Genomic DNA, 115343 nt, shown 5'->3' on the forward strand with positions numbered 1-115343 from the left:
TTTTGTCAACTGTGAATTTCATTTTTCTGAAATTCTTTTTAATTGTTTGCTTTTTGAAAACAATTATTTGCGACAGCCCAGTTATATTACCACTGGGAGTTATTCTTGTCAACCATAAAATTCAAATTTTTTTGGATTTTTTGGAAGTTTCACTTAAAAAGACAATTCTTCTATAGAAATCAGCTTTATGGAGCTGCGCACGTCGCATTTCCAATGCGGTAAGTGCGAGGGAAGGCGATCTCAGAGTTCCGAAGCTCGAACGCCCTCTCTCGCGCTCCCACCCCGTTGGGCACGGAAACTAGCGTTACATCTTCGATGTGTAACGTAATTGACTTTTGTCTGTATGCTGCGGTATTGGATGTGATACGCTGTGCCGATCTGGTTACTCTATTCTTCAATATGAATATGATTTGTTGTGCCAAACTGTTTCTTATATGGTACAACTTTCATTATGGAACATTTTTCCTGAACAGTTTCTATATATTACGATACGCATCATGAGATGCTGTGTCAAACTGCCTATTTTCTGTCGCCGGCCTGTGTACACCGCCGGGGAAACACACCTCCACACTACAACAGCTCCGCAAACAAACGCATAACCAACTGTCCCAATTTCAACGTTGCACTTCTTCCACTTCTATACTTCTCAGTAACCTCCCTGCACTCCAAAAAAATCCGCACAAAATCATCCCGGATCTCACCAACGATCTCGCAGTCAGCCAGAAAACACCCGTTCTCAAAATGATGATACAAACTTCGGTAATCCAGATTGATTGTACCACAAGTAGCCATCCGATCATCAGCAACACTCATTTTGGCATGGCAGAAACCCGGTGTCCATTCAAAAATCCGCACACCATTTCGCACAAGCCCATTATAAAATGACCTCGTCACACTATACACCAACTTCTTATCCGGAATCCCCGGAGTAATGATCCGAACATCCACCCCCCTCTTTGCAGCCAGTGACAACGCATGCATCATCTCATCCGTAATGATCAGATACGGCGTGATAAACCAGCAGTATTTTTCTGCCTTCTCCGCCATACTGATATAAACCTCTTCACCAAGCTGTTCCTGATTCATCGGACCATCCGCATAAGGAAGCACAAATCCATTCTGTTTTGCACAAAATTCACTCTGCACCAGATATTTCTCCAAACTTTTTGCATCATATGCAGCCTCTTTACACGCATTCCACATTTCCAGAAAAGCAACCGTCAGAGACTTTACCGCATCTCCTTTCAGCCGGATTCCTGTATCCTTCCACTGTCCGTAAGGATGCGTAATACCAAAATACTCATTCGCAAGATTATAACCACCGGTAAATCCGATCTTACCATCGATTACTGTGATCTTTCTGTGATCTCGATTATTTAAAAACATATTTAATCCCGGTTTAAACGGATTAAACACACGACAGCGAATCCCGACAGCTTCCATTTTTTTCACAAAACCGGTATTGATAAATCCGATAGAACCCATATCGTCATAAAATACACGTACCTCAACACCAGCCTTTACACGCTCTTCCAATACATCCTGTATCTTATGCCACGCAATATCATCCTCAATCGCATGATACTCCATAAAAATAAAACGTTCAGCTTTCGCCAGATCCTCAAGCTGCGCTTCCAACCCTTTATACGCTTCATCAAAGTATTTGACATCTGTATTCTGATACAGCCTGTAAAACGAATTTCTTTCTATATAAGAAGCAATGGCGCCGGCCTTCGAATCACAATCACAAAGTTTTTCAAGGCACTTCTCATTCCTTTCCATGAAAGATTCCAATTCTTCATCTATTTTTTTATAACGAAGATACATCTTTATCATTCCACTGTTAATACCCACCAGAAGATACATCGTAATTCCCATGATCGGAAAAGCCATGATCAATATGATCCATGGCATTTTCATAGAAGAAGTCTTATTCTGACCATAAATATGAAGGATCAAAATCACCGAAAATACTCTTGTTCCCACATCAATTGCCGGCGCATACGCGTTTAATTTTGTAAACACGACAACCATAAATAACACTTGCAAAATAATTGCTATCCCACAAAAACCAAGCCGTTTCACACCATTTTGGGATTTTTTTCTGCTTTCCAATGTTGATACGCTCATAAATTCCCCTCCTTTTTTGTATATAAAAAAATCCGGCATCTCCGAAAGTTCAAAGATACCGGACTTATATCAGTTAAGCTGAAAATGAGACTCGAACTCACGACCCCTTCATTACGAGTGAAGTGCTCTACCGACTGAGCTATTTCAGCTTGTGTCAAACACAACTGATATTATACCCTATTTTAAAAAAAATGCAAGTTTTTTTGAAAATTCCCATATATTTTTTATCTTTTATAGTATTCTCCAGGCGCTACCCTGATCACCAGAGAAATCACCGTCAGTATCAGATACAGCAGCATACTGCCGATATATGTACTCTGAACATCATTTCCTGTCCTAAAAATGCTTTGACAGATATCAATAAAATAAACCGACGCAAAATTGCCAAGGCTCATAGCTGCGATCAGCATCGTAGACACCAGCGTCGCCTGTCTGGCAGAAGCTGTCTTTCCGCTATACAGCTGCAACAGTGCCATGACCGAATTGAACGCAGCTCCGCAAAGCCCGGCTCCGATTATGATCACCGGAACCTTCGGCACAAATACGATCAGTGCCATACCACAGGTAAAAATAAAATTCATTACCCACAGCATATGTTTTCCCAGTTTTTTTTCGATCGGACTAATCAACAGACAGATCAGCAGGCCGATCAAATTATATGTGGAATTTGAAAAACCGGCAATTACCGCGTTTCCGATTCCTTTATATGCCATATAGGTGGACATTCCGGATAACAGAGGATATAGTGCCGCAGTCATAATAAACTGCAACAGAATATAAAACCACGTTCTCCAATCGTTTTTTTCTGCTGCATCCCCTGCGTTTCCTGCAGTAACAGCCGCTGCCGCTTCCTTCTCAGGCTCCTTCAAAAACAGAAGCATCATAACAAGAGGAATCATTGCTAAAAGATCATATAAGAACGCATAATTCCATCCATAGGAAACCAGAATTCCCACCAGCGGTCCTGCCAGGATTGCTCCGCCATTTAACAGACCTGCGCCATAGCCGATAACAGCTGCCTGTTTATCTTCCGGCACAGAATCAATGATCAGCGAATTTCGCATGGCAATAAAACCTACGCCAACACCTACAAGCCCGCGAAATACCAGTACAATCGCCCAGCTTGTATGAAAAACTGCCGGTGCTGCTCCTCCAAACAAGATCAGCATTGTCCCGAAGATCGCGCAAAATCTGTAGCTTATCTTTTTTCCGGCCACAAATCCGATCCATATGGTTACCGGCATGGAAACCAGCGATGGCAATGAAGTCACCAGACGTATTGTTGACGGAGATATCTGTGGCCATGCATCGATCATCGTCTGTACCGCCGCATTCATAAAGCTTCCTGCACCGGAAAAAACAAAAACGGCAAGGATCGCTATTATATTTATCGTCTTGATCTCACTTTTTTTCACTTCACTTCTCCTTATAGAATATAGTCATATGTACCGCTGCCTGTCACTTCTTTTATCTGATCCTTCAGACAGATCTCAGCTGTTGTATTAACCGGAACAACAATATGCACCGCTGTCTGTCCATTGCACATATGCCACGAAACCGATACTTTACCATAAGGAGTTTCTTCTGACACCTCCGCAAAATCCAGTCCGCAGTCAAAATGTGGTTCAATACGCATTCGTTTATATCCCGGCTCCACAATATTCAGTCCGCCAATATGGCGGTACATCCATTCACCAATACAGCCAAACGCATAATGATTATAGCTATATGTGCTTACTGTGCCGTCTTCTCCTGTTGCTCCCCAGCTTTCCCACATCGTTGTGCCGTTATGAAGCACTTCGTATAACCATCCTGGGCATCCGGTCTGATATAACAGCTTATATGCCACATCACTTCTTCCATTATCGCACAATACATCCATCAAAAAGAGAACACTCAAGAAACCAGTATCCAGTTTGTCTCCGTTTTCATGTATCATCCGGCACAGCTGTTCCACCATCTTGGGACGAATGTTATCCGATACCAGTCCCATCTTCAATGTAATCACATAGATTCCCTGCAAATTTGCTTCCATAGTACCATCTTCCCGTACATATTCAGCAATATAAGCCTCTTTGATCTTCTCATACAGAGCAGAATAATACGCAGCATCTGAATCCCTGTTCAAAATCTCCGCAACCTTTTTCATCAGCAGGGTACTATACGCAAAATATGCCGGCGCCACATAGCGCATCGTTGCATATGCGGTATTATTCATTGCCATAGCATCCGGATTTCCCAGCACCATGCTCGGCACCAGCCAGTCTCCAAAATGAAAATCTGTACTCCAGAGATATCTGTCATGTTCTTTTTGCTGATCCGTATAGGTATCGTATTCCTCCGGATGATGGTTTGCTGCACGGTCTTCTATGTAAGAAAGCCATTTTTTCATAGCTTCGTAATTCTCTTCCAGGATTCTTCTGTCACCATATGCTTCATATACAGATAACGGTACCCTAAGAACGGCATCTCCCCAGCCGCAGCTGGTATCTGCGTTCAGATTATCTCTTAAAAACGTTGCATAAGCTTTCAGATAAGGAACGATCATTGGTATTTCTCCATGTTCCATCTGTTCCGCACGTACATTCGCCATCCATCCTGTCAAAAAAGCATCTGCATTTCTCTTAAAGCAAAGCGTCGGCGCAAATGCCATGATGTCACCTGTCCATCCTGCTTTTTCTCTCTGCGGACAATCCGTAGGAATGGAAATGGTATTTGCAACCTGAGACCACCAGATATTGCTTTCCAACTGATTGATTCTTTCATCGCTAGTATGAAAATAGCCCAGGTCCTCCATCTCACTGGCAAAGGTATATACTTTAAACTGATCAACAGAGATCGATCCTGGCCATCCGGTGATCTTCACATAGCGGAATCCATGATAAGTAAATACCGGACGATAAGACTGTGTACCGGCTTTTGTCCTGTACCAGATCGTCTGTTCCTTATTTGTATTTAAAATATTATTATAGAAATTGCCTTTTTCATCCAGCACTTCTGAATGTTCCAAGACAATATTTCTTCCGGCTTCGGATGTTACTGTAAATGCCAGATGTCCTGCCACGATCTGTCCCACATCCAGTACTGTCTCTCCTTTTGGGGTTGTGATCACACTTTTGGGTGTAAAAACCTGCAGCGGGCGGACCGGAGCCATAAACTGACCTACCAGATGATCTTTTTTGTAATCTTTTTTCAGAACCGGCTGCCATCCGCTGTCATCAAAGTTTACGGTACTCCATCCTTCTATTTCCTGCTTCGCATCATATTTTTCTCCCACAAACAGATCCGAAAAAAGAATCGGTCCTGTAGCGGATACACCTTCTTCACCGGAAAAATCCGTAACTGTACCGTCCATATATTCAATTCTTCCATCCATCAACAATCCTATGGTGTCTCCGTACTGACAGCAGTCTCCTGTTGTTCCCACACGGCCGGTCCACCATCCGTCACCCAGCATGACACCAATGATATTTTCACCTGGTTTTAAAAATTTTGTAATATCATAGGTCTGGTAATACATCAGCTTATGATAAGCCGTATTTTCCGGAGCAAATTCTCTGTCATCAGGACGTACTCCGTTAATCTCCAGTCTGTACAGGCCATGAGCAGTAGCATATATTCTTGCACGTTTCATATCTTTTTTTGCATATACAGGGATTCTGATATACTGGACCGGACGAAATTCATGAAAATCCCGGCCTCCTTCTTCTACTCTTACGCCATCCCCTTCTCTTTCTTCTTCGAAACTGGATGGAGTTGGTTCCTGACACGGCTCGATCCAGCTGCTCCTAAAAGGAATATTCATACGCCCGGTTTCAAATCCGCCTGTATATTCCGCAGTTCTCTCTTTATTATCCCATACTTTAAGATATACCCTGTATGTTGTCATGGGTTTTGCCTCAAAATCATCTACCTGTACCTCGATGCTCTGATCAGTCTCCTTTTCCCCTGTATCACAGATTAGAAGCTCTTTTTCTCCGTCTAGAGCACAGATTCGCAGCTGATATGCCAGCTGTTTTACATTTTTCCCATTCCCTTTCAGTTTCCATCCGAATCTTGGTGATACACAATCAATTCCAAGCGGCTGATGGAGATGTTCCGTAGTCAGTTCTGTAATATACAATGTATTTAATGTGTACATATATCCTCCTCGTTCTTATGCAAGTTCTTCGAATACTATTTTTTCAATTTCTCTGGAAATAAATGACTCTGCGCCATCAAGGTCTCCCATACTGACCGTAAATGTTGCACTGATACCTGAATCAGAATGTACAAACATATGAGTTCCCAGTGCTCCCGACCATCCAAAAGTTCCCGGTGCCACAAAGATCTTTGATCTTTCCGGTTTGAGAAACAGCATAAATCCAAGTCCCCAAGGACACCCCGGCTGACATTCCTTATCTGTGATCTGATATGGTGTGCACATCTGTTCGATAGATTTTTCAGACAGAATACGAACGCCATTCATTTTTCCTCCATAAGCCAGCATTGTGGTAAATCGATCATAATCTTTTAAGGTAGAAAATATACCTGCCGCTCCTGAGCAGTATCCATATTCTGTAGTCACATGGTCAAACAATACATTATGCTCCGGCTGTCTTATAAGTTTTCCGTTTTCAGAAATATAACAGGGTGCTAAATTGCTCATCTGCTCTTTACTCAGGAAATATCCTGTACTCATCATTCCCAACGGATGTAAAATATTGTTTTTAAGCCAATCATCCAGATTTTCTCCGGTAACCACCTCAATAATGCGTCCCAGAAGGTCAAAATTAACCAATGCACTGTAGGATGCACTTTCTCCCAGTTCACAGTCAAATGGCATATTCCCCCATTTTGCAGTACGCTGTTCCAATGTATCATGTATATCAAATACCTGTTCTGCATATTCATTACTTTTCTCCGTCTGGCCAAGAGAAGAACTGTGATTCAGTAAATGCCGTATTCTGACTCTTTTTTTCTCTTCCGGATACTCAGGAAAAAATTTTACCAGATTATCATTTAAAGAAAGTTTTCTTTCCTCAATCAACTTCATTATGGCAACTGCTATGATCAGCTTTGTCATCGAGGCCATGCGAAATACAGTTGTATCATCAAGCTTTCTTCCTTCTTCGATATCTGCCATTCCCAAACAGTTATGATAGATCTCCGTTCCTTTCTTTCGAACGATCAAACCACATCCCGGTATTCTCTTTTCTTCTATCAGTTGCTCAAAATATGTGTCCAGTCTTTTTTTCAGCATACAAAAAACCTCCTTTTCTTCCTTGTTTCCTTTAGGATAAACAAAAAAGTAAAGAAGGTTTATGACTTCAGAAATACATATTTCCTGACTTTTCATATTCATTTTTTTAACTTTTGTGTAGATGAAATCAGTTTTGTGGTATACAGATCCGGATTCTTCCGGTACTGACTGGGCGAAGCATGGTACCTTCTCTTAAAAGCGCGAATAAAAGATTCCGGATTTTTGTACCCTACCCGGTCACTGATATTTTCCACAGAGAGCTGTGTCTGAGCCAGAAGATTTTCCCCCTGCTGCATCCGGATAGATGTAAGAAGTTCCGAAAAAGGCATACCCGATATCTCTTTGATCAATTTGGAACAATATGGTTCCGAAAAATGGAAATGTTCTGCCAGAGATCTTAAAGAAACGGATTCATAATTATTCATGATGTAATTCATCATTTCTTCCTGATAGGAATTATACTGTTTGCTTCCATTTTTCATTTCAACTGTTTTCCCATGTTTCCTGGTCAACTGGTTAAAAAAGATCGTCAGGATACTGCACATGATCCGATCTGAATAATCATCCAGGCATATCTGTTCCATATACATTTCCAGTACATAATTCCGAATGGTCTCGTCCTGATATGTTCGGAACATCAGATATTCTATGCGGTTCTTCTTATAAAGACTTCCTATAAAAAACATGGCAATATGCGATTTATTTCTGATCGTATTAAAAAATATATCCATAAAAGTGCTTCGACGGATCAGAATATTTACCACAATACTGTTATCGTCAAACACCTGTATTCCATGTCGCACCCCCGGCGCGATCATGCAGTAATCCCCTTCCTGAAGCTTAAGGGTATCCTCTCCTATACTCTGAATACAGTTTCCCGATAATACATACACAATTTCAAAAAAGCCATGGGAATGATAAAAGAATGGAAAATACCTTGGATGTTTGATAATACTGATATTCCTCTCTTTTTGAAAAAACATATCTTCAGTTTCATGCGCATGAATATTCTCGGGATCTGTTACAAATTCGATCCATTCTTCCTGTTCATCCGCCAGCTGAAGATATATTTCCTGCTTTCCTTTCTTCTGTGCGTAATAATAACCACGGTAAAACTGTTCATCTTCACCCCAGCTGTTCAGTTCCTGTATCGCCATATAATAATTATCCATTTTATATACCTCACATATATTCACCTTATCATTTTGTTTATGAAATGTCAATATAACTGATTATTCATTATCCTATCTATTTTTTCTCCCATTATCTATACTGAATGCATCACAAAACAAAACGCTTTCGCTGCAGAGAGAGCAAACTGATGAAAAAGAAAACGGGAGGTTTTTTATGAAATTTTTTACGAACTCTGACGATGTAGATACCAGTCTCGGCATTGCCGAACGTACCGCCTATGGCTTTGGTAACTTTGCCAATGCTTTTATGTTTATTGCTATTGCTGTTTATCTGACCTATTATTATACCAATGTTGTCGGTTTGAATGCCGCGATCATTGGTACGATCATGCTTGTATCACGTTGTTTTGATGGTGTGACCGATCTTTGCATGGGATATATCCTAGATCATTCCAAAGAAGGCAAGTTAGGAAAGACAAGAAAATGGCTTTTACGAAGCTGCATTCCCTTTGCAATTACCGGTATCTTTGTTTTTATGGTTCCACAGAATGCTTCTGATGTTCTGAAATATGTTTTTGTATTTCTTTCTTATAATATCTGTAACTCCTTTTGCTACACTGCTGTTTCCGTATCTTACAACGCTTTAATGGTAAAGATCACCCGAAATCCGATGGAAAGAGGAATCCTCGGCATCTTCCTTATGGTTTTTTCCACCATCAGTGGACTGATCGTAACCAGCACCTGCCTGAAATTTGTTGATTTCTTTGATGGTGATGCAGCTGCCTGGACAAAAACGATCATCGTTTACAGTGTACTTGGTCTTGCTGCCCATATGATCTGTATCTTCGGCACAAAGGAACGTATCAAAGATGAAAATGATACTCCTTCTTCTAAATCTGAAACCCCCAGCTTTAAAGAAAGCTTTTCTCTTCTTCTGAAAAACAGGTACTGGCTTACCACAATGCTTTCTTACACAATTTACTGGATGGGATATACGTTAATGAACAGCGGTCATATGTATTATGCGCAGTACATTATGGGCGATGCCAACTATCAGCCTACCATGGCAAATGTCATTCAGATCGTCACCCTCGCTGCCATGCTGCTGGCTTATATTCCGATGAAAATCTGGGGAAAAGGTACCAGCGTACGTATCGGAGGATTTATCGCAGTTGTATCTTTTGCACTTCAATTCATTGTTGGCGCTAACTATGTAGGTGTCCTGATCTGCTGTGCTCTTCATGGCTTTGGTTATGGACTATTTTGCGCAGTTATTGGCGGTCTGACCCCCGACAATCTGGATTACGGCGAATGGAAATACGGAAAAGATGTTACCGGTATGGGCTGTGCTGCCGTAAGCTTTGGACAAAAAGTAGGCTCCGGTCTTGCAGGAGGCATCTTTGGTATCATCCTCGGTCTCGGTAACTATGACGGAATGGCTGCCACACAGTCTGCCTCTGCGCTCCTTGCTATCAAAGTCGACTATATTCTTCTTCCGCTGATCTGCGCGATCCTCAGTTTTCTGCTTATGTGGAAATATGATCTGGATAAAAAGCTTCCGCAGATCCAGGCTGAATTAAAAGCTAAAAAAGATTCTCACTGACTTAGGAGGCAATCATGTTTACAAAAGAAACTATTCCTGCAGAAATTCCTGTTTTAAAAGACTATGCTGATTATCTTTGTTATAACTGCATCCCCGCTGACAAACCCGCTTCACAGATGTCATTGGAAGAACTCCATCAGGATCAGCCTTCATGGGATATTGCCAGCATGATCCGCGGTTTGAATCGTTTGTCCGAAATCGCCGCTGACGGCCCCTGTTTGTACAATGTGTATACACCTGATGAATCCTCTGACTGTCCGGAAAAAAAAGATGTCAAAGTCTGGTTCATGCCGGCAAAAGGAACATCTCCATCAAAAAGCCCCTGGATCATCTCCTGTGCCGGCGGCGCTTATACCTGCGTCTGCTCCCTTGTGGAATCCTTTCCCACAGCTGCGCGCTTTAATGAATTAGGGTACAATGTCTTTGTACTTACTTACCGGGTCTTACAGCCTGAATTAATGCCCATGCCTCTGGATGACCTTGCTGCCGCGATTCGTTTCATTCTGCTTAACCGCAAAAAATTCCAGCTGTCTTCCGACGAATACATTGTCAATGGATTCTCAGCCGGCGCTAACCTTACCTGTCTTTGGGGAACTGTCAGCAAAGGCTGGGCGCATTATGGGCTGCCACGCCCCAAAGCACTGTTTCCGATCTATCCGGTTACCACTTTCGATGGTATGTATACAGAAGGTAATAATTTCTTTTTAAAAGTTATGTTCGGAGAAGATTTCGATAAAAAAACTGCTGAGACCTTCGGTTTTGCTAAAAAACCTTCTTGACAGTCGTCATATCCCGGCAGTTCTTGAGCTTGTAGAACATGGGAAACACGGATTTGGAGACGGTTCCGGTACAGACGCTGCTCATTGGATGGATCGGGCTGCCGCCTGGGAAAACACTTTATAAGATTCTTTTCATACTGCCATACAAGCAAAAAGCCGGGAAATTTCCCGGTTTTTTGCTTGTTGCTATCAATGATTCAGACAGTACTTCTGTCACTGCTTTTTTACAGAAGTCTTTTTCTTTCTGGCTGTCACTTTTCTTACTGCTTTTTTCACTGCTGATGTCTTTTCTGTGGCAGTTTCCTTTGCCTTTTCCACTGTTTTTCCTACAATTTTCTCCTCTGTACAGGTAAACACCGCTACTCCATATGCCGGAAGCTTCAGCTTCAGAGAATTTTTGCGGGCATCACATTCTTCCTGTACGGAAGCTTTCGCCCTGGCATTTATAACGCCCTGTCCGCCGTATTTTCCGTTATCACTGTTAAAAATTTCTTTATATTTTCCCGCAAAAGGCACTCCCACATGATAGCTGTCGTAGGATACCGGCGAAAAGTTACAGACCACAAGAAGCGTTTCATTCTTCTTTTCCGTTTTTCGTAAAAAAGCAACGATATTTTCGTCACTTGAGGTAAACTGTATCCACTCAAATCCATCGGAATTTCCATCCATGGAATACAATGCCGGATACGTTCTGTAAAGCTCATTCAGATCATGAAGATATTCCTTCATTTCCGTCTTTTCATCTCCGTCCGGTGCCGTCATCTTGATACCCGGATGGACTGTGAGATATGCATAGGCAGCTCGAAGCTGTGCCGCTTTCTGTTTCGATGATCCCGGAAGTTTTTTCAAAAATTCCTCTCTGCACCCTACATCTCTCTTTCCGAGGGTCAGCACATAATGCTCACTGTATGCATACATCATAGATAACGTCAGCTGATCATAATGATCTTTTCGATTCTCCGGTTCTGCCTCCAGATATGTGAGAAGATCCTTTGTCCAGCCACCACTCCATTTATAGTCAAATCCCAGATGATCATTCTCCACACTGTCTGTAAGCTGCGGCCATAAACCATCCTCCTGTGCAATCAGAAGAATCCCCGGATACTGCTTCTTCACAACAGAATTCAGATGCTTCAGAAACTCCAGTGCCTGAAGATTCTCATTGGAACTATAAAGATTAGCCGTCCACTGTCCCGCCTCTCTTCCAAAATCCAGATACAGCATCGCATCTACATCATCCAGCCGAAATCCGTCCACATGAAATTCATCCAGCCAGAAAAACGCATTGGAAATAAGAAAATCTTTGACCATAGGACTTCCATAATTATAAAGCATGGTGCCCCACATCGGATGAACCGCCATAGCCGGATCCTGTACTTCATAAAGAGGAGTTCCGTCAAATTTCTCAAGCCCTGCATCAAACCGAGGAAACTGAGCCGGTGTCCAGTCCAGGATCACACCAATCCCTGCCTGATGAAGATCCTCCACCAGTGTCCGGAAATCTGCCGCAGTCCCAAAACGGGTAGTCACAGCATAATACGCAGACGTAGAATATCCTCCTGAACTTCGGTCAAGATACTCCATCACCGGATGAAATTCCACATGCGTATAACCGGTTTCCTTCAGAAACCCCACCAGTTCGCCACTGTTTTTCCACTCTGTTACATCAGTTTCATAAATGGAAACCGGAACTTCACGACTGGCAAACCCTTCACGTTTCTTCATCCACGCTTCATCCTGCCAGGAAAAATCTCCCAGTTCTGTTACAACAGAAATCACAGACGGCGCTCCCTGGGTTCCATTTCCATACGGATCCGATTTCCTCTGTACATTGCCGCCTTTGATCTTGATCTCATACTGGTAAGAGGCCCCTGCCTGTACACCTGGAACAAAAATCTCAAAAATTCCGGACATTGGCATCCGATGCATCGGAAGACGCCTTCCATCCCACCTGTCAAAATCACCGACCACACTGACACTGATCGCATTTGGTGCCCAGACAGCAAAATATGTTCCTTCTACCTCGCCACAGGTCCCAGGATGCGCTCCCAGCTTCTCATATGCTTTGTAATAGACACCGGCACAAAAAGCTCGTTCCTCCTCTTCCGTGATCTGGCATGGACATTCATAAGCATCGTAAAAAGTCTCTTTTCTGCTTCCTCTTATCACGCGGAAACGATATTTCGGAATCCTTTTCAGCGGAAGCATTACAGCATAATAACCAGCCTCATCTTCCAGGGTCATCGGATAACTCTTTTCCCCTACAACAACCTCTGCAGAATTCGTTCCCGGAAAAAATCCCTGTATCAGAACGCCATCCTCTGTTACCCTTGGCTGCATCACATCACGAGGTGATGCCTCCTCCCCGTAAACGATTGCCTCGATCCGGGGCCAATCCATATATTCATACGCTTTATCAGCCATAATCGTCTCCTCCATCATATTTGTTGTTTTATAGACTAAGTTTACCACCATTTTACAGAAAAATAAAGATAACAGTTCTAATCTTCGCAAAAAGCACCACAAGTAACCGGTAACAGAACAGAAAATAATTCGATTTGGTTCTTCCCAAAATCATGTGTAACGATTATAATATGAAGCAGAATATGAAACAAATAACTTATCAGGAGGAATCATCAATGGAAAACAGACAGTATGATGTAACAGCTCTCGGCGAGCTTCTGATCGACTTCACAGAAAACGGTGACAGTTCCCAAGGAAACCCTACTTTCGAGGCAAACCCGGGCGGAGCTCCCTGTAACGTTCTTGCCATGCTGAACCGTCTTGGCAAAAAAACTGCATTTATCGGAAAGGTCGGAAACGACATGTTCGGTAAGCAGCTGAAGGCTGCCGTAGAAGAATGCGGCATTGATACCAGAAATCTTGTCATGGACGATGAAATTCATACTACCCTTGCTTTTGTACATACTTACCCGGACGGAGACCGTGATTTTTCTTTCTACCGTAATCCAGGTGCAGATATGATGCTGACAAAGGATGAGGTAGATGCCGATCTGATCCGCAATTCCAGGATCTTCCATTTCGGCACGCTTTCTTCCACACATGAGGGTGTCCGTGAAGCAACCCGCTATGCTCTTGACGTGGCAAAAGAAGCCGGATGCATCATCACCTTTGACCCGAACTTACGCCCTCCACTCTGGAAGGATCTGAACGATGCCCGCAAAGAGATCGAATACGGCATGGAACGCTGTGATGTACTGAAGATTTCTGATAATGAAGTGGAATTTCTTTTTGACACAACAGATTATGATAAGGGTGCTGCTCTTATCGAAGAAAAATATCATATCCCGCTTGTGCTGATCACAATGGGAAAAGATGGAAGCCGCGCTTATTATCGCGGACGGAAGGTTGAGGCTGCTCCTTTCCTTCAGGAACACACCATCGAAACCACCGGCGCCGGTGACACCTTCTGCGCAAGCACATTGAACTATGTACTTGAGCACGAGCTTGATGATCTCACAGACGAGAACCTTGCAGAACTGCTTACTTTTGCAAATGCGGCAGCTTCTCTTATCACAACAAAGAAGGGCGCGCTTCGCGTGATGCCTACAAGGGATGAAGTTCTTGACTTCATCGCATCTCGCAAGTAATTAGTTTTTATTTTTTCTTATAGTTCTTATTTATTAGCTTTGAAAAGCTGAGGAAAACCGCAGGGGGAGAAAGCACTCGGAGTTACGAAGCCCGCTTTTCTCCCCCTGCACCCCCTCTTTCCGGGCACGTACCGCGGAGGCGGCGCTTCGCGCCTATCCGCCAATTATTGAATGTTCTACATATTTTCCCTGTTATATCATATATTTTTATTAATATCTTATCGTATAAAAATTTATATCCAATACCATTACGTATATTATATTTACACATTATGTTTGTATTTGATATATTTACATTTAATATATTTGCATTTGATATATTCCCATTTGATATATTCCCATTTGATATATTCCCATTTGATATATTCTCATTTGATATATTTACCATTCAAATTCACTTCTATAATATTCCTAAAAATCCGCAGATGTGCCCCGCACGTCGAGACCTACCACCCCCCTCCCACCCTCACTCTCGGCTCAACCTTCCACATCCAATACCGCAGCATACAGACACAAGTCAGCAAAACTCCCACCCTCCACAACCAAGCACTCAAAAAAAGCCCGAGGGGTGTGCAGAGGGGCCGCGGCTTTGCGGCCCCTTTGCGGTTTTCCTATTTTCGCAAAAAAATACTGCGTCCGTTCGCCAACCCGAACGAAACACAGTATTTTTCAAAAGTATTTTTTTACATTTTGTTACTTCACAACACGCACCCTATACATTCCCTCAATCTCCTTGAGTTCATCTAACGCCTTAGCAGACGCCGCACTCTCAAGATCAATAAGAGTATAAGCAAACTCCCCTTTACTCTTATTGGTCATATCCGCAATATTCAATCCCTCGGATCCAAGAATCTTTGTAACCTGACTGATCATATTCGGTGTGTTGCTGTGCGCAAGAGAGATTCTTCCGACAGCCACACAGGTACCCATATCACAGTTCGGATAATTAACTGAATTTTTGATATTACCATTCTCAAGGTAATCGCGAATCTCCTTTACAGCCATCTCTGCACAGTTTTCTTCTGATTCCTCTGTAGACGCACCAAGATGCGGAGTTACCAGAATACCCTCGCGTCCTGCAACTGTCTCATTTGCAAAGTCAGTTACATACTTCTTAACCTTGCCACTCTCAACGGCCTCGATCAGCGCATCCTCATCAACAAGAAGATCTCTTGCAAAATTCAGAAGAACCACGCCATCCTTCATCTTATCGAAAGCTTCTTTGTTGATCATCTTCTTAGTGCTGTCAAGAAGCGGCACATGAATGGTGATATAATCGCACTGGCTGTAGATCTCATCCAGGCTCTTGCTGTGCTTGATGGTTCTGGACAGGTTCCATGCCGCATCAATAGAAAGATATGGGTCATAGCCATATACTTCCATGCCAAGACCGCATGCTGCATTGGCAACCATGGCTCCGATTGCTCCAAGACCGATGATACCAAGCTTTTTACCACTGATCTCGCAGCCTGCGAACTGTTTTTTCTGCTTCTCGGCAAGTTTTCCAATGTGCTCTTTATCTTTTTCCTGTGCAACCCACTCGATGCCGCCAACGATATCTCTGGATGCAAGAAGCATACCTGCAAGTACAAGCTCTTTTACACCATTTGCATTTGCTCCAGGTGTGTTGAATACAACAACACCTTTCTCTGCATACTCTTTAACCGGGATATTGTTGACACCTGCGCCTGCACGTGCAACTGCACAAACACTCTTCGGAAGCTCCATGTCGTGCATTTTTGCACTTCTTACAAGAATAGCATCACACTGATCTGCACTCTCTGTTTTTTTGTAATTGTCGCCGAAAAGTTTAAGTCCCTTCTCAGCAATAGGATTCAGGCAATGATACTGGAACATTATGCATTCTCCTCCTCGAATTTTTTCATGAATGCAACCAGAGCCTCTACGCCAGCCTTCGGCATAGCGTTATAGATGCTGGCACGCATTCCGCCAACTGTACGATGTCCTTTCAGGTTTACAAGACCTGCTGCTGTTGCCTCTTTGACAAACTTCGCATCCATCTCCTTGTCGCCTGTTACGAACGGAACATTCATAAGGGATCTGTCTTCCGGAACTACAGTTCCTTTAAACAGCTTGCTAGAATCCAGATAATCATAGAGGATTTTTGCCTTTTCCTCATTGCGCTGTTTCATCACTTCCAGACCGCCCATCTTTTTCAGCCATTTGAATACTTTTCCGCATACATAGATGCAGTAAGCATTCGGTGTGTTGTAAAGAGAGCCTGCATCTGCATGTGTCTTATATGTAAGCATGGTTGGTGTGCCCGGAAGAACGTCCTCTGTGATCAGATCCTCACGGATGATAACGATAACCATACCTGCAGGTCCGATGTTCTTCTGAACACCACCGTAAATAATACCATATTTGCTTACATCAACCGGCTCAGACAGGAAGCAGGAGGATACGTCTGCTACCAGGGTCTTGCCCTTTGTGTTTGGAAGTTTTTTGAATTTTGTGCCGTAAATGGTGTTGTTCTCACAGATATATACATAATCTGCATCCGGGCTGATCGGAAGGTCGCTGCAATCTGGAATATAACTGAAGGTTTTGTCCTCAGAAGATGCGATCTTATTGGCTTTTCCGTATTTCTGGGCTTCCTGATAAGCTTTCTTTGCCCACTGTCCTGTTACGATGTAATCAGCAACCTTGTTTTTCATAAGGTTCATCGGGATCATGGCAAACTGCTGGGATGCTCCTCCCTGAAGGAAAAGTACCTTGTAATTATCCGGAATATTCATAAGCTCACGGAGATCTTTTTCAGCGGTATCAATGATTTCCTGAAAAGCTGCGCTTCTGTGGCTCATTTCCATAACGGACATTCCGGTTCCGTTATAATCCAGCATTTCATCAGCTACTTCTTTGAGTACTTCTTCAGGAAGCACTGCCGGTCCGGCAGAAAAATTGTACACTCTACTCATGTTTCTTCATATCCTCCTCATCAAATACATCATCAAGGTTCGCACCAGCCGGTACCATCGGGAACACACTCAGATCCTGATCGATCCAGCAATCCAGAACGACAGGTCCCTCAAATGCCAGTGCCTCCTTAAGTGCAGGTTCTACGTCTTCCATTTTTGTAACACGAATGGCTTTTGCACCCAGTGCTTCTGATAATTTCACAAAATCAACAGCATCATCCAGTACTGTGGAAGAGTATCTCTTTCCATAGAAAAGCGTCTGCCACTGACGCACCATTCCAAGTACATGGTTGTTCATAACAATCTGGATCAGCTGTCTGCCACAGCGCGCTGCAGTTGCCAGTTCATTCATATTCATACGGAAGCATCCGTCACCTGCAATATTTACAACTGTTTTTTCCGGTCTGCCCATCTTGGCACCGATCGCAGCACCGAGGCCGTAGCCCATGGTTCCTAGACCACCGGAAGTAAGAAGAGTTCTTGGCTCTTTATATTTATAATACTGTGCCGCCCACATCTGATGCTGTCCAACATCTGTTGAGATAATGGCATCACCATTTGTCAGCTCATAAAGCTTCTCTATAATATATGGTCCTGTAAGCTGTGTGTGATCATAATTAAGCGGATATTTTTCTTTCAGCTCCTGGATATGTGCGATCCATTCCGGATGTTCTTTTTCCGGAACATCTTCGAGAAGTCGTTTCAGGACTTCCTTCACATCTCCGATCACGCTTGCATCTACTGTGATATTTTTGTTGATCTCCGCTGCATCTACATCGATCTGAAGAATCTTTGCATTATGGGCAAAAGTCTTCGTATTTCCTGTAACACGGTCACTGAAACGTGCTCCAAGAACAATAAGAAGATCGCATTCCGTCACACCGAGATCTGATGTTTTGGTTCCGTGCATTCCCACCATTCCGGTATAGAAAGGATCTTCTCCCGGGAATGTACCCTTGCCCATCAGTGTATCGCAGACCGGAGCCTGGATTCTGTGTGCAAGTTCACGAACTTCTTTGTCTGCACCGGAGATCACACAGCCGCCGCCAACAAAAATGAACGGTTTTTTTGCTTCTTTGATCATTTCCAGTGCCTGATCCATATCCTCCTTGCGGATATTTTTGATCTCACGGTTGACTGTTGCCGGATGGCATGGCTCATACTCATATTTCATTCCTGTGATATCCTTCGGAACATCTACAAGAACCGGGCCAGGTCTGCCGCTTTTTGCAATATAAAATGCTCTTCTCAAGGTATCTGCAAGATCCTCGATATTTTTTACGATAAAACTGTATTTTGTCACAGGCATTACGATTCCTGCGATATCAACCTCCTGGAAAGAATCTCTTCCCAGGAGTGGTCTTCCTACATTTGCTGTGATGGCTACCATCGGCACGGAATCCATATATGCAGTAGCGATTCCGGTTACCAGGTTGGTGGCTCCGGGACCGGATGTTGCCAGGCAGACGCCTACTTTTCCGGTTGCTCTTGCGTAACCGTCAGCTGCATGGGATGCTCCCTGCTCATGAGAGGTCAGTACATGTGTGATCTCATCTTTGTATTCATATAAAGCATCGTAAACATTTAAGATCGCGCCGCCCGGATATCCAAATACCGTATCAACGCCCTGTTCCTTCAGACATTCTACAATGATCTCTGCACCTGTAAGCTGCATGTCTGTTCCTCCTTATTTTGCTTTCGGTACTTCCAGGATCGCACCACGGTTTCCGGATGTTACCATGGAAGCATATCTTGCCAGATATCCGGTTGTTACCTTCGGCTCTCTTGGCTGCCATTTCTCTCTTCTTGCCTGCATCTCCTCATCGGAAACCTTGATCTCAAGCTTCAGTTCCGGAATATTGATGCTGATGATATCACCTTCCTCTACAAGGGCGATCGGACCGCCTACTGCTGCCTCCGGTGATACATGTCCAATAGCTGCTCCTCTGGATGCACCGCTGAAACGTCCGTCTGTGATCAGCGCTACAGAAGAACCAAGTCCCATTCCCACGATCGCGGAAGTCGGGTTCAGCATCTCTCTCATTCCAGGACCGCCTTTCGGTCCTTCATAACGGATGACAACAACATCACCCTCTACGATCTTTCCGCTCTTAATCGCTACGATCGCATCATCCTCGCTGTCAAATACTCTTGCAGGGCCTTCATGTACCAACATCTCCGGTACAACTGCGGAACGTTTTACAACGCCGCCGTCCGGTGCAAGATTACCTTTCAGTACGGCAAGTCCACCGGTCTTTGTATACGGATTGTCGATCGGGCGGATAACCTCAGGATTTAAGTTTACACAGTTCTTGATGTTCTCTCCCACTGTTTTTCCTGTTACTGTCATGCACTCTGTATGAAGAAGTCCAAGCTTGTTCAGCTCATTCATAACCGCATAAACACCGCCGGCCTCGTTCAGGTCCTCCATATAAGTCGGGCCTGCCGGTGCAAGGTGGCAAAGGTTCGGAGTCTTCTCACTGATCTCATTTGCGAAGCTGATATCAAAGTCCATTCCGATCTCATGCGCGATAGCAGGAAGATGAAGCATACTGTTTGTGGAGCATCCAAGTGCCATATCTACAGTAAGGGCATTTAAGATTGCCTCTTTTGTCATGATATCTCTTGGGCGGATGTTCCTTCTGTACATTTCCATTACCTGCATTCCTGCATGCTTTGCAAGACGGATACGTTCAGAATATACGGCCGGGATGGTACCGTTTCCTTTCAGGCCCATACCGAGAACCTCTGTCAGGCAGTTCATGCTGTTTGCAGTGTACATACCGGAACATGATCCACAGGTCGGGCATGTCTTATTCTCAAACTCTGTCAGATCTTCTGCGCTGATGGTTCCTGCTGCATAGGAGCCTACAGCCTCGAACATACTGGAAAGACTTGTCTTATGACCTTTTACATGACCTGCAAGCATCGGGCCGCCGCTTACGAATACAGTCGGAACATTGATTCTTGCTGCTGCCATCAGAAGTCCGGGTACGTTTTTATCACAGTTCGGGACCATGACAAGTGCATCAAACTGATGTGCCATTGCCATAGCCTCTGTGGAATCCGCGATCAGATCACGTGTTACAAGAGAATATTTCATTCCAACGTGTCCCATTGCGATTCCGTCACATACAGCGATCGCCGGGAATACTACCGGTGTACCGCCTGCCATTGCCACGCCAAGCTTTACGGCATTTACAATCTTGTCAAGGTTCATATGCCCCGGTACGATCTCGTTATAGGAACTTACGATTCCTACCAGTGGTTTATCCATTTCTTCTTTTGTCATTCCAAGAGCATTGAACAGGGAACGGTGTGGTGCCTGCTGTGTGCCTTTTTTTACGGTATCACTTCTCATTTATCAGGATTCTCCTTTTTTTATTCTTTACGATATGTTTCTGTATCTCTTATCTGTTCCGGTTTATTTATGCGATAGCGTCTGCAATCAGGTCTCCCATCTCTTTTGTTCCGACAGGTTTGCATCCGTCTGACATGATATCGCCTGTTCTGTATCCGTCTGTCAGGACCTTCTGTACTGCTGCTTCTACTGCATCTGCTTCTTTGTCAAGATCCAGAGAATATCTCAGCATCATAGCTGCAGAAAGGATAGTTGCGATCGGATTTGCCTTGTTCTGGCCTGCGATATCCGGCGCGGAACCGTGGCTTGGCTCATAAAGACCAAGTTTTGTCTCATTTAAGCTTGCGGAAGAAAGCATTCCGATAGATCCTGTCACCATGCTTGCCTCATCAGAGAGGATATCTCCAAACATGTTCTCTGTAAGGATAACATCGAACTGTTTCGGGTCACGTACCAGCTGCATTGCACAGTTATCTACAAGCATATGCTCCAGTGTTACATCTGGATAATCTTTTGCAACATCTTCCACAACGCTTCTCCAGAGTCTGGAGGAATCAAGAACGTTTGCCTTATCTACGCTTGTTACTTTATTTCTTCTCTTACGTGCGATCTCAAAAGCCTTGATGGCAATACGGCGGATTTCATTCTCATTATAAGAAAGAGTATCCACTGCTGTGCGGACTCCGTTCTCTTCCGTAGTCTTTCTGGCTCCGAAATAAAGTCCTCCTGTAAGCTCTCTTACGATGATCATGTCAAAACCATCTCCAATGATCTCATCACGAAGCGGGCATGCATCGCGAAGCTCATTGTAAAGATATGCAGGACGAAGATTTGCAAAAAGGTTCAGGGCTTTACGTATCGCAAGAAGTCCTGCCTCCGGACGTTTGGATGGCTCCAGCTTATACCATGGGGATGTTTTGGCATCACCACCGATGGAACCCATCAGTACTGCATCAGAAGCTTTTGCCTGGGCAATGGCTTCCTCTGTAAGAGGTACTCCGTGAGCATCAATGGATGCACCTCCTAAAAGAACCTCTGTGTATGAAAATTTATGACTGTATTTCTCGCATACTTTGTCTAAAACTTTTCTGGCCTCGGCTACAATTTCCGGGCCGATTCCATCTCCCGGAATCAGGGCAATTTTGTACTCCATTTTTATTCACTCCTCCGATTTTCCCCTGTGCTGTAAAGTTTTACTGCACTGGCGTGGATAATTGTTATTATCATAACGCACTTTTCGACGGATTTCAACCTATTAAATAGATAAAGTTTTGTCATCCCCTCAAAAAAGGGCCGCCATACCTTTTTTTCGGTATGGCAGCCCTGGCTGTTTTTCTTCTGTTTGTCTTCGATTTATGCCTGTCAAAACTTCTCAGAACTTTCCGCTGGAACCCCCGAAGGTATCTCCTGATGAAGAAGTATGAGTGGTGGAACCGCCGCTGTGCTCCTCTTCTTTCGGTTTGGCAGTTCTTGATACTGTCCTGTAGAGATAAAAATCGTTGCTCTTTGTTACTTCCATGCTGCCTTTTCTCACATAGGAAGCTGCCTGATCCTGCTTCTGTACAGTTTTCAGCTTTCTTCTCATATTTCCGGTTACAAGAAGACCAGCCACAATGCCGACTCCTATTGCGATCAGAAGATTCGCACCTACATCAAAAGGTTCCTTTGGCAGATTATCTACATCATATGGTTCTCCCGATTCTGCCTGCATGATAAAATCGTCACACTGCAGGGCAAAAGTCTGAAACGCTTCACTGTAATCCCCGTCACTTAAATACGGCTTCACCTGATCCATTATATAGGACTGTCCTGCATCCGTAAAGGCATCAATAGCATATCCGTGGGTCGCAATGGCCCAGTTGCGATCCCCCATATCTACCAGAAACAGAATTCCGTCACGATTCTCCCCCTGGCCATAACCATGGTCAGTAAAATAATCGTCCGCATATTCCTGAGCTGTTTTTCCCCCGAGGCTATCTGTGGTGACGATCACAACGTCTACTTCTCCCCGTTCACTGATATCATCCAGCGAAGCACTTAAAGTATCCTGCTCATCTGCACTTAAAAGCCCGGCCTGATCTGCCAGACGGTTTTCTGTCCCTGCCCATACAGGAAAGGCGCATGCCAGACATAAAAGGATCGCTGTGAGAAATATGGATATTCTTTTTTTCATAACACGCACCTCCTTATAATGCCCAGATCAGATACAGGATGATATATGCGATCACAGTCACAATTCCCGTAGTTCCTGCAAACCATCTGGCAAAAGCACTCTTGTCAGTAGGCAGATTACCGACGAATTTACCTGTCTGCCCGTTCATGGCAAATATGTAGTTCTCGCCCTTCCACCTGGTCTGAAGAACCCATACAGGATACAGGGCATATTTCGTAGTTCCGTTCTTCAGCCGGATACTGGTATTCTCAGGAATCACGCTTGAATAACCTTTTACAGTATCCCGGAATGCCTCCTCTGTACTGTGACGGATACGCTCATTGGCACGTTCTATACACTCTTCTGCCGTTACATCGTACTTATCTGCAAAATATCCGGCCAGATAAGCTGTCTGAAAATCTACCGCCTCCCTGAAATCAAAAGGCTCTATGGATTCCATCAGATCATTCTCCATGCTTTTGGAACCATCCACAGGCACATGGTCGAAACCGATCGAACCTTTTCTGTGTATGGAATAATAGCTGGTTTCTGTATAATCATAGTCCTTATCGCTCCAAAATCGGGTCTTTGTTCCCTTATAGCGGATATCTGCATTGGCATCTGTATCATAAAGCCAGAACGGAACATAAATTCCCTTTACCTCACTGATATGGTTCTCCGTCTTAAAAGCTTTTGGCAGAAGCCGTTTGCCTGTAAAATGCTGCTTCAGCTTCTCTTTGGCTGCCTTTTTATCTAACTTAAATGGGATCACATAGTCCGGCTTCAGTACTCCGGAAAGATTTCCCGTCATAACTACAGGACTTCCACAGAACGGGCAGGCAGTAGCTGCAGTGTTGACATCACCCACAATCTCACCGCCACATGATTTGCACACATAAGTACGTAAACCTTCGCTTTCCCCTTCCTGCCATTCATCACCGGCCTCATCCGACCAGCTCATATCCTCCGGCTCTTCCTCTTCCACAGACTGCGCATATTCTGACAATGTCTTAACATCAAATTCCGTGTCACAATATGGGCACTTCATCTTCTGTACGGAACTGTCAAATTCTATGGAACCGCCACAGTACGGACACTTAAATTCCTGCATTTTCGCCATATTTCCACCTCCTGCTTACACAGCATCCTCCGTTCCAAAAGGATCTCCGCACTCCGGGCAGAATTTCGGCGGATTCTCCGGGTCAGCCGGTTCCCATCCGCACTTGCTGCAACGATATCTCATCTTCTTCTCCGGTTTCCTGGCTCCGCAGTTCATACAGAATTTACCTTTGTTCACAGTACCGCAGGAACAGGTCCAGCTCTCATCTGCAGGTCTTGGTGCGCCACATTCCGGACAGAACTTGCCTGTGGAAACCGCACCGCAGCTGCATGTCCAGGAATCTCCTCCTGATACCGGCTGAAGCTTCGGCTGAGGCTGTGTGTTCTGTGCTGCCGCCTGTGCCTGCTGGTTCTGTCCCATCTCAAAAAGCTGCTGCGCATTCAGTCCGCCTGCATTGGATGCCATTCCCATTCCCATAAAGCCAGTCATGGCACCTGCTGAATTAGACGCTGCTGCTTTCATGGCATCTGCCTGCGCACCGGTCAGTGTGGCTGCTGCCATGGAAGGATCACGCATCATTGCAGTGCGCTGTGCCTGTTTGATCATCTCTGCATCCTCATCCGGAAGTGTGACAGACCCAAGTGCAACGCTTACAACCTTCAGACCGCGAAGCTGCTCCCATTTGGCAGAAAGAACCTCATTCATTGCATTCTCAAGCTCTGTATTATGGGTTACGATCTGATTGGGACGGAGTTCCAGCTCGGAAAGCCGTCCAAAAGCCGGCTGCAGTGCACTTACAAACTCTGTTTTCAGCTGGCTGTCAAGTTCCTCTCTTGTGTACTCCTGCTCTACATTTCCGCACACATTAGTATAAAAAAGAAGAGGATCTGCAATCCTGTAGGAATATACGCCATGACAACGCACAGACACATCAATATCCAGTCCGATCCTGGAATCCACAACACGGAACGGGATCGGTGTCGGAGTTCCAAATTTATTATCTACTAGCTCCTTGGTATTAAAATAATAAACCCTCTGATCCTTACCTGTATCTCCACCGTATGCAAAACGCTTGCCGATGGTCTGGAAGGTACTGCGGATACCTTCCCCAAGGCTTCCTGCAAAAATACTTGGTTCTGTGGATGCGTCGTAAGTATACTCTCCCGGATCTGCGCAGATATCCACAACTTTCCCCTGCTCTACGATCATCATGCACTGACCGTCTGCTACTGCGATCCCGCTTCCGCTGGTAATGATATTGTCACTGCCTCTCTTATTGGAAGATCTGGATGATGTACGCTTCGTTCCTTTTACTACCATCACTTCTTTATCCATTGCCTCACAGTAAAAAAATTCTTTCCACTGATCTGCCATTGTACTTCCTGCTGCACCTGCCGCTGCTCTTATAAGCCCCATAAAACCGACCCCTTTCTGAATTCTTGTTTCTGTTTATTATTTTATTATATTATAAAAAGATACGCACTCTCATTTCTGATAGTAATATCATTATCGCATGATTTTTTCAAAAAATCCACTCTTTTCCATGCAATATTTCACATATCCTGTTATTTCGGCATATATCGTCAAAAATAAAATTTCCCGTCCTCAGCAGCCAAAAAAAGACACCGCGCATCAAACGCAGTGCCTCTCTTCACTCTCATATTCCAGGTGCATTAAGCAGATGCCTGATCTGCCTTCTCAACCTCGGCAATTGCCTGTTTTCTCATTGGGATACGGCAGTTTTTGTTGTTACCGAACTCAACGATAACATCTTCCTCTGTCATATCAATAACAACACCATAAAAACCGCTGGTAGTAACAACGCTGTCACCAACCTCCATGCTGTTTAACATAGTCTGTGTTCTCTTCTGCTCTTTCTTCTGCGGACGGATCATCATGAAGTACATAATTCCGAAAAGAACTACGATCCATACGATACCAAGACCTGCGCTGAGTCCGCCAGCCGCTGCTGTAGATGATGCGATCATTCCAATTCCTCCTGCTTAAGTTCAATTAATATGCGGTTTCCCGCCGTTTCTGACCTAAAAAGTGTCACTTCGTACTATCATACACAAAAATCCACGATTCTTCAAGGGTTTTCTTATATTTTCTAACGGTTTCCGTTGATCTTTCCTTCCTCAAAACCTTCCAGACGCATTTTCTTATATGCGGCAAAATTACCTGCATCCAGTGCGTCGCGGATTTCTTCCATCATATGATTATAGAAATAGAGATTATGAAGTACGCAAAGTCTCATTCCCAGCATTTCCTTTGCTTTCAGAAGATGACGGATATACGCTCTGCTGTAATGCCGGCAGGTCGGACACTGGCACTCCTCATCGATCGGTTTGGAATCCAGTTCATACTTGGCATTAAAAAGATTCATCTTGCCATGATTGGTGTATACATGACCATGACGGCCGTTACGGCTTGGATATACACAGTCAAAGAAATCCACGCCTCGCTCAACACTCTCCAGAATGTTCGCCGGCGTTCCCACTCCCATCAGATAAGTAGGCTTATTCTGAGGCAGATGCGGTACCACCTCATCCAGGATGCGGTACATCTCTTCATGGCTCTCACCCACTGCAAGGCCACCCACTGCATAGCCGTCCAGATCCATCTCGGAGATTGCCTGTGCATGCTCAATACGGATATCTTCATAAACAGCACCCTGATTGATACCAAAGAGAAGCTGATCCTTATTAATAGTATCCGGCAGGCTGTTAAGACGGGCCATCTCATCCTTACATCTCTTAAGCCAGCGTGTTGTACGCGCTACCGATTTCTGTACATAATCCCTGTCTGCCACACTGCTTGGGCACTCATCAAAGGCCATTGCAATGGTAGAGGCCAGATTTGACTGGATCTGCATGCTCTGCTCCGGTCCCATAAAAATCTTATGACCATCGATATGAGAGTTAAAATACACGCCCTCTTCCTTGATCTTACGAAGCTTCGCCAGCGAAAACACCTGGAATCCGCCGGAATCGGTAAGGATCGGTCTGTCCCAGTTCATAAATTCATGAAGACCTCCCAGCTGCTTTACCACCTTGTCGCCAGGGCGCACATGAAGATGATAGGTATTGGACAGCTCTACCTGTGTACCGATCTCATGAAGATCCACAGTGGAAACCGCGCCCTTAATTGCTGCAATTGTTCCTACATTCATGAAAACAGGAGTCTGGATCGTTCCGTGAACCGTCTTGAATTCTCCTCTTTTCGCTCTTCCTTCTGTTGTTATCAGTTTATATTCTGCCATTTCATTTCCCTTCTATAGCAATTCCAAAAATTTCATTGGTAAAAAATATCATAACACATTTTCTTCTTTCCTGCTACTGATTGTTGAACTTTTACATTGCCATTTTTCGAACGTTATCGTATAATATAGAGTATTCGCTTAAAAAGCCTTTTAATAAGAAGAAATAACTCCCGTCTGACAAGGAAGTCAGTATCGGGCAACCCCTGTATATATACAGCAAGGAGGAAATCAATTTTTTATGAAGAAACACACACTTGGAATTGACATTGGTTCCACCACTGTCAAAATTGCGATCTTAGATGAGAATGATACACTCGTTTTCTCTGATTACGAGAGACATTTTGCAAATATCCAGGAAACGCTTGCAGATCTTCTTCAGAAGGCCGAGGATCAGCTTGGCGAGCTCACACTGTGCCCGGTCATCACCGGTTCCGGTGGTCTGACGCTTGCCAACCATCTGGAGGTTCCTTTTGTCCAGGAGGTTATTGCAGTTTCCACTTCCCTTCAGAAGCTTGCTCCTAAGACCGATGTGGCTATCGAGCTTGGTGGCGAGGATGCGAAGATCATCTATTTTGAGAACGGAAATGTGGAGCAGCGTATGAACGGTATCTGCGCCGGCGGTACCGGTTCTTTCATTGACCAGATGGCTTCTCTTCTCCAGACCGATGCACCTGGCTTAAATGAATATGCCAAGCATTACAAGGCACTTTATCCGATTGCGGCCCGCTGCGGTGTTTTTGCAAAAACAGATATCCAGCCACTGATCAACGATGGTGCCACCAAGGAAGACCTTTCCGCTTCCATTTTCCAGGCCGTTGTCAACCAGACCATCTCCGGTCTTGCCTGCGGTAAACCGATCCGTGGTCACGTTGCTTTCCTGGGAGGTCCGCTTCACTTCCTTTCCGAGCTTAAGGAAGCCTTTATCCGTACACTGAAGCTGGATGACGAGCATATCATCGCACCGGATAATTCTCATCTGTTTGCTGCTATCGGTTCCGCACTGAATGCGAAACAGGATATAACCGTCTCCCTTACTGAGCTTAAGGACCGTATGCGTACCACCATCAAGCTTGACTTTGAGGTTGAGCGTATGGAGCCGCTTTTCGCTACGGAAGAAGATTACCAGGCTTTCCATGACCGCCAGAGTGCCTACAAGGTAAAAACCGGCGACCTTTCTACATACAAGGGAAAATGCTTTCTCGGAATCGATGCCGGTTCCACAACAACCAAGACCGCACTGGTCGGTGAAGACGGAACTCTGCTTTATTCTTTCTACAGCAACAACAACGGAAATCCGCTGAAAACTACCATCGGTTCCATCCAGGAGATCTATGAGCTTCTTCCGGATGACGCAGAGATCGCTTTTTCCTGCTCTACCGGATATGGCGAGGCACTGATCAAGGCCGCTCTCCTTCTTGACGAAGGCGAGGTTGAGACAGTTTCCCATTATTATGCTGCTGCTTTCTTTGACCCGGAGGTAGACTGTATCCTCGATATCGGCGGACAGGATATGAAATGTATCAAGATCCGTAACCAGACCGTTGACAGTGTACAGCTGAACGAAGCATGTTCCTCCGGCTGTGGTTCCTTTATCGAGACCTTTGCAAAATCCCTGAATTACACAGTACAGGATTTCGCAAAAGCAGCTCTTTTTGCACAGCATCCGATCGATCTCGGAACACGTTGTACTGTATTTATGAACTCGAAGGTTAAACAGGCACAGAAAGAGGGTGCTGAGGTTTCTGATATCTCCGCAGGTCTTGCATACTCTGTTATCAAGAATGCCCTTTACAAGGTTATCAAGGTTTCCGATGCCTCCGAACTTGGCAAGCATATCGTTGTACAGGGTGGTACTTTCTACAACGATGCGGTTCTCCGGAGCTTTGAGAAAATTGCCAACTGTCACGCTATCCGTCCGGATATCGCAGGAATCATGGGTGCCTTCGGTGCAGCGCTGATCGCAAGGGAACGCTATCAGGAAGGGGAAAAAACCTCCATGCTTTCCATTGATCAGATTAACAGTCTGCAGTACACAACTTCCATGGCCAACTGCCGCGGATGTACCAACAACTGCCGTCTGACCATCAACAAATTCTCCGGCGGCCGTAAATACATCAGCGGAAACCGCTGCGAGCGCGGTCTCGGAAAAGAGAAGAACAAAGATCATATCCCGAATCTTTTCGACTATAAATATAAGAGGATTTTTTCCTATGAACCTCTTTCCGCAGACAAGGCGACCCGTGGACAGGTTGGTATCCCGCGTGTTCTGAACATGTTCGAGAATTATCCATTCTGGTATACCTTCTTCACAGAGCTGAAATACCAGGTTGTACTTTCTCCGACCTCCACACGTAAGATCTACGAGCTGGGTATCGAATCCATTCCAAGCGAATCCGAGTGTTATCCGGCAAAGCTTGCCCACGGTCATGTGACCTGGCTGATCCGCAACGGTGTGAAGTTTATCTTCTATCCGTGTATCCCATATGAGCGTAACGAGTTTCCGGATGCAGTCAACCACTACAACTGCCCGATCGTTACTTCCTACGCAGAGAATATCAAGAACAATGTGGATGAGCTCAGTGATCCGTCCATCACTTTCCGCAATCCGTTCCTGGCGTTCACTTCCGAGGATATCCTGACCAGCCGCCTTGTGGAAGAATTCCCGGATATTCCTTCTGCCGAAGTAAAAGCAGCTGCACACAAAGCATGGGAAGAGCTTGCCGCTGTACACCGTGATGTTCAGAAAAAAGGTGAGGAGACTTTACAGTACCTCAAAGAAACCGGCCGCCGCGGAATCGTTCTCGCCGGCCGTCCATACCATATTGATCCTGAGATCCACCATGGAATCCCAGATATGATCAACAGCTACGGAATCGCTGTATTTACCGAAGATTCTGTTGCTCACCTTGGCCATATAGAGCGTCCGATCCGTGTTAATGACCAGTGGATGTACCATTCCCGTCTCTACTCTGCTGCAAACTTTGTAAAAACAAGAGATGATCTGGATCTGATCCAGCTGAACTCTTTTGGCTGCGGACTGGATGCGGTTACTACAGATGAGGTTTATGAGATCCTAGACGGAAGCGATAAGATCTACACCTGCTTAAAGATCGATGAGGTCAACAACCTTGGTGCAGCAAGGATCCGTATCCGTTCCTTGATCGCAGCGATCCGCGCAAAACAGGCGCAGAATAAAAAGAGAACCATCAGGCCATCTTCCATCCAGAAGGTATCCTTTACCAAACAGATGCGTAAGAACTACACCATCCTCTGCCCGCAGATGTCTCCGTTCCACTTCGGAATCCTGGAGGCAGCTTTCCAGGCATCCGGCTACAACCTTGAGGTTCTTCCGAATGATAACAAGCATGCCGTTGATGTCGGTCTTAAATATGTAAATAACGATGCCTGTTATCCATCCCTGATGGTAGTCGGTCAGATCATGGATGCACTTCTTTCCGGCAAATATGATCTCAACAAGACTGCTGTTGTCATGTCACAGACTGGTGGCGGGTGCCGTGCTTCCAACTACATTGCTTTTATCCGCCGTGCTCTCAAAAAAGCCGGTATGGAACAGGTTCCGGTTATCTCCATCAACTTAAGTGGTCTGGAGAGCAACCCTGGATTCAAGCTGACTCTTCCGCTGATCAAGAGAGTCGTATATGGAGCTGTTTTCGGTGATATCCTCATGAAATGTGTATACCGCATGCGTCCGTATGAGCTGGAAGAAGGTATCGTAAACCGCAAGCACAAGATCTGGGAGCAGCGTGCCATTGCTTTCGTACAAGGAAGCAGCGTCAGCCATGGCACCTTCAAAAAAATGTGTCGTGAAATGGTTCATGATTTCGATACCATCCCGATCTCCGATGAGAAAAAACCTCGCGTCGGTATCGTCGGTGAAATCCTTGTCAAGTTCCTGCCTGCTGCAAACAATCACCTAGCTGATCTTCTGGAAGCAGAAGGTGCCGAACCGGTTGTTCCGGATCTTATTGATTTCATCTGCTACTGCTTCTTCAACCAGAACTTCAAGGTTGAAAAGCTTGGCTTCAAGAAATCCAAGGCAACTATTGCCAATCTGGGACTGAAGGCTATCGACTGGCTTAGAAAAACCGCCAATGAAGCCCTTGAGCAGAGCCGCCACTTCACTCCGGCTGCTGATATCCGCGAGCTTGCAAAGATGGCGGAACCGATCGTTTCCGCAGGAAACCAGACTGGTGAGGGATGGTTCCTTACCGGCGAGATGATGGAGCTGATCCACGGTGGTGTTCCGAACATCGTCTGCATCCAGCCTTTTGGATGTCTGCCGAACCATATCGTAGGTAAAGGTGTTATCAAGGAAGTTCGCCGTGAGCATCCGGAAGCAAACATCGTTGCCATTGACTACGACCCGGGTGCAAGCGAAGTAAACCAGCTGAACCGAATCAAGCTGATGCTTTCCACTGCACAGAAGAACCTTCATAAGGATAATAAAAAAGAAGCCTGAGCACGGTCGGCAAACAAAATTCTTATAATATAAAGCAATAAAAACTGTACAGTCCCGTGTGATAAATCACACGGGACTGTACAGTTTTTTTGCTTTCTTATTTTATATAGAAGCAGTGATTCAGGAATTCTCACAGGACGCCTTACACGGAGCATCAAAACTCGGATTAAAGGCATAAAAGTTTTTGGCATCCAGCTGCTCCTGAACTGAACGAAGCGCCTCACCAAATCGCTGGAAATGTACGATTTCCCTTGCTCTCAGGAATCGTATCGGATCTGCGACCTCCGGAATATTTTTTACCACACGGAGAATATTGTCATAAGTAGATCGTGCTTTCTGTTCTGCTGCAAGATTTTCAAACAGATCTGTGATCGGATCCCCTTTGCTCTGGAATTCACAGGCATTAAAAGGCACTCCTCCTGCTGCCTGCGGCCATACCCCTACTGTATGGTCGATATAATATGGTCCCAAACCACTATTTTCAATTTCCTCCATAGAAAGATTGCGGGTCAGCTGATGCACAATGGTCGATACCATCTCAAGATGCGCCAGCTCTTCTGTTCCAATATCATTCAGAACAGCTGTAGCCATACGGTTTGGCATAGTAAATCTCTGCGAAAGATAACGCATGGATGCTCCGATCTCGCCATCCGGGCCACCATACTGGCTCATGATAAACTGTGCCAGCTTTGCATTCGGAGTTTTGATATTTACAGGATACTGAAGCCTTTTTTCATAATTCCACATAACTTATCTACATCCTCCTTCCTGTTCCCACGGAAATGGCTGTTCCATCCATTGCCAGGAATTCAGACAGCTGTCATTACCTGTGTCTATTGTCAGTGGACCATAAAGCCCGGCGTATTTTTCAAGCAGCTCATTTCTCCTTAATGAAAGCTCACCATAATAATCCAATGCTCTTTTTTCACATGGATGAGTGTCCAGAAAAAGCAGCAGATCGTCGATTGCAAAGCTTACCTGATCAATAGACTGCAGAAGTTCTTTTTTTGAGATTTTGTTTTCTGCCATCATCGACACCCTCCTCTCCTACCACAGAACGGCTTACAAAGCGTTGGAAAGATCGTACCCAGCTGTAATGCTTTACGCAGTTCAAAAGTTGGTTCAAATTCCTGATATGGCACATACGCCATGGCGGGGATCAGATGTTTAAGATGGGAATACATTTCCTTATTTGTGCTCGCTTTGCTGTCGGATTTCTGACAGCTGCGTGCCACACCATTCATGCCACAGGTATAATTATATGGACGGCCTCCTGAACGATTCATCTGAAATCGATCCATAGTTGAAATCCTTTCATTTATGATCACGCTATATTTTATGATTAGTTTTTTAAGTTGTGAAAAACTCCAGTTTCATACTTTCTGTTATAAATCGTTATCATTCCATCACTTTTTTCTATAAATACCTGAAAATATTACTGTTTAAAAATTCTGTTTACAGTGCTATAATATCCTTGCCTATTTTTGCATTGATAGGCACTTTTACTTATGATTGTAGCCATGACCGGCTATTGAAGGAGGAAATTATGCAGGTAATTATTGTAGGCTGTGGCAAAGTTGGCAGAAACCTTGCAGAGCAGCTTCAGGCAGAGGATATTGATATCACTCTCGTCGACACTGTTGCCGACAAGATCAACGACCTCTGTGAAAATATCGACGCTATGGGTATCGTCGGTAATGGTGCCAGCATCAATACTTTAATGGAGGCAGGCGTTGACACTGCGGATATCCTGATCGCAGTAACTGCATCTGACGAACTGAACCTTCTCTGCTGCCTGATCGCACAGAAGGCCAACCACTGTCAGACTATCGCCCGTGTCCGAAACCCAATTTATGGAAAAGAAATCGGCTTCATCAAAGAACGTCTTGGCGTTACCATGATCATTAACCCGGAGCTTGCCGCTGCACAGGAAATCTCAAGGCTTCTCCGTTTTCCATCAGCAATCAAGATCGACACCTTTGCACGTGGCCGTGTAGAACTTCTTAAATTCAAAGTTCTTCCGGAATTTAAACTGGACGGAATGAGCGTATCCCAGGTCTCTGACACTTTCCGCAGCGATATCCTTGTCTGCGCTATCGAGAGTCCTGACAATGTATCCATTCCCGGCGGTGATCACATCATCCACAACGGTGATATGGTTTCCATCCTGGCTTCCCCGCTGAATGCAGCAAGCTTTTTCCGCAAGATCGGCCTTAAGACCAATCAGGTCAAGAACTGCATCATCGTAGGTGGTGGAACCATTTCCTATTATCTTACCCTTGCACTTCTTGATATGAAGATCGGTGTCAAAATCATCGAGCAGAACAAAGAACGCTGTGAGCATTTAAGCGAGCTGCTTCCTGAAGCAACTATTATCAACGGTGACGGAACGAACCGTTCTCTTCTTCTTGAAGAAGGGCTTACAGAATCCGAATCCTTTGTCACCCTTACCAATCTGGATGAGGAGAATGTTTTCCTTGCCCTTTTTGCCAAAAGCATCTCCGATGCCAAACTGGTTGCCAAGGTCAACCGTCTGGAATTCGATGATGTCATTGATACGCTTGATATCGGAAGCATTATTTATCCCAAGAACATCACTGCTGATTATATCCTGCAGTATGTTCGTGCCACACAAAACAGCATCGGAAGCAATGTGGAGACTCTTTATCATATACTGGACGGCAACGCAGAAGCCCTGGAATTCGCCATTCGCGAAGAATCCCAGGTGACAGATATTCCTCTTACAGACCTGAATCTCCGCAAAAATCTTCTGGTCGGCTGCCTTAATCGTAACGGTCGTATCCGCATCCCCCGTGGTCAGGATACCATTCAGGTCGGTGACACTGTTATCATTGTTACTACACACAAAGGCCTCCGTGACATCACAGATATTCTTGCGTAGAAGAGGTACCGAAAAATGAATTATTCGATTATTGTTTATATACTGGGATGGATCATGAACGTAGAAGCTGTATGTATGCTGCTTCCCGGAATCACAGCTCTGATCTACCGTGAAAAAGCCGGCATCGCTTTTCTGATCACAATACTGGCATGTCTGGCTGTCGGCGTTCCGCTGGTCAGCCGCAAACCCACAAGAAAAGCTTTTTATGCACGTGAGGGTCTTGTAACAACAGCACTCAGCTGGATCGTCCTCAGTATTGTAGGTGCTGTGCCTTTTGTGCTCAGCAAAGCTATACCCAACCCTATTGATGCTTTTTTTGAGATTGTTTCCGGATTTACCACCACCGGTTCCAGTATTCTCTCCGATCCCTCACAAATGCCTTACTGTATTAATATCTGGAGGTGTTTTTCCCACTGGATCGGTGGTATGGGAGTTCTGGTATTTATCCTGACACTGTTGCCGCTGGCAGGCGGTTATCACATGAACCTTATGAAAGCAGAGAGTCCAGGTCCTTCTGTAGGTAAGTTGCTGCCGAAAGTTCAGGCGACTGCAAAAATTCTCTATAAGATTTACATTGCCCTGACTGTTGTTCTGATCATACTTCTGCTTCTTGGCGGCATGCCTCTTTATGACAGTCTCTGTGCAGCCTTTGGTACTGCAGGAACCGGCGGCTTTGGCATCAAGGCAGACAGTATGGGAAGCTACAGCTTATATATACAGATTGTGATCACAGTATTTATGATCCTGTTCGGTGTCAACTTTAATGTCTACTTTCTGCTCCTTACAAAAAAGTTTTCACAGGCACTGAAGTCCGAAGAAGTCCGCTGTTATTTTATTGTTATCATTGCTTCCGCGCTGATGATCACCTTCAATGTGCGTCATCTGTTCAACAATGTATGGGAAGCACTTCAACAGAGCTTTTTCCAGGTGGGTTCTATCATCACAACAACAGGATATGCTACCACAGATTACAACCAGTGGCCTGCTGTGTCGCGGACGATTCTGATACTGCTTACTTTCTGTGGAGCCTGCGCCGGAAGTACAGGCGGTGGAATCAAGATTTCCCGTCTTCTGCTTCTTGCAAAATCTGTCCGAAAAGAACTGCATCTTTATCTGCATCCCAACGCAGTCAAAAAGATCAAAATGGACGGCAAGGCAGTTTCTCACGAGGTTATGCGTGCCACCAATATTTACATGATCGTGTATCTTATGATCATGGCTGTATCAATCTTTATCATCAGCTTTGATGAATTTGACCTTGTAACAAACTTTACCGCAGTGGCAACCACACTGAATAACGTAGGTCCTGGTCTTTCGCTGATCGGTCCTACCGGAAATTTCGGGATTTTCTCTCCGCTGTCCAAGCTTATTCTTTCTTTTGACATGCTGGCAGGACGACTGGAGCTTTTCCCGATCCTGATTCTTTTCCTTCGGGAAACATGGAAAAAATTCTAATATTACTTCAAATTCCGGATCAGGCGGATATTGGAAATATACAATCCATACAAAAACAGAAGAAACAGATTGTAACATCTGTTTCTTCTGTTTTTTCTTTTTGCGTCATTTTCTGCTATATTCGCGTCATAATTCACACTCTTTCACATTTTCTTCAAATGTTATTCACATTTTTTTCACATTTATGCTGTATATTATTAGCCATAGAAGGCGATGAGCTTTCTATAAATATTTTTCTTTTTCATACGCGCCGGTACGAAAGTACCGGCCTCCTTCCATTTATGGAGTATTTTTTTCCACACCTTCATAATCGAACTCCGGAATGAAACTCTCCGAAGCAGTTTCCCCTTCCTGGATAAATCCATTCTGAATTCCCATTTCCACAGCAGCATCCAGAACCTTTTCATATTCTCTTTTTATCACCTTCCGGTTTAATTCTTTATATTTCTCGAGTATCCGGACAGGTGTATACTGATTCATAATGCTGATGTAAATATCATTTCCGTAGGTTTCATGAAGATATTTCAGCACTTTCAGCGAATTTCTGGTATGCCCCGGAAGGATCAGATGTCGGACTATCGTTCCCTTTCGGATATATCCCTCTTCATCAAATTCACATTTTCCTGTCTGGCGTACCATTTCTTCTATCGCTTTTCCGGCAGTCTCCGGATAATCCTCAGCATGAGAAAACTTTTGTGCCAGCTCTGCTTCCATATATTTCATATCCGGAAGATATACATCCACGTATCCTTCCAGAAGTTTCAAAGTTTCCACTTTTTCATATCCGCTGGAATTGTAGACTACCGGCAGAACCATGCCTTTTTCCCTGGAAAGTTCAAGAGCCCGGATGATCTGTGGTACATAATGCGCTCCTGTTACCAGATTGATATTAGCTGCACCTTTTTCCTGAAGTTCCAGAAATATCTCACTGAGCCGTTCCACACTCACCGGAAGTCCTCTGCTTCCAATCGCTATATCATGATTCTGGCAAAAACAGCAGCGCAGTCCACAACCGGAAAAGAATACCGCACCCGAGCCTTTTTTTCCGGAAATGCAGGGTTCCTCCCACATATGAAGGGCTGCTCGCGCAATATAAATCCTTTCCTCCATACCGCAAAAGCCTTTTTTTCCAGTGCTGCGGTCGATGCCGCAGTTTCTCGGACACAAACTGCAGGCTGACAGTAATTTTTTTGTAATTTCTGTATCACTCATTCCGTCGTTCACGTTCCATCTCCTGTTATTTCTTATTCTGTCTGGCATCACTGCCCCCAGACTGAACTCTTTTTTCTGTTTTTATTTTATCATATTATATATATCGTTCACAAGACACCCTGCATTATATGCTTCATAACAATCATCAGACTGGTTCCTGCTCACTTGCACCGGTAACGCACAGTTTACACTCTCTGCTGTATATAGTACAATAAAATTATCGGAATTTCATGAAATCTTAAGACTTTTCCCCCTTTCGTCTTAATTTCATCCTGCTATTCTATTACCATCAGGGAGGTACAAAAAAGTGGCTGATATACTTGTTTGCGATGACGACAAAGCCATCGTGGAAGCAATCGAAATCTATCTTACACAGGAAGGCTATCACATTCTGAAAGCCTATGACGGGCAGGAGGCTCTGGATATTCTGAATACCCAAAACGTAGATCTTCTCATCATCGATGTGATGATGCCCCGTCTCGACGGAATCCGTGCAACCGTAAAGATCCGCGAGAGCAATCCTCTGCCAATCATCATCCTGTCTGCAAAATCCGAGGACACAGACAAGATTCTCGGGCTCAACATCGGTGCCGATGATTACATCACCAAACCGTTTAATCCACTGGAGCTGATCGCCCGGGTAAAATCCCAGCTCCGCCGTTATACACAGCTTGGCGCGGCAGCTCCGGTTACATCTGAACATGTCTACACCATCGGCGGTCTTACTGTCGATGATGATAAAAAAGAAGTTCTGGTAGACGGAGAACCGGTCCGCATGACACCCATCGAATACAACATTCTCCTTCTTCTCATAAAAAATCCGGGGCATGTTTTTTCTACCACACAGATCTACGAAAGTATCTGGAATGAAGATGCACTGGCTGCTGACAATACCGTGGCCGTCCATGTACGCCATATACGCGAAAAGATCGAGATCAATCCCAGAGAACCCCGTTATCTCAAAGTTGTCTGGGGACTTGGCTATAAAATCGAAAAACTCAACCGGTAAGCCTTCACCTTAACCGGTTCATGAAGTCTTTGACTTCAGAAAGGGGAACCTATGAATACAAACAAACCTGCACAGGCAAAAAATACTTTTTCAAAAACTATTGCCCTTATCCTCGGTCTTATCCTGCCGCTGAGCCTGTTTTTCTCAGCAGTTCTTATGATCACCGCCGGAATTCGTATGGATTTTATCGACGATCTGAAAACAAAGGATTATTTTCAGTCCCATACTTTTTCCAGCGATTTTTACTCCACCGCTTCTGATATCTTACAGGGCATTTCTGCCAGAGAAATTCTGGATCGTGCTGACGAAAACACTTATATTGATCTTGGCGAGCTTTACAACGAAACATCTCTTTCCTTTAAAAACACTACCGGGCTTGCTTATTCCATCAAAGATCTCCAGGATTTCAGCAAGCAGGACATCGTCTCCGATGATGACTGGATCGTACTGAATCTGACCACTCCGGAAAATGACACAAAATATATGTACTATTCTGATTTTGTAAAAGCTATAGAGGATGGAAGTCTGAAACTCAATCCGGTTTCCGACATGCTGAAAGCGGAAGACATTTCCCAGAGTGACTGGGAGCAGCGGATTCTGAACAGCCTGAAAGCGCAGTATGCTGCAGACGGAATCCGTTCCCAGGAACCCTTGAAGAGCATCACAGACCAGAATGGCAACGTTGTTTATACGGATGTCTCAGACAACCTTGATGTTCCGATCTGGAAGATTCCCTGTGCACCGGATGGCTATGACAGTCTTCTTGACTATATGAATTCTACTTCATCACGGACACGAAATTTCAAGGGATCTCTTTCTGATGCCTTTAATGAGCTGCAAGATGCCCTGTCATTGATTCCTCACTGGCAATCTCGTTCTGACGTTCTAGACCAGTATAGCAAGGACAGCTCCAACATCCGCTACGCCTATGCGAACAATGCCCCCAAAACGCTTTACACGAATACGGATGCCACATATTTATCCGATCTTACAAAGATTCCTGGCTACACTGACAAAAATCCTTATGTGCAGATTCAGATCAATGACACAGACGGAACCAACACAGACAATCAGGCTTGTAAAACCAGCCTGAAGTCTTCCCAGGGTATAAAAAACAGCGAATGGATCAGTCTGCTACGTTCCTCCACCTATGATGAGAACTGCAGCTTTCTGATCTGGATCGATGATACCAGCCTTCCCTTCAGTGATTCCATTCAGACGGCCAGGGACAACTTTAACCGCTACAGAACACTCTTCATCCCTGCTGCCGTAAGCTTTGCGATAAGCTTCCTGCTGCTGATCTTTGTCCTGGTATGGCTCACAGTCCATGCAGGCAGAAAAGATTCTGATGACGAACTGCACCTGAATGCTTTTGACCGGCTCTATACGGAAGCAGCTGCAGCACTTGTCTGCATTCCGGCCCTTGGTGTTCTGACCATTGGACTGAATCTCGGATATTCCACCTACAATGACATTGGCGAAGCAGTCATTATCGGTGTAACTATTTTCCTTATCACAGCTCTGTTCTGGATTGGTTATTTAAGCCTGATCCGCAGGATCAAAGCTCACACTCTATGGAAAAACAGTCTGCTTCGCAGATGCCTGAAGCTTCCCGGTATTCTCCTGAAAAAAGCTGAACATCTGCTTCTGTTCTTTTCCAGAAACACAATCAGCCGTATCCGCATGATGCTTGCGCTTGGTCTCTTTCTGTTCCTGCAGTTCTTTTTCAGTGCTATGTCCTCGGAAACCAGCAGCGTTCTTCTGATACTGCTTCTTTTTATTCTTGATCTGGGTGCTTTTCTCTGGTTCTACCGGATGGCACTGGGGCGTGAGATTCTTCTTGACGGTCTGAAGCGGATCACAGATGGCGAGCTTTCCTACAAGATTCCGGAAGAAAAGCTTCAGGGCGATCAGAAGGAGATCGCTGAATATATCAACCGCATCGGCGACGGCCTGGATGCTGCCGTAGAAAAAAGTCTCAAGGATGAGCGCATGAAGACTGAGCTGATCACCAACGTCTCTCATGATCTGAAAACACCACTGACCTCAATCATCAATTACGTAGATCTTCTGAAACGAAAAAATTTCACAGATCCCGAGGTGATCAATTACCTTGAGATTCTGGATTCCAAGGCACACCGGCTGAAAAGTCTCACAGAGGATGTTGTAGAAGCCTCCAAGGCCAGCACCGGAAATCTTTCTCTTGAAATGGCAGATCTGAATCTTGTGGAAATGCTTTATCAGGTAATGGGCGAATTTGAAGAACGCCTTTCCGAACACCATCTGATGCTGATGACCCATTTTCCGGACACTCCAGCGATTATCTATGCAGACGGAAGACGAATGTGGCGGGTACTTGAGAATCTTTTTGGAAATATCCTGAAATATGCCATGGAAAACACCAGAGTCTATGCGGAAGTACTTGTCGATGACAGTACGGTAAACTTCACGCTGAAAAACATCTCTGCACAGCCCTTGAACATACCGGCTGAAGAACTGACAGAACGCTTTATCCGAGGCGATGTTGCCCGAAATACCGAAGGCAGCGGGCTGGGGCTTTCTATCGCCAAAAGCCTGACACAACTTCAGGGTGGAAGCTTTGATCTTTACCTTGACGGCGATCTTTTCAAGGTCTGCCTGAAATTTCCTCTGAAAAAACCGCTGGCATAATACACTCATGATAAATACAGAAACAGCAGCTGAATTCATAACCCAGCTGCTGTTTCTGTATTTTTACCTTATTTATTGTTCCGGTCTTCTCACACCTTAATCGTAATCTCTCTGTCCGTACGATTATACTTATAATACCGTACCCCTGCTGCATCCAGCATTTTCTTGGACGCGATCACAGACGGAGTATCTGCATACTTGTCACAGTCGTAAACGATCGTCTTGATCCCTGCCTGAATAATAGCCTTCGCACATTCATTACATGGAAACAGTGATACATAGAGCTTGGCTCCTTCCAGGCTTCCGCCTCTGTAATTAAGAATGGCGTTAAGCTCACTGTGTGTCACATAAAGATATTTGGTATCCAGCGGATCTCCCTCTCTTCCCCAGGGAAATTCATCATCAGAGCATCCCTTGGGAAATCCATTATATCCCATGGACAATATCTTGTTATCTTCGCTTACGATACAGGCTCCCACCTGAGAATGGGGATCCTTGGAACGCATGCCGGAGAGCATGGCCACTCCCATGAAATACTCATCCCAGGAAAGATATCCCTGTCGTTTCTGCCCTTTTTTATCCATAAAGCAGCCTCTTTTCTACTTTAGTCTTCGATCATATTGATTCTTCTGATATGTCGTTCCTCATTGGAAAATGGTGTATCCAGGAAAGTATCTACGATCTTCAGTGCAAGTCCAGGTCCTACCACACGACCTCCCATTGCCAGAATATTCGCATTATTATGAAGTCTTGTCGCCTCTGCTGTAAAGCAGTCTGTGCAAAGTGCGGCACGGATTCCCTTGAATTTATTTGCTGTGATGGAAATTCCGATTCCTGTTCCACAGATCAGGATTCCCTTCTCACATTCTCCACTCTGGATAGCCTGTGCAACTTTTTTTCCGTATACCGGATAATCTACGGATTCTGTTCCGTTACATCCAAAATCCTTATATTCCAGACCTCTCTTTTCAAGATGAGCCTTAACCTCCTGCATCAGCTCATATCCACCGTGATCACATCCCAGTGCTATCATTTTCTTTTTCCTCCTATACATGAATAATTTTATGACCAGCCGCTTTCAATAAGCGGTTCATGATCGCCTGTCCCATTTTCGGTGTAAAAAATGCCTCTGAGTAAATGGCACTTACATTACAGCTGTCAAAATCACGCAACACCTCATAAAGATGATGCGCGATCGTCTCCTCCCTGTCACGACTTCCGATGCTCTTTATGATTCCATTTGAATAACAGTCCCTGGTTTCATCCGTTGCAATGATTCCGACTGTCTCTCCATTCTCCCTGGCTTCCTTCGCTCTTTTTTCAATCTCCGCAATCACAAGCTCTGTAGGGCCCTCAACAACCGCCAGATCCGCTTTCGGCGCATAATGGCGGTATTTCATTCCGGGTGCCTTGGGATGTATTTTACTGTCCGGCTTGATCAGTCCTTTATCCATCCGTACATCGCCCAATGTTTCCTGAAGCATTTCCAGGGAAATATATCCTGGTCTTAAGACCACTGGAACATCTTCTGTAAAGTCTACGATCGTAGATTCCAGACCAATATTCACCTGGCCGCCATCAATGATCATGTCAATGGCATCTCCCAGATCCTCTGCAACATGCTGCGCTGTAGTCGGACTCGGTCTCCCTGATGTATTGGCACTTGGTGCTGCCACATAACCTCCTGCTGCAAGGATCAGCTCCTGGGCGATCCTGTCACTTGGAAAACGTACTGCAACACTGTCAAGTCCTCCTGTCGTTTCCTTCGGTACAATATCTGCCTTCGGAAGGATCATGGTCAGCGGACCCGGCCAGTATTTATTCGCAAGGATCCTTGCCTTCTCCGGAACCTCCGTAACGATCCTGTCCAGATCACGGATATCTGCAATATGTATGATCAGCGGATTATCCGACGGTCTTCCCTTCGCCGCATAGATCTTCATAGATGCCTTCGGATCCAGTGCATTGCCTCCAAGACCATATACTGTCTCTGTAGGGAACGCCACAAGCCCTCCGTTCTTCAGGATCTCCCCTCCTCTTCGGATTGCCTCCTCATCAATATGTTCCGCTGTCATTACTGCTATTTCTGCTTTCATCTTACGCCTCATTACTGTCTGATATAAATTCCCTGCTCTTCAATGAAATCTTCCAGATCCTGCAGTGCATCCTGTGCCCAGGTCTCTGACTTCTGAAAAGCCTCCGGGAAAAACATCTCTTTTACAATTTTTTTACCTGTTTCTGTCTTAAATATCTTCTCCGCACTCGTCTTTATATGCTCCTGATCAAGTCCATCCTCGAAATAATTCACCAGGAAATCAGCCTCCACAAGAATCTGATAATCCAGTCCTTCAATATTCTTATATGTATGGTGATGTCCTACCAGATACTCCACTCTTCGGATCACATTCTCCTGAAAGCCCAGTCGGGTCAGCATCTCACGTGCCGCTTCCGGGCCTTCCTGCTCCTGAGTCTTACCATCTGATCTTCCGTATTTCTCCATACCGATCTTGATCCCGATATCATGAACAAGTGCTGCCGCTTCCAGCGTATACAGCTGCTTCTCATCCAGACCTTCCGCCTGACCGATCAGCCTGGAAAAGCTGTGAACCTTTACAAAATGCTGAATATGCTTCGGATCATCCTGATAAAAATGAATCATTTCCATGTAAAGCCTGTCAATCCTGTTCATCCTGTAATCCTCCCTCCGCTGTAATAGTTTTATTATAACGTCACTATGGAAAGCTTGTCAATCCTGCGCCACCTTCACAATATACGTTCCGGACATCTCATCTTCAAAAACAATGCTTCCAAGACTCTGAAGCAAACTGTCATTCAGATTTGTACCGTACTTCTCCTGCTCCTGTCCACCTACAAATATATAAGAAATGTCATATCTCTTAATAAGCTCTTTTACCGTTTCTTCATCTGCAGATGTATAGATCGTTTCTATATCTGCACTTTTTTCATTCAGATCCGGCACATCATTTCTCCAGAGCCATTCATGTACATACCAGCCAAGCACGGTAGGAAGTCCTGTTGACGCGGACACTCTCTCATATCCGGTATAACTGTCTCCATTGGCTTCAAGAACTACAGGTGAGCCCTCAATATTCTCTTTCAGCCAGCGGATCGCAGCTGCATCCTGCGGAAAATCAGTCTCCAGAAATGTGGTCGCATCCAGTCCCTTATACTGAGATGGATTCCAGACTTCTCCAAACCAGGCATGAACCGCATTTCCGAAATATCCCACTGTCCAGATCAGCACAAAAAGTCCCACTCCTGAAAGAATTTTAAATATCTTCTGTCTGGAAACCACAATCAGCCTGTAGATACCATATCCCATGGTCATTCCAAAAAGAATATACGCCTGATATGTGAGCTTGAACATGGTATTTGCCCTGGCATTTCCGTTTTCGTAAATATCTCTTACATACACAAGCTCCGGTATCACAATAAGACCGATCGCACAAAGCCCCATGATCACTGCAAACAGATCCGGTACAGAAATTGCCTCCATCAGCCTGTACAGGCTTTTCTTTTTCATGCCTTTCAGTTTCTCCATAAGAATGGATGCGATCAGAAGCACCGTAAGGATCACAGGAAGCCCCCACAAAATCAGAAGCTGATACCACAGCGTATGATGCTGTGCCAGTGCCACACCCTGTACCATAGTCTCGAATTTCAGTGTAAACGGAAGAATCACCAGATAAGAAATTCCGATGATCTCAACCGCCTGCACGATCGTCACTGCCAGAACACGAACCACTTTTCCTTCAAAACGGATGATATTCGCAAACAGTACAACTCCGCCTGTCACAACAAAATAGATCACAAAATCCCAGTAATTCGTCCACTGGAACATTCCCAGAAGCACAGCTGCCAGCAGAATATGCGGCATAAGAAGCTGTCTCAGCCAGAAATCCCTCAGATCCTGTTTTTCCGGTTCCGTTCCTCTGTTTCGTATCATTTTCATCCATGCATACAGAAGTCCCACCAGGAAGATCACAAACATGACATTTACCACATGTGCATGAAGATCACCCAGCACAAAGGAATAGCATGGGAACTCATGAATCGTCTTGTCGCTGTCATTGACCGGATTATAGCCGATGTAACGTGTGGCATCCGGGAACCAGTAGCTCTCTGTCTCCTCTACTCCCTGTATTTTATGAATCAGAGGAATAACGCAGCGGTATACGATATAGTGGACATTTCCCGCAATGGAAACAGCAATTCCAGCTGTCACGCCAGACAGAGATGGAAGATATTTCTTCTTTCCGCTCATGCGTCCGTATAACCGGTCTTTCGCCATCTGGCGAACCAGCGAAAACGGAAACACAAATGCAAAAGCCGCCACAAAGGTACGCATCAGATTATAGGTCACTTCCACCCTGCTTCCGGTCAGTTTCGTAAGAAATACTGCAAAATACTGACCACCGTAATAATAATTGATCGTTCCCTGCGAATACCACAGATCACGTGCCGGAAGGGTTTTACTTCGCATCATGGCTTCCATAAAGCCGTAGTCCATAAATTTCTCGGTTCCATATGCCTGCGGACGAAAACCTGCCAGATACGTCCACAGAAGAAAGATTCCAAAAAACAGCAGTTCTTCCCTTATGATCAGCTGCATTTTTCCGGCTGGATAGCATTCGATGCCTTTTTTCAGCTGTACATGAAACAGCACTGCACAGATGATCCCACACACAACCGAAACTCCTATGCAGACAGCTGTCGTAAACGGAAGAAGCTCCACAGCCACCAGAAACCATGTGAGAAATCCGGTCACAGCAATAGCAAATACCTTGGAAAACAGCCATCCTTTATCCTCAAAACCTTCAAAAAGCCTTCCCGTCACAGGCATGGCTACCATTCCCATAAAAAGTGCCAGCAGCCACCAGGTCCAGAAAGTCCATACATCTCCTTTCAGAAGATATGCCGACAATCCAACCAGAACAAGGCCGACTATCATCTCCGGAAGTATTTCCCTGATTTTCATTTTCATCTGTCTGTTCCTCCTGTATCAGATTCTGTGGCGCAGGCGGATAAAATCTCCAAATGCCTGTCTGCCGATCTTAAATATTCTTTTCATGTTTATAGAATTTTTTCCTGCCTGACGAGGACGAAATGTGATTGGAATATATTCCACGTTCAGATGATGCTTCTCATAAATCACCGTCATCAGTACATTGGACAGAAAGAATCCATCAGGAATCCTCTTCAGAACTTTTTTGAGCTGTTTTCCCTTCATCAGACGATATGGTGTATTGGCATCCTTTACCCAGGTTCCGAAAATGAGAAAGATCACAAGTCTCAGAACTCTTGTCACAAACAATCTCGAAAGACCATCCTCTCTTTTTTTTCTGTAGCCAATAAGCAGTCCGCATTGTTCTCTTTTTTCCCAGAACTGCCAGAATTCCTCCGGAAGTGTCTGCCCGTCAGAATCTGTCTGAAATACGTAATCTGCACCTGCATCTACCGCATAATGATACCCTTTCAGAATAGTTCCGCCATGTCCTTCGTTCGGTTTGTCGATCCCGATAAGTCTTTCATATTTATTCTGATATTTCCGGATCACATCATAGGTTCCGTCCCTGCTTCCGTCATTAAGGATCACCAGACGGCTTTCTCCTCCGATCTTTTCTACCACCGGATACCACTGTTCGATTACAGAGCCGATATTTTTCTCCTCATTATATGCCGGCATAATAATATATAAGCTGTCATGTTTCATAGATTCTTATTCTCCCATCTTCCGAGGTATAAACCAGCGGATATGTTTTCTTTATGATATCTTCGCGGCATTGCTGCTGTTCAAACTGCATGTCCTCTTCAAAAAGAATATACGTGATCTTCTCCTGCTTTACCGTTTCCTCCAGCGTATACGGATCATCCATCGTATAAATACGCACAGCCTGCTGTGCACGGTAATTGGTATCATATCCCGCAGACCAGGCATAATAGGGCCATCCGCAGTAAAGCATCACACCGGACATGGTAACCTCATTCATCGTATATTCCGGTGTCAGAAGAAGGTCGTTCTTATGAAGATTCTCAGAAAGCCAGTCCGTTAAACTGCTGTTCATATTGACAGTCATTCTGTGTCCTGTATCGTTATCTCTCAGAATAATCACATAATCATAAATTCCCGTTAAAGTCAGACAGATACACAAGATTCCACAGACAACCCTGCCTGTCCACTTCTTCCAGCCTTCTTTTCCTGCCAGAAAAATCCCCCGCATTGCCCATCCCCAGAAAATTGCCGTAAATGCATAGGAGATCATCACATATTTGTGATTGACATTGATATCCGGTGTCAGCGAAACCAGAAATGCAAACGCAAGCGGAAGAACAAATCCTCCCAGAACTGCCCGTTCTTTTCTTTTCAGAAATACAAGAACTGCAAACAGCCCAATAAAGAAAAATCCACTAATCTCTGTCAGATACCAGACAACACCTGACAGACTCTTGTTATCAGCCAGAAATCCCCAGTAAAACGAAGGATTCATGACACTTCCTGCTACGAAGATTTTTGATTGAAGCTCCGAAAAGAATACCGCGATTGCTGCACAGATCGCATAATCCAGCTTTCCATCTGAAAATACTGCAAAGCCTGCCAGGATCAGAAGCCCTCCGATCAGTGCCGCACCGTTCCAGAATGCAGTCAGTCCAAGAAATACGCCCAGGAGGATCGCAGTTTCCACATTTTTGCATACCCATGCTTCACGGAAAAAAAATCTTCCTCTGATCCATCGGAGACCTTTTTCATTATGGGCACAGCCTGCCTCCAGCCATTCCATAAATATCCACACAGCAGCTGCCACGATCAGAAGTCCAAACGCAAGATGTCGCTGATTCAGATATACATTAAAATTCCAAAGTCCCCAGTTTTCATTGGTCGTATAGCCGATAAAAGCTGTATTTGACTGTAATGTCTGTATAAGATCTCCCGCCTGTAAATGCTCCCACAGATACTGCCAGAATGCAGTTCCGCTCCGGAAGAAAAAAAACGCAAGAGCGACCGCCCCGGCCCAGAAGCTCCGAAACATCCGGTAACTGATCGCATAAAGGATCATCAGAAATCCCACCAGGGACAAAATGCTTACCAGATTGTATCCTATGTCAATACGCATTCCCAGATATTCCAGATTTCCTACAAGGAACTGAAACATAAAATGGTATTTCACATCCTGCCCGCCATAATGCGGATACTGTGTAGGGAAATTATTCCCTCTGGAAAAAGAACGCATCATCGCTGTATGCGGCGCATAATCACCAAACACAGAAAATCCGGAATACAGAATCCCATCTTTCATATGAAAAACATAGAACATCATCCAGGTCACAAATACTGTCAATACCACAAATAATACAGTCTCTTTTCTGATGATCCATTTTCTTGAGATCATTCCCTCTGTCACCGGAAATATATTTCTTTTTTTCTTCAGAAATCTTGCGACCACTACCAGCGCTGCAACCGTCATCACGATCAGATTTCCATAAAAAAGAGGATGTTCTGCTCCCGCGCACACGCTGATCATCCAGGAAATGATATACACTGCCCATGTCAGTAACAGAATTCCCGTTCCAAAAGCAGTCGGCAGTATCACCCATATCCGATTTCCATTTTCAGCTGTTTTGCGCGAAAACAGGCATCCCGCTGTTTCCATTCCTGTTAATATACATAATATAAGATAAATGATCCCAAGCATCAAACTTTCTCCTTAATTCACGTAAAGTATATCAGAATAGCCTTTTCGTGAAAAGGCTATTCACATTTTTTTCAATTTTTTTCGTTCATGATCTGAAGATATTCATTGATCCCATCAGCTATAGACTGTGCCACTTTCTGCTGATAGTCCTCCTGTTTTAAAAGCTCTGCTTCCTCCTGATTTGTAAGAAAACCACATTCTACAATATTGATAACTCCCTCACTTCGTTTCAGCAGATAATAAGTCTTATTTCCTTTTGCAACACGCGGACGGCTGACGTTAAGCTCCTGATTCATTTTTTCCTGAATGGCCAGAGCAAGTTTTTTTCCTTCCTCGGAATCCTCGTAAAAAAAGACCTGCGGACCTCTGACCTGCGGATCGCTGTAACTGTTCTGGTGAATACTCACGGAAAGTACCGGTGCATATTCCCTTATCAGTGCAATACGGTTCTGAAGATCCTGTGCCTTCATATTCTGTGTATTTTCCTCATAAAGGCCTTTGTCCTCTTCTCTTGTCATCACAACTGTAAAACCTTTTTTCGTAAGCACACTTTTCAGCTTCTGCGCGATCTTAAGATTGATTCCTTTTTCTTTCAGACCGTCCACACCAACCATTCCGGAATCCACTCCGCCATGTCCTGCATCTACCAGGATCACTTTATTCTCTGACATATCTTTCGACGCATTTACAAGTTTTCCCGAAGTTATCGCTGCTTCCCTTGATAATATGTAAAAACACAGCAACATAAGCACTGCCATTCCCAGCTCTATGAAATGCTTTTTCACGCAAAACACCCCCGGCATATTTAATTAAATATATGCTGTCGGGAGTGTTTTTATCATTGCGTGTCTACAATCTCTTTTCTTTTGTTTATGCCAGATTCTCCGTGATCACCTTCCAGATTCCGCTGTTTTCAAATCCCAGCTTCCACTCTGCCACACCGGCAAGCTTATATTTCGGGATCAGCTTGACTTTCTCTGCGATCGACTTGGAATCCTCCAGCCAGATCTGATAGGTTGCACCATCGCCTTCATATTTTCCGTAATTCTGGCTTGTATTCTTATCCCAGTAGACCTCCGCACTATTATCTGCGATTGCCTGCTGTGCCTGATCCATTCCTATGGCTTCGCTTGTCAGTGCGCCTCCATCTGTCGTCTTCCAGAGTCTGGTATAGAACGGAATCGCAAGAATCGTACGTTCCGCCGGAACCTCTGTCAGAGTATCCTTCACGCCCTGCTCCACCCATGGAAGAGAAGCTACGGAACCTGCATCTGAACCCACATAATGTTCATCATATCCCATGATGATAATATAATCCGTAACTTTACCCTGTTCAGCTCTGTCGTAATGGCTGGTAAAATTCTCAGGAACCGGATTATCCACGGAAAGCACCAGATTATTCTGATGGCACTGTATGGAAAGTTCTCGGAGGAACTGAAGAAAATGAATTCCTGCATCTTCACTCAGTGTCTCAAAATCAATATTGATTCCATCCAGACCATTTTTCAGCGCACTTGTCACAAGCTGATTTTCCAGATTCTGTCTGGAGCTGGTTTTTGAAAGAACCTCTGTTGTGCTGATATTTTCATTAAAATTATCCACAAGTCCCCAGACTTTCAAGCCTTTCTCATGGGCTTGCATCACATATTCTCCTGATGCAAGACTTGTGATATTTCCGGAATTATCTGCAACGGAATACCAGGTCGGCGAGATCACATTCACGCCTGTCATATTCTGAATGGCATCCGCAAAATAACTGTTTGCATCCGTGCTTGTAGTCTGATGCCAGGCCAGATTCACCGGCTCATCCATTGTCAGATATGTATAGGTCTCTGCTTTGAAATTCCGTTCATAACTGGTCGTATCCGCTGCTTTTACCTTTTTTTTCTGAATGTATCCAATATATCCGTCATCAGTAGCTACCTGATCCCATTCTTCTCCTTCTGTCATCAGCCGAAGAACTGTATTTTTCGCCACTTTCGTAAGAATTTCTGACTTGATTCCGCCCCGGTAACGTATTACGGTATCCTTATCAACCGTAACTGTAGATACATTGCCGAACTTATATTGTATAGCAACTCTGTCGGGGTCTTTATTTATATATACATCGATATCCGTATACTTTTTGATATAATCAAGATGAATATACACCTGATCATCCTTCAGCCAGACATTTCCTCCTGCCTGATCAGAAGCTGTTTCTTCCGTAAGACTGGAAGGTGTCGCATACAGAATCTTCTTGTTTTCACTATCCCAGTAATATCTCTGATTGAGATATCCATCTACTACATCTAAGGAAATATATACATCATCGCCGGAGATCAGCGCCTTCTGATCAAGTTTCTCTGTTCCCAGCACCAATGCTGCTTCCCCATCCACATTCTGACCATAATAATCTGTCAGACTCATCTGCTCCCTGGTTGGAATAAGTTTATTGATTCCATATACAGCCCCTCCCGCAAGAGTGACCAGAACAATCAACAGACATACCACCAGAACGGGCATGTATCTTTTTTTCATTTTTTTCTTCCTTTCGGTATCGAATGTTATAAGAACGTTCTCATTATAACATACTTTATCCGGTTTTCCTTGCAAAAATCGACATTTAATAATTTTTCACAGTTTGTTTATATTTATCAGTGCAAATTACATTCCCGTTTCATTCCTTACATTCATGGCAACAAACGGCTCCCCTCAGTGGTATGTATGAGTCCAGGGAAGCAGCTTATCAGCTTCACTTTTCAGGGAAGCCGTTCGTGCTCATGAATCTGTTTTAAATGTTTCGAATAAAATCAAAGCTTACACAGGCGATATGGCCTTCCTCATCTTCCGTATAATCCCGCATGTACCCTCCGTTTTCCGCAATCTGACAGGCTTTTGCGATCTTTTTCGGAGTACTTGGCGATCCATCCAGATAAAGGGATATTCCTTTCTCACGATAAAGCTCCAGCTCCCTGCGAAGGGGTTTCGCGGATTTCTTTTTTACCTGTGATATATTTGACGTATCCTGACCTCCTTTCCTGGTTTTTGTTTTCAGAAAACACCAACATAGGTTATCAGAAAAGCTGCAATGACCCTGTATAAATATAATATAAATAAAAGGGGGGATTCTTACTCTGTGCTCCGGCAGAAATACCGATGACATATGCACAGAAATCTTGTCTTTAGAAAAGTATGACTTTAAGTTATCTGTACTGTCGTCCTGTTTACTCAGGTCAGGCAGCTTTTCTGTTTTTCATTATACCTTTTTTCTGTTCAGATGCAAGCTTTTTATCTGATTTATAAAAAAATTCTTTTTTCCATGGTATCAGCATCTTTACATCTTGTATCTAGCTGTTATATAATACAGTATGTAAAAGAATCAGATTGATTCTATAACAAACAACTTAATTTATTGACCATAGGATGTGATTATATGAAAATAGAAAAGATCAACGACAATCAGATCCGCTGCACACTGACGAAAGAGGATCTTGACAGTCATCAGATTCGTATCAGTGAGCTTGCCTACGGAACAGAGAAAGCTAAACGTCTCTTTCGCGATATGATGCAGCAGGCTCAAATACAGTTCGGTTTTGAAGCGGACAATATTCCGCTGATGATCGAGGCTATTCCAATAAATGCTGAGAGTATCATCCTCATCATCACCAAGGTTGAGGATCCTGAAGAGCTTGATACACGTTTTTCCAAATTCTCCCCATTTAAGGGAAATAAGCCCGTAGATACTGTAGAAATCGATGGTGCTGATAACATTATCGATATTTTTCAGAAGCTGTGCGAATCCAAACTTAAGAATTCTTCCCAGAAATCAGATGATTCCAATGTTGCTTCTCATACAGCTCAACCAGCAAAAGCCAAAGAATCTCAGGAATCTGCTTCAGTTTCCCAACACAACGAGAATTCTGTGCGGCTTATCCGTCTGTACAGCTTTCCCGGACTGGATGACGTGATCGCAGCTGCTCACGGCATGAACGGTTTCTTTGACGGAAACAACGTTCTTTACCGTGAGGGAGAAGACGGCGTTTATCAGCTGGTTCTTCATCAGTCCGACTGTACTCCGGAGGAATTTAACAAGGTCTGCAATATTCTTTCCGAATATGGAATTGGTCGGGCATTCACTCCGGCCGGTGAAGCATATCTTCGCGAGCACGGAACTCTGATAGTAGAAAATGCTCTTCAGAAACTTCTTGCCCTCTAAAAAACAAACCGCTGATGGAGATACGATCTTTTTGATCTGTATTTTCCACCAGCGGCTTTTTGTTTTTTCAGCAGTTTTTTTGCTGCTTACTCTTCTCCAAGAAAATCATTGATCTGTGCTACGAGAACATCTGCATCCAGTCCATGGACCATAGCTGCCTCTTCCAGAGATTCCATCTGTGAAGACGGGCATCCGAGACAATGCATTCCTGCTCTCATAAGGATCGGTGCAATATTCGCATCTACATTGAGAAGCTCTCCGATCAGCATGCTCTTTGTAACCTTTGCCATGATTGTATCTCCTTTTCTGATTTATCGAAATGTTTTCATCCCGCTCTGCTATTATAATACGAAATTCCCCTGAAATCAACGTTTCATTTCTCCTCCGAAAAAACATCTCCATTTTTCATTTTTGTTTATAAATTTGTACTTGTATTCTTTGTACAGATATATTAGAATGGGGATAGAATCCCTAAACGGGATACATATAATACACCATTATAAAGGAGGATATCAATTATGGCATATGTAATTTCTGACGAGTGCGTTAGCTGTGGAACATGTGAGGGTGAGTGCCCGAACGAGGCTATTTCTCAGGGAGATGAGCATTATGTAATCGACGCAGACGCTTGCGTTGACTGCGGAACATGCGCTGAGGCCTGTCCAGTTGGTGCTATCTCTGCTGAGTAATCGCACCATCAGCTTAAGCAACAATATGAATGAAAGAGGCTGTCGGTCTTTACCGGCAGCCTTTTTTGTTTCTTCTGTTTTTTCGTCCTTCACTGGAAGCAGCCGCTTCTCTTCTTGCCTGCTGCTGCCTGCGTATGGCCTCATCCAATGAACGGCATCGGTATTCACCTTCTTTTTTCCGCTGCATTTCTTCACGGATTAATCGTTCCAGGATCTCCTGGAATTCCAGAATCTTATCATTGTCCGCTGTCTTTCCCTGAAACTCATGTAATTTTTCCTGTTCTGTCAGCGGTACATCTTCTATTTCCACCGCCTCTCCCTCCAGCACCCGGACATCTGATTCTGCTGAATCCGACATATTTTCTGCCAGCTGGGGAATCAGTGTACGTATGGCTTTCAGCTGAAGTCCACGGTTCTTCAGTTCACTTATCTTAAGAAAAAGCTGAATATCATAAGGTGTATAATAACGGTGTCCCAGTTCATTGCGCCCGATCTTAAGATCAAGCTCTTCTTCCCAGTAGCGCATAACATAGGACTTTACGCCAGTCATCGTCACGGCCTGTCTAACTGTATATCTTTTTTCCATCGTGACGCCCCCTTATGCCTGATCATATGCATTTCTGCATAGTTACAGTATATCGTACAAGCTTTTGATTGGCAAGGAAAATCGGTTGACATAAATTGACAGGGTTTGTAGTGTAAAACATAAAAAAGCAGAGCCGCACGGCTCTACTTTTTCATATTTACAAACTGCGTATATCTTGGCAGCCATACAAGTTCTACGGTTCCGATGGGGCCGTTTCTCTGTTTGGCTATGATGATCTCCGCAATGTCTTTTTTTTCTGTATCTTTATGATAATAATCGTCTCGGTAAATAAACATTACCACATCGGCATCCTGCTCAATGGCCCCTGACTCTCGAAGGTCAGAAAGCATCGGACGGTGATCCGGTCGCTGTTCTACTGCACGGCTCAGCTGGGAAAGTGCGATTACCGGTACATCGATTTCTCTGGCAAGTGCTTTCAGAGAACGGGAAATATCTGAGATCTCCTGCTGTCTGGAATCGGATTTACCGCTTCCACTCATAAGCTGAAGATAATCGATCATAATAATTCCGAGATTATGTTCCAGCTTGTACTTCCTGCATTTGGAACGAAGCTCCGCAATGGAGATACCAGGTGTATCATCAATAATCAGATTGGAACCGCCGATGATATCTGCTCCTTCCACCAGTTTCGTCCAGTCCTCATCCTTCAGATTACCGGTACGAAGATTCTGGGAATCCACATGAGATTCCATTGCGAGCAGACGGTTTACCAGCTGTTCCTTGGACATCTCCAGACTGAAGATTGCCACCGTCACATCCTTACGAAACGCCATATACTGGGCAATATTCAGTACGAACGCGGTTTTTCCCATGGAAGGACGGGCCGCGATAAGCACAAGATCCGAAGGATGCATACCTGAAGTCTTATAATCCAGGTCTACAAATCCTGTTGGAATTCCGGTAACTGAGCCCTTCAACTTGGATGCCTTCTCAATATTGCTGACTGCATTTAAGACAACCTGCTGGATTGGCACATAATCGCTTCCGTTCGTTCTCTGAAGAATATTAAAAAGCTTCTTCTCAGATTCCTCAAGAATTGTTTCGGTACTCTCCTTCTCAAGATAGCAGGAGTTCGCCACTTCCTCCGTTGTACGGATCAGCCTTCTTAAGACAGCCTTCTCACTTACGATATTCGCATAATATTTCACATTGGCAGAGGTAGGAACTGCTGCGATCAGATCACGGACATATTCCATACTGCTGATGTCCGGCGGCAATTCTTTCTCCTTCAGACGATTCTGCAATGTGATCAGATCTACCGGCTTTCCCTCATTACAAAGCTCTACCATGGCATCAAAAATAATGCCATACTGTTTCTGATAAAAGTCATCACTGGTCAGTATCTCGGACGCAACCAGTATCGCATCACGGTCCAGAATCATGGACCCGATCACCGACTGCTCTGCCTCAATACTGTGCGGAAGAATCCTCTTGATCAATGCTTCTTCCATTGATTATGCCTCTTTTACCCATACCTTGAGACTTCCGGTTACCTTCGGGTGAAGACGTACCGGCACATTGGTAACACCCAGATTACGGATCGGGCTCTCCAGCTGAAGTTTCTTCTTATCAATGTCAAGATTCAGCTGTTTTTTTGCCGCCTCAGAGATCTCCTTGGAGGATACAGAACCAAATGTTCTTCCACCTTCTCCGACTTTCAGTGTAAGAATAATCTCTTTTGTGGAAAGTTCCTCAGCAAAAGCTTTGGCCGCATCCAGATTTTCCTGTGCAACCTTCTCCTCATTTGCCTTGCGAAGCTTGAGGTCATTGAGGTTCTTGGATGTAGCCTCTACGCCAAGCTTTTTCGGCAGGATCATGTTTCTTGCATATCCGTCACTTACATTTACGATCTGTCCCTTTTTTCCCAGGGATTTCACATCTTCCAGAAGAATTACTTTCATTTCTGTTTATCTCCTTCCTGATATAACTGGTCTATGATTTCTTTCAGCATTCTCTCGGTCTCATCCATCGTGTCTTTTACCTGGGCACCGGCGATATTCAGATGTCCGCCGCCTCCCATTCGTTCCATCATGACCTGTACGTTGACCTCATCAATGGCCCGGGCACTGATGTAAACCTCGTTATTATAGCTGGTAAGAACAAATGATGCCTTGACTCCGGCAATATTCAGAAGCTCATTTGCCGCCTGTGCACCTACAACGGTCGGACTTTCCAGACCCTCGCTCGGACATCTTGCAATCGCAAAACAATCTCTATAGATTTCTGCGGTACGTACAGCCTCAGCTCTTGCCTTATAGGAATCAATATTATCACGGAGCATCTTACGTACACGTGTCACATCCGCTCCGCATCTACGCAGGAATGCTGCCGCCTCAAAGGTACGCACACCTGCTCTTGTTGTAAAATTATTGGTATCAATCATGATACCCGCATAAATACAGTCCGCCTCAATACTGCGAAGCTTCAGCCCGTCTGCAAAATACTGCAGGATCTCTGCAACCATCTCACAGGTTGAGGAAGCATAAGGCTCCACATAGGAAAGAACTGCATTCTGTATCACTTCACTACCCCGGCGATGATGATCCAGCACAACAATCGTCTTCGTCATATAGAGAAGATCCTGGCATTCCGTATAGCTTGGCTTGTTGGTATCCACTACGATCACGACCGTATTATTATCCACAAGTTCTTTCGCCTGACTGCTGTCCACAAACATAGATGGCTCGTAATCCGGATTCTCCATAAAGCCACTCATCAGAGGGCGGATAGAAGTTGTCGGATCATTGATTACAATATGCACCGGCTTTCCAAGTGTCTTACCGGCACGGTATATACCGATTCCGGCGCCAAGAGCATCTACATCTGTGATCTTATGTCCCATGACCACAACACGGTCCTTGGTGCTCATAAATTCCTTCAATGCCTGTGCCTTCACACGGGCCTTCACACGGGTGGATTTCTCCATCTGCTGAGCCTTACCGCCAATGTAGGTAATATTGTTGCCATTTTTGATCACAACCTGATCACCGCCACGTCCCAGTGCCATCTCAATGGCGATCCGGGCATATTCATAATTCTGAATATAAGTCGATGCATTCAGACCGATTCCGATACTTAAGGTCACTGCCATCTCATTTCCGATGTTGACAGTCTTAACTTCATCCAGAATGTGGAATCTCTGTTCCTTCAGGGTTTCCAGAGAACTCTGACGCATGATCAGAAGATATTTGTCCTTCTCAAGCTTCTTTACAAGGCCATCAAAATTGGAAAAATATTTCGTAATCTTCCGGTCAATCAGTGCGATCAGAAGTGATCTTCTCACATCCTCCACACTCTCAAGAGCTTCCTCATAATTATCCAGATAGGCTAGTGCTACTACCAGCTTATTATCCTCGTTTTTCTGAATGTACTCCTTAAGCTCTGTCTCATCGTAAAGATACATGGCGATCAGACTTACATTCTGTGACATATCCTCCAGAATATCTGCGTGGCTTACCACTTCTCCCATTGTCACACGCTGCATGGAGACTCTGTAGATCCTTTCTCCGAAATGTGTACTCATCTCGGAAATCTCCAGCTCGTCTGCTACCGGAAGCTTATCCGGAGTAATATCCGGAAAAATCGTGCTGATATTTTTTTTGTAGAACTGATCTCTTCCCGTGATCTCCGAAAAAATACGGTTTGACCAGATCATCCGCCCTTCCATATCCATAATGGCATATGGCAGTGCCAGCTCCTCAAGCATCCTCTTTTCCACCACATCATACTGATTGGCAAATGCGATCATATCGTTGATGATCAGCGGTTTGTTATAACGAAAAAGCTGTACTGCGATAAAAATGTAGATCACAGTACCTATAGACACCAGAATTCCGGCTTTCACACTTACAATAAACACCAGCAGATCCAGCAGCACGACCAGCACCGAAAGATACAGCGGCCAGCGCATGAAGTGTTTCATGGGCCCTTTAAATTTAACTTTGTTGTTCATTGCCTTTTCCTGTTCTTAACGTAATTTAACCATAAGTTATCTTTTATTATAACAGATTCCTCATTATAATTCCATACTTATGATATAAATCGCCAGACATTTAACCCGTTCACGTGGGAATTCGATAAAAAAACAAAGCCGATGCTTAACAGACGACTTGCATCTGTTTCACACCGGCTTCTTGGATGATCGGAATTAGTCCTGAACGTATGGCATCAGGGACATATGACGTGCTCTCTTAACAGCAACTGTCAGTGCTCTCTGATGTTTCGCGCAGTTACCTGTAATTCTTCTCGGGAGAATTTTACCTCTCTCGGAAACATACTTTCTTAACTTTGCTACATCCTTGTAATCGATCTCGTTATTCTCTTTACCGCAGAATACACAAACTTTTTTTCTTCTGCGTCCGCCTCTTCTCTTCATCGGAGAATCTGGTCTCTCGCCTCTATTGTAAGCCATGATTGTTTCCTCCTATCTTATTCGTATCATCTGTCTTAAAGCAGATGTTCTAGTTGAACGGCAGCTCCTCGTCAATTCCGTCCGGAATGTTCATGAAGCCGTCGGCGCTTGCTGCGCTTGGACCTGGCATAGACGGTGCAGGTGCCGCATTTGTCTGAGGATGACTCGCTGCATAGCTGTCACTGGATGCTTTGCTCTCGGCAAATTCCTGTTCCTCAACAACGACCTCTGTCGTATAAACCTTCTGTCCCTCACGGTTCGTATAGCTTCCTGTCTGGATACGTCCCGTAACTGCAATTTTCAGTCCCTGTCTGAAATACTTCTCCGCAAACTCTGCTGTACGTCCGAAAGAAACACAGCTGATAAAATCAGCACTTGCCTCTCCGTCACGACGGAATCTGCGGTCAACTGCCAGTGTATATCTGGCGATTGCCAGGGCATTCTCTCCTGCGGAATATCGCACCTCAGGATCTCTTGTCAAGCGTCCCATTAATATTACTTTGTTCATCGTTCTACCTCTCTTATGATTTCACTTAACTGAACAGGTTCTTAATGGTATTTTCTGAAATACGCTGCAAAAAAATTATGCCTCTTTCTTGACAACCAGGTATCTTAATACATTGTCCATGATGCGGACATGTCTCTCGATCTCCGCTGGGCACTGAGAATCTGCTTCAAACTGAATAAAATAGTAGAAGCCTTCATGCATTTTCTGAATCTCGTAAGCTAATTTCTTCTTACCCCATTCTTCAACTTCTGTGATCACGCCGTTGTAACGTGTAATGTAGCTTTTAGCTTTCTCAACTACAGCGTCACGTGCTTCGTCCTCAAGCTTAGCGCTCACAACTAATGCTAACTCGTACTTGTTCATGCTTGTCTTAACCTCCTTATGGTCTTTTGGCCCTTTGCCTGTCAAAGAGCAAGGATATGAAATATATCACGATTGTTGATTCTAGCATATCTTTTCCGTGATGTAAAGCATAAATTTAATTTTTTTCGATTTTTTTTAAATTTCGTGTATTCTTCTCCACAAGCTTGCGTGCCACCATGATCTGATGGCCGCATCCCATACATTTCAGGCGGAAATCTGCGCCTACACGTAAGATTTCCCAATCCTTGTTTCCGCAGGGATGCGCTTTTTTTAAAGTGACCATATCTCCTACTTCATAATTTAATCCCATTATCTGCTCCTCAGTTATAATTTTTTCTCACTGCACGTATCTTCTGTTATATCCGAATCTGGCTGAATACCTGTCCAATCGGTTCTTTAATAAGAAGATCCGCATACTTATCGCGAGGTGTCGATGCCTTGTTAATCACCACCAGATGCTCCCCATGGAAATAATCGATCAGTCCTGCCGCCGGATACACTGCCAGTGAAGTACCTCCTATGATCAATACCTGTGCCTCTGATATCGCTCTCACGGATTCCTGGATCGTATGATCGTCCAGGCCTTCCTCATAGAGAACAACATCCGGCTTGATGATGCCGCCACAGGAACATTTCGGAACACCTTTTGCGGCTTTCATATATTGGAAATCATAGAACTTTCCGCATTTCATACAGTGATTACGGTAAACGCTTCCATGAAGTTCCAGAACGTTCCGGCTTCCTGCCATCTGATGAAGATTATCAATATTCTGCGTGATCACAGCTTTTAACTTGCCTGCCTGTTCCAGCTGGGCAAGCTTAAGATGAGCTTCGTTCGGTTTTGCCGTATCGCAGAGCATCTTATCCTGATAAAATTTAAAAAATTCCTCCGGCCTTCGCATAAAAAACGTATGGCTTAAGATTGTCTCCGGCGGATAATCATACTTCTGATTGTAGAGACCATCCTGACTCCGAAAATCCGGAATTCCGCTCTCTGTGGAAACGCCGGCCCCTCCGAAAAATACGATATTATCGTATTCATCAATGATCTTCTGTAATTTTTCGATTTCATTTCCCATATATATCTTCCTCCCGCTTTGCGCTTACGATCAACACCTGGAGACATCTTTACTGCGGATCAACTGCATTTACACGCTTTCCCTGTACAACAAAACGCGTTGCCTGATTACCAGTGCATGTAGAAAGTGTAACAATCTTGTCTTTTTTATCCGCCTTATCCTCACTGGCATCTGTCTTGATTTCCGAATTCTTGAGCATTTTTTTCTCATATTCCAGAAATTCCTTACCAGGTCCCTTAAACAGGGTATAAGTATCACTGTCCACAGAAGTCGTATATGCTGCAATGATCTCATACCTGTAGTTCTTCTCCGGGGTAAGGATCCAGAAATATTTGCTGGCATTATAAAGTGTTTCATCTTCTCTGTATTTCTTCAGCATTCCAAACATGGAACCATTCTTCATATTGTGTCCGTATACCAGGGTATTACAGTCACTGAAATCTCTTTTATTTTCATAATCAATAAAGATCGTTCCTGCAAAATTGTAGTTTTTCTCATAAGTCTGGTGGAGATATGTGTTATTATCCTCTCCCTGCACCACCGGATAACTGATCTGGGGTAAGGCTTCCATATAAATCCAGCCGATCACATCATTATTGATGCTCTTAAGGGAATTAAAATCAATGCTGATCGGTGCCACCGGCTGCTGTTGTTCGTCCGGCTGTCCCAGCTCTTCCACCTCATCCGGATCACGTTCTGTCACTGCCATTTCTGAGATGCTGTTATACTCGTCTGTGCCTTTTTTATACTCTGTATAAATATGATAGAGATTAAATGCCGCATAACAGAATACACAGATCGCCGCGATCAGTACAAGAGTCAGGATGTAATCCCCTGCTGTTTTTTTCTTTTTTTTCCTGTCTTTCCTGCTCATAATCACCCTCCTTTGATCTGTCAGGATTATGTGGTTTCTGTATTCATTATAAATATCCCTCCGTTTTCTTGCAACTGTTTTGTTTTATGCAGAAAAAAGCAGCTCCGGATTGGGCGTCCGAAGCTGCTTATGCGGTATGATCTCAAAGATAACTTTTTCAGGCTAATTCTTTGCCTGTGAGCATTTTGTATGCCTGAAGATATTTCTCGATGGTCTTGTCCACGATCTCCTGTGGAAGTGTCCAGTCGTTACCCGGGTTGGCTTTCAGCCAGTCACGGGCAAACTGCTTGTCAAAGGATGGCTGACCATGTCCTGGTTCATAGCCTTCTGCCGGCCAGAAACGGGAGCTGTCCGGTGTCAGCATCTCATCGCCAATCACCAGGTTGCCTTCCTCATCAAGTCCGAACTCGAATTTTGTATCTGCAATGATGATTCCCTTGCTGAGGGCATATTCTGCACATTTCTTGTACAGTGCGATAGTGTTGTCACGAAGCTTCTCAGCATACTCGCGGCCTTTTCCAGGGAAATATTTCTCAAGATGATCAATGCTCTGCTCAAAAGAAATATTCTCGTCGTGATCACCGATCTCAGCCTTTGTGGATGGTGTGTAGATTGGCTCAGGCAGCTTGTCGGATTCCTTCAGTCCCTCCGGAAGTTTGATGCCACAGACAGTACCGTTCTCCTTGTAGCTTGCCCAGCCGCTTCCTGTGATGTATCCACGGACGATACATTCGATTGGCAGCATGTTCAGCTTACGGCACATCATGGATTTTCCTTCGAATTTCTCCTGCTGGAAAAACTCCGGCATGTCCTTTGTATCTACAGAAATCATATGGTTAGGAAGAATGTCCTCTGTCATGTCAAACCAGAATTTGGACATCTGTGTCAGTACTGCACCTTTCTTTGTAACTTCGTTATTCAGAATTACGTCAAAGCAGCTGATACGGTCTGTTGCAACCATAATCAAGCTGTCGCCGTTGTCATAGATCTCACGTACTTTACCTTCTTTGATTGGTTTTAATTCCTGCATGTTTTCACACCTCATCATTCGGTTTTTGTTTTGTTTGTTTTCGACACAATTACGGTATCACCAATCCGGTCTCTCTGTCAAGGCGCCAGGCCCTCTCCAGTCATAAGTATTCGTTAAGAGATCATTCATATTTCTAATAGTGTTTTACATTCCTCCTGAAGTTTCTTCTCCTGCTTCCGGTAAAGAAGCTTCTCACTGCAGGCAAAATACGGTTCGCAGCCATACTCCCGGATAAAAGCCCCTGCATGGCTGTTTCTTGTCAGCCCGGTCACAAAAAGCACCGTCTCCTGACCGTCCCCGAAGCAATCCTTCATAAACGCAAACGCCCGGTCAAGCTCTCCTTTTACCTGTTCTGCCACTTTTTTACGTCTGGCTGTCATTTCGCCGAACAACTCCCGTATCCGTTCAAAACCATCCTCCGCATCTGTAATATGCTCCTTCCGAAGCGTAAGACTGTATTCCTCCAGCATACGGATCGCCAGCTCCTCCTGCGTCTGCTGCTCTACAGTCAGAAGCTCTGCCTCCAGCCGCACCGCAAGGCTCTTTTTCTTCACATCAATAAATTCTTCCAGGGCAGTGATCTCTTTCTTATCGCTCAGAAATGCTTTCAGATGTAGAAGCTCCTGGTAGACCACTTCCGTCTCTTTATCAAGCTTTTCGTATGAAAGAAAACTGCTGTTCAGTCCGTCAAGCAGAAGTCCGGTTACGAGAAAGCGTTCCTCAAACGATGCCTCCCTTGCCATTTTTTCCCGCTCCCCGCGCTCATCCTCCGGCATAGTCCCATCCAGCAGCCTGTCAAGCCCATAGTCCGTTCCGTACTTCCGGTACAGCTGATAGCTGGCAAAAAAGCTCCTGGCGATCTCATCCCTGCACAAATATTCCCCGATCAGATTCTCCGTGATTTCAACGCCAAGCTCTTCATAAGCTTTTAGGATTTCCGAAAGATCCTCCCAGCCTCTCGCAGTCACGAAAAATTTTCCCTCGGCAGTATTTTCCACAGAATAAAAATGCTCTTTTTTCATGCCAAGATATGACAGGATCGCACCATGAATCCCTTTTTTCCAGGCATATTCCATCCATACATCCAGATCAGCCTCCAGATCCATGCGCCGCACACGGTCCAGCGTCACAATATCAAATTCCCGGACAGATTTATTGTATTCCGGCGGATTTCCCGCTGCCGCGATCAGCCATCCTTCCGGAACACTGTGACTTCCAAAGGTCTTGTTCTGCAGAAACTGCAGCATCGTAGGCGCAAGCGTCTCCGACACACAGTTGATCTCATCAATAAAAAGAATTCCCTCTTTCTTTCCGCTGTGCTCTATACAGTCATATACAGAAGCTATGATCTCACTTAAAGTATACTCTGTGATGCTGACCTCTTTTCTGTTGTAGCAGCGCGTCACGATACGCGGCAGTCCAACCGCGCTCTGCCTTGTGTGATGAGTGATCGTATAAGCCACAAGACCCACGTTGCATTCTTCTGCCACCTGTTCCATGATCGCAGTTTTTCCGATTCCGGGAGGTCCCATGAGAAGGACAGGACGCTGTCTCAGTCTTGGGAATGTATAACGCCCATGAGCATCTTTTTTGTTGTATGCCAGCAAGGTATGCCGTATCTCTTCTTTCGCTTCTTTTATGTTCATCGTCTTCGTTCCGCTCCTTCCTGCTCTGCCACAAGCCGGATCGCCCAAGGCGGAACAAGTTCCATTTTTTCTGTTTTATGCAAAAATACAAAAGCTGTCTCATAATCCGGCTTCACAGCTGGATAAATCCCGTCTCCATCTGTAAAATAGATCAGTGCCTTTAAATGGTGGATTTCTTTTTTCACCTGCTGCTCCCTCACATACCGGAACACCGGCCGGAAATCCGTTCCGCCACGCCCCTGGATCACGATATTACGGCTGTATTCCTTCCATTCTTCCTCCGAATGGATTACTTTCACATCCTGCACGCAGCAGTCACACTGAATAAGATACACCTTCATCTTATGAAAAAAATTCTCTTTCTCACTTAAGATCGAATAGGTTTCTCCAAGAAATCGCCGCACCGTCTCCCCGTCACAGGAACCGGAGGTATCAATGGCGATCACAAGCTCCTCAAGCCGGTTCACTTCTTTATATTCCAGCGGCTCGATCAGCGGAAGATTTCCATAGTGTTCCATTCCGTAATTATAAAAAATATAATCAAAGCTTTCTATGTCCAGCTCCACTTCCTCACGCAGCACGGAAAACTGCCGGAGAAACTTCTTATAATCGTACCTTCCTGATTTTATGGTACCGGTCTCCTCGCTCTGGTCCCCTTCCTTCATTCCCCGCCGTTTCCGGTGATCCTGCCTGTTTGCAGCTGTATAGGAAAGAAGACGGTTCCATTTCTCTTTTGTCTTTTTTCCCATTTCTCCTGTGCAGGCGTCCCAGAGTGTGTGGTCATCAAAATGAAAAGCTGACTCCATCTCCTCCAGACGGAACGGAAAGCTCTCTGTTTTCAGCTTATGGTAAATCTTTTCTGCGGAATCCACCTGACTTCCAAGTGCTTTGAGAGTCTTTCTTTTTATCTCATTTTCTTCGGTTTTCAGAACCGTGATCTTCTCCCTGGTGATGATCTGCTCCACTGCAATATCACAGGCCAGATTCCACAGACGCCGGTCTTCACTGTTCTCGCGGAAAATATGCAGATACAGACAGTGAAGCAGCATATGCAGATATCCTCTTCGCACAGCTTCCGGCTTTTTCACATAAAGCTCCATAAGATATTGTGGTGAAAAAAGAAAGGCTTCTCCGTCTGTACCGATGGTTCTTGTTTTATCCGAAGCTTCTCCATGAATACATGCAAAGGCACCATCCAGATATGGAAAATAGTAGTACAACTCGTTCCTGATATTTTCCAGAATATGTACTCCCAGTTCTTCCTGTTTCCGATCCACGGGATGCGCCTCCTTTCGAACCACATTTCTCACAGTTCAAATTTCTTCTCTTTAAATCCGTAGTTTTCTTTTTTTAAATGAAGAAGTCCCATCAGTGCCGCAGGTTTTCGCCATTCCTCGGCGAGCTTTAGAAACCCCTCCAGCTCCCGCTCGCCGAACCACTCATTTTCATAAAGCTTCTCGATCTTTTCCCAGTCATCCTCCAGGATCAGGCGTTCCACTGCCGGCCGTATCCGCTTCTTAAGGTAAGCGCCGTAGTCCTCCCGCTCTTCCTCTGTCACCTCTTCTGCCAGAAAATATCCACGCAATGCAACAGCCAGGCGAAGCGGCTCCTGCTTGGTACTTCCAAACTTCCGGTAAAGATGTTCCGCTTCCGTCTTTGCATCTTCGTTCTCCGCCCTCATTTCAAGGGCATTCGCAGCAACTTCCACATCCTTCTGAAAACGGCTCAGTTCTGTCATATAGATCCCTCCTGTCTGATGTCTGTTCACGGCATTTTTTATACCTTTATCATATCACGAAGAGGGCTATTTCACCATTACTTTCTCAGATTCCTTTCTTATAAAGAATAAAAGAATAGACCATCGGGATCAGCACACATACCGCCACAATGATCAGCAGCAGATTTATACTCAGGATCAGAGAATTCGCCAGAAAAAGAACGCCTCCCAGAATAATCGTCCAGCCCGCCAGACGGTTAGTTCTGTTCCAGTTCTCCTCACTGTTCAGTGTCCAGGAAAGTTTGATTCCTATTGTATAATTCTGTTTCACCTTGTGGATATAATTTCCCAGAAAGATAAACATAAGCCCAACCAGTATATTTATCACCATTCCCACATTTACATCCATTCCCAGTGCTACCCCGTAGATCGACATACAGCAGACCACTGACACGATCGGTACCAGCCACAGGATCATATTAAAAATACGCTTACCGATATTTCTTCGTTTCGGATCATTCGCTGTAGCAATCACGCAGAACAGATGCACCAGAAGCAGCAGAAACGGAATTCCGAACACGGCCATAGGTTTGCTGCTCCAGCCATTCGCCAGATTATGCGTGTCAAAATGTGTGGCAATCTTTTCCGGCAGACGGTTCCAGAGGAGAACTCCTGCCAGTGACGGCGACAGTGTAAGAAGGCATCCTGAGATCAGTGATGTCTTATATTCCTTTAAAAATTCTTTTCTTTCCTCATTCTTCATGTTTATTTTCTCCTTTCAGGTCGCTGAGCCACAGAAGCAGTTCTTCTACCACCGTAGTATTCAGCTCATAATACACAAAATTCTTCACCTTCGTCTCCCACACCAGATCCGCTTTCTTAAGAATCTTCAGATGATAGGATATGGTCGCTCCCGTCATGTCAAAATGTCCGCCGATCTCACCGGCCGACATTTTCCCATTCTTTAAAAGCTGCAGGATTTCCCTTCGCACAGGATCCGAAAGCGCCTTGAAGGTTTCCGCAAAAGCCATTGCTGCCTCCCTTCCGAACGGGTATCTACGCTCCGTTCTTTTTTATAATATTTAGAAATATTTCTAAATAGAATATATATTTTTCTCATTCATAAGTCAACAGGTATTTAGATTTTTTTCTAAATAGTTACATTTGTCATATACAAAAATATTCGAGTGCATAAAAAAACGAGGATATCTTTCATCGCCTCTGCGACCTTATGATATCCTCATTCTACTTTGAGCCGTCATATTCTGTTTTCCTCTCTGCAAAACTATCTCATGCAAAAATCAAGTCTGGATGTAATCTCAGGTGCAAGCTCCGGCACATGTGCACAAAATTCCATTTCTCTTCCAAGCCCAATGGATGCAACTCCGAGAATCGATTTTCCGTTTACGGTTCTGTGCCCTCTCTTTAAATCCACAGCAAATGGAAAACGCTCTGTCACGTCGAGAAAACGATTCACTTCATCCATGGTTTCAAACTGTACTTTTCTCACTGTCATTAATTCTCCGCCTCCTTTTTTCTATCTTTACTATTATTTTACTATGAAATATCCATTTGTACAGAGTAAATTTTTATGAAAAAAGGTGGAATTTTTGGATGTTATCCTCGCGTATTTCTGGTACAATATAAAAAAACAACACTCAGGAGGTATCAAAATGTCAAAAAAGAACCTTATCGCAGGACAGTCCGGCGGACCGACCGCAGCGATCAACAGCAGTCTTTACGGTGTGGTATCCGAAGCACTTAGGCACACAGACGAAATCGACCACGTTTATGGCATGGTCAACGGCATCGAGGGATTTTTAAACGGAACCATCCTTGATTTCAAGGAAACACTTCCGGGAGATCAGCTTCAGGCACTGACCTGGACACCCGGTGCCTACCTTGGTTCCTGCCGCTACAAGCTCCCCGAATCTCTGGAAGATCCGGTTTATCCTGAACTTTTCCGCAAGTTTGAAGAGATGAACATCGGCTGGTTCTTCTATATCGGTGGCAACGATTCCATGGATACTGTCAGCAAGCTTTCCCGCTATGCCGAGAAGATCGGAAGTGATATCCGTATCCTGGGTGAACCGAAAACCATTGATAATGACCTGGTAAATACCGATCACACACCGGGCTTCGGAAGCGCTGCACGCTACGTAGCTTCCACTGTCCGTGAAATCACTCTGGACGCCTGTGTCTACGAAAAAAAATCTGTCACCATCATTGAGATCATGGGACGTCATGCAGGCTGGCTTACAGGTGCTGCTGCCCTGGCCCGCAAATACACCGGAGATAATCCCCTTCTCATCTATCTTCCGGAAACAGATTTCGATGTAGAGGAATTTCTTCAGAAAGTAAATGCCGCCTTCGAGAAAAACTGCAACGTTGTTGTCTGTGTGTCCGAAGGAATCCACGATAAAGACGGCACCTTCATCTGTGAATATGACAGTGCCGCAGGAACGGATGCTTTTGGTCACAAGATGCTTGCAGGCTGTGGCAAATACCTGGAGAATCTTGTCCGCAGCCGTCTTGGTGTCAAGGCACGTTCTGTTGAGCTCAACGTCAGTCAGCGCTGTTCCGCCTCCATGCTCTCCGAGACAGACCAGCAGGAAGCAATCCTCGCCGGTGAATTCGGCGTTCAGGCTGCTCTCTCCGGCGAAACTGGAAAGATGATCGCCTTCAGTCGTTTAAGCGACTCTCCTTATTCCATGAAATGCACCCTGGAGGATGTCAATCTCATCTGCAACGAAGAAAAAACCGTGCCAGTTGACTGGATCACAGCCGACGGCTCCGACGTTACAGAAGACTTCATCCGCTATGCACGTCCTCTGATCCAGGGAACAGTGGAAGTTCCGGTCGGTGAAGACGGACTTCCGGCGTTTGTATACCGAAAATAATTCTCATGGAGGTTCAAAATGAAAGCACATAAATATTGGTCACTCGGTGCACTTTTTACCATGCTGGGAGCATTTTACACCGGTTACAAGAATATGAGATCAGCCCATAAATATTTTGCCTTAAGTTCACTGCTCTGTATGATCATGTCAATCTACTCCGGTCATAAAATGATTTCAGGAAAATCCAAGCACACCAAAGCATCTGCTTCTGAAGATAACGCAGAATAATTTACACAGCAGTAAAGATATTTTTTCATATATGATGCCTGGCAGAAACAATTCTTCCGCCAGGCATGTTTTTTATATCCATAAATTTCTATGTCAGCAACTCAAACGTATGATACAGATCCACACGCCCATACCCCCACTCCGGATTGGGGTACTGCATATTCTCCTCTCTTCGGGCTCCTCTTTGCAGATAATATTTCACACTGCTTCCCGTAAAAAACGGCTGATTGTTCCGTATGATCGCCCATTCAAACAAAAGCGCTGCAATCCCGGACATCTGTGCTGCCGCAATACTGGTGCCAGAACGCACCCCAAATGCGCCTCTCATCAGCGGAGCCTTCACATTCACCCCAGGAGCAGCCAGATGGGGGGTCACCATTCCCGAAGGTGTGTACCCCCTTCCCGCCGCTATATAAAGACTTCCGTCCTTGTGCTGATAAGCAGTTGCCGTGATACTGTTTCCCGCGTCTCCAGGTGCAGTGACGGTCGTATATGGCGATGGCTCCAGAAAATACGTATCCTGGGAGATCAGGCTTTCCACTGGAAGCCACATATGGAACTGCACATTCTGCCGGTTTCTGGCCTCCGTAAAAATCTTCCAGATACCCGCTGCCGGATGAAAAAAGCGCAGATATACAAGCGAATATCCTGTCTGTCTCTCGATCAGAATATAATTCACATACACCTTCGTCTCCACAAAAACGAAAGACAGCTCCTGTGTCCTTGCCCCCAGTGAACTACTCACATCCAGGCTCTCCCCCGTTGGTGACTGAATGGAAATCTGATAGATCTCCGGCGGTTCTCCCCAGAATTCCAGTGTAAATCCCTGCTCCTTCTCCGCGATCCGAAGTTCTGTAGTGATCCGCCCTCTTCCCTGAGAAAAAAATCCGGTGCTGTGATTCCGGGTATTCCCCTCATTTCCCGCAGCCACAGATACAGACACCTGGGAAAAATTCGCCACATAATCCACATACTGGCTGAGTGCGTTTTTTCCCAGATGCGCGCCCTGGCTGCTGCCGATCCCAAGGCATATGGACAGCGGCATTCCAAGCTCCCTTGCCCATTTCATGGCAAAAGCCACCGCCATCATAAGGTCATTCTCCTGAAAAACCTCCGCATCCGGCGGATAAAGATAAAAATTCCGAAGATACTGCTTTGCCTGTTTTACCTTAATAATAATCAGAGATGCCTCCGGTGCTGCTCCTGTGAAATTTTCTTCCAGAACCTGGTTTCCGGCGGCAATCCCGGCCAGTGCCGTTCCGTGTCCGTTGGTATCCTCTGACGGCACGATCCGGAGAGGTTCTTCCTCTTCCAGTGCCCGGTCAATATCCTTTTTTCGAAACAGCCGTCCGTATGGCACCTCCGCCCTGCTGTTTTCATCGCCTTCAAGCAACTGATCCCATAGATATTCGATCCTGGTTCCCCCTGCATTTCGAAAAACCGGATTCTGATAATCAATCCCCGAATCGATCACAGCTACAGCAGTTCCCCTTCCCCGCAGCTTCAGATAAGGATGATCGTGAAGCCTGGTAACGCCCGACGCTCCGGCTGCTTCCATATCCATATATGTATAGCATTTCGGAATGGAATTATAAGAAGTTCCAGTAACCTCCATCTCTCCCATATTTTCCAGCGGCACATACAGGATTCCGAATATTTCATTGATTTCCTGAAAAACAGTTCCCGGAAAAAGCTCCATGGTATTTTTTACATTTTGCATGTATTTCACGATAAAATCCCCGAAGTGCTCACTTTGTGCCGGATTTTCCGGCTGCACTCCGGGGATTTCTTCCTGTGTTCCCATATATGGCTCAAAATCTTCTTTTTTCAGCATAGCAGACCTGCTTTTGCCGTTTTCACAGACTTATGCGTAAACGGCCTGTCCATATGTCTGCTGTCGGATTGTTTTGTGGCAATGCAGACCTTCTCTTATCGTCCTGCCACTTTTGACGTACTTCTTTTCATCACCTGCACCAGAAGCAAAATTCCTGCAATTCCCGTAAAAATACTGATAAACTGAGAAGTTGAAAAAATCCCCACACTTCCCCTGATGATGTCTCCTCTGAAAAATTCTATGATAAAACGTCCCATACTGTAGAAAATCAGATAGCAGGCTGTCACCTGACCGTCTGCTTTTTTATGACGGACGATCAGTATCAGCACCAGAAAATGCAGAAAATCCAGTCCGCTGGAGTACAGCTGTGTCGGAATCAGTGCTACATGATTCGGTGCATAAACGGATTCCTGAAATGTAACCGATAAGATACCATGTGTCTCTTTTCCATAACAGCAGCCTGCCAGAAAACATCCGATCCGTCCAAAGCCCTGCGCCAGAGCCACCGAAGGAAGCATCACATCTGCATATTTGAAAAACGTCAGTTTCCGGACTCTGCAATAAACAAGTCCTGTAAAAATTCCTCCGATGATACCGCCGAATACCACAAATCCCGAACTTAAGGTTTCCAGCATAAATCCCGGATCCTCTATAATTGATCTCCATTCTGTGATCCAGAAAAGAAGCTTTGCCGCCAGGAATCCACCAAGCAGGCACCACAGGATCATGGGAAAGATTTCATCGCTATCAAGCCCCTGTTTTCCGGCTCTGTATTCCGCGCTCAGACAGCCGGCAACGATTCCGATGGCGATCATCAGACCGTAGCCATATACCGTAAATGGCCCTATGGTAAGAAGTTCGTTTTTCATCTGTCTCCTCCTGATGTCTTGTTTCCATACGCTTTCTCTTCTTCTGACAGAAAAAATTCCCACAGTCTGTCGTTGGCACGATCATTTAATTCACTGTTTTCGCCCTCTGTGGCATCACATTCTCCACAGATATCCACTCCCAGGATTCCCGGCAGAATATATTCCTGTACATTTCGTTCTGTATCTGTCATTCCGGCACACTCTGATACAACCGCTTCCAGACACTGTAGCATGGTTTCCAGCTTCATATCTCCCTGGCTCCAGTTAGTATCTGCCTCCTCTTTGTTAAGAACATCTTTATCTATGGATATATAAAGAGGATTTTTTCCCACATGTGCTCTTACAAAATCCGGAATTTCCGCTTCGTCCATATCCAGAAGCTTCTCTCTGCTTAAAAAATCCACCTTCTCCCGAATCTCCGGCTCTACTCTGGAAAAAGCCTCTTCGTCCGGTCCTATGAGGATCACTTTTTTCAGCAAGGGAATCTCCATCAGGGAATCGTAGATCCAGCCGCCGCAGGAAAGCAGACCGCCAAACGCAGGTGGCTGCATATCTGTATGATTGTCAAACACCAGAAGCTCAAAGGGATGAGAAATCTTTTCCAGCCAGATCCTTGTCATATAATGATAGTTTCCGGAATCAATAAAGTGAATTCCTCCACAGGAATACGGTCTGATGCGGCTGCGTATCTCATCCATCGCATCCGCATCACAGTAGCAGTTGGTTCCCGGAATATCCCCGCATTCCACCCAGATCGGTTCTTTCGTCTTCCAGAACTGCTGATCCTCATATATCCCGGAAAAATCCATGATCAGTCTTTCCATTCTTCCAGTTCCTCATCGTCTGAGCTGTTCAGGAGATCCTTCAGGCTGCCGCTCTTTACGACATCCTTTCCCACATCAAAAATACCCATCTCCGCACTCTCCGGCTCTTTTTCCCACCGGGTGTTATTGCTCTGCGCCTGCTGTTCTGCCAGTGACGCCATGGCTTCTCCGGTGTCGGTCTGTGCAGCGGTTTCATCCTCAGTATTCTCTGCAGATGTCTCCTCTGATGCAGCTACGTTCTCTGTCATATTCTCTATATCAGCGATATTTTCCGGCTGTCCATTCGATTCCTCAGATTTCTCTGTTTTTTCTTTCGACATCAGAAAGCTATTTTCGGAAACATCCGGCTGTTCATATTTTTTCGCTGCACTGCCAATGCTTTCACTATTTTCTTTGTACATTGGCACTGCGGTCTGATTTGTCTGTTCAGCCGCTGTTTCCGCTGTATTTCCATCTGTTTCGGACGCATTTTCCTTAGCTGCTTCGGCTTTTTTCGCAATCTTTCGAAGTCCAAGCTTCATGATAATAAAGAACACGATATCTGCCACACCATTGCACACCAGGATCCAGCCGGAAAAGATCAGAAGTGTCATGATCTTCGGGAATCTTCCGAACAGCATCACGATTCCCAGAGCAATAAAGATGAGACTGCCGATCAGCAGTACACTCCAGGTTTTCTGACCGCCTTTTTTCAGAAGGAAAGCTCCTTTAAATTTCCACAGACTGTCTACAAGCACAAAAGCACCCAGCATCCATGGAAGAAGCTTGATCACGATAGAAGGCGTCATAAAAAGAAATACGCCAAGCACAAAAACCATCACACCGCTCAGCAGATCCAGGATGGTCGCGGTCTCTTTTCCACGTATGTAAATATAGATATGATAAATGCCCGCTCCGATCAGGATCAGCCCGAATACGATCTTACAGATCACATCGACCGTCTGTGTGGGGATCAGGATCAGGCAGAGTCCCAGCAGTATATAAAATACCGATGAAACGATCTCTCCTTTTAGAATCTTGCTAATTTTTTCTCCCATTTTTCTACCTCCTAATCATGCAATCAGTATAGCTCTTTTTCCCCTCTCAGTCCACCCGTAAAGTCTGAAAAAAGTATAAAACAGCCTGAAGGATAACTCTTACTGTTCCTTCAGGCTGCTCCCTATTTCTTATGTTTCTTTTTTGTCATCAGACCACCGATCCGTCCGGTTTCCTTGGCTGAGAGACTCTTCCATCCATCCTTCAGCACTTTATCCAGTACTCCCATCTCGTCAGCGATCTCATATTTCAGTTTCTCCGCCTGGGAAAGCTTTCCTTCCAGGAATGCCTTCACTTCTTTCTCCTTGTTCATATCCACACTCCTCATCTTTTTTATGAAGTATGGACATTTTTTGAAAAATTATACGACGCAGAGTACTTTTTCCTAGTCTCTTCCGTCCGGAATGATGATTGCAGCAATGATATAGGCCAGAATTCCTGCTCCGCCCATAAAGGTAACGATCACCCATACAAGACGGACCAGTGTCGGATCAATATCAAAATATTCCGCAATACCTCCACAGACACCACACAACATACGGTTTACTGATGATTTGTAAAGTCTCTTGTTACTCATAATACATACCTCCCATTTCATACTTCTTGTTCAAACTCAACATTGACCTCACCCATTCCGCAATCCAGGCTGATCGTATTTTTGGCTCCTGCATTTTCAATAGTTCTGCTGCCAGAAGTCAATGAAGTTTCCAATGCTCCGTCCACATCCAGGTTTCCAAGTCCACATTTCAGTTCATAGCTATAATCTGTATTTTTGCCCGCAAGTGAAAACTCCATGCTTCCCATGCCACATTCTCCTATTACATTCACAGCAGCAAGCTTCTCAATCTCCACGCAGCCCACACCTACTGCAATCTCTGCATTCTGTGCCGCCATACTTCCGGAATTCTCAAGCGTTCCGGCACCTACATTAATCTTCAGCTTATCAGTCTTAAAATCTCCGTCAAGTTCTATGGTACCGGCTCCCATCTGAATATTCATATCCTGAAACTTCTTATTTGCAGGACAGGATATCTCGATCATACGATTCTTTACTTTCCTGTTGCTGCGGATCGTCAGACTGCCATTGCTGCTCCTGATTTCCACCTTATTATGATCTGTTCCGCTAACCTTCACCCGCACCTGCTCCTCATTCCAGATATTCAGAATAACTTCTTCATATTTCAGGTCAAGAGAAATCTCAGATACATCCGATGCCCTGTAAGTTTTTATCAGACCGGAAACATCCGATTGCTCATCAGCTTCATCTTCAAAGTCCTCCTCATCCGATTCCTTCTCTTCCAGACGATTAGCAAAACTATGTCGCACCTGATTAAGTCCATTATCCAAAATACTGATATCCCCCATAGTCGCACCCATACCGACGCCACCTGCAGTAAGTCCAAATCCCACTACTGCAAACACTACTGCCATAACAAGTATCACTTTCAGAAAACGCTTCATACTTTCTCCGCCTTTCTTCCGCTTATGATATTGCTGCAAAATCCTGTAAACTTCCGAAGTATCATTGGAAGCAGCTTACCTGCAAGCCATACCGTCAGTGCCAGTAAAAACAGTCCCAGTGCCATCATCAGGCATCCGATACCAACCGTAAGAATTCCTGCAGGCGGCATGGAAAAAGCAAGCGGAATTCCCACGATCACACACGCGATTGCAGCGATCACAAGTACAACTGATCCTGCTCCGACACAAAATGTCAGAAAAAACGGCAATAAAACTAACGTCACAAGGATCCCCAGTACTCCGCCAAACAGACCTTTTAACAAAGGTGCCGCAAAAACAAGTACGATCAGCGCCAGTATGACGCCTGCCTTATTCTGCTTCTTCTCTGCATGATAGCCTCGCTGTGCACGTCTCTCTCTCCTGCTTCCGGCTTTCTGATGTCTTTCATTCTTATTCGTTGTTTCCCGGAATGCTATTTCTGTATATTTGTCCGGCATATCATTCTCTTTTTTAATTCTGGTGTCCTGGTATCCGTTCTCCGTATATTCGCTGTAATCTCCACTGTTCTCCTGAAGATCCGCCTTAATGATCGCGGCAACTTTCCCCGGGCTCCCAAGCTCCCGGATCACCTCACTCTCGTTCTCCTCGCCTGCATCGTCAAAATATTCCTCATAATATTCCATTGCTTCCTGCCGCTCGGTCTCTGAAATATCGAAAAGCAGCCTCTCAAGCTGTTCCATAAACTGCCTTCTGTCCATGTTCAAACTCCTTCCTCAAACATCCTGGTAATCTTGGATGAATAGATTCCCCATTCACTTCTGTAAAGCTTCAGCTGTGCCGCACCCTTGTCAGTCAGCTTGTAATACTTCCGGTTTCTGCCTGCATATTCCATATTGTAGGCTTCCAGGCATTCATCCTTCTGAAGTCTTCGAAGTACCGGATACAGCGTAGATTCTGAAACCTCCAGAACACTACGCACATCCTGAGTGATCTTATATCCATAAGTTCCATCTTTCTCCCTGGAAATAACAGCCAGAACGATTGCATCCAGGAGGGCAGCTCCTGTGTTAAATACCATCTGCTCACCTCTCTATAACGATCTGTATATTCTTTATCCTTCATATAATAAAATATATAATATTATTTTCCAAGTAATACTATATATTGTATAATATAGTTTTGTCAATAGTATTTAGAAAAATGTTCACATCCTTTATAATGTTTTCAGAAATACCTAACGACTGTACGCATTTTCAATATTTCCGATCAGAAAATGCATACACACATTTATGGAGGAACTATGACAGATTCAGATAAAATAAAGACACTTCCGCTTCCTTTTTTGGAGCGGATGAAAGAAATGCTTGGAGACGATTATGACGCTTTTCTGAAAAGCTACGAAAATCCACGAACCTACGGTCTCCGCGTAAATACAGCGAAGCTTTCCTGTCAGGAGTTTGAAGCGCTTTCACCTTTTAAGCTTCAGCCGATCCCGTGGATCTCAAACGGATATTTTTATAATGAGGAGAGCCGCCCGGCACGTTGTCCTTACTATCAGGCAGGACTTTACTATCTTCAGGAGCCAAGTGCCATGACACCTGCCTCCAGACTTCCTATTGAGCCCGGAGATTTCGTTCTTGATCTCTGTGCAGCTCCCGGCGGAAAAGCTACCGCTCTCGGTGCTGCTTTAAATGATACCGGATTTCTGCTTGCCAATGATATCAGCACATCCAGAGCCAGAGCCCTTCTCAGAAATCTGGAGCTTTTTGGTATCAAAAATATGCTCGTCACCGATGAAAAACCAGCCAAGCTTGCACAGCGTTTTCCATCCTTTTTCAACAAGATTCTTCTGGACGCTCCCTGCTCCGGAGAAGGTATGTTCCGAAAGGAAGAAGCACTTGCCCGCGACTGGACTCCTGAAAAATCCGCTGAGCTTTCCGACATTCAGAAGGATCTTGTCCTGAAAGCTGCAGACATGCTTCGCCCCGGCGGAATGTTACTCTATTCCACCTGCACCTTTGCACCATGTGAGGACGAAGAGGTTGTCGCTTATCTTCTCAGTGAACGGCCGGATATGGAGCTTATTGAAATGCCCGGATATGAGGGCTTTTCAGCGGGACGCCCGAAATTCGCCGGTGCTGCCGCCGCCTTCGATTCGGAGGAGCTTCGCAAATGTGTCCGTATTTTTCCACATAAAATGGACGGCGAGGGACACTTTCTCGCCCTTTTCCGCAAAAAAGGAGACTCTCTTCCACCTGTTTTCCGCTCCTTAGAGAAAGGACCGGATAAAAATACCCGCAAATGGCTGGATGAATTTTTTGCAGAGATCGGCTTAAAAACTCTCGGCGGACAGGAATTCGACTGGAACCGCGTGGAGGTCCGCAAGGATAAGGTCTACTATCATCTTCCTTTCCCTCTGGATCTTCGTGGCATTTCCTTTCTGAGAAACGGTCTGTATCTCGGCGATCTCAAGAAAAACCGCTTCGAGCCATCCCAGCCTCTGGCGCTGGCACTTCATAAAGGAGATATCGAAGCTACTATCTCCCTTTCCGTTTCCGATGAACGTATCACCCGCTATCTGAAGGGCGAAACTCTTAACATCGAACCGGATGAAGCTGCTCACAAAAAGGGCTGGCATCTTCTTTGTGCAGACGGCTATCCTGTCGGCTTCGGCAAACTTGTCAACGGAATCCTGAAAAACAAATATCCTGCCGGCTGGAGAGTGTAATCTCTCACAGCCGGATTTCTTTTCCAAGTGTAAAGGAATAGATATATCTCTCCTTCACTCTGCGTCCGGTCATCCGCTCCAGTGCCTGGGCATAATCCTCAAGCTGTACATGATACCGGTCGATCAGCTTCTGTTCTTCTCCGTTTCTTACAAAGTCCGTTTTATAGTCCACCAGAACGATTTCATCATTCTCAATGAAATATGCGTCAATGATTCCCTGTACAAGAACATCTTCCTCACACTGCCATTCCCCTTCCAGCTCTGATGCCTTTCTTGCGATCACAAAGGGCTGCTCCCGGAAAAGCTTTTTCTGCAGTGCTGCCGCTTTCATCCTGTGGCCCAGTGCTGATTCCACAAAATGCAGAATATCACGAATCCGCACAGACGCCGCCTCTTTTTCTTCCATTTTTTTCAGACTCACCAGTTCCTCAAGCTGCACCCGAAGTTTCTCCTGCGTATCCGTTCTCTGATAATCCAGACATTCCATCACCCGATGATAAGCAGTTCCCCGAAACGCACCTGTATAGCCTTCTTCTTTCTTCGCTTCAATAAAGCGCGGAATCAGCGGCTGAAGTTCCTCGTCCTGCTCATAATCCACAGTCTCCTCCAGATCCTGTTCACTGTGATAGCTTCTTTTCTTCAGCTCAGATACGCTGACCTTCACAGGAAGCTCTTTCAGATATTCATAAGGATATACGAAAGAAAAACGCCGCTCCAGTTCTTCCCGTATCTCACTGTCATAGACGATTCCCGGATTCCAGTTTTTCAGAACCTCTTTTTTCATTTCCCGCTCTGCCTGTTCCACAACCTCATTCTCTGTGAGATCCGCTGCAGTGATCTTTTTCACCACAAACTCTGACGCATCCCCATAAAGAGGATTATTGCGGTTCATAAAAATCCCATATTCCTGAAAAATCCCGTTCATGCAGCGGTGTCGGGCAAGTGCCGGCAGCACATAATCCCAGTAGCATTTTCCACGCATACGCATTCCAAGAGAAATCAGTTCTTCTTTGTTGTCCCTTAAAACGGACAGTGCCATGATCTGATTCTCCAGATCACCCACAGCTCCGCACAGGATCAGCTTCTCCTTAGCCCTTGTCAGTGCCACATACAGTACACGAAGCTCCTCTCCAAGACTCTCTTTCAGAAGCTCTCTTCGAATGATCTGTTTGCACAGAGAAGCGGCTATGATTCTTTTATCCGGTAAAATGGCATCTGCACCGATTCCAAGCTCCGGATGAATCAGAATACTGGCATTCATGTCACGGAAATTAAAGCGTTTGCCCATTCCTGCGGCAAATACCACCGGAAATTCCAGTCCCTTACTCTTGTGGATCGTCATGATCTGTACTGCGCTTTCTCCGGCACCGGAAAGATTTACTTCCCCGTAGTCCACCTGATACTGCTGCAGCTTCTGGATATACCGGACAAAATTGAACAGCCCGCGATAGCTTGTCTTTTCATATTCCATAGCTTTTTCCACCAGCATGTTCAGATTCGCACTTCGCTGTGCACCATCCGGCATAGCTTTTGCGTAGCTGCCGTATCCGGTGCGTTCCAGAACCTCCAGGATCAGCTGATGAACCGGTGTGTACGCGGCCATGTCTCGAAGCGTATTCACAGTGTCCATAAAATGGGACAGTTTTTCTCCCAGTCTCCTCTTTTCCTCTTCCATGATTCTATGTTCCCGGTATTCCTCCACAAAAGCTTTCACGCACTCATAGATCATCCCCTCCGGGTATGCGATACGAAGCTCTGCCAGATCCTCTGTTGTACATCCGGCTATAGGAGAACGCAGTACACCGGTAAGCGGAATATCCTGCAGCGGATTATCAAGCACACGCAGATAATTCAGAAGTGTCACAACCTCTGTTGTGGAAAAATATCCTGTTCTGGATGCCGTATAGGAAGGGATTCCCCTAGCTCCCAGCACTTCACCAAAGGTCTCTGCCCATCCGGCCGCCGAACGCAGCAGGATCACAATATCTCCGTATTGAACCGGACGATACTCTCCCGTTTCTTTATCCAGGATTCTGTCATGTCCCACCATTTCCCGGATCCTGTCCGCAATGGCCAGAGCCTCCAGCTCCCTTTCATTCTCCGGAGCATCTGCCTCATCATTATCCTCCAGGATCACATCATCCTTCTCAACAAGAAGAACTTCTGTTTTTATAAATTCCGGATCCTCTCCTTCCGGAAAAGAAGCTCCGGGATAAAGAGCTGCCGCTTCATCGTAATCAATGCCTCCCAGATCCTGTCCCATGATCTGACGGAAAATAAAATTGACACTTTCCAGAACCTCCGGGCGACTTCGGAAATTTTTGTGAAGATCAATACGCTGCTCCTTGCTCTCTGTCAGGGAATAGCTGTGATACTTCTCCATAAAAAGCTCCGGACGCGCCAACCGGAAACGGTAGATACTCTGCTTCACATCTCCTACCATAAAAATATTCTTACGATCATTGACCCAGCCGGAAACATTCTGCATCAGGATCTCCTGTACCAGGTTACTGTCCTGGTACTCATCCAGCATCACCTCATCATACTTTTCAGAAAGTTCCCTGGCCGCCTGACTTGGTGTATACGTATCCCCATCCTTCTTAAGAAGGATATCCAGTGCAAAATGTTCCATATCCGAGAAATCCAGAACGTTTTTTTCTCTTTTTTTCAGGCTGAAACGTTCTGTAAAGTCTCTGGTAAGTTTTACCAGCATCTTAAGAGGTTCTGCCGATGCCTGAGTCAGCTCTGTAAGCTCCTCCAGTGTACACTGAAAATATTTACTGCCAAGGTCTTTGAGAATGCCTTTTTCATCCTCACGGATATCCTTTACAAGGTTCTTCAGCTGATCCGATACCCCTTCCATCTTCTTTCCAGACAATCTGGCAAAAGACAGATTCTGAAGATTCCGGGTCATTTCATCATAGTCCTGTTTAACGGACAGTTCCTGAAGTTTCCGGATCAGCAGAAGGTCACTCTGCAGTGCATCCTGATAAAGATCCGGTCCCTCCGGCTCCATACAGATCTCCATCGCATTCTCTGCAAGCTCTCCCGCCTCCTTCAACGCACTGTCCACAATATCCCACAGATAATGGAACCACGGCGTTCCTGCAATTCCCTTTTCCGGATCCAGCTGATAATTTGCAACACAGCCATCCAGCCATTCGTCCGGCCACGGATTACTCATCGAAGCATTATATAGATCCAGCACATGCTCTTTCAGCCCTTCATCGGATTTCCCTGCTGCATAGCACTCCACAAAGGCAGTAAATTTCTCATCACCTTCTGCATAATAGTCCTCAAAAAGCTCTTTCAGAACATCCTCCTGAAGAAGCTTCAGCTCTCCTTCATCTGCGGTCCGATAACCAGGATCCAGACCGATCAGATGAAAATAATTGCGTATCACGTAGGAACAGAATCCATCGATTGTTGTGATCTGAGCTGTGTGTATCAGCATCATCTGTCTTTGCAGATGCTCATTATCCGGATCTGCTGCCAGCGCCTGATCCAGTGCTTTTTCAATACGTTCCCGCATCTCACCGGCCGCTGCCCTTGTAAAGGTCATGATTAAGAGTCTGTCAATATCTACAGGCTTTTCAGGATCCATGATCTTACTTAATATCCTCTGTACCAGAACTGCCGTCTTACCGGAACCTGCTGCTGCGCTGACCAGAATGTTCCTGTCGCGAAGTGTGATGACCTTCTGCTGTTCTTCTGTCCATTTCATCCCCATTCTACTCATCCTCCTTCACGATCTTCTTCCACAGATCACTCTCTGAGAAAGAGGGCAGTCTGTGAAACTCATAACCTGGTATTTTTCTGTCAAAACCGCAAACCGTACTGTACGCACAGTAAGTGCAGGCATTCTTCTTTCCAAGCTCATAGGGCTCCACTGCAGCATTTCCGTCCAGGATCGACTCCCGGATGTCACAGATCTTCTGTCTCACATAAGCCCCAAGTGCGTCAAACTGCTTCCGGGACGCCACGGAAGACCGTCTGCTGAAACTTCCGTCCTTATTCACGGACACCGGAATCGAGGACAGCGTATTGTCAATACGGAAACTCACATCATCGTCTGCCTGTACCAGTCCGTTCATTTTCAGCTTTTTCAGCATCTGGGAGCTGACGCTCTCCACATCCGCATGAATCTTCTCCTGGATCATAGGATCCTTCACATTATAATAAAATACTCCTGCCGGAACGATCTCCTTATCCGGATATTTCCGCTGTTCCACCTGCAATGCGCCATCCAGATAGATCATAAGCTGCAGCTGCAGACCATGATACAGTGCCAGAAGATCAAAAGAAGTATTTCCAGTCTTATAATCAATCACCTTCACATAAACCCGGTTCTTCTCCGGCTCCTCCATAATATCCACACGGTCGATCCTTCCGCCCCCGAATATGACTTCAAATCCTTCCGGACGGAAATCTCCATGTTTCAGCTGCTCCTGTAAAGCCCATACCGTACGGTGCAGGATTCGTCTTGTACGCTCGATCATATATTCATTTCTCGCACTACTCTTGAGAATGGTATTTCCATAATCTGCAGATACCTGATCCAGACAGCTGTCAATAAGCTGGTTCCGCTCTTCTTCTGTAAGCTCTGCCCAGTCCAGTCCTTCCTTCCGGAGCTCAACAGCAAACTTCTCCAGTGCCATATGCATCACATTTCCCATATCCATGGCCCGGAATTCATACTCAGCCCTCTCCGTCACTTTCAAACCATACTGCAGAAAATGTGCAAATGCACAGGCTGCATAACGTTCCAGTCTTGTCGCACTGTACGGTGAGATCTCCCCATACAGGATTCCTGCCACCGCCTTTCCGATCTGGTCGGAAGGCCTCTCTGAAAAAGCAGCCCGCACAAGCTTCTCCACTACTGTCCTATATACAGGACTCTCAAGATACCAGCTGTACAGCTCCTGAAACACCGGATTCTGCTGATAAGCTTCTCCGGACAGTTCCCGTAGAAAATAATCCATGCTGATTCCCGGAAGTTCCAGAAGTTCCATCGGATTGTTAAGATCCCCGCACTGCCGTATTTCCATCTCAGGAAACATATCCTGAATATTGTTTACAAGAAACGCAGGGCTTAACGCCTTACCCTGACTGTCCGACTGGCAGAAGGACAGACAGAGAAGCTCTCTCGGCTTCGTCATGTTCAGATACAGGTAAAAGCGCTGCATATTCATCAGTTCCTTCGGTCCCGGAGCCAGCTGCACTCCTTTCTCTTCAAAAAACTCCCGGTCAAGCTCTGTGAGAATTCCCCCACCGGAAGTATTCTTGGGAATGTTTCCCTCATTTACCCCGACAAAAAACAGTGCCCGGATATCCTTCAGTCTGGTTCTCTCCATGTCACCCACAAGCACCTGATCCATGCTCGGCGGAATCAGTGCCACCTTCGCCTGTGTCAGACCTGTTTCCAGAAGCTGCCGGAAATCCTGGCGGTTCACGACCTCATCCCCAAGGATCTCCACCATACTGTCCAGAAGCTCCATAACGATTCCGTAAATCTGGGCATACTCCTTCTCCATGGCCTTATCACCAAGCTCACGGAACTTTTTCTCCTGATCTTTCAGCTTCTGCTGTACCTGGCTCTTCACCGCAAATTCATAGAGAATGGTGCAGTATTCTCTTACGGTTTTCTTTCCGCCCTTAAAGCTCAGAGCCAGTTCCCTTGTCTCATCTGCAAAACGCTCCCGGATCTCATTCAGTGTCTGAATACTTTCCGGTGGCATTCCTCTGTAAATACGTACCCATTTCTCATCCCAGTGCTTAAATCCCCGGATTCCAAGTGCCAGTACATAATTCTCAAGAAGATCTGCCTCCTCCCTGGTCACGCAGGACATACCGCACCGCAGATACCGGAATACACTCTCATAAGTAAAATCCTGCACAGCCATCTCAAGTGCAGCCCGAAAATACTCCACAAAAGGATTCATCAGCACCGTATGTTTCTCATCAATGAAATACGGAATATCAGACTCTTCGAACACCTGTCTTGCAAGATTGCCATATTCCTCCAGGTTTCCGGTGATCACTGCGATTTCTCCATAGCGGCAGCCTTTTTCCCGCACAAGCCTTGCGATCCTTCTGGCAGTCTCTTCCATCTCCGAAAGTGGATTCACAGCCGAGAACATACAGATTTCATCCTGCTTTCTCCGGTACACATTTTTGCGGTAACGAAAAATATTTTTTTCAAGGAAATGAAGAGCAGGTGCCTTGGCAAACCTGGATTTTCTCACATCTTTGAGAAGCACCGGTTCTTCTATATCTCTGGTCAGACCAGACAGACCATGAAGCATCTGACGGCTCATATAAAAAAGCTGATATGGTTTTCCCCGTGTGGTCAGGCTCTCGGCTGCATCCATGGTCACAGTCACCATTACCTTCTCGCACACGGTCAGCAGTTCTCCCACTACCCGCATCTGGATTGGAGTAAATCCGGTATAACCGTCAAGCAGCAGCACACTGTTCTTAAGCTTCCCGGAAAAAGGCAAAGCTTTCTCCAGAGCATCCATCACCTCTTCACCGGTCATATAATGATCCTTCAGATATCCTTTAAAAGCCTGGTACAGAACCGACACATCCTTAAGCTTCATCTGAAGCAGGGTTCTGTCCGCGCTGTCACGAATCATCTCTTCCACATCACTGTCCTGAATATCGTACTGCATAAACTCCGAAAGAATGGATTTCACCTCATCCAGATATCCGGTCTTACGCATCTGTCCTCCAAGATAGGAGAGTTCTTTTCCATGCTGCTGTACCATCTTCTGGAGCACCATGCTCTTACCTGTCTCCTCCAGAAGTGTACGACTGTCTCCGCCCACCTCCTCCAGCACACGGTAAGCCAGACGCTCAAAGCTTAAGATATCAATATTCAGGATTCCTTTTCCGGGACTCATCTCCACCAGCGTCTTCTGCGTCTGCATGGTAAACTGCTCCGGAACGATCACATAATAAAACTTCTCCGGATGCTGCCCGGCCTGTTCTATAATGTTCTGATATGCATAACAGGATTTTCCGCTTCCGGAACCTCCTATGATAAACTGTAGTGACATAATTTTCCTCCCAACTTATATGTTTCTTATCATACCATAAATCTGATTCCTATAGAACGGTCATTCGGCTCTGGAATAAAATTCCCTCCACCCTAATAAACTATATAAAAAGCTTCGGGAGGCGTGCGCCATGAGTTCCAAAACCAGGATCATCGTCCTACATATGAAAGAAATCATTTACACTGCGATCTTTCTTGCGCTTGCTGTTGTTCTGGCAGTTATCCTCTTCTTTATGTTCGGTCCCGGAAAAGCAGCCGACACAAAAGTCCAGGAAAAATCCCTTTATAAGCCCGGTGTTTACACCTCTTCCATCACATTAAATGACAATTCCTTTGATGTGGAAGTCACTGTAAATGCCGACCGGATCAAATCCATCCGGCTGGTAAATCTAAGTGAAACTACCAAAGCCTCTTATCCTCTTATGGAGCCGGTATTAGACTCTCTGGCCAGCCAGATCTATTCCACCCAGTCTCTTGATGATATCCAATATGCCGGAGACCGCAAATATACTGCACAGGTGCTCCTGGCAGCCATCACAGACGCAGTAAAAAAGGCGGAGAACACTTAAGCTCTCCGCCTTTCCCATTATATCATATCAGATTTCTATCTTATCCAGCACATCCTGCCAGATTCTTGCGCTTGCATCACTTGGCATTCTTAAATCACCTCTCGGAGAAAGTGCCACACTTCCTACCTTCGGGCCGTCCGGCAGACAGGAGCGCTTGAACTGCTGGGCAAAAAATCTCCGGTAGAAGGTTTTCAGCCATTTCAGGATTGTCTCCTTATCATAAATACCCTCAAAGGTCAGGCATGCAAGGCGGAAGATCTTGTCCGGTGTAAATCCGGCACGAAGCATATAATACAGATAAAAATCATGAAGCTCATACGGTCCTACCAGATCCTCTGTTTTCTGCGCGATCTTGCCATCCTTCGGTGGCAGAAGCTCCGGGCTAACCGGTGTATCCAGAATGTCCAGAAGAACCGCCTGAAGCTCCGGATCTCCGCAGGTGTCCGCATAATAACGCACCAGATGACGTACCAGCGTCTTCGGAACCGATACATTCACACCGTACATGGACATGTGATCGCCATTGTAGGTAGCCCAGCCAAGTGCCAGCTCTGAAAGATCTCCGGTTCCCACAAGAACACCGCCCTCTTTATTGGCTGTGTCCATAAGGATCTGTGTACGTTCACGGGCCTGGCTGTTCTCATAAGTCACATCATGAATCTCCGGATCGTGTCCGATATCACGGAAATGGATATTGACAGCCTCCTTAATATTTACCTCGGTGAGCGTTGCACCAAGACAGCAGCTCAGCTTGCAGGCATTCTGATAGGTTCTGTCTGTTGTTCCAAAGCACGGCATGGTAACACAGTGCATCTGCTCTCTGGGCATTCCCATCCGGTCAAAAGCACGTGCCATAACAAGCAGTGCCAGTGTAGAATCCAGTCCGCCGGAAAGTCCTACAACCGCACTCTTACTGTGGATATGCTCCATACGTTTCTTAAGTCCCATAGCCTGAATGTTCAGAATCTCCTCGCAGCGTTCATCGCGCTCTTCCTTCACAGACGGAACAAACGGATACTGCGGATATTTTCTGGTAAGAGTTGTTTCTTCTTCCTTCACGGAAAAATTCACTCTTGTGTGGCTGCATGTGGAAACTGCCGGGTAAGTAGACATTCTTCTTCTCTCATCTGCCAGTCTCTGCACATCGATCTCACTGTAAATGATCCCGTTCTCAAAGCGTTTGCTCTCAGCAAGCATGCTTCCGTTCTCTGCGATCATGTTCTGTCCACCGAAAACAAGATCCTGGGTGGACTCTCCTTCTCCTGCGCTTGCATAGATATAGCCACAGATCAGTCTCGCAGACTGTCCGCTCACAAGCGTTCTTCTGTAGGAATCCTTTCCGACCATCTCGTCACTTGCAGAAAGATTCACAATAATATGCGCTCCGTTTATTGCATGGCGGATACTCGGCGGTGCCGGGACCCAGAGATCCTCACAAAGTTCAGCTGCAACTGTAAACTCCGGGCACTCCTCACACTCAAAGATCAGATCCGTTCCAAATGGAATCTCATCCTGAAATTCCTCATCACTGCCCGTATTCTTAATAAACTCTACAAATTCTGTATCATCTTCCTCAGCAGCTGTGAACTGTCTCTGCTCATAAAATTCATTGTAATTCGGAATATGTGTCTTCGGCACAAAGCCCACGATTTTTCCATGGTTCAGAGCTGCTGCCACATTATAAAGCTTACCTCTGTGACGAATCGGCAGGCCTATAAAGATCAGCGCATCCGTCTCTTCTGTCTCCTCTGCGATATGCAGAAGCTCATCCCACGCACTGTCCAGAAGACATCTCTGGAGAAAAAGATCATGACAGGTATAGCCTGTGATCGTAAACTCCGGAAATACCATCAGCTTCACATGTTCTTTTTCCATTTCACGGACAGCCTTAAGGATTTCCTCTCCGTTCGCCTTACAGTCTGCAACAGTTACCCTTGGCGTCGCTGCTGCCACTTTGATAAAACCATGCTTCATTTTTTCTTCCTCCTGCTGCTTATCGCTTGCATTCCCTTATGATTTTCTTCAGATCTTCCACTGTGAAGTTATAGTTTTTGTTACAGAAATGGCAGTTCATCTCAATATCCTTGCCTTCCTGGATCATCTCATTAAGTTCTTTTCTTCCTATACTGATCAGAGCTTTTTCCACACGCTCCCTGCAGCAGTTACAGTGGAACTGAGTCGGCATGGTATCGTTGATTTCCATGTCAAAGCCCTCCAGGACTTTTTCAAGAAGGCTCTCCGGTGTGTGACCCTGCTCCAGAAGATTGGTAACAGAATCGATCTTAGATACATTCTCCTCAAGCTTCTCGATCACCTCTTCTTCTGCAAAAGGCATCAGCTGTACGATAAATCCACCTGCCTGACGCACGGTATTATCCTTATTCATCAGCACTCCAAGTCCTACTGCTGACGGAACCTGCTCACTTGTGGCAAAATAGTAGGTCAGATCTTCCGCGATCTCACTTGTCTGCAATGCAACCTGTCCAACATACGGCTCTTTCAGTCCCATATCCTTGATCACATCCATGAAACCTACACCTACTGCGCCTGCAACATCCAGTTTTCCTTTACTGTTGGCCGGAATACATACATCCGGATTTCCCACATAACCTTTTACATTTCCGTGAGAGTCCGCAGTAACCGTGATTCCCTGAAGCGGGCCGCCTGCATGAATCCGAAGTGTGAGGAGGTCTTTTTCCCCCTTCATCATAGCTCCCATCATGGCTCCTCCTGTGAGAAGTCGTCCAAGTGCTGCCGTTGCAACAGGACTTGTATTGTGAGCCTGTCTGGCTGTCTCAACCATATCTGTTGTTACCGCAGCAAAGGCACGGATCTGACTGTTTGCCGCTGTTGCTCTTACAATATAATCATTCATAAAAAATTTCCTCCTTAATTCTCTTCTGTCAAAAGTCCCTTACCATGCTCCCTGGCTACAAAAGTAAGTCTTCCACTGTCCGGCTTCGGTGCGTCCTTTGTGTACGCGTCGTAAACAGCCAGTGGGATCAGACCTGCTTTTTCCAGAAGCTCCCGGATCTTTTCCGGCTCATAGGCTTTCTGATAGTGGAGCTCCTCGTCCTTCTCATAAAGACCGTCCTCTCTGGGGATGAACAAAGTCAGATCATAAACATTAATTCCTGTCTCCTCATCGAAATCGTTTTCCCAGATAAAGCTGCCTTCCTCCCGGTTCTCTGCTATCGTCGTACTTCCAAGCATTTCCCGGTATTTATACGGTGTATTCACGTCAAAAATAAAGATTCCATCCGGATCCAGATAATTGTTCACAAGCCGGAATACGGTCAGCAGATCCTCTTCTTCTGTGATGTAGTTCAGACAGTCACAGGCACTGACGATCGCCCGTACAGTCCCGTAAAGCTCAAACTCACGCATATCCTGCTCCAGATAAAGGATCTCATGACCGGACTCTGCTCTTTTTTCCATGGCTTCGCCAAGCATTTCTTCGGAATTATCCACACCGATCATATCATAACCGGATTCTGCCAGAAGCTCTGTCATCACTCCGGTTCCACATCCCAGTTCCAGTACGATACCATCCTCGATCCCGTATTCCCGGAGACTGCTGATAAGATAATCCGCCCATTTTTCATATTCAACATTGTCCATGAAAATATCATAAACTCTGGCAAAATCACTGTATGCCTCCATAAAAACCTCCAAAATTCATATTGCTCTTTTTATGAATACTACGTCATTTACTGCCCGCAGCGTTCACATTATAACATGTCTTTTTCCATAAGTATATGCCTGCCATGCAAAAAAATCCGGAACCACAACCGTGATCCCGGATCTCTCCTGTCTGCTTATTCGCGCTTCAGTTCTTACTGTACAGGCATGTAGTATACATCTGCACCTTCGCCGTGCCAGTAGAAACTTGTTCCATCTTCTTCGTATACATCGCAGTCATGCTCTGTAGAGAAGGTAAATCTGTTACCCTCGTTATCCATCCATTTACCGTTTCCATCCGGAACGATAACACGCGGTTTACCATCGGAATTTCTGTAAATAGTTCTTGTCTCATCGGTATTGCTCAGCTGCTCATCGGTAAATCCACCGTTCACGATCACTCCGGAAGAGCTGCTGTCTGTAGATGTGGAACCATCAGAAGAACTGTCAGATGATGTTCCGTCCGTTCCTGTTGCACTGTTGTCGGAGCCTGTGCTTCCATCAGATGTTGTTCCGTCTGCAGATGTTCCTGCGGAAGAACCGTCAGATGCCGTTGCATCTGTTCCTGCTGCACTGCCATCAGAAGCAGCTGTGCTGTCGCCGGATGCGGAATCTGTCTTGCCAGCTGTTTGGGCAGCAGAACCTGTTGCCGCGCTCTTCAGTGTGGAATCTCCAAGGATTGCAAAACTGTCAACAGACTCCTGAACATTCTTCAGTGCATCCTCTTTCTTTACAGAAGCAACAATACTGTAATACTCACTGTCATTTACGAAATATTTGTTGATCGCGTAAACATAACCATCACTCTTGGTCGTATCCTTATATTTAACTGTATAGGAATAGATATTGACGCCATCTTTCTGATCTGCCTTATAGTCCTGGATCTCAAAATCAGTTCCATTTACCATATTCTCTGCCTGTGTCATGGAAACTGCCATATCCTGAGAATTCGGGATCACTGCAGATTCCAGATCTGCTCCGGAACCGTGAAGGATCAGAATTCTGCCCTGCTCCGGAGACTCGAAGCTTAACATATCAGTCTCATCGGATTTATTTGTCCAGGTTGCATCCGGAAGCTTGATTGCTACAGATTTATCCTTGGATGTATAGGTTGTATTCTGTGCATCGGCAGCAACTGTCGGTGTAGTCTTCGCTTTCTTCGCCGGTGTAGGAGTAGGAGTAGACTCCACAACCACGCTGTCATCACTGTTTCCTCCGAAGCCACATGCTGTCATGACACCAGAGAGAGCAACAGTCATAGCTAAAAGTGCGATAATTTTTTTATTCTTCATAGTATCCTCCTCATAATCATCATCAGTCATAAAGTGTGTCCGGAGTATTTTCTCCCAAACACACTCTTTGATACATTTTACGATTTTATGAAACCTTTGTCAATTGCTTTCTCCTATATTATCTTTTCCAGCCTTCGGTTTTGTATTCCACATTTTACATCAATATTGACTGTATCCGGGCAGATAAATCTGTACCCCTTTTTTTTTATAAAATTGTGTCTTTATTCATGTACACCTCTGTTGTAAAGTATACCCAACCAAAAACATATGAAAAGAGGACATCCAACAGAGATGTTTTCGGGAAAGGAAGTATACCTATGGAAAAAGCAGTACAGACAGACTCAAGAGAGGCCTCGGATCTTTCCTCCGTACAGTTTCTCACCATCACTGCAGTGTTTGTGGCACTGACCTACATCTTCACAGCATTCATCAATGTCAAGCTTCCGATCGCAGCCAACGGCGGTCTGATCCATCTCGGAAATGTTCCGTTATTTATCGGTGCCATTTTATTCGGAAAGAAAACCGGTGCCATCGCAGGCGGTGTGGGAATGGGACTTTTCGATCTTCTTTCCGGCTGGACCTTATGGGCACCTTTTACCCTGGTCATTGTAGGAATCATGGGCTTCACAGTTGGTAAACTTACAGAGGATCACAAACACCAGAATATGAAATGGTATGTGATCGCCATTGCTGCTGCCTGTGTGATCAAAGTCGCAGGCTACTACATCGCAGAGGTCATCATCTACGGAAACCCTCTCGCACCGGTATCTTCCATTCCGGGAAACCTGGTACAGATCGGTGTTGCAGCTGTGATCGTTCTTGTTGTGATCACACCGTTAAATCTCGCAGCAAGAAAAACAGGATTAAAGAAATAACAAAAAAATAATATACTAAGAGGTAAGGATTATGTTCAAGATCATGACACCAGGACCTACACAGGTCGCTGAAAATGTCCGTCTGGCGCGGAGCCTGGAATGCACCAACCCGGATCTGGACGAAAGCTTTGTAGAATTCTATAAGGAAACCTGCGAAAAGATCAGTTTCCTTCTCCATACCTCCAATGAAACCCTCATCCTAAGTGGTGAGGGTATTCTTGGTCTGGAGGCTGCTATCGCATCCATGACTGAGCCTGGAGATAAGGTACTTGTTCTTGACAACGGAATCTACGGCAAAGGCTTCGCCGATTTTGTTACCATGTACGGTGGACAACCGGAGCTGTATACCAGAGATTATCAGGAAACCCTCAATGTAAAAGAGCTTGAGAAATTCCTCTCAGAACATCACGATTACAAATATGCAACTGTTGTTCACGGAGACACACCAAGCGGCATGCTTAATGATGTATCCGCCATCTGCCCTCTCCTGAAAAAATACGGAATCCTCACAGTCGTGGACTCTGTTTCCGCTTCCTTTGGTGAGCCTATGAACATCAGTGACTGGCAGATTGATATTATGTGCGGTGGCTCCCAGAAAGTGATCTCAGCGCCTCCTGGACTTACCTTCGTCGTAATAAGTGACGATGCAAAGAAAGCCATGACTGAACGCAAGACACCGATTGCTTCCTTCTATGCAAACCTCACCACCTTTGCACACTATTACGAAGAAAAATGGTTTCCATATACCATGCCGATCAGCGATATCTACGGTCTTCGCGCTGCCATTGATAACATTGCAGCAGACCCGGATATCCTTACACGCCACGAAAAGATCGCACAGGCAGCCAGAGCAGCCATCACAGGCGCAGGACTGAAACTCTACCTTCACAGCGGCTATTCCAGCACAGTAACTGTTTTTGAAGTTCCGGAAGGTACCACAGCAGCAGCGATCCTTGAAGGCGTAAAAAAAGACTATAACATCATGCTTGCAGGCTCTTTCGATGTTCTCGCAGGCAAGGTGATCCGCATCGGACACATGGGAAACAACGCTACTTTCTATAATGTTCGTGAAGTTTTTGCTGCTCTGGATGGAACCCTTCGTAAGCTTGATGTTCCTCTTAAAGCTTCCATGGAAGAGATTTTCTGTGAAAACATGAAATAATTTTTCCAGATATATTTTTTACAGCAGTCATAAAAAAGTGCTGTGGGAAGAATGTTTCTATTCCTCTCACAGCACTTTTTATTATTGAAATATTTTTCTTTTTATTCTTTTACCGCACCGGATGTCATACCACCTACAATGTATTTCTGACCGATCATATAGACAATGATAACCGGGATACAGGTAAGTACGATATCTGCAAAAATGTAGTTCCAGTAGCTCTTGTTCTTTCCGAAGAACTGATATACAGCCATAGTCATCGGGAACAGCTTACTCTTGCTTGACAGATACAGAGGTGTAAGGAAATCGCTCCATACAGTCATGAACTGAAGAATAAAACAGGTTACCATGGTTGGTTTCAGAAGCGGCATGATGATCTTGAAGAACAGGCTCAAAGGACCTGCTCCGTCGATAACAGCAGCCTCATCCAGCTCTACCGGAACAGAGATTACGAAGTTTCGGATCGTAAACACGCAGAACGGAATCATTGCACTGGTAAATACCATGATGATACCAACTCTTGTATCATTCAGATGAAGAGCACTCAGCACACGTACCAGAGTTACATAGTTGACCGGGAAGAACAGTCCGCAGAGTACAAAGTAGTACAGGAATACGTTTAATTTTGTTCTCTTACGGCACATAACGAATGCAGCCATTGCACAGAGCACAACACCAAGAGTTGTAGCAACCAGTGCATACGCAAAACTGTTCAGGAATCCCTGGATCAGATCACCTTTCTCAATAACCTCAGAATAGTTATTAAATACCCATTCTGTAGGAAGCGCCAGGCTCATTCTCGCTGCTTCTGCTTTTGTCTTAAAGGAGTTGATCAGTACCATATAGAATGGAAGTACAACGCACAGACACAGCAGGATACATACAACATGTTTTAAAATAGTCTGAACTTTATTTTTTGCCATTACTGCTGTACCTCCTGTTTTCCTAATGTCTTAACAATAAATACACCGATGATCGCCGTGATCACAAGAAGCACGGTATTCAATGCGGAAGACATTCCATACTGGCCTCTGGAGTAAAGCTGGAATGCGTAAGTAGTAAGAACCTCTGTTGCATGTCCAGGACCGCCGTTTGTAAGTACATAAACAATATCGAATACCTTCAGACCATATGTAATACCAAATACAAGGTTGATCATGATCGCACCGCTGAGCATCGGAAGTGTTACATAACGAAGTCTCTGCCAGAAGTTCGCGCCATCGATCTCTGCTGCCTCATAGTAAGATTTCGGAATGGTATTTAAACCTGCAAGGAAGATAGTCATTACATAACCAATACCTCGCCATGCATCAACACCGTAAATGGATTTCCATACGATGCCAAGATCAGATAACCATTTCTGTTTGAAGATTCCAAGGTGGAAAGCATCAAGAATAGCATTTAAAAGTCCGTTGTTATAATTCAGGATGGATTTAAATACAAGACCAATAATTACAAAAGGCAGGATAGATGGCAGATATAACAGTGTTCTGTAAAGCCCTTTGCCTTTAAGTCCCTCCTGAAGCATAATCGCAATCAGAAGAGCAGGAATCAATTTGACAATGTTGGAAATGATCGTGAATTTTAATGTATTGCCAATACCGCTCAGATAATTTTTATCGGATGTAAAAATATCAATGAAGTTCTGCAGTCCTACAAAATGCGTACCATTGAGAACGCTCCTGGAATTCCAGTCTGTAAAGGAATAACCAATACCCATTACACTGGGGAGCAGGAAAAATATGATGTATAATGCCAGCGGCAGTATCAGAAACCACTGTGGATAGATTCTCTTCTTATTCACAGAGAGTACCTCCTTTTTAAGTAAAACAGAGCCGGCAAATACCGGCTCTGCCTTCAGGTCAACTAATTCAAGTTCTGTTATTTATTTCCAGTTCTCGTCACCAACTGTTTTTGCTGCTTCTGCACGGTTTGTATCCATGTTCTTAAGAACATCGTTTGCTTCCATCTCACCCTGGCAGAATGCAACCATATCCTGACCAAACTGTGTCCAGTAGTCATTTGTATATTTTGTACCTGTCTGAAGTGTTACAACTGTTTTCTTTTCATCCGGAACTGTCTTAAGGAATTCCTGCTCCTCTGGCAGCCAGTGCTGCTCAAGATTATCATCATTTACATCAAGGTTTGTGTATGCCGGAGAGTTGTCAAGGATTTCCTGAAGGCTCTCTGTTGTTGTAACGAAGTTGAAGAATTCTTTTACAAGGTCCTCATGCTCTGTTCCTTTATAACCGAACATTGTCGGGCCGGAGTTGCTGCTTGGATACCAGGTGTTGTCACCAAGTGGCTCAAGGAACATTCCGAATTCATCAGATGTGCCTGTATCTTCCTGGATCTGTTTGATAAAGCTGGAGTTTGCAAGTGCCATTGCACAGTTTCTGTCACCGAACTCGTTTGACATGTTTGTGCTGTCTGTTCCGATCCAGTCTTCTCCGAAGTATCCTGCATCAGAAAGCTCTTTGAACTGGTTCAGAACCTCGATCATCTTCTCATTGTCTGCGAATGTTGCTTTGTTCTCGTTTAATGCGTCATAAAGACCAGGTGTTGCTTCTTCATAAACACCACCTATCTGGAAGAATGCCAGCTGCTCCTGCCATCCATCTGCACCAGGCATAAACCAAGGTGTGATTCCGGCTTCCTGAATCTTAGCACAGAGATCTTTCAGCTCTGCATATGTTGTCGGTACTTCCCATCCGTTCTCCTCGAACAGTGTTTTGTTGTAAACCATTACATACTCCGGAGAAGCGTTCCAGATCTGAAGTCCGTACAGCTTGTCGTTGTATACGCAGGACTCTTTTCTTGTCTCAGGCATAATGTTCTCCCAGGAAGCTCCTGTAAAGTCGATACAGTATTTCTCAGGATCAACAATTGTGGACTCGATTGCAAACGGGCTGGACTGGATCCAGAAAATGTCTGCACAGGAATCAGTAGCCAGCTTGGACTGAAGAAGATCGGAATACTGATCAGCCGGAATTGTCTGAAGGTCTACGGTAACATCATAGGTATCCTCAAAACGTTTGATTGTCTCATCGTAACGGTTATCCATCCATCCTGCTGAAACCAGGATGCTCAGCTCCTCGCCTGCGAAATCGCTTTTCTCATCCGCTGCAGATACGTTCACTGCAAGTCCTGTCGTCATGGAAGCGATCATCGCTGCTGCACAGGCTACTGCCAGAAATCTCTTTCTTTTCATTAATGTTTCCTCCTTTTTAATAATGAATATGAACTGTTTTTTCGTTCCCTCGCTTGATGATATTAGTTTATCATCTGGCAATTTTAAAAGCCATGGATAAACCCGCCATGTATTTGTACTTTTTTCACACTTTATTATACTTTTTTTATATTTTTTGTGATTTTGCACAAGTTATAACAGGCGTTTTTGACTATTATTTCTAAACATCATTTTCATAGTTTGTACTTTTTTTACAAATGTGATATACTTTTGTCCAATGTTTTTGCACGATCTATAACTCGTGTTTACTTTACTTTACTTACGGGAGGCTTCTTCATATGAAAACGCGCAGTCTGCAGTCCAAATTATTCATCGCATATCTTGGAATGGCATGCCTGATTCTTTTTTCCTTTGCCATATTTTTCTATGTTTTTGCATCCGGACAACTGAAAAAAAGTCAGATCAGTGCCATGAGTACCTTAAATTCCACATTTCAGACACAGACTGATTCTGCGATACGAGATCTGGACACCGTATCTGTAAATATTAACTACAGCAATATATCAAAGTCCGTTCTTGACCAGAAATTCGACCTTAATATTTCTGATGAAATGCTTTCTGCCATGTCCGATCTTTTTATTTCCTTAAGTGGAACCGAACTGAAAGCAGACCAGGTAAATCTCTATGATTTCTCCGGCTATGTTCTTCAGGCAGGACTTTCCACCATGGTCAAAAAAACAGATGAATCACAGAACGAATGGATTGAAGAAGCCCGTGATGCCTATGGAAAAAAAGTGCTCACAGCTCCCTACAGCACTTATGTCTACTCAAAATCGGCCCGCTATCCCCAGTGGTTCATCTCTCTTTATCGCTCTTTCACCAACCAGTATGGACGCGGAGTTGGTGTGATTGAAACTGCCAAGCAGTGTAAATCCATCTTTAAGAGTATTATTTCCTATGAGAAAAAGAATCGTGGAAGTGCCGCCAGTGTTTACGTATTTGACCAGTCCGGAGCACTGATCTACCCTTACGATACTTCTGATAAAGATGCCTCTGGTATTTCCAAATATTATAATCTCACCGATTCGACTGAGGAAATTCTTACTGTGCAGAGCCCGGTCACAGATCAGAAGGAATACGTTTCCAGAATCAGCTCTGCCTACACCGGTTATACCTACCTGACCATCCAGCCGGAATCTGTGATCCTTGCTCCGGTTTACAATATGCTGAAAATCCTGCTTGCTGTTGTTGCCGCCTTTCTTCTGGCTGCCGTGATCGTTTCCTACCGTCTTTCCCGCTCCGTTGTAAAACCGGTAAAGCATCTCAAACATATCATTCAGCGTATGGAACTGGATACTCTCGGTCAGGAAAAGGTCACATCCTATCCGGTTTCTGTCAATGAATTGGAAGAATTATATCAGGCATTCCAGCTGATGAGTGATAATCTCAAAGATTCCATGACCCAGCTTACTGAAGCCAAGGAACAGGAAATGAAGGCACGCAGCATGGCTCTTCAGACACAGATCAATCCACACTTTTATTACAATACACTTTCCAGTATCATGATTCTTGCCGAAAACGGAGACACTGATACTGTGGAAAAAATGTGCCGCAACCTTTCCAAGATTATGCGTTACATCACCAATACTTCGGAAACGACCGTCACCCTCCGCAAGGAGCTTGACTATGTACAGAAATATCTCTACTGCATGAAGGTCCGCTATCAGTCCAGCCTGAATTACTCTATCGATGTGGATGAATCGCTTCTTGACCAGCAGGTTCCCAAACTGATCATTCAGCCTATCGTGGAAAACGCCATCAAATACGGTTCTGACTGCACACCTCCATGGACTATCACTGTCAGCAGTACCATAAACAAAAACAGCTGGCAGATTGATATCAGAGATACAGGTCCAGGTTTTACCGATGAAGCCAAGAAAAAAATAAACGCGGATATCATGAACGCTATCCGTAATCCGGGAATGCCGGAACTCAAGATCAACGGACTCGGCACCGTGAATGTATTTCTCCGCTGGAAACTCTTCTGTAAAGATGATATAATTTTCAGGTACGGAAATACGGCGGACGGCCACGGAATCGTTTCCATTGGACGGTATTTCCATACAGACGCGGAGGTAATAAAATAATATGAATTACACTGTTGTTGTAGCAGAAGACGAAGAGCTTCTTCTGAATAATCTGGTACATAAAATCGAGAAAGCGGATCCCGATTTTCATGTGATCGGAACAGCCCAGACCGGTGTACAGGCACTGGATCTCGTAGAAAAGCTGAGCCCGGATGTGGTATTTACCGATATCCGGATGCCAGTCATGGATGGGATCACTCTTCTCACCAAAATAAGGGATCAGTTTCCTTTTACAAAATTTGTGATCACCAGTGGATTTTCTGATTTTGAATATGCCAAAAAAGCTATTACTCTCAAGGTTTCCGACTATCTCCTGAAACCGGTAGACTCAGAGGAGCTTCAGAATGTTCTCCTGAAGATCAAACAGGAGCTTCAGATCAAGCAGGACGATTACGAAACCGTATTCACACCAGGCGCTGCTTCCATGTCTCCCGGACAGATCGCAGCACTCCTCAAAGATTTCATGGTGCAGAATTACGCCGAGGATATCAATCTGAACCTGATCGCAGGTACTATGAATTACAGTCCAAGTTATCTGACCAAGATTTTCTGCCAAGTATACGACTGTACGCCTACCAAGTATCTCATCAATCTCCGAATGAGCCACGCGCAGAAGCTCCTTATTCATGAGCCCTCTCTTTCCGTGAAACAGATCGGAGAAATGTGCGGTTATCACGATCAGGGCTATTTCAGCCGGATCTTCAAGAAGCACACCGGAAAAAGTCCTCTGGAATACCGGGACGAGGGAGACGAGCAGGCAACGGTCTAACCCCTGTGATCACCAAAACAAAAAAGTCATTTCAGCTTCATTCATCTGAAATGACTTTTTTATTTTTCTTTTTTTAATTCAGCTCATACATATAAAGCTCATGCAGAGCTCTGGTCGCCGCAATATATCTGGCACGTTCCACGATCGGGCTTCTGTCTTCTTTCGGAAATACAGAAAATACCTGGTCAAACTCCAGGCCTTTGGCCATATAGAAAGTAGTAACTGTAAGTCCTTTCTTAAAGTTCGTACTGTCTCTGTGAAGAAGGGAAAGCCTCTCTTTCGTATCAAAGCCTTCCGCTTCCAGCCTCTCCTTTAAAATATAATATGCTTCTCTTGCTTCGTCTGCTGTTCTTGTGATCACGGCTGCTGTCTCATAATCATCAAGACGCAGTTCCCCTAATACGCTCTCCACAGCCTCCTCAAGCCCCGGAAATTCCCGTTCCACTACAGGTTTTCCATGACGTTCAAAAAGCTCCACACCCGTGATTCCTGCAAGCTTATTCGCATAAGACGCGATCTCGATCGTATTACGATAACTCTTGTTCATCACGATCTTCCGGATATCTTTTCCTAATATCTTAGGCAGGAAGGTCAGTACATCCTGCTGCTCTCCATCCATGGTCTGCTCTCTGTCACCAAGGATCGTCATCCTGCATTTAAAAAGCTTCTGAATGATCAGATACTGAAGCATGGAATAATCCTGCATCTCATCCACGATCAGATGACGCACACCGCTGTCCTCCTGCTGGGTCTCCAGCCGGTATTTCAGATACAGAACAGGATATACATCCTCATAGCGCAGCTTTCTTTTTTCGTACTGCACCTGCGGAAGTGCCGGAAATCCCTCCTGCTTCAGGAACCGGTTATACAGTACATAGAGGTCTCTCGTCTCATACATCCTGTAAAAGCGGCTCTTTACAGCTTCCCGTTCATCATCCGGCAGATCAAATCCCTTCAGTGTTTCGATCTCGTCAATAAAATACTCAGCCACCGCATCCATTCTGGAAAGCAGCGGAATATCCATAAATTTAAAATAAAAGAGTTCAATGATCACCTGTTCTTTTTTGACTACGCCACGATGTTCCACATCACGGAAATTCATAAGGCTGTCCTCAAGCTCCACGATATACCCTTCCATACGGTCTAGGAAATCCCTGGACTGTTTTTCTTTCAGAAGTGCCTCATCGCAGAGCCCTGCGATCTGCCGCTCGATCAGATCATACCGGTCCTCGCAGTCGGAAACTGTATTTTTCAATCTCTTATATGCAAAAAGATCAAAGCTCATCTCACGGATATTTTCCTCGCCAAGCTCCGGCAGAATATGGGAAATATAATCTGCAAACACTCCATTCGGAGAAAGAACCAGTACAGAAGATGCCTTCAGATTCTTTCGGTCATGATAAAGAAGATATGCGATCCTGTGCAGGGCAATGGATGTCTTGCCACTTCCTGCTGCCCCCTGGATCACCATGATCCGGTCTGAAGTATTGCGGATAATGGCATTCTGTTCCTTCTGGATCGTGCGGATGATATTCTTCAGCTGTACATCACCGTTGCTTCCAAGCTCCGCCTTCAGGATCTCATCATCAATCTTCACATCGCTCTCAAACTCGTAGAGCATTTTTCCGCCACGTATCTTATACTGCCATTTCGCCGCAATGTCTCCATGAATCTCGCCCAGCGGTGCCTGATAGGATGCCGGTCCCTTATCAAAATCATAGAACAGTCCGGACACAGGAGCTCTCCAGTCATAGATCAGCGGCAAGCCTCCATTTTCCTCAGCCAGGTTGCCGATCCCGATGTAAAAGATCTCCGGCTCATCCTCTCCTTCATAGCAGAAATCCACTCTTCCAAAGAAAGGAGAATCCAGCATTTTCCGGAATCTGCGGCGCAGATCAAGCTTCTCATTGCTGGCATTGATCTCATGAAGAAGTGCCTGCTGGTTATCAAAATTCTCATAGCCATACTGGTCCATCTCTGTATAGTTTTCCCAGTAATATTCGTGCATGCCTTCGATTTCCTTCTGTCCAGCCTGAATGGAGGCATCCAGCTGTTCGATCCGGTGTCTCAGGGTCTCCGTCACATGTGAAAGGTATTCACGTCCGTTTCTTACTGCTGCCATACGCCTTAATCCACCACTACCGCTGTTCCGCTTGACGTTACCATCAGCATGCCATTATCAGCTCCAAGTACTTCGTAATCAATATCCACACCGATCACAGCATTCGCTCCCATTGCAGCTGCACGCTGCTCCATCTCAGCCAGGGCTTCTTCTCTGGCTTTCATAAGCTCTTCCTCATATCCTGCGCTTCTTCCACCGAAGAAATTTCGGAAGCCTGCTCCGATATCTTTCATGAAGTTTACTCCGGAGATCACTTCTCCGAATACGATTCCCTTATATTCACGGATTGCTCTTCCCTCTACAGATGGCGTCGTTGTTATGATCATGGTAAAATCCTCCCGTTTTTTCTCGTTTTGACAGACATCTGTCTGTCCTTATTACTGAATTATACCCGAAAGCAGGCACAATGTATAGTCCAAAAAAGACTGCCTGGCGTTACCTGGGGCTGTATGTTTATCACAGCCGCCTCATGCACCACCGGCAGTCTTTTTTTATTTCATTATATCTGACTGTACCAGAAATATCTGATTATTTTATGATCTCTGTCACATAAGAAGCCTCTTTCATTCCCGGATAGCTTCCCTTGCGCTCTCCAACTGTCAGAGTTCCTGTTTTATCATCCCAGGTAAGCTCTGTCGTTGCATAAGCACCGTTTTCAAAATTATAATTATTTCCTTCGTCCTCATAAATTGTAAAGCTTGCATCTGCATCCGGATATACAACCAGCTTCACCGGCTCCTCCGGTTCCTGGGCAGCATATACAAGACCTTCCGCAACCGGAAGGATACTTCCTGCTTTTACAAAGATCGGCATCTGATCGATCGGTGCATCCACAGTCACATACTGGCCACCTTCATATACTTTGTTTGTCCAGTAATCATACCATTTCGTACCTGCCGGAAGATAGCACTCCCATGTTTTTTCTTTCTGAAGTTCTGTACTCTCCGGGCCGTAATACATCGGCTCTGTGACAGCGCAGATCAGAAGTGACGGTCCAAACATAAATTCATTCTGAACCTTACGTGCTTCCTTATCCTCCGGAAAATCAAAGAGCAGACTTCTCATGATGGTGTAATCCTTAAAATGTACAGCACCTGCCAGAGAATAAATATACGGCATCAGATGATAACGAAGCTTGATAAATTTTTCGATCGCATCGTAGAACATGGTTCCTTTTTCACCGAAGTTCCAGATTTCTCTCGGCGTGTCGGTTCCATGTGAACGGAACATCGGAAGGAAGGTTCCCATCTCCAGCCATCTTGTATACAGCTCGCAGTATCCCTTGTCCTTCACGCCTTCGTTATACTTGCCCTGCCAGAACCACTTCGGCTCCGGATCTGTGTTGCAGCCACAGCCACGGTTCTGCCACTTGTCTCCCACTGTAAAGAATGCTCCGATATCCAGTGTCCAGTACGGATATCCGCTGAGTCCCATATTCAGGCCTTCCACAATCTGAGTCTTGAAATTATCCCAGGTCGCACAGGTATCACCGGACCACAGCATTGCAGAATATTTCTGACCGGAAGCATAACCGGAACGTGTAAGATTAAGCACACGCTTCTCCTCTGTCGTCTTTCTCTGGTTCTCATAGATTCCCTTCGCATGCATCAGCGCAAACGCATTGGCAACTGCAGGATCCAGGTATTTCTTATGCTCACCGCCTACAAGCTCATATCTTTCCCATGGCTCTCTCTTCGCAGCACCGCCCCAGTCCGGACCGGAAAACGGCTCTGTGGAATCACACCACCAGGAATCAAAGCCCTGGTCAAAAAGTCCCTTTTTTGCCTGCTTCCAGTACATTTCTCTTGCCTCTTCATTAAAGGCATCATAAGTCGCATAATCATAGAGCAAATGTCCGGACTCAAAGAATTCTGTATGGTTCTTTCCGCCCGCGTTCATATTCGGCCATACGGAAACCATGCTGTGTGCATGTAGCTTATGGATTTCATCCATACATTCCTTCGTATCTCCGTAACGCTCCTGATCCAGGATCTTCTCACCCCAGTTTCCCGGCTCCCAGGTATTCCAGTCCTGTACCACGCAATCCAGCGGAACACCGATCTCACGATAGTGGCGTACAATATCCAGAAGTTCTTTTGCTGTGTAATACTGTTCCTTTGACTGTACATAACCATATGCCCATTTCGGCAGCATCTGTGCTTTACCTGTAAGATAACGGTAATCATGAATGACCGCATCCATAGTTCCGCCACCCATGAAATAATAGTCAAGCTGCTCTATAGTATCCAGAAACAGATAGGAATCTTTCAGGTCATCATTAAATGTCATAAGAGAACAACAGTCTACCAGAATTCCATAGCCCTCTGTGGAAACAAGCACAGGCATCGGAATACGCATATTATGCTGATACAGATACTGACAATGACCTCTGTAATTATAGATTCCCTCTTCTGCCTGTCCCAGTCCGTGGATCTCCTCATCCTCTTTCCAGCTGAAAAACATTTTTCCACGGTATGCGCTTCTTACCTTCTCAGCTTTCAGGTTCTGGATAAAGTTTCTCTCGCCATCCACAGTTTTTACACGATTGATCACAGGCTTCTCGTTGCCTGTATTATAATGGATCACATCCGTCTTGGTAAGTTCCGGTTTCTTCTGAAAAAGCCACTCACTTCCATCCGGGTGTTTCCAGGTAATATCACCAGATACTGTATTCAGCTCTGCCCATACCTTCGCTGTTTTTACAGTTACCGTATTTTCCGTCTCTTCTACAGAAAAATCCGTCTTCGGATATTCTTTTTTTTCAATGATCAGAGAATCCTGTGCTTCCTGAATCTCTTTTCCTGACACGATCACACGGATGATCTCCTCTGTGACCGGAACCAGACGGTATGTAAGTTTTCCCACTTCCAGCTGTACGTGTTTATCAGTCTTAATCATAATCCCTTCTCCTTATCTGTCCCATAAAACGGACATCACGAGTGCATCGTGAAATCCAAAAAAGCTCCGATATCAGGACAAAATTTCTTGTTTTTATCCTAACATCGAAGCCTGTTTTTCGTCTATGGCTTATCTGCTCATAAATTTTAACTATTTTTACTTTTTTTCTGTTTCCCATCCTTGGGCGGTTTTCCCACATGCTTTTTATAAAGTCTGTAAAAGTTGGAAATGTTATTAAAACCACACTCCATGGCGATCTCCGTCACATTCCGGTCTGTCTCCCGAAGAAGCTCTCTGGCATGATTGATCCTCATTCTCGTAACGTAATCACTGAAGCTGATACTGGTCACCTTCCGGAAATAAGAAGAAAAATAATTGGAGCTCATATACACCGAAGAAGCAACTTCCTCCAGCGTGATCCTCTCACAGTAATGTGCATTGATATATTCAAAAGCCTGCTCCAGACGCTTCATGGCATTCTTCTTTTCCCGAAGCATCTCGCTGGACTTGCTCTCATCCTGATAAGCCCGGATCAGCATGGTCAGAATTCGAAGCACATTTGCCTTGATCATAAGCGGATAACCTTCTTTTCGCTGCTGCCATTCCCGGTAGATTTCCCAGATACTGGAGCGGATCTCCGGATTTACCTCTTCCTCCCTGCCGATACGGTTCTTGAAATTACTTCCACGTTCCACAAACGGCTTCAGGTATTCCGTGTCAAAGACACTTAGCTTCTCGGCTACAAATTCCGGCGAAAAGATCATCACAAGAAGCTTCATATCTCCACCGATCAGCTTCCAGCCGTGAGGCTCCACATTATTGAAGATGATGATATCATCTTCTTCCATTGTATATTCCTGCCCGTTTACAAAATAATTCCCCTTTCCTTCCAGAACACAGGTGATCTCAAAATAACTGTGCCAGTGATACGCTCCCGGCCGGCTGTTCAAAGGTGTCAGCTCTACCTCGGATATCTGAAAAGGAAATTCTTTGTCAAGGGGTATGTTGTCTCTCTCTAACCGCATGCTCTGCCTCCTGTAAACGCAGCCAAAATGTTTCCCAATCCACTTCTGCGCTCACAGTATTATAGCAGATATTATTTTTCCATGCAATCTATGATAGATTCTTCTAACTCTCCCAGCTGATCCTCATGCTTTCCGTGGACAGCAATACGGAAATAATCGTTGCCCTGAATGCCCTTGATCATATAATAATCACTGTCGATCTTAAAAAAAGGCTGCCTCAGCATATCCAGATATGTAAAGCTTCCAAGCCCTTTCAGTTTCAGGATAAACTCCCGCGTGATCGTTCCATCCAGAAGATAGTCCCAGGCAAACCATCCGGACTCTGCACATTTCTCTCTGGAGGGCTGTTTTCCTATGATCTTCATGCTGATTACCTCTTTTCTGTTTTCGTTTTTTCTGCTGCTCAGATTTTCTGTTCTTTAGAACCTGCAATCGAGCCTGCAATCTCCCGTGCTGCCTTCAGAAATGCTTTTATATCCTCTTCCTCCGTAAACCAGGAAATGCTAACTCTTACAGTTCCGCCATTCTCTGTTCCCATGGCTTCATGAATCAGCGGTGAACAATGCAGGCCTGCCCGGACTGTGATTCCGTATCCACTTTCCAGGATGTACGCTGCATCGGAAGCTTTCAGCCCCTGAAAATTCATGCTAAGCACCGGGCCTCTGCAGGTATTCCTGTCACCATAAACTTGCACCTGTGGAAGCTCCTTTAAGCCCTCATACAGCATATCCATAAGATATTTTTCCTTCTCTATAATCGTGGACAAGCCTGTTTTTTCTATGAATTCCAGGCCTGCAAGAAGTCCTGTGATTCCCGGCATATTCTGGGTTCCCACCTCATATTCATAATCGCCGTTCTCATAGGTAAGCTGTGCGCTGTTTCTTCCTGTTCCCCCATATTTCAGCGGCTTCAGCTTAATGCCACTTCGAATATAGAAGCCGCCGGTTCCCTGAATTCCCAACAAACTCTTATGGCCGGTAAAAACAGCCGCATCTGCCTTCCACTTATCGATCTCTACAGGAATACATCCTGCGCTCTGGGATACATCCACCACCAGCAATAAACCATGCTTTCTCGAAAAATCGCGGATCATCTCCATATCCTGTATACAGCCTGTAACATTGGAACAATGGTTCACGATCAGTACCCTTGCATCCGGACATACTGCCTCCTCCAATGCTTTTTCCGAAACTGTACCATTTATCGTACACTTTACAACGTGGACAGGATGTGTTTTTAACTGTCCTATATTTCGGGCTGGTCGTAATACACTGTTGTGTTCTGTCTGTGTGACCAGGATCGGGCTGTCACTTTTTCCGTAGTCCAGTCCTCCCAGAACTGTATTCATACTTTCCGTTGCCCCTGATGTAAAAAAGATTCTCTCAGTCTCTGAAATACCAAGAAGTCCCCCTAATTTTTCCCGGCAGAGAACCTCCACATCCTTTTTCATAATTGCACTGCCGCCCCGGAACTGCGAAGCAGGCATGCCACTAAGACACGCCTGCACTGCTTTCAGAACAGCAGGAGGCTTCGGCCAGGAAGTTGCTCCGTTGTTCAGATAGATCATCCAATCATCCTTCCAGAATATTGAAATTCATAACCTTTGCGATCTTCTTGATCATCTTTGTATAATCACCGAAGATCAGTACCTGATGATGTCCGAATCCTGCCAGATTGTGCATGAATTCTCTTGCATCGTCCATCTGGATGTAATAGAACGGACTACAATAGGTATCTGCATACTCAGAGCGGATAACCTTACCTTTCTTGATACACATGGTATCACCTGCCGGGTTGAAACGTCCAAGTGTGATATAATCATCTTCATTCTCTGTGAAATCAACCTGAAGCTTGCCGCCAAATCCCTGACCTGTGAATGCCCAGAGCTTGTAAGCAAGAGGTTTTGTTCCGTAACCGTTCATCTGAAGTGCAGGCACTGCATGATGAATGCGGAGAAGCTCGTCTGTCTCATGATTCGGATTGCCCATGAATGCCGGACGTTTTGCCGCATACTGCATGATCAGCATAGCCATCAGTGCATTCAGATCCTCCTCACATCCGCTTGGAATTCCCTCATCCTTCATAATGGAATGGCACATGCAAGGTGTAAATTTACGGTTCTGCGGAATCTCAGTCGTACACAGCTCATGGCATGCAGTTGAGAACGCGTTGCAGTCATAAATATCCATCATCTTTTTCGCTGCCAGATAATATTTCACATCATTGATGAACCAGTCTGTGTTCACCTGTGTATCGGTAGATCCTGCAATGATCTTATCTGCGATCGGTTTTGCTTCCTCATCGGTGATCTCATCCATATATTTGAAGATAGAAGTAAACGGAAGCTTCACTACCTCAAATCCATAACGTTTACGGAGAATCTCCGGATCACGGATCAGACTCTGAATTCCAAATGTAGGCTGTGAGCCGGCTGTCAGTACAAGTGCTCTTGTGTTACGAACCGCTTTTCTTACCCAGAGGATGTGCGCGATCTCATTGACATCCTGAAGGTCCATACAGACATAAGCCTCTACTCCGATGGAACGGCAGTATGCTGCAAAATCAATTCCTTCGTTTCCATTCTGCCAGATGATCACCGGCTTTCCAAATCTCTCCAGTTTTGGAATTCTCCATCCCATGCAAAGGAAGCAGTCGATCTCATCCACATTTTCCCCAATCTTTTCAAAAAGCTCTTTTTCAACAACAAAGGATTCGTTGTAACGGACATCCAGCGGCTCTGTGAATTCCACTTCATCAATAACACCCTTCAGTCCCTCCACCGAACTTCTGAATGCTTCATCTGCTGCTTTTGTCTCAGCTTCAACAGTCATATCCTCTTTATGTCCGGCACGACATGGTCCCTCCCAGAAATGTGTATGTGTCAGACATCCAACCAGCGGTTTCACTACAAGTTTCATATCCATTGCTTTCTGCTTCATAACAAAAATCCCTCTCTTTTCGTTTACATTATACAGTTTGTAGTTGTTCCGTACACTCGATATATCCTATTATACTGTATGAATTTAGGAATTCCTCCTCATTCTTCCGAATAGTCTGTACTTTCTTACGATTTTTAGTGTTTTTTCACATATTTTATTTTATTTTTCCTATCGATTTTATATGAAATATACAATAAAAAATCACCAGGTACAACCTGTGTTCTGCAGCAATTCCAAAATTTATAAATGCTGCAATTTACAAGCCGCACCTGGCGATTTCTGTTTTTAACTTATGCTTGTCACATCAATCGGACGTTCGGAATCCGCTTCGCTACTTCCTCATGAACAAAAACAAGCTTACGCTTGTTTTTGTTCGAACTGACTGTTATAAAGATCAGCATAGAATCCTTTTCTTGCCAGCAGTTCTTTGTGGTTGCCCTGCTCGATGATATCTCCATCCTTCATAACAAGAATCAGGTCTGCGTCCTTAATCGTGGAAAGTCTGTGGGCGATAACAAAACTTGTTCTGCCCTTCATCAAATTATCCATGGCCTTCTGGATCTGCATCTCTGTTCTGGTATCAACAGAAGAAGTTGCCTCATCCAGGATCAGGATCTTATTGTCTGCAAGAATTGCCCTTGCGATCGTAAGCAGCTGCTTCTGTCCCTGGGAAACATTGCTGGTCTCCTCATCCAGAACCATCTGATAGCCGCCCGGCTGCTGCATGATAAAGTTGTGGATATGAGCCGCTTTTGCAGCTGCGATCACCTCTTCATCGGTTGCATCCAGACGTCCGTAACGGATGTTTTCCATAATGGTTCCAGAGAACAGCCAGGTATCCTGAAGCACCATTCCGAACATCTCACGAAGATTACTTCTGTTGAAGTTTCGGATATCGTGTCCATCAACTTTGATACTTCCGCCATTCACATCATAGTAACGCATCAGCAGCTTGACCATAGTAGTCTTTCCTGCTCCTGTAGGTCCTACGATCGCGATCTTCTGACCGTCATGAACCTCTGCGGAAAAATCATGTACAATGATCTTATCCGGATTATAACCGAATTTTACATGGTCAAACTGTACATTACCTTCCAGTCCCTCAATGGAATCCGGATTCTCCGGCTGGAGTTCTTCCTCCGGCTCCTCCAGGAATTCAAATACACGCTCGGAAGCTGCTGCGGAAGACTGCAGAAGGTTCGTAACCTGCGCGATCTGCTGAATTGGCTGTGTAAAGTTACGGATGTACTGGAAAAATGACTGGATATCACCAACCTCAATGGTTCCCTTGATGGCAAATACGCCACCAAGAAGTGCTACCATTACATACCCCAGGTTTCCTACAAACTGCATGATCGGCATCATCATACCGGAAAAGAACTGAGATTTCCATGCAGATTCATACAGTTTCTGATTATCATGCTCGAATTCTGCAAGAACATCTTTTTCTTTATTAAAAACTCTGACTACATCATGGCCACCGAAGTTCTCCTCAACCTGACCATTTACTTTTCCCAGATATTCCTGCTGTGCCTGGAAATATTTCTGGGAATGCTTCATCACCTTGTTGATGATGAACATGGAGATTGGCAGGATCAGAAGAGCTGCCAGTGTCATCCATACATTGATGGAAAGCATCATGATGAATACACCGATCAGTGTAGTCACAGATGTGATTAGCTGTGTCATACTCTGGTTGATACTCATCTGCAGGGTATCCACATCATTGGTTACTCTGGAAAGGATCTCACCGTTTGTTCTGCTCTCAAAATATTTCATCGGAAGACGGTTGATTTTCTTTGAGATATCCTTTCGGAGATTATAAGTAACATCATTGGAAATTCCTGTCATTACAAAGCCCTGGATCAGGGAAAAGCATGCGCTTGCCAGGTAAAGTCCCAATGTCCACAGAAGGATCATACCGATCTTGTCAAAATCAATACCGCCTGTACCGTTTACCTTTGCAACCAGACCTTTGTAGAGCTCTGTAGTCGCTTTTCCAAGGATCTTGGGACCTGCGATATTAAACGCAGTACCTGCCACTGCAAAGATAAACATCAGGATAAAACGAATTTTATATCTTCCCATATAGCGGAACAGCTTTTTCATAGAGCCCTTGAAGTCCTTGGCTTTCTCTGTTGGCTGCATTCCGCGTCCGCCCATATGGCCTCTTCTTCTCTGCTGACTCATGCCAATTCCTCCTCTGATAACTGACTCATGGCAATCTGACGATATACCTCACAGGATTTCATCAGTTCTTTATGACTTCCGATTCCTGCCATATGACCATCATCCAGAACGATGATCTTATCTGCATTCAGAATCGTACTGATACGCTGCGCCACGATAATAGTTGTTGCTTCTTTTGTATGTTCTTTCAGTGCTTTTCGAAGTGTACTGTCTGTTTTGAAATCCAGTGCGGAAAAGCTGTCATCGAAGATAAAGATCTCCGGATCTTTCGCAATGGCTCTCGCAATGGAAAGTCTCTGCTTCTGTCCGCCGGAAACGTTGCTTCCGCCCTGAGCGATCGGAGAATCATAGCCTTCCGGCTTGGTATCGATAAACTCTGTAGCCTGGGCAACCTGAGCAGCTTTTTTCACTGCATCCTCAGAAATCTCTGTCTTTCCGTAACGGATATTGGAATCGATCGTTCCGGAGAAAAGCACTCCTTTCTGCGGAACATATCCGATCCGGTCACGGACATCCTTCTGTGTCATTTCACGGACATCTACTCCGTCAACCTTTACAGAACCATTTGTCACATCGTAGAAACGAGGAATCAGATTGATCAGGGTACTCTTACCGCTTCCTGTACTTCCGATGATCGCTACTGTCTCACCTTTTTCTGCTTTAAAGGAAATATCGGTGATAACGTTCTCACCGGCTTCCGGATATGCAAAACTTACATGGTCAAATTCTACAGTTCCTTTTACATTTTCGGACGGCTGTACCGGATTCTCCGGATCATGAACACTGACTTCTGTCTCAAGTACTTCATTGATACGACGTGCAGATACATTTGCTCTCGGAAGCATAATAGACATGGCTGTGATCATCAGGAATGACATGATGATCTGCATTGCATACTGGATAAATGCCATTACATCACCAACCTGCATACTTCCGTTATCTACTGCATAAGAACCGCTGTAAATGATCAGCACGGAAATTCCGTTCATGATCAGCATCATTACAGGCATCATAAATGTCATACAACGGTTAACAAAGAGGTTGGTTTTTGTAAGAGTCATATTTGCCTCTTCAAAACGCTCCTCCTCATGTTTCTCACGGCTGAATGCACGGATAACCGGAATACCGGTAAGGATCTCACGGGTTACCAGGTTCAGTTTATCTACCATGGTCTGTAGTGCTGTAAATTTCGGCATTGCGATCTTAAACAGCAGGATCATAAATGCTAGGATCAAAACTACGGCAACAGCCAGGATCCATGTCATGGAAGAATCTGTCTTCAATACCTTCAGTACACCGCCGATTCCAAGGATCGGCGCATAAAGAACGATACGGAACATCATGGACATTACCTGCTGGATCTGCTGGATATCATTAGTACAGCGGGTAATGAGAGATGCCGTTGAGAATTTATGATATTCTCTGCTGGAAAAACCGATAACCTTGTTGTACACCATTCCACGAAGATCATGGCCAAGGGAAGCGGCCACTCTTGCGGAAAGAAATACCACACACACCGCAGCCATCATTGTTACCAGAGCCATCAGTACCATGCGGATGCCTGTAGACTTCATATAATCCATCTGAATGGCATCTACATCCTCTCCCATAGCTTCATACTCTGCACGAACGTAGGAAACACCTGCCTGTGTAATAATGGATTCCTGCATCTTATCGATCTTCTCACTGACCTGCTCCTTCATGGCAGATAATGCCTCTTTCGGCATCTGTGCAAGAGCAGTGAGCGGATCAACACCTTCCGGAATTCCCATCTTTGCAAGTGCTGCTTTTGTTTCTTCGCTGTCGGATGTGAACGTGGAAACGATCACCATCGGTTTGCCGAAAATAGAATTCAGTTCCTCTCTGTCATCTGCGGAAATCTTATCTTTTAATACAAGCTCATCTCCGTCTTCTTCATAAAACTTATCAACAGTTTTTGCATCATCGTCATCCATAAACAGCTTCAGACTGTCCATAGATGTTTTTCTGATCTTCTCAGGAACACTGTCTTCAATACCGTTCTGCTGAATTCCCACATTGATGATATTGGATGTGTAATTCGGCAGAGACAGATCACAGTATGCCTGGAGAAAAAGAAGCGCGATGATGATCACAATGTAACCTGCTGACTTTTTCAGATACTTCATCAGTTTGATCACGTTTCTGTTCCTTCCTTTCTGTCATACAATATTTTTCATTACTTTGTTTCTTCCAGATTTTATTCCGGCTGTATCTTATCTATATTTTCCAGAATCTGTTTCAGAAATCTCCGAAGAAGGCATTGTTCTGTTTCACTGAAGCCTTCCAGCATCACAGATTCATTCTCTCGGATTCGCTGTAATGCCCTGGCTTTCGTTTCTTTGCCCTTCTCAGTCAGATAAATCCTGGCTATACGCTGATCCTTCTCATCTGGTTTCTTATAAAGAAACCCTGCTTTCTCCAGTCTCTGTACTGAGACCGTTACTGTCGGCGGCTTGATTCTCAGGATCTCCGCCAGCTCCTTCTGGCTTAAACCTTCCTTCTTGGAAACCATCCCCAGAACCGGAATCTGTCCCGGATAAATTCCAAGTCCCTGCATCTGCCCGAAGCATTTCGCCATAAAATAGCGGTCCACCTTCATAAACAGAGACAAAAGACTATTTTCTTTTCCCTTCTCATCTTCCTCCTCACAAAACACGACATCACTCCTCTCTTACTCCGATCCGAATTCATTTAATTAGTCGGCTAACTATATATAATATACATCTGCACAAAAAATACAACTGTTTTTTGTGAATTTCACACTTTTTTTAGATTTATAAATTCTTAAAATAGAATTCCTATTATCTATATTCTTTTGTCGGACTAACTTTTTATTTCCCTGCACACAGCAAAAAAATCCATGTTCCATAAGTTCACATCACTTATAGAACATGGATTTTCTTTTCGCTTCTTAGACAAACTGGTTCGCAGCCGGATCATACACATAATCGATTGACGCAAGCTTTTCCTCCAGCTCTTTTCTGTCGGCATTTTTATCTTCGCAGAACGCATCCAGCGAACCGTAAAAATCTCTCAGCTGTGTATTCATATAGCTCAAAAGCATTACCGGATCCTTTGGTATCATAATTTTTTCCATCCTTTTCCTGATATTTTCTGATAGCATTACTATCTTACCAATATTCGATTTTGTCAAGTAGTCAAAAGATTTTTGCTTTCACAAAAAAGAACTGCCAGGCTCTGATCTTTCATCCAAAGATGAATTCTGATCAGAACTGACAGTTCTTTTATTTGTCAATCTATATTTTCATTGAATCAAGGAGTTACTTTCTTTGACCAGGTACTTCTGATCATTTCGTGCTGACAGTAAACTCTCCATCCTTCACATCCAGAATGATGGTATCACCGGCATGTACATCACCGGAAAGGATCTTCTTTGCAGTCAGTGTTTCCACATAATTCTGCAGATAACGCTTCAGCGGACGTGCACCGTAAACCGGATCATATCCGTTATCCACTACCATCTGTTTCGCTGCATCCGTAAGCTCCAGGGAAAGCTCCTGGTCAGCCAGACGGTCACTGAGTTCTTTTACCATAAGATCTACGATCTTGCCTACATTATCCTTGGTCAGCGGCTTGAACATGATGATCTCATCCAGACGGTTCAGAAACTCCGGACGAAAGTGTCCACGGAGATCTGCCATAACTTGCTCCTGTGCCTCCGGCTTGATATCACCTTTCTCATCAATACCATCTAGCAGATACGGCGAACCGATATTCGAGGTCATGATCAGAATCGTATTCTTAAAGTCAACGGTACGGCCCTGAGAATCTGTGATACGTCCGTCATCCAGCACCTGAAGAAGTACGTTAAATACATCCGGATGTGCCTTCTCGATTTCATCAAAGAGTACAACACTGTACGGTTTTCTTCGAACAGCCTCAGTCAGCTGACCGCCTTCTTCATATCCTACATATCCTGGAGGCGCTCCGATCAGACGGGACACGGAATATTTCTCCATGTACTCACTCATATCAATACGAACCATGTTCTGCTCATCGTCAAACAGTGTGGCAGCCAGAGTCTTGGCAAGCTCTGTTTTACCAACACCGGTTGGTCCAAGGAACAGGAAAGAACCGATTGGCTTCGTAGGATCCTTGATACCTGCTTTTGAACGAAGGATGGCATCTGTTACAAGACGTACACCTTCATCCTGACCTACTACACGTTTATGCAGTTCATCCTCAAGACCCAGAAGCTTCGTTCTCTCACCTTCTGTCAGCTTGGTTACCGGAATACCGGTCCATCTGGAAATAATACGCGCAATCTCATCATCAGTAACAGCCTCATGTACCAGGCTTCTGTCACTTTCTTTGACCTGCTTCTCCTCTACTTCCAGCTGCTGCTGAAGCTTCGGCAGCTCACCATACTGCAGCTCTGCTGCCTTTTCCAGATCGTAGTTCTGTTTTGCTTTCTGGATCTGTTTATTGATATCCTCGATCTGCTCACGTAATTTCTGAAGCTTCTCTACGGAATGTTTCTCATTATCCCACTGAGCTTTCTGTGCATTAAAAGTATCTCGTAACTCTGCCAGCTCTTTCTGCAGATCCTCCAGTCGCTCTTTGCTGAGATTATCAGTTTCTTTCTTAAGAGCAGATTCCTCGATCTCCAGCTGCATGATCTTACGTCTCTGCTCATCCAGCTCTGTCGGCATGGAATCCAGTTCTGTCTTGATCAGTGCACAGGCCTCGTCTACAAGGTCAATGGCCTTATCCGGAAGAAAACGGTCTGTGATATATCTGTGTGAAAGGGTAGCTGCTGCAACCAGTGCACTGTCTGTAATCTTAACGCCGTGGAATACCTCGTATCTCTCCTTCAATCCACGAAGAATAGAAATGGTATCCTCAACCGTAGGCTCATTTACCATAACCGGCTGGAAACGACGTGCAAGTGCAGCATCCTTCTCAATATACTGACGGTACTCATCCAGAGTTGTAGCACCAATACAGTGAAGCTCACCTCTTGCCAGCATAGGCTTCAGCATGTTTCCTGCATCCATGGCACCATCTGTCTTACCTGCACCAACGATCAGATGAAGCTCATCGATGAACAGAATAATCTGTCCTTCGCTCTTCTTCACCTCTTCCAGTACCGCTTTCAGACGTTCCTCAAACTCACCACGATATTTGGCGCCGGCAACCAGTGCACCCATATCCAGTGCAAAAATCTTCTTATTCTTAAGGCCTTCCGGTACGTCCCCTGCCACAATACGCTGTGCCAGTCCCTCAATGGCTGCTGTCTTACCGACACCAGGCTCACCGATGAGAACTGGGTTATTCTTGGTTTTACGGGAAAGGATACGGATGATGTTTCGGATCTCCGCATCACGTCCGATCACCGGATCCAGCTTCTGGTTCTTCGCCTTCTCTACCAGATCCTCGCCGTATTTATTCAAAGTATCATAGGTTGCCTCCGGGTTGTCACTGACAACTCTCTGGTTTCCTCTGACTGTAGAAAGTGCCTGAAGAAAACGCTCTCTGGTGATTCCAAACTCATCAAAGATCTTCTTCATACTGGGGCTTGGATATCTCAGCATGGAAAGAAACAGATGCTCAACAGAGACATACTCATCTCCCATAGCCTTGGCTTCATCCTCCGCACTGACCAGTGCCTTGTTCAGATACTGACCGAAACGAAGTTCTCCACCCTGAACCTTAACCTTGGCATCCAG

General features: G+C 44.9%; 96 protein-coding genes and 1 tRNA gene (1 of these 97 running past the window's edge). 18 read left to right on the forward strand and 79 right to left on the reverse strand.

The features are described 5' to 3' along the window. Nucleotides 1-570: 570 nt before the first annotated feature. The 6 genes from cls to WMO28_RS07835 all read right to left on the reverse strand — a co-directional run bounded on the left by cls (nucleotide 571) and on the right by WMO28_RS07835 (nucleotide 8544). Entirely contained in the window at nucleotides 571-2130 is a 1560-nt protein-coding gene (gene cls, locus WMO28_RS07810; RefSeq protein ID WP_148444786.1) for a cardiolipin synthase, read from the reverse strand. A 76-nt stretch (nucleotides 2131-2206) separates the two neighbouring features. Next, nucleotides 2207-2279: transfer RNA gene (locus WMO28_RS07815), tRNA-Thr, on the reverse strand. Nucleotides 2280-2354: 75 nt separating this feature from the next. Beyond that, nucleotides 2355-3545, reverse strand: a complete 1191-nt coding sequence (locus WMO28_RS07820) for an MFS transporter (protein ID WP_349056604.1) — start codon at nucleotides 3543-3545, stop codon at nucleotides 2355-2357. 11 nt (nucleotides 3546-3556) lie between these two features. Continuing rightward, entirely contained in the window at nucleotides 3557-6271 is a 2715-nt protein-coding gene (locus WMO28_RS07825; protein WP_349056605.1) for a family 78 glycoside hydrolase catalytic domain, read from the reverse strand. A gap of 15 nt (nucleotides 6272-6286) precedes the next feature. Then, on the reverse strand, nucleotides 6287-7372 hold the full coding sequence (locus WMO28_RS07830; protein ID WP_349056606.1) for a serine hydrolase domain-containing protein: 1086 nt from the start codon (nucleotides 7370-7372) through the stop codon (nucleotides 6287-6289). 98 nt (nucleotides 7373-7470) lie between these two features. Beyond that, a complete protein-coding gene (locus tag WMO28_RS07835; protein WP_148444790.1) occupies nucleotides 7471-8544 on the reverse strand; it encodes an AraC family transcriptional regulator in 1074 nt (357 codons plus the stop codon). 175 nt (nucleotides 8545-8719) lie between these two features. Here WMO28_RS07835 and WMO28_RS07840 point away from each other — a divergent pair, with 175 nt between their 5' ends. Together WMO28_RS07840 and WMO28_RS07845 are read left to right on the forward strand one after the other, a co-directional pair. Next, nucleotides 8720-10108, forward strand: a complete 1389-nt coding sequence (locus tag WMO28_RS07840; RefSeq protein ID WP_349056607.1) for an MFS transporter — start codon at nucleotides 8720-8722, stop codon at nucleotides 10106-10108. 14 nt (nucleotides 10109-10122) lie between these two features. Then, nucleotides 10123-10887, forward strand: a complete 765-nt coding sequence (locus tag WMO28_RS07845; protein ID WP_349056608.1) for an alpha/beta hydrolase — start codon at nucleotides 10123-10125, stop codon at nucleotides 10885-10887. Between the two features lie 213 nt (nucleotides 10888-11100). Here WMO28_RS07845 and glgB read toward each other — a convergent pair whose 3' ends face one another. Next, entirely contained in the window at nucleotides 11101-13311 is a 2211-nt protein-coding gene (gene glgB / locus WMO28_RS07850; protein WP_349056609.1) for a 1,4-alpha-glucan branching enzyme, read from the reverse strand. A 215-nt stretch (nucleotides 13312-13526) separates the two neighbouring features. On the opposite strand from glgB, the gene WMO28_RS07855 reads away from it, so the two are divergent. Further along, complete coding sequence (locus WMO28_RS07855; RefSeq protein ID WP_178644847.1) at nucleotides 13527-14498, forward strand: PfkB family carbohydrate kinase; 972 nt, start codon at nucleotides 13527-13529, stop codon at nucleotides 14496-14498. A gap of 693 nt (nucleotides 14499-15191) precedes the next feature. On the opposite strand, the gene WMO28_RS07860 is transcribed toward WMO28_RS07855, so the two are convergent. From WMO28_RS07860 to tgt, 10 genes are all read right to left on the reverse strand, one after another. After that, nucleotides 15192-16355: an NAD(P)-dependent oxidoreductase gene (locus WMO28_RS07860; RefSeq protein WP_178645542.1), complete on the reverse strand. Its 1164-nt coding sequence runs from the start codon at nucleotides 16353-16355 to the stop codon at nucleotides 15192-15194. Next, complete coding sequence (gene serC, locus WMO28_RS07865; protein ID WP_349056610.1) at nucleotides 16355-17437, reverse strand: 3-phosphoserine/phosphohydroxythreonine transaminase; 1083 nt, start codon at nucleotides 17435-17437, stop codon at nucleotides 16355-16357. Before serC ends, WMO28_RS07860 begins: the two co-directional genes overlap by 1 nt. Continuing rightward, nucleotides 17430-19112: a biosynthetic-type acetolactate synthase large subunit gene (gene ilvB, locus WMO28_RS07870; RefSeq protein WP_178645544.1), complete on the reverse strand. Its 1683-nt coding sequence runs from the start codon at nucleotides 19110-19112 to the stop codon at nucleotides 17430-17432. The genes serC and ilvB overlap by 8 nt, the downstream gene beginning before the upstream one ends. A 12-nt stretch (nucleotides 19113-19124) precedes the next feature. Continuing rightward, nucleotides 19125-20798, reverse strand: a complete 1674-nt coding sequence (gene ilvD, locus WMO28_RS07875) for a dihydroxy-acid dehydratase (protein ID WP_349056611.1) — start codon at nucleotides 20796-20798, stop codon at nucleotides 19125-19127. 67 nt (nucleotides 20799-20865) lie between these two features. Further along, nucleotides 20866-21951: a 3-isopropylmalate dehydrogenase gene (leuB, locus tag WMO28_RS07880; RefSeq protein WP_349056613.1), complete on the reverse strand. Its 1086-nt coding sequence runs from the start codon at nucleotides 21949-21951 to the stop codon at nucleotides 20866-20868. Nucleotides 21952-22170: 219 nt separating this feature from the next. After that, a complete protein-coding gene (locus WMO28_RS07885) occupies nucleotides 22171-22971 on the reverse strand; it encodes a TPM domain-containing protein (RefSeq protein ID WP_178645547.1) in 801 nt (266 codons plus the stop codon). Nucleotides 22972-22984: 13 nt separating this feature from the next. Then, nucleotides 22985-24070, reverse strand: a complete 1086-nt coding sequence (locus WMO28_RS07890; RefSeq protein WP_349056614.1) for a TFIIB-type zinc ribbon-containing protein — start codon at nucleotides 24068-24070, stop codon at nucleotides 22985-22987. A 15-nt stretch (nucleotides 24071-24085) separates the two neighbouring features. Further along, nucleotides 24086-25426, reverse strand: coding sequence for an SPFH domain-containing protein (locus WMO28_RS07895; protein WP_349056615.1), 1341 nt, complete (start codon nucleotides 25424-25426; stop codon nucleotides 24086-24088). Between the two features lie 257 nt (nucleotides 25427-25683). Next, a complete protein-coding gene (gene yajC, locus WMO28_RS07900) occupies nucleotides 25684-25998 on the reverse strand; it encodes a preprotein translocase subunit YajC (protein WP_015527154.1) in 315 nt (104 codons plus the stop codon). 122 nt (nucleotides 25999-26120) lie between these two features. After that, on the reverse strand, nucleotides 26121-27272 hold the full coding sequence (gene tgt / locus WMO28_RS07905; RefSeq protein WP_349056616.1) for a tRNA guanosine(34) transglycosylase Tgt: 1152 nt from the start codon (nucleotides 27270-27272) through the stop codon (nucleotides 26121-26123). Nucleotides 27273-27510: 238 nt separating this feature from the next. On the opposite strand from tgt, the gene WMO28_RS07910 reads away from it, so the two are divergent. Beyond that, the gene (locus WMO28_RS07910; RefSeq protein WP_349056617.1) at nucleotides 27511-31752 is read left to right on the forward strand and encodes an acyl-CoA dehydratase activase-related protein; all 4242 of its coding nucleotides are present in this window, start codon (nucleotides 27511-27513) and stop codon (nucleotides 31750-31752) included. 120 nt (nucleotides 31753-31872) lie between these two features. Here WMO28_RS07910 and WMO28_RS07915 read toward each other — a convergent pair whose 3' ends face one another. Genes WMO28_RS07915 through WMO28_RS07925 form a run of 3 tightly spaced genes read right to left on the reverse strand, consistent with a single transcriptional unit; the run spans nucleotide 31873 to nucleotide 33053 of the window. Continuing rightward, on the reverse strand, nucleotides 31873-32499 hold the full coding sequence (locus tag WMO28_RS07915; RefSeq protein ID WP_349056618.1) for a manganese catalase family protein: 627 nt from the start codon (nucleotides 32497-32499) through the stop codon (nucleotides 31873-31875). Nucleotides 32500-32502: 3 nt separating this feature from the next. Then, entirely contained in the window at nucleotides 32503-32781 is a 279-nt protein-coding gene (locus WMO28_RS07920) for a spore coat protein CotJB (RefSeq protein ID WP_178645430.1), read from the reverse strand. After that, the gene (locus WMO28_RS07925) at nucleotides 32781-33053 is read right to left on the reverse strand and encodes a spore coat associated protein CotJA (protein ID WP_178645429.1); all 273 of its coding nucleotides are present in this window, start codon (nucleotides 33051-33053) and stop codon (nucleotides 32781-32783) included. The genes WMO28_RS07920 and WMO28_RS07925 overlap by 1 nt, the downstream gene beginning before the upstream one ends. Nucleotides 33054-33298: 245 nt before the next feature. On the opposite strand from WMO28_RS07925, the gene trkA reads away from it, so the two are divergent. Both trkA and WMO28_RS07935 read left to right on the forward strand, forming a co-directional pair. Next, nucleotides 33299-34654: a Trk system potassium transporter TrkA gene (gene trkA, locus WMO28_RS07930; RefSeq protein ID WP_349056619.1), complete on the forward strand. Its 1356-nt coding sequence runs from the start codon at nucleotides 33299-33301 to the stop codon at nucleotides 34652-34654. 15 nt (nucleotides 34655-34669) lie between these two features. Then, nucleotides 34670-36109: a potassium transporter TrkG gene (locus WMO28_RS07935; protein WP_178645427.1), complete on the forward strand. Its 1440-nt coding sequence runs from the start codon at nucleotides 34670-34672 to the stop codon at nucleotides 36107-36109. A gap of 279 nt (nucleotides 36110-36388) precedes the next feature. Here WMO28_RS07935 and WMO28_RS07940 read toward each other — a convergent pair whose 3' ends face one another. Next, nucleotides 36389-37321, reverse strand: coding sequence for a radical SAM protein (locus WMO28_RS07940; protein WP_349056673.1), 933 nt, complete (start codon nucleotides 37319-37321; stop codon nucleotides 36389-36391). A 307-nt stretch (nucleotides 37322-37628) separates the two neighbouring features. On the opposite strand from WMO28_RS07940, the gene WMO28_RS07945 reads away from it, so the two are divergent. Both WMO28_RS07945 and WMO28_RS07950 read left to right on the forward strand, forming a co-directional pair. Then, nucleotides 37629-38330, forward strand: a complete 702-nt coding sequence (locus tag WMO28_RS07945; RefSeq protein ID WP_178645426.1) for a response regulator — start codon at nucleotides 37629-37631, stop codon at nucleotides 38328-38330. Between the two features lie 51 nt (nucleotides 38331-38381). Then, nucleotides 38382-41000 carry a histidine kinase dimerization/phospho-acceptor domain-containing protein gene (locus WMO28_RS07950; RefSeq protein ID WP_178645425.1) on the forward strand — a complete coding sequence of 873 codons (2619 nt, stop codon included), beginning with the start codon at nucleotides 38382-38384 and terminating at the stop codon, nucleotides 40998-41000. Nucleotides 41001-41089: 89 nt separating this feature from the next. Here WMO28_RS07950 and WMO28_RS07955 read toward each other — a convergent pair whose 3' ends face one another. The 10 genes from WMO28_RS07955 to WMO28_RS08000 all read right to left on the reverse strand — a co-directional run bounded on the left by WMO28_RS07955 (nucleotide 41090) and on the right by WMO28_RS08000 (nucleotide 51857). Then, on the reverse strand, nucleotides 41090-41584 hold the full coding sequence (locus tag WMO28_RS07955; protein WP_178645424.1) for a deaminase: 495 nt from the start codon (nucleotides 41582-41584) through the stop codon (nucleotides 41090-41092). Nucleotides 41585-41604: 20 nt separating this feature from the next. Continuing rightward, on the reverse strand, nucleotides 41605-42033 hold the full coding sequence (gene rpiB, locus WMO28_RS07960; protein ID WP_178645423.1) for a ribose 5-phosphate isomerase B: 429 nt from the start codon (nucleotides 42031-42033) through the stop codon (nucleotides 41605-41607). 13 nt (nucleotides 42034-42046) lie between these two features. Continuing rightward, complete coding sequence (locus WMO28_RS07965) at nucleotides 42047-43096, reverse strand: L-threonylcarbamoyladenylate synthase (RefSeq protein WP_349056620.1); 1050 nt, start codon at nucleotides 43094-43096, stop codon at nucleotides 42047-42049. Nucleotides 43097-43107: 11 nt separating this feature from the next. Beyond that, complete coding sequence (locus WMO28_RS07970; protein WP_178645421.1) at nucleotides 43108-43689, reverse strand: HD domain-containing protein; 582 nt, start codon at nucleotides 43687-43689, stop codon at nucleotides 43108-43110. 57 nt (nucleotides 43690-43746) lie between these two features. Then, nucleotides 43747-46005 carry a DUF2298 domain-containing protein gene (locus tag WMO28_RS07975; protein WP_178645420.1) on the reverse strand — a complete coding sequence of 753 codons (2259 nt, stop codon included), beginning with the start codon at nucleotides 46003-46005 and terminating at the stop codon, nucleotides 43747-43749. 18 nt (nucleotides 46006-46023) lie between these two features. Further along, nucleotides 46024-46734, reverse strand: coding sequence for a glycosyltransferase (locus WMO28_RS07980; protein WP_178645419.1), 711 nt, complete (start codon nucleotides 46732-46734; stop codon nucleotides 46024-46026). Then, nucleotides 46724-48712, reverse strand: a complete 1989-nt coding sequence (locus WMO28_RS07985; protein WP_178645418.1) for a hypothetical protein — start codon at nucleotides 48710-48712, stop codon at nucleotides 46724-46726. The genes WMO28_RS07980 and WMO28_RS07985 overlap by 11 nt, the downstream gene beginning before the upstream one ends. A gap of 71 nt (nucleotides 48713-48783) precedes the next feature. Continuing rightward, nucleotides 48784-49497 carry an N-acetylmuramoyl-L-alanine amidase gene (locus WMO28_RS07990; RefSeq protein ID WP_349056621.1) on the reverse strand — a complete coding sequence of 238 codons (714 nt, stop codon included), beginning with the start codon at nucleotides 49495-49497 and terminating at the stop codon, nucleotides 48784-48786. An 85-nt stretch (nucleotides 49498-49582) separates the two neighbouring features. Continuing rightward, on the reverse strand, nucleotides 49583-51232 hold the full coding sequence (locus tag WMO28_RS07995) for a glycosyl hydrolase family 18 protein (RefSeq protein ID WP_178645416.1): 1650 nt from the start codon (nucleotides 51230-51232) through the stop codon (nucleotides 49583-49585). A 253-nt stretch (nucleotides 51233-51485) separates the two neighbouring features. Beyond that, nucleotides 51486-51857 (reverse strand): hypothetical protein, encoded by a 372-nt coding sequence (locus WMO28_RS08000; RefSeq protein WP_349056623.1) that lies wholly within the window; start codon nucleotides 51855-51857, stop codon nucleotides 51486-51488. Between the two features lie 270 nt (nucleotides 51858-52127). On the opposite strand from WMO28_RS08000, the gene WMO28_RS08005 reads away from it, so the two are divergent. After that, nucleotides 52128-52910 (forward strand): adaptor protein MecA, encoded by a 783-nt coding sequence (locus WMO28_RS08005; protein ID WP_178642035.1) that lies wholly within the window; start codon nucleotides 52128-52130, stop codon nucleotides 52908-52910. 86 nt (nucleotides 52911-52996) lie between these two features. Here the strand turns inward: WMO28_RS08005 and WMO28_RS08010 are convergent, their stop codons facing one another. Further along, nucleotides 52997-53200: a DUF1858 domain-containing protein gene (locus tag WMO28_RS08010; RefSeq protein WP_178642033.1), complete on the reverse strand. Its 204-nt coding sequence runs from the start codon at nucleotides 53198-53200 to the stop codon at nucleotides 52997-52999. Nucleotides 53201-53428: 228 nt separating this feature from the next. Between WMO28_RS08010 and fdxA the strand changes: the two genes are divergently transcribed. Further along, a complete protein-coding gene (gene fdxA / locus WMO28_RS08015; protein ID WP_015527180.1) occupies nucleotides 53429-53599 on the forward strand; it encodes a 4Fe-4S ferredoxin in 171 nt (56 codons plus the stop codon). A gap of 49 nt (nucleotides 53600-53648) precedes the next feature. Here fdxA and WMO28_RS08020 read toward each other — a convergent pair whose 3' ends face one another. From WMO28_RS08020 to WMO28_RS08100, 17 genes are all read right to left on the reverse strand, one after another. Further along, nucleotides 53649-54185, reverse strand: coding sequence for a MerR family transcriptional regulator (locus WMO28_RS08020; protein WP_178642029.1), 537 nt, complete (start codon nucleotides 54183-54185; stop codon nucleotides 53649-53651). A gap of 143 nt (nucleotides 54186-54328) precedes the next feature. Next, on the reverse strand, nucleotides 54329-55657 hold the full coding sequence (gene dnaB / locus WMO28_RS08025) for a replicative DNA helicase (protein WP_178642026.1): 1329 nt from the start codon (nucleotides 55655-55657) through the stop codon (nucleotides 54329-54331). A gap of 3 nt (nucleotides 55658-55660) precedes the next feature. Beyond that, nucleotides 55661-56107 (reverse strand): 50S ribosomal protein L9, encoded by a 447-nt coding sequence (gene rplI / locus WMO28_RS08030; RefSeq protein WP_178642023.1) that lies wholly within the window; start codon nucleotides 56105-56107, stop codon nucleotides 55661-55663. Continuing rightward, entirely contained in the window at nucleotides 56104-58158 is a 2055-nt protein-coding gene (locus tag WMO28_RS08035) for a GGDEF domain-containing protein (RefSeq protein ID WP_178642020.1), read from the reverse strand. Before WMO28_RS08035 ends, rplI begins: the two co-directional genes overlap by 4 nt. Nucleotides 58159-58353: 195 nt before the next feature. Further along, on the reverse strand, nucleotides 58354-58617 hold the full coding sequence (gene rpsR, locus WMO28_RS08040) for a 30S ribosomal protein S18 (protein ID WP_021651398.1): 264 nt from the start codon (nucleotides 58615-58617) through the stop codon (nucleotides 58354-58356). Nucleotides 58618-58666: 49 nt separating this feature from the next. Further along, a complete protein-coding gene (locus WMO28_RS08045) occupies nucleotides 58667-59125 on the reverse strand; it encodes a single-stranded DNA-binding protein (protein ID WP_178642017.1) in 459 nt (152 codons plus the stop codon). 75 nt (nucleotides 59126-59200) lie between these two features. Beyond that, nucleotides 59201-59488, reverse strand: coding sequence for a 30S ribosomal protein S6 (gene rpsF / locus WMO28_RS08050; protein ID WP_021977097.1), 288 nt, complete (start codon nucleotides 59486-59488; stop codon nucleotides 59201-59203). Nucleotides 59489-59603: 115 nt separating this feature from the next. Further along, on the reverse strand, nucleotides 59604-59798 hold the full coding sequence (locus WMO28_RS08055) for a DUF951 family protein (protein WP_178644436.1): 195 nt from the start codon (nucleotides 59796-59798) through the stop codon (nucleotides 59604-59606). Between the two features lie 46 nt (nucleotides 59799-59844). After that, complete coding sequence (locus WMO28_RS08060; RefSeq protein ID WP_178644435.1) at nucleotides 59845-60567, reverse strand: NAD-dependent protein deacylase; 723 nt, start codon at nucleotides 60565-60567, stop codon at nucleotides 59845-59847. Nucleotides 60568-60616: 49 nt separating this feature from the next. Then, nucleotides 60617-61441 (reverse strand): class B sortase, encoded by an 825-nt coding sequence (srtB, locus tag WMO28_RS08065; protein WP_349056624.1) that lies wholly within the window; start codon nucleotides 61439-61441, stop codon nucleotides 60617-60619. A 157-nt stretch (nucleotides 61442-61598) separates the two neighbouring features. Beyond that, nucleotides 61599-62471 carry a phosphoribosylaminoimidazolesuccinocarboxamide synthase gene (locus WMO28_RS08070; RefSeq protein WP_349056625.1) on the reverse strand — a complete coding sequence of 291 codons (873 nt, stop codon included), beginning with the start codon at nucleotides 62469-62471 and terminating at the stop codon, nucleotides 61599-61601. A gap of 125 nt (nucleotides 62472-62596) precedes the next feature. Further along, nucleotides 62597-64117, reverse strand: a complete 1521-nt coding sequence (locus WMO28_RS08075; protein WP_349056626.1) for an ATP-binding protein — start codon at nucleotides 64115-64117, stop codon at nucleotides 62597-62599. Further along, nucleotides 64114-65394 (reverse strand): vWA domain-containing protein, encoded by a 1281-nt coding sequence (locus WMO28_RS08080; RefSeq protein WP_349056627.1) that lies wholly within the window; start codon nucleotides 65392-65394, stop codon nucleotides 64114-64116. Before WMO28_RS08080 ends, WMO28_RS08075 begins: the two co-directional genes overlap by 4 nt. Before the next feature lie 29 nt (nucleotides 65395-65423). Beyond that, complete coding sequence (locus WMO28_RS08085) at nucleotides 65424-65855, reverse strand: hypothetical protein (RefSeq protein ID WP_178643102.1); 432 nt, start codon at nucleotides 65853-65855, stop codon at nucleotides 65424-65426. Nucleotides 65856-65940: 85 nt separating this feature from the next. After that, nucleotides 65941-66597 (reverse strand): SdpI family protein, encoded by a 657-nt coding sequence (locus WMO28_RS08090; protein ID WP_349056628.1) that lies wholly within the window; start codon nucleotides 66595-66597, stop codon nucleotides 65941-65943. Next, nucleotides 66587-66865, reverse strand: coding sequence for an autorepressor SdpR family transcription factor (locus WMO28_RS08095; protein ID WP_178645656.1), 279 nt, complete (start codon nucleotides 66863-66865; stop codon nucleotides 66587-66589). Before WMO28_RS08095 ends, WMO28_RS08090 begins: the two co-directional genes overlap by 11 nt. A gap of 254 nt (nucleotides 66866-67119) precedes the next feature. After that, a complete protein-coding gene (locus WMO28_RS08100; protein WP_178645654.1) occupies nucleotides 67120-67350 on the reverse strand; it encodes a hypothetical protein in 231 nt (76 codons plus the stop codon). Between the two features lie 157 nt (nucleotides 67351-67507). Here WMO28_RS08100 and WMO28_RS08105 point away from each other — a divergent pair, with 157 nt between their 5' ends. Next, the gene (locus tag WMO28_RS08105; protein WP_178645652.1) at nucleotides 67508-68734 is read left to right on the forward strand and encodes a diphosphate--fructose-6-phosphate 1-phosphotransferase; all 1227 of its coding nucleotides are present in this window, start codon (nucleotides 67508-67510) and stop codon (nucleotides 68732-68734) included. Nucleotides 68735-68752: 18 nt separating this feature from the next. Then, entirely contained in the window at nucleotides 68753-68962 is a 210-nt protein-coding gene (locus WMO28_RS08110) for a DUF6219 family protein (RefSeq protein ID WP_178645650.1), read from the forward strand. An 88-nt stretch (nucleotides 68963-69050) separates the two neighbouring features. Here WMO28_RS08110 and WMO28_RS08115 read toward each other — a convergent pair whose 3' ends face one another. The 9 genes from WMO28_RS08115 to WMO28_RS08155 all read right to left on the reverse strand — a co-directional run bounded on the left by WMO28_RS08115 (nucleotide 69051) and on the right by WMO28_RS08155 (nucleotide 76063). Further along, nucleotides 69051-70796, reverse strand: a complete 1746-nt coding sequence (locus WMO28_RS08115; protein ID WP_349056629.1) for a S8 family peptidase — start codon at nucleotides 70794-70796, stop codon at nucleotides 69051-69053. A 95-nt stretch (nucleotides 70797-70891) separates the two neighbouring features. Next, a complete protein-coding gene (locus tag WMO28_RS08120) occupies nucleotides 70892-71665 on the reverse strand; it encodes a prolipoprotein diacylglyceryl transferase (RefSeq protein WP_178645646.1) in 774 nt (257 codons plus the stop codon). After that, on the reverse strand, nucleotides 71662-72489 hold the full coding sequence (locus WMO28_RS08125; RefSeq protein WP_178645644.1) for an arginase family protein: 828 nt from the start codon (nucleotides 72487-72489) through the stop codon (nucleotides 71662-71664). Before WMO28_RS08125 ends, WMO28_RS08120 begins: the two co-directional genes overlap by 4 nt. Further along, the gene (locus WMO28_RS08130) at nucleotides 72477-73526 is read right to left on the reverse strand and encodes an HdeD family acid-resistance protein (RefSeq protein ID WP_349056630.1); all 1050 of its coding nucleotides are present in this window, start codon (nucleotides 73524-73526) and stop codon (nucleotides 72477-72479) included. Before WMO28_RS08130 ends, WMO28_RS08125 begins: the two co-directional genes overlap by 13 nt. A gap of 122 nt (nucleotides 73527-73648) precedes the next feature. Continuing rightward, on the reverse strand, nucleotides 73649-73837 hold the full coding sequence (locus WMO28_RS08135; RefSeq protein WP_178642059.1) for a small, acid-soluble spore protein, alpha/beta type: 189 nt from the start codon (nucleotides 73835-73837) through the stop codon (nucleotides 73649-73651). 72 nt (nucleotides 73838-73909) lie between these two features. After that, on the reverse strand, nucleotides 73910-74101 hold the full coding sequence (locus tag WMO28_RS08140) for a PspC domain-containing protein (RefSeq protein WP_178642056.1): 192 nt from the start codon (nucleotides 74099-74101) through the stop codon (nucleotides 73910-73912). 17 nt (nucleotides 74102-74118) lie between these two features. Further along, nucleotides 74119-74985, reverse strand: coding sequence for a DUF4097 family beta strand repeat-containing protein (locus WMO28_RS08145; RefSeq protein WP_178642053.1), 867 nt, complete (start codon nucleotides 74983-74985; stop codon nucleotides 74119-74121). Beyond that, a complete protein-coding gene (locus WMO28_RS08150) occupies nucleotides 74982-75743 on the reverse strand; it encodes an HAAS signaling domain-containing protein (protein WP_178642050.1) in 762 nt (253 codons plus the stop codon). The genes WMO28_RS08145 and WMO28_RS08150 overlap by 4 nt, the downstream gene beginning before the upstream one ends. A gap of 2 nt (nucleotides 75744-75745) precedes the next feature. Then, complete coding sequence (locus WMO28_RS08155; RefSeq protein ID WP_178642047.1) at nucleotides 75746-76063, reverse strand: helix-turn-helix transcriptional regulator; 318 nt, start codon at nucleotides 76061-76063, stop codon at nucleotides 75746-75748. Nucleotides 76064-76285: 222 nt separating this feature from the next. Here WMO28_RS08155 and WMO28_RS08160 point away from each other — a divergent pair, with 222 nt between their 5' ends. Then, nucleotides 76286-77713 (forward strand): RsmF rRNA methyltransferase first C-terminal domain-containing protein, encoded by a 1428-nt coding sequence (locus tag WMO28_RS08160; protein WP_178641642.1) that lies wholly within the window; start codon nucleotides 76286-76288, stop codon nucleotides 77711-77713. A 4-nt stretch (nucleotides 77714-77717) separates the two neighbouring features. Here WMO28_RS08160 and addA read toward each other — a convergent pair whose 3' ends face one another. Then, nucleotides 77718-81443: a helicase-exonuclease AddAB subunit AddA gene (gene addA / locus WMO28_RS08165; protein WP_349056631.1), complete on the reverse strand. Its 3726-nt coding sequence runs from the start codon at nucleotides 81441-81443 to the stop codon at nucleotides 77718-77720. 1 nt (nucleotide 81444) lies between these two features. Further along, nucleotides 81445-84774 carry a PD-(D/E)XK nuclease family protein gene (locus WMO28_RS08170; protein ID WP_178641636.1) on the reverse strand — a complete coding sequence of 1110 codons (3330 nt, stop codon included), beginning with the start codon at nucleotides 84772-84774 and terminating at the stop codon, nucleotides 81445-81447. Between the two features lie 130 nt (nucleotides 84775-84904). On the opposite strand from WMO28_RS08170, the gene WMO28_RS08175 reads away from it, so the two are divergent. Then, nucleotides 84905-85342, forward strand: a complete 438-nt coding sequence (locus tag WMO28_RS08175) for a hypothetical protein (protein WP_178641633.1) — start codon at nucleotides 84905-84907, stop codon at nucleotides 85340-85342. 27 nt (nucleotides 85343-85369) lie between these two features. Here the strand turns inward: WMO28_RS08175 and WMO28_RS08180 are convergent, their stop codons facing one another. The 4 genes from WMO28_RS08180 to WMO28_RS08195 form a co-directional block, all read right to left on the reverse strand. Then, nucleotides 85370-87316 carry an NAD(+) synthase gene (locus WMO28_RS08180; protein WP_178641630.1) on the reverse strand — a complete coding sequence of 649 codons (1947 nt, stop codon included), beginning with the start codon at nucleotides 87314-87316 and terminating at the stop codon, nucleotides 85370-85372. 19 nt (nucleotides 87317-87335) lie between these two features. Continuing rightward, entirely contained in the window at nucleotides 87336-88217 is an 882-nt protein-coding gene (hslO, locus tag WMO28_RS08185; RefSeq protein WP_178641627.1) for an Hsp33 family molecular chaperone HslO, read from the reverse strand. A 14-nt stretch (nucleotides 88218-88231) separates the two neighbouring features. Then, nucleotides 88232-89005: a class I SAM-dependent DNA methyltransferase gene (locus tag WMO28_RS08190; RefSeq protein WP_349056632.1), complete on the reverse strand. Its 774-nt coding sequence runs from the start codon at nucleotides 89003-89005 to the stop codon at nucleotides 88232-88234. Between the two features lie 173 nt (nucleotides 89006-89178). Then, on the reverse strand, nucleotides 89179-90315 hold the full coding sequence (locus WMO28_RS08195) for a hypothetical protein (RefSeq protein WP_349056634.1): 1137 nt from the start codon (nucleotides 90313-90315) through the stop codon (nucleotides 89179-89181). A gap of 317 nt (nucleotides 90316-90632) precedes the next feature. Between WMO28_RS08195 and WMO28_RS08200 the strand changes: the two genes are divergently transcribed. Both WMO28_RS08200 and WMO28_RS08205 read left to right on the forward strand, forming a co-directional pair. Further along, complete coding sequence (locus WMO28_RS08200; protein WP_349056635.1) at nucleotides 90633-91190, forward strand: ECF transporter S component; 558 nt, start codon at nucleotides 90633-90635, stop codon at nucleotides 91188-91190. A gap of 31 nt (nucleotides 91191-91221) precedes the next feature. Further along, a complete protein-coding gene (locus tag WMO28_RS08205; RefSeq protein ID WP_349056636.1) occupies nucleotides 91222-92352 on the forward strand; it encodes a pyridoxal-phosphate-dependent aminotransferase family protein in 1131 nt (376 codons plus the stop codon). Nucleotides 92353-92453: 101 nt separating this feature from the next. On the opposite strand, the gene WMO28_RS08210 is transcribed toward WMO28_RS08205, so the two are convergent. The 3 genes from WMO28_RS08210 to WMO28_RS08220 all read right to left on the reverse strand — a co-directional run bounded on the left by WMO28_RS08210 (nucleotide 92454) and on the right by WMO28_RS08220 (nucleotide 95563). Continuing rightward, nucleotides 92454-93275 (reverse strand): carbohydrate ABC transporter permease, encoded by an 822-nt coding sequence (locus WMO28_RS08210; protein ID WP_349056637.1) that lies wholly within the window; start codon nucleotides 93273-93275, stop codon nucleotides 92454-92456. Further along, a complete protein-coding gene (locus WMO28_RS08215) occupies nucleotides 93275-94156 on the reverse strand; it encodes a carbohydrate ABC transporter permease (protein ID WP_349056638.1) in 882 nt (293 codons plus the stop codon). Before WMO28_RS08215 ends, WMO28_RS08210 begins: the two co-directional genes overlap by 1 nt. Before the next feature lie 81 nt (nucleotides 94157-94237). Continuing rightward, the gene (locus WMO28_RS08220; protein ID WP_349056639.1) at nucleotides 94238-95563 is read right to left on the reverse strand and encodes an ABC transporter substrate-binding protein; all 1326 of its coding nucleotides are present in this window, start codon (nucleotides 95561-95563) and stop codon (nucleotides 94238-94240) included. Between the two features lie 317 nt (nucleotides 95564-95880). Between WMO28_RS08220 and WMO28_RS08225 the strand changes: the two genes are divergently transcribed. Both WMO28_RS08225 and WMO28_RS08230 read left to right on the forward strand, forming a co-directional pair. Next, nucleotides 95881-97689 carry a sensor histidine kinase gene (locus tag WMO28_RS08225; RefSeq protein ID WP_349056640.1) on the forward strand — a complete coding sequence of 603 codons (1809 nt, stop codon included), beginning with the start codon at nucleotides 95881-95883 and terminating at the stop codon, nucleotides 97687-97689. A 1-nt stretch (nucleotide 97690) separates the two neighbouring features. Then, on the forward strand, nucleotides 97691-98458 hold the full coding sequence (locus tag WMO28_RS08230) for a response regulator transcription factor (RefSeq protein WP_349056641.1): 768 nt from the start codon (nucleotides 97691-97693) through the stop codon (nucleotides 98456-98458). Between the two features lie 73 nt (nucleotides 98459-98531). Here the strand turns inward: WMO28_RS08230 and WMO28_RS08235 are convergent, their stop codons facing one another. From WMO28_RS08235 to clpB, 12 genes are all read right to left on the reverse strand, one after another. Beyond that, nucleotides 98532-100580, reverse strand: coding sequence for a HelD family protein (locus WMO28_RS08235; protein WP_349056642.1), 2049 nt, complete (start codon nucleotides 100578-100580; stop codon nucleotides 98532-98534). Between the two features lie 5 nt (nucleotides 100581-100585). Further along, nucleotides 100586-100906 (reverse strand): putative heavy metal-binding protein, encoded by a 321-nt coding sequence (locus WMO28_RS08240; RefSeq protein ID WP_178643402.1) that lies wholly within the window; start codon nucleotides 100904-100906, stop codon nucleotides 100586-100588. Nucleotides 100907-101108: 202 nt separating this feature from the next. Then, the gene (locus tag WMO28_RS08245) at nucleotides 101109-103478 is read right to left on the reverse strand and encodes a glycoside hydrolase family 31 protein (RefSeq protein ID WP_349056643.1); all 2370 of its coding nucleotides are present in this window, start codon (nucleotides 103476-103478) and stop codon (nucleotides 101109-101111) included. Nucleotides 103479-103624: 146 nt separating this feature from the next. After that, entirely contained in the window at nucleotides 103625-104503 is an 879-nt protein-coding gene (locus tag WMO28_RS08250; protein WP_178643400.1) for a helix-turn-helix domain-containing protein, read from the reverse strand. 71 nt (nucleotides 104504-104574) lie between these two features. Next, a complete protein-coding gene (locus WMO28_RS08255; RefSeq protein WP_349056645.1) occupies nucleotides 104575-104868 on the reverse strand; it encodes a hypothetical protein in 294 nt (97 codons plus the stop codon). 38 nt (nucleotides 104869-104906) lie between these two features. Beyond that, entirely contained in the window at nucleotides 104907-106070 is a 1164-nt protein-coding gene (locus WMO28_RS08260; protein WP_349056646.1) for an aminotransferase class V-fold PLP-dependent enzyme, read from the reverse strand. Between the two features lie 4 nt (nucleotides 106071-106074). Continuing rightward, on the reverse strand, nucleotides 106075-107442 hold the full coding sequence (locus WMO28_RS08265; protein ID WP_178645101.1) for a hypothetical protein: 1368 nt from the start codon (nucleotides 107440-107442) through the stop codon (nucleotides 106075-106077). 357 nt (nucleotides 107443-107799) lie between these two features. After that, on the reverse strand, nucleotides 107800-109632 hold the full coding sequence (locus WMO28_RS08270; RefSeq protein WP_349056647.1) for an ABC transporter ATP-binding protein: 1833 nt from the start codon (nucleotides 109630-109632) through the stop codon (nucleotides 107800-107802). Further along, the gene (locus WMO28_RS08275; RefSeq protein ID WP_178644460.1) at nucleotides 109629-111791 is read right to left on the reverse strand and encodes an ABC transporter transmembrane domain-containing protein; all 2163 of its coding nucleotides are present in this window, start codon (nucleotides 111789-111791) and stop codon (nucleotides 109629-109631) included. Before WMO28_RS08275 ends, WMO28_RS08270 begins: the two co-directional genes overlap by 4 nt. A gap of 59 nt (nucleotides 111792-111850) precedes the next feature. Next, nucleotides 111851-112309: a MarR family winged helix-turn-helix transcriptional regulator gene (locus tag WMO28_RS08280; protein WP_349056649.1), complete on the reverse strand. Its 459-nt coding sequence runs from the start codon at nucleotides 112307-112309 to the stop codon at nucleotides 111851-111853. A 255-nt stretch (nucleotides 112310-112564) separates the two neighbouring features. Beyond that, complete coding sequence (locus tag WMO28_RS08285) at nucleotides 112565-112738, reverse strand: DUF4250 family protein (protein WP_178644462.1); 174 nt, start codon at nucleotides 112736-112738, stop codon at nucleotides 112565-112567. Nucleotides 112739-112961: 223 nt separating this feature from the next. After that, on the reverse strand, nucleotides 112962-115343 hold the 3' portion of the coding sequence (gene clpB / locus WMO28_RS08290; RefSeq protein WP_178644464.1) for an ATP-dependent chaperone ClpB. The gene runs 201 nt beyond the window's last position; 2382 of the gene's 2583 nt are visible here — the last part of the coding sequence; its start codon lies off the right edge, out of view — the gene reads right to left on this strand; its stop codon occupies nucleotides 112962-112964.

This window comes from Blautia aquisgranensis (assembly GCF_040096615.1).
GTDB lineage: Bacteria > Bacillota > Clostridia > Lachnospirales > Lachnospiraceae > Blautia_A > Blautia_A aquisgranensis.

Coding starts and splice junctions, on each gene's coding strand:
- WMO28_RS08120 (WP_178645646.1), bottom strand. CDS start 71,665: ATGAAAAACGAACTTCTTACCATAGGGCCATTTACGGTATATGGCTAC.
- WMO28_RS08135 (WP_178642059.1), bottom strand. CDS start 73,837: ATGAACAAGGAGAAAGAAGTGAAGGCATTCCTGGAAGGAAAGCTTTCC.
- WMO28_RS07965 (WP_349056620.1), bottom strand. CDS start 43,096: ATGAAAGCAGAAATAGCAGTAATGACAGCGGAACATATTGATGAGGAG.
- WMO28_RS08020 (WP_178642029.1), bottom strand. CDS start 54,185: ATGGAAAAAAGATATACAGTTAGACAGGCCGTGACGATGACTGGCGTA.
- WMO28_RS07845 (WP_349056608.1), top strand. CDS start 10,123: ATGTTTACAAAAGAAACTATTCCTGCAGAAATTCCTGTTTTAAAAGAC.
- WMO28_RS07895 (WP_349056615.1), bottom strand. CDS start 25,426: ATGGGGCTTATAAGAGCAGCGGCAGGTGCAGCAGGAAGTACAATGGCA.
- rpiB (WP_178645423.1), bottom strand. CDS start 42,033: ATGATAGCACTGGGATGTGATCACGGTGGATATGAGCTGATGCAGGAG.
- fdxA (WP_015527180.1), top strand. CDS start 53,429: ATGGCATATGTAATTTCTGACGAGTGCGTTAGCTGTGGAACATGTGAG.
- WMO28_RS08240 (WP_178643402.1), bottom strand. CDS start 100,906: ATGATCATAACAACGACGCCATCTGTAGAGGGAAGAGCAATCCGTGAA.
- glgB (WP_349056609.1), bottom strand. CDS start 13,311: ATGGCTGATAAAGCGTATGAATATATGGATTGGCCCCGGATCGAGGCA.
- WMO28_RS07970 (WP_178645421.1), bottom strand. CDS start 43,689: ATGAACAGGATTGACAGGCTTTACATGGAAATGATTCATTTTTATCAG.
- srtB (WP_349056624.1), bottom strand. CDS start 61,441: ATGAGCAGGAAAGACAGGAAAAAAAAGAAAAAAACAGCAGGGGATTAC.
- trkA (WP_349056619.1), top strand. CDS start 33,299: ATGCAGGTAATTATTGTAGGCTGTGGCAAAGTTGGCAGAAACCTTGCA.
- WMO28_RS08010 (WP_178642033.1), bottom strand. CDS start 53,200: ATGGCAAAGGTTACAAAGAGCATGCTGATCGGAGAGCTTCTCAATGTA.
- WMO28_RS08190 (WP_349056632.1), bottom strand. CDS start 89,005: ATGGAGGCATACAGTGATTTTGCCAGAGTTTATGATATTTTCATGGAC.
- WMO28_RS08170 (WP_178641636.1), bottom strand. CDS start 84,774: ATGTCACTACAGTTTATCATAGGAGGTTCCGGAAGCGGAAAATCCTGT.
- WMO28_RS08210 (WP_349056637.1), bottom strand. CDS start 93,275: ATGGCAAAAAATAAAGTTCAGACTATTTTAAAACATGTTGTATGTATC.
- addA (WP_349056631.1), bottom strand. CDS start 81,443: ATGGGGATGAAATGGACAGAAGAACAGCAGAAGGTCATCACACTTCGC.
- rplI (WP_178642023.1), bottom strand. CDS start 56,107: ATGAAAGTAATTCTTCTGGAAGATGTGAAATCCCTGGGAAAAAAGGGA.
- WMO28_RS08270 (WP_349056647.1), bottom strand. CDS start 109,632: ATGAGTCAGCAGAGAAGAAGAGGCCATATGGGCGGACGCGGAATGCAG.
- WMO28_RS08075 (WP_349056626.1), bottom strand. CDS start 64,117: ATGAACATAAAAGAAGCGAAAGAAGAGATACGGCATACCTTGCTGGCA.
- WMO28_RS08095 (WP_178645656.1), bottom strand. CDS start 66,865: ATGGCTTTTGCGGAAACCTTCAAGGCGCTTTCGGATCCTGTGCGAAGG.
- WMO28_RS08060 (WP_178644435.1), bottom strand. CDS start 60,567: ATGGGAAATGAAATCGAAAAATTACAGAAGATCATTGATGAATACGAT.
- WMO28_RS08175 (WP_178641633.1), top strand. CDS start 84,905: ATGAGTTCCAAAACCAGGATCATCGTCCTACATATGAAAGAAATCATT.
- WMO28_RS08285 (WP_178644462.1), bottom strand. CDS start 112,738: ATGATACCAAAGGATCCGGTAATGCTTTTGAGCTATATGAATACACAG.
- WMO28_RS07925 (WP_178645429.1), bottom strand. CDS start 33,053: ATGGATCGATTTCAGATGAATCGTTCAGGAGGCCGTCCATATAATTAT.
- WMO28_RS07935 (WP_178645427.1), top strand. CDS start 34,670: ATGAATTATTCGATTATTGTTTATATACTGGGATGGATCATGAACGTA.
- WMO28_RS07855 (WP_178644847.1), top strand. CDS start 13,527: ATGGAAAACAGACAGTATGATGTAACAGCTCTCGGCGAGCTTCTGATC.
- WMO28_RS08220 (WP_349056639.1), bottom strand. CDS start 95,563: ATGAAAAGAAAGAGATTTCTGGCAGTAGCCTGTGCAGCAGCGATGATC.
- dnaB (WP_178642026.1), bottom strand. CDS start 55,657: ATGGAAGAAGCATTGATCAAGAGGATTCTTCCGCACAGTATTGAGGCA.
- WMO28_RS07835 (WP_148444790.1), bottom strand. CDS start 8,544: ATGGATAATTATTATATGGCGATACAGGAACTGAACAGCTGGGGTGAA.
- WMO28_RS08235 (WP_349056642.1), bottom strand. CDS start 100,580: ATGGCAGCAGTAAGAAACGGACGTGAATACCTTTCACATGTGACGGAG.
- WMO28_RS07890 (WP_349056614.1), bottom strand. CDS start 24,070: ATGGCGAAAATGCAGGAATTTAAGTGTCCGTACTGTGGCGGTTCCATA.
- tgt (WP_349056616.1), bottom strand. CDS start 27,272: ATGGCAGAATATAAACTGATAACAACAGAAGGAAGAGCGAAAAGAGGA.
- WMO28_RS08260 (WP_349056646.1), bottom strand. CDS start 106,070: ATGATCTATCTGAACAACGGAGCAACTTCCTGGCCGAAGCCTCCTGCT.
- WMO28_RS07830 (WP_349056606.1), bottom strand. CDS start 7,372: ATGCTGAAAAAAAGACTGGACACATATTTTGAGCAACTGATAGAAGAA.
- WMO28_RS07920 (WP_178645430.1), bottom strand. CDS start 32,781: ATGGCAGAAAACAAAATCTCAAAAAAAGAACTTCTGCAGTCTATTGAT.
- WMO28_RS08200 (WP_349056635.1), top strand. CDS start 90,633: ATGGAAAAAGCAGTACAGACAGACTCAAGAGAGGCCTCGGATCTTTCC.
- rpsF (WP_021977097.1), bottom strand. CDS start 59,488: ATGAACAAGTACGAGTTAGCATTAGTTGTGAGCGCTAAGCTTGAGGAC.
- WMO28_RS08125 (WP_178645644.1), bottom strand. CDS start 72,489: ATGGAAAGACTGATCATGGATTTTTCCGGGATATATGAGGATCAGCAG.
- WMO28_RS08160 (WP_178641642.1), top strand. CDS start 76,286: ATGACAGATTCAGATAAAATAAAGACACTTCCGCTTCCTTTTTTGGAG.
- WMO28_RS08255 (WP_349056645.1), bottom strand. CDS start 104,868: ATGAAGATCATAGGAAAACAGCCCTCCAGAGAGAAATGTGCAGAGTCC.
- leuB (WP_349056613.1), bottom strand. CDS start 21,951: ATGGAGTACAAAATTGCCCTGATTCCGGGAGATGGAATCGGCCCGGAA.
- WMO28_RS08145 (WP_178642053.1), bottom strand. CDS start 74,985: ATGAAGCGTTTTCTGAAAGTGATACTTGTTATGGCAGTAGTGTTTGCA.
- WMO28_RS07985 (WP_178645418.1), bottom strand. CDS start 48,712: ATGCTTGGGATCATTTATCTTATATTATGTATATTAACAGGAATGGAA.
- WMO28_RS08115 (WP_349056629.1), bottom strand. CDS start 70,796: ATGCTGAAAAAAGAAGATTTTGAGCCATATATGGGAACACAGGAAGAA.
- WMO28_RS08035 (WP_178642020.1), bottom strand. CDS start 58,158: ATGAACAACAAAGTTAAATTTAAAGGGCCCATGAAACACTTCATGCGC.
- WMO28_RS07860 (WP_178645542.1), bottom strand. CDS start 16,355: ATGTTCCAGTATCATTGCCTGAATCCTATTGCTGAGAAGGGACTTAAA.
- serC (WP_349056610.1), bottom strand. CDS start 17,437: ATGAGTAGAGTGTACAATTTTTCTGCCGGACCGGCAGTGCTTCCTGAA.
- WMO28_RS07950 (WP_178645425.1), top strand. CDS start 38,382: ATGAATACAAACAAACCTGCACAGGCAAAAAATACTTTTTCAAAAACT.
- WMO28_RS08180 (WP_178641630.1), bottom strand. CDS start 87,316: ATGAAGCATGGTTTTATCAAAGTGGCAGCAGCGACGCCAAGGGTAACT.
- WMO28_RS08250 (WP_178643400.1), bottom strand. CDS start 104,503: ATGCGGTTAGAGAGAGACAACATACCCCTTGACAAAGAATTTCCTTTT.
- ilvD (WP_349056611.1), bottom strand. CDS start 20,798: ATGAGAAGTGATACCGTAAAAAAAGGCACACAGCAGGCACCACACCGT.
- WMO28_RS08230 (WP_349056641.1), top strand. CDS start 97,691: ATGAATTACACTGTTGTTGTAGCAGAAGACGAAGAGCTTCTTCTGAAT.
- WMO28_RS08100 (WP_178645654.1), bottom strand. CDS start 67,350: ATGACAGTGAGAAAAGTACAGTTTGAAACCATGGATGAAGTGAATCGT.
- WMO28_RS07940 (WP_349056673.1), bottom strand. CDS start 37,321: ATGAGTGATACAGAAATTACAAAAAAATTACTGTCAGCCTGCAGTTTG.
- WMO28_RS08005 (WP_178642035.1), top strand. CDS start 52,128: ATGAAAATAGAAAAGATCAACGACAATCAGATCCGCTGCACACTGACG.
- WMO28_RS07840 (WP_349056607.1), top strand. CDS start 8,720: ATGAAATTTTTTACGAACTCTGACGATGTAGATACCAGTCTCGGCATT.
- WMO28_RS08130 (WP_349056630.1), bottom strand. CDS start 73,526: ATGGGAGAAAAAATTAGCAAGATTCTAAAAGGAGAGATCGTTTCATCG.
- WMO28_RS08110 (WP_178645650.1), top strand. CDS start 68,753: ATGAAAGCACATAAATATTGGTCACTCGGTGCACTTTTTACCATGCTG.
- WMO28_RS08105 (WP_178645652.1), top strand. CDS start 67,508: ATGTCAAAAAAGAACCTTATCGCAGGACAGTCCGGCGGACCGACCGCA.
- WMO28_RS08205 (WP_349056636.1), top strand. CDS start 91,222: ATGTTCAAGATCATGACACCAGGACCTACACAGGTCGCTGAAAATGTC.
- WMO28_RS08245 (WP_349056643.1), bottom strand. CDS start 103,478: ATGATTAAGACTGATAAACACGTACAGCTGGAAGTGGGAAAACTTACA.
- hslO (WP_178641627.1), bottom strand. CDS start 88,217: ATGAATGATTATATTGTAAGAGCAACAGCGGCAAACAGTCAGATCCGT.
- WMO28_RS07955 (WP_178645424.1), bottom strand. CDS start 41,584: ATGGATAAAAAAGGGCAGAAACGACAGGGATATCTTTCCTGGGATGAG.
- WMO28_RS08150 (WP_178642050.1), bottom strand. CDS start 75,743: ATGGACAGAAGGCAGTTTATGGAACAGCTTGAGAGGCTGCTTTTCGAT.
- yajC (WP_015527154.1), bottom strand. CDS start 25,998: ATGATCGCATCATCTACAGCAGCGGCTGGCGGACTCAGCGCAGGTCTT.
- WMO28_RS08085 (WP_178643102.1), bottom strand. CDS start 65,855: ATGACAGAACTGAGCCGTTTTCAGAAGGATGTGGAAGTTGCTGCGAAT.
- WMO28_RS08195 (WP_349056634.1), bottom strand. CDS start 90,315: ATGAAGAATAAAAAAATTATCGCACTTTTAGCTATGACTGTTGCTCTC.
- WMO28_RS07915 (WP_349056618.1), bottom strand. CDS start 32,499: ATGTGGAATTATGAAAAAAGGCTTCAGTATCCTGTAAATATCAAAACT.
- WMO28_RS08225 (WP_349056640.1), top strand. CDS start 95,881: ATGAAAACGCGCAGTCTGCAGTCCAAATTATTCATCGCATATCTTGGA.
- WMO28_RS07995 (WP_178645416.1), bottom strand. CDS start 51,232: ATGAAAAAAAGATACATGCCCGTTCTGGTGGTATGTCTGTTGATTGTT.
- WMO28_RS07910 (WP_349056617.1), top strand. CDS start 27,511: ATGAAGAAACACACACTTGGAATTGACATTGGTTCCACCACTGTCAAA.
- WMO28_RS08070 (WP_349056625.1), bottom strand. CDS start 62,471: ATGCAGGAATTAAAACCAATCAAAGAAGGTAAAGTACGTGAGATCTAT.
- WMO28_RS08090 (WP_349056628.1), bottom strand. CDS start 66,597: ATGAAGAATGAGGAAAGAAAAGAATTTTTAAAGGAATATAAGACATCA.
- WMO28_RS07825 (WP_349056605.1), bottom strand. CDS start 6,271: ATGTACACATTAAATACATTGTATATTACAGAACTGACTACGGAACAT.
- WMO28_RS07885 (WP_178645547.1), bottom strand. CDS start 22,971: ATGAAAAAAAGAATATCCATATTTCTCACAGCGATCCTTTTATGTCTG.
- WMO28_RS08265 (WP_178645101.1), bottom strand. CDS start 107,442: ATGAAGCAGAAAGCAATGGATATGAAACTTGTAGTGAAACCGCTGGTT.
- WMO28_RS08045 (WP_178642017.1), bottom strand. CDS start 59,125: ATGAACAAAGTAATATTAATGGGACGCTTGACAAGAGATCCTGAGGTG.
- WMO28_RS08155 (WP_178642047.1), bottom strand. CDS start 76,063: ATGGTATTTAACACAGGAGCTGCCCTCCTGGATGCAATCGTTCTGGCT.
- WMO28_RS07980 (WP_178645419.1), bottom strand. CDS start 46,734: ATGAAACATGACAGCTTATATATTATTATGCCGGCATATAATGAGGAG.
- WMO28_RS08140 (WP_178642056.1), bottom strand. CDS start 74,101: ATGAGTAACAAGAGACTTTACAAATCATCAGTAAACCGTATGTTGTGT.
- rpsR (WP_021651398.1), bottom strand. CDS start 58,617: ATGGCTTACAATAGAGGCGAGAGACCAGATTCTCCGATGAAGAGAAGA.
- WMO28_RS08000 (WP_349056623.1), bottom strand. CDS start 51,857: ATGTCATCGGTATTTCTGCCGGAGCACAGAGTAAGAATCCCCCCTTTT.
- ilvB (WP_178645544.1), bottom strand. CDS start 19,112: ATGCAGCTTACAGGTGCAGAGATCATTGTAGAATGTCTGAAGGAACAG.
- WMO28_RS08055 (WP_178644436.1), bottom strand. CDS start 59,798: ATGGGATTAAATTATGAAGTAGGAGATATGGTCACTTTAAAAAAAGCG.
- cls (WP_148444786.1), bottom strand. CDS start 2,130: ATGAGCGTATCAACATTGGAAAGCAGAAAAAAATCCCAAAATGGTGTG.
- WMO28_RS07975 (WP_178645420.1), bottom strand. CDS start 46,005: ATGAAAATGAAAATCAGGGAAATACTTCCGGAGATGATAGTCGGCCTT.